Source organism: Ferranicluibacter rubi (assembly GCF_011603255.1).
Taxonomy (GTDB): Bacteria; Pseudomonadota; Alphaproteobacteria; order Rhizobiales; family Rhizobiaceae; genus Ferranicluibacter; species Ferranicluibacter rubi.
On record NZ_JAANCM010000007.1, the window covers coordinates 171,943 to 266,241 of the forward strand.

General features: G+C 62.3%; 86 protein-coding genes and 7 pseudogenes (1 of these 93 only partly in view). 45 read left to right on the plus strand and 48 right to left on the minus strand.

What is annotated here, in order from left to right:
• Nucleotides 1-347 carry the beginning of a BMP family ABC transporter substrate-binding protein gene (locus G8E10_RS15190; RefSeq protein WP_110808082.1) on the minus strand. The gene continues 781 nt to the left of window position 1, outside the view, so 347 of the gene's 1,128 nt are visible here — the first part of the coding sequence; the start codon lies at nt 345-347; its stop codon lies off the left edge, out of view.
• A 324-nt stretch (nt 348-671) separates the two neighbouring features.
• On the opposite strand from G8E10_RS15190, the gene G8E10_RS15195 reads away from it, so the two are divergent.
• The gene (locus tag G8E10_RS15195; protein ID WP_110808083.1) at nt 672-1,346 is read left to right on the plus strand and encodes a GntR family transcriptional regulator; all 675 of its coding nucleotides are present in this window, start codon (nt 672-674) and stop codon (nt 1,344-1,346) included.
• A 3-nt stretch (nt 1,347-1,349) separates the two neighbouring features.
• Here the strand turns inward: G8E10_RS15195 and G8E10_RS15200 are convergent, their stop codons facing one another.
• The gene (locus tag G8E10_RS15200) at nt 1,350-3,158 is read right to left on the minus strand and encodes a bifunctional diguanylate cyclase/phosphodiesterase (RefSeq protein ID WP_110808084.1); all 1,809 of its coding nucleotides are present in this window, start codon (nt 3,156-3,158) and stop codon (nt 1,350-1,352) included.
• 438 nt (nt 3,159-3,596) lie between these two features.
• Between G8E10_RS15200 and G8E10_RS15205 the strand changes: the two genes are divergently transcribed.
• The 3 genes and pseudogenes from G8E10_RS15205 to G8E10_RS26020 all read left to right on the plus strand — a co-directional run.
• Nucleotides 3,597-3,932, plus strand: coding sequence for a type II toxin-antitoxin system PrlF family antitoxin (locus G8E10_RS15205; RefSeq protein WP_110808085.1), 336 nt, complete (start codon nt 3,597-3,599; stop codon nt 3,930-3,932).
• Nucleotide 3,933: 1 nt separating this feature from the next.
• Nucleotides 3,934-4,428, plus strand: a complete 495-nt coding sequence (locus G8E10_RS15210; RefSeq protein WP_132665311.1) for a type II toxin-antitoxin system YhaV family toxin — start codon at nt 3,934-3,936, stop codon at nt 4,426-4,428.
• A 168-nt stretch (nt 4,429-4,596) separates the two neighbouring features.
• Nucleotides 4,597-4,788, plus strand: a pseudogene (locus G8E10_RS26020) (RHE_PE00001 family protein); the annotation flags it as partial.
• A gap of 3 nt (nt 4,789-4,791) precedes the next feature.
• Here the strand turns inward: G8E10_RS26020 and G8E10_RS15215 are convergent.
• From G8E10_RS15215 to G8E10_RS15235, 5 genes are all read right to left on the minus strand, one after another.
• A complete protein-coding gene (locus tag G8E10_RS15215; RefSeq protein WP_132665310.1) occupies nt 4,792-5,592 on the minus strand; it encodes a phosphodiesterase in 801 nt (266 codons plus the stop codon).
• A 75-nt stretch (nt 5,593-5,667) separates the two neighbouring features.
• Nucleotides 5,668-6,963, minus strand: coding sequence for an ABC transporter substrate-binding protein (locus G8E10_RS15220; protein ID WP_167129940.1), 1,296 nt, complete (start codon nt 6,961-6,963; stop codon nt 5,668-5,670).
• 59 nt (nt 6,964-7,022) lie between these two features.
• The gene (locus G8E10_RS15225; RefSeq protein WP_132665308.1) at nt 7,023-7,844 is read right to left on the minus strand and encodes a carbohydrate ABC transporter permease; all 822 of its coding nucleotides are present in this window, start codon (nt 7,842-7,844) and stop codon (nt 7,023-7,025) included.
• The gene (locus G8E10_RS15230) at nt 7,844-8,752 is read right to left on the minus strand and encodes a carbohydrate ABC transporter permease (protein ID WP_422038851.1); all 909 of its coding nucleotides are present in this window, start codon (nt 8,750-8,752) and stop codon (nt 7,844-7,846) included. Before G8E10_RS15230 ends, G8E10_RS15225 begins: the two co-directional genes overlap by 1 nt.
• A gap of 17 nt (nt 8,753-8,769) precedes the next feature.
• Nucleotides 8,770-9,930, minus strand: coding sequence for an ABC transporter ATP-binding protein (locus tag G8E10_RS15235; protein WP_132665306.1), 1,161 nt, complete (start codon nt 9,928-9,930; stop codon nt 8,770-8,772).
• A gap of 309 nt (nt 9,931-10,239) precedes the next feature.
• On the opposite strand from G8E10_RS15235, the gene G8E10_RS15240 reads away from it, so the two are divergent.
• Together G8E10_RS15240 and G8E10_RS15245 are read left to right on the plus strand one after the other, a co-directional pair.
• Nucleotides 10,240-10,524 (plus strand): toxin-antitoxin system TumE family protein, encoded by a 285-nt coding sequence (locus G8E10_RS15240; RefSeq protein ID WP_132665305.1) that lies wholly within the window; start codon nt 10,240-10,242, stop codon nt 10,522-10,524.
• Nucleotides 10,521-10,895 (plus strand): HVO_A0114 family putative DNA-binding protein, encoded by a 375-nt coding sequence (locus G8E10_RS15245; RefSeq protein ID WP_207904049.1) that lies wholly within the window; start codon nt 10,521-10,523, stop codon nt 10,893-10,895. Before G8E10_RS15240 ends, G8E10_RS15245 begins: the two co-directional genes overlap by 4 nt.
• 380 nt (nt 10,896-11,275) lie before the next feature.
• Here G8E10_RS15245 and G8E10_RS15250 read toward each other — a convergent pair whose 3' ends face one another.
• Nucleotides 11,276-12,676 (minus strand): helix-turn-helix domain-containing protein, encoded by a 1,401-nt coding sequence (locus tag G8E10_RS15250; RefSeq protein WP_167129941.1) that lies wholly within the window; start codon nt 12,674-12,676, stop codon nt 11,276-11,278.
• Between the two features lie 126 nt (nt 12,677-12,802).
• Between G8E10_RS15250 and G8E10_RS15255 the strand changes: the two genes are divergently transcribed.
• The 7 genes from G8E10_RS15255 to G8E10_RS15285 all read left to right on the plus strand — a co-directional run bounded on the left by G8E10_RS15255 (nt 12,803) and on the right by G8E10_RS15285 (nt 20,717).
• Nucleotides 12,803-14,395, plus strand: coding sequence for an isocitrate lyase (locus G8E10_RS15255; RefSeq protein WP_167129942.1), 1,593 nt, complete (start codon nt 12,803-12,805; stop codon nt 14,393-14,395).
• Nucleotides 14,396-14,828: 433 nt separating this feature from the next.
• The gene (locus tag G8E10_RS15260) at nt 14,829-16,187 is read left to right on the plus strand and encodes an NAD(P)H-dependent oxidoreductase (protein ID WP_110802621.1); all 1,359 of its coding nucleotides are present in this window, start codon (nt 14,829-14,831) and stop codon (nt 16,185-16,187) included.
• Nucleotides 16,188-16,322: 135 nt separating this feature from the next.
• Nucleotides 16,323-17,231 carry an NAD(P)-dependent oxidoreductase gene (locus G8E10_RS15265; protein WP_167129943.1) on the plus strand — a complete coding sequence of 303 codons (909 nt, stop codon included), beginning with the start codon at nt 16,323-16,325 and terminating at the stop codon, nt 17,229-17,231.
• Nucleotides 17,232-17,264: 33 nt separating this feature from the next.
• Nucleotides 17,265-18,260 (plus strand): DctP family TRAP transporter solute-binding subunit, encoded by a 996-nt coding sequence (locus G8E10_RS15270; protein ID WP_167129944.1) that lies wholly within the window; start codon nt 17,265-17,267, stop codon nt 18,258-18,260.
• 79 nt (nt 18,261-18,339) lie between these two features.
• The gene (locus G8E10_RS15275) at nt 18,340-18,891 is read left to right on the plus strand and encodes a TRAP transporter small permease (RefSeq protein WP_110802627.1); all 552 of its coding nucleotides are present in this window, start codon (nt 18,340-18,342) and stop codon (nt 18,889-18,891) included.
• Between the two features lie 4 nt (nt 18,892-18,895).
• On the plus strand, nt 18,896-20,176 hold the full coding sequence (locus G8E10_RS15280) for a TRAP transporter large permease (protein ID WP_110802628.1): 1,281 nt from the start codon (nt 18,896-18,898) through the stop codon (nt 20,174-20,176).
• 1 nt (nt 20,177) lies between these two features.
• Complete coding sequence (locus G8E10_RS15285) at nt 20,178-20,717, plus strand: gluconokinase (RefSeq protein ID WP_207904048.1); 540 nt, start codon at nt 20,178-20,180, stop codon at nt 20,715-20,717.
• Here G8E10_RS15285 and G8E10_RS15290 read toward each other — a convergent pair.
• The 5 genes from G8E10_RS15290 to G8E10_RS15310 form a co-directional block, all read right to left on the minus strand.
• On the minus strand, nt 20,697-21,608 hold the full coding sequence (locus G8E10_RS15290; protein WP_110802629.1) for a LysR substrate-binding domain-containing protein: 912 nt from the start codon (nt 21,606-21,608) through the stop codon (nt 20,697-20,699). The two genes, G8E10_RS15285 and G8E10_RS15290, sit on opposite strands and share 21 nt — an antisense overlap.
• 413 nt (nt 21,609-22,021) lie before the next feature.
• Nucleotides 22,022-22,684 (minus strand): hypothetical protein, encoded by a 663-nt coding sequence (locus G8E10_RS15295; protein ID WP_167129945.1) that lies wholly within the window; start codon nt 22,682-22,684, stop codon nt 22,022-22,024.
• A 4-nt stretch (nt 22,685-22,688) separates the two neighbouring features.
• Entirely contained in the window at nt 22,689-23,822 is a 1,134-nt protein-coding gene (locus G8E10_RS15300; RefSeq protein ID WP_167129946.1) for a glycosyltransferase, read from the minus strand.
• Between the two features lie 14 nt (nt 23,823-23,836).
• On the minus strand, nt 23,837-24,643 hold the full coding sequence (locus G8E10_RS15305; RefSeq protein ID WP_245420199.1) for a glycosyltransferase family 2 protein: 807 nt from the start codon (nt 24,641-24,643) through the stop codon (nt 23,837-23,839).
• A 65-nt stretch (nt 24,644-24,708) separates the two neighbouring features.
• Nucleotides 24,709-26,775, minus strand: coding sequence for an HAD-IIB family hydrolase (locus G8E10_RS15310; protein WP_167129947.1), 2,067 nt, complete (start codon nt 26,773-26,775; stop codon nt 24,709-24,711).
• 99 nt (nt 26,776-26,874) lie between these two features.
• Between G8E10_RS15310 and G8E10_RS15315 the strand changes: the two genes are divergently transcribed.
• From G8E10_RS15315 to G8E10_RS15335, 5 genes are all read left to right on the plus strand, one after another.
• Nucleotides 26,875-27,876 carry a glycosyltransferase family 4 protein gene (locus G8E10_RS15315; protein WP_245420200.1) on the plus strand — a complete coding sequence of 334 codons (1,002 nt, stop codon included), beginning with the start codon at nt 26,875-26,877 and terminating at the stop codon, nt 27,874-27,876.
• Nucleotides 27,873-29,078, plus strand: a complete 1,206-nt coding sequence (locus G8E10_RS15320) for a glycosyltransferase family 4 protein (protein WP_343289808.1) — start codon at nt 27,873-27,875, stop codon at nt 29,076-29,078. Before G8E10_RS15315 ends, G8E10_RS15320 begins: the two co-directional genes overlap by 4 nt.
• Complete coding sequence (locus tag G8E10_RS15325) at nt 29,075-29,653, plus strand: hypothetical protein (RefSeq protein WP_167129948.1); 579 nt, start codon at nt 29,075-29,077, stop codon at nt 29,651-29,653. Before G8E10_RS15320 ends, G8E10_RS15325 begins: the two co-directional genes overlap by 4 nt.
• Nucleotides 29,654-29,824: 171 nt before the next feature.
• Nucleotides 29,825-30,673, plus strand: a complete 849-nt coding sequence (locus G8E10_RS15330; protein ID WP_110802635.1) for a glycosyltransferase family protein — start codon at nt 29,825-29,827, stop codon at nt 30,671-30,673.
• 90 nt (nt 30,674-30,763) lie between these two features.
• Entirely contained in the window at nt 30,764-31,969 is a 1,206-nt protein-coding gene (locus G8E10_RS15335) for an SMP-30/gluconolactonase/LRE family protein (protein WP_343289810.1), read from the plus strand.
• A 41-nt stretch (nt 31,970-32,010) separates the two neighbouring features.
• Here the strand turns inward: G8E10_RS15335 and G8E10_RS15340 are convergent, their stop codons facing one another.
• The 7 genes from G8E10_RS15340 to G8E10_RS15370 all read right to left on the minus strand — a co-directional run bounded on the left by G8E10_RS15340 (nt 32,011) and on the right by G8E10_RS15370 (nt 41,455).
• Nucleotides 32,011-34,401, minus strand: a complete 2,391-nt coding sequence (locus tag G8E10_RS15340; RefSeq protein ID WP_281517601.1) for a trimethylamine N-oxide demethylase — start codon at nt 34,399-34,401, stop codon at nt 32,011-32,013.
• A gap of 32 nt (nt 34,402-34,433) precedes the next feature.
• Nucleotides 34,434-35,789: an NAD(P)-binding domain-containing protein gene (locus G8E10_RS15345; RefSeq protein ID WP_167129949.1), complete on the minus strand. Its 1,356-nt coding sequence runs from the start codon at nt 35,787-35,789 to the stop codon at nt 34,434-34,436.
• Nucleotides 35,790-35,856: 67 nt separating this feature from the next.
• Nucleotides 35,857-36,990, minus strand: a complete 1,134-nt coding sequence (locus tag G8E10_RS15350) for an aminomethyl transferase family protein (RefSeq protein ID WP_167129950.1) — start codon at nt 36,988-36,990, stop codon at nt 35,857-35,859.
• Nucleotides 36,991-37,045: 55 nt separating this feature from the next.
• Nucleotides 37,046-38,086: a heme-dependent oxidative N-demethylase family protein gene (locus tag G8E10_RS15355; RefSeq protein WP_132665298.1), complete on the minus strand. Its 1,041-nt coding sequence runs from the start codon at nt 38,084-38,086 to the stop codon at nt 37,046-37,048.
• 13 nt (nt 38,087-38,099) lie between these two features.
• Complete coding sequence (locus G8E10_RS15360) at nt 38,100-39,065, minus strand: PDR/VanB family oxidoreductase (RefSeq protein WP_167129951.1); 966 nt, start codon at nt 39,063-39,065, stop codon at nt 38,100-38,102.
• Nucleotides 39,062-39,664, minus strand: a complete 603-nt coding sequence (locus tag G8E10_RS15365) for a dimethylamine monooxygenase subunit DmmA family protein (RefSeq protein WP_110802642.1) — start codon at nt 39,662-39,664, stop codon at nt 39,062-39,064. The genes G8E10_RS15360 and G8E10_RS15365 overlap by 4 nt, the downstream gene beginning before the upstream one ends.
• A gap of 78 nt (nt 39,665-39,742) precedes the next feature.
• Complete coding sequence (locus tag G8E10_RS15370; protein ID WP_110802643.1) at nt 39,743-41,455, minus strand: trimethylamine N-oxide permease; 1,713 nt, start codon at nt 41,453-41,455, stop codon at nt 39,743-39,745.
• 573 nt (nt 41,456-42,028) lie between these two features.
• Here G8E10_RS15370 and G8E10_RS15375 point away from each other — a divergent pair.
• From G8E10_RS15375 to purU, 6 genes are all read left to right on the plus strand, one after another.
• Nucleotides 42,029-42,610, plus strand: coding sequence for a helix-turn-helix domain-containing protein (locus tag G8E10_RS15375; RefSeq protein WP_110802645.1), 582 nt, complete (start codon nt 42,029-42,031; stop codon nt 42,608-42,610).
• Nucleotides 42,611-42,698: 88 nt separating this feature from the next.
• Nucleotides 42,699-43,601, plus strand: a complete 903-nt coding sequence (locus G8E10_RS15380) for a class II glutamine amidotransferase (RefSeq protein ID WP_167129952.1) — start codon at nt 42,699-42,701, stop codon at nt 43,599-43,601.
• A gap of 69 nt (nt 43,602-43,670) precedes the next feature.
• Nucleotides 43,671-44,357: a GltB/FmdC/FwdC-like GXGXG domain-containing protein gene (locus G8E10_RS15385; protein ID WP_132714055.1), complete on the plus strand. Its 687-nt coding sequence runs from the start codon at nt 43,671-43,673 to the stop codon at nt 44,355-44,357.
• Between the two features lie 18 nt (nt 44,358-44,375).
• The gene (locus G8E10_RS15390) at nt 44,376-45,704 is read left to right on the plus strand and encodes an FMN-binding glutamate synthase family protein (RefSeq protein WP_110730733.1); all 1,329 of its coding nucleotides are present in this window, start codon (nt 44,376-44,378) and stop codon (nt 45,702-45,704) included.
• Between the two features lie 148 nt (nt 45,705-45,852).
• Nucleotides 45,853-47,160: a type III glutamate--ammonia ligase gene (gene glnT, locus G8E10_RS15395; protein WP_167129953.1), complete on the plus strand. Its 1,308-nt coding sequence runs from the start codon at nt 45,853-45,855 to the stop codon at nt 47,158-47,160.
• 72 nt (nt 47,161-47,232) lie between these two features.
• The gene (gene purU / locus G8E10_RS15400) at nt 47,233-48,117 is read left to right on the plus strand and encodes a formyltetrahydrofolate deformylase (RefSeq protein ID WP_167129954.1); all 885 of its coding nucleotides are present in this window, start codon (nt 47,233-47,235) and stop codon (nt 48,115-48,117) included.
• A 6-nt stretch (nt 48,118-48,123) separates the two neighbouring features.
• On the opposite strand, the gene G8E10_RS15405 is transcribed toward purU, so the two are convergent.
• From G8E10_RS15405 to G8E10_RS15420, 4 genes are read right to left on the minus strand one after another with little or no spacing between them, the layout of a single operon-like run.
• Nucleotides 48,124-48,675, minus strand: a complete 552-nt coding sequence (locus tag G8E10_RS15405; RefSeq protein ID WP_167129955.1) for a sarcosine oxidase subunit gamma family protein — start codon at nt 48,673-48,675, stop codon at nt 48,124-48,126.
• Nucleotides 48,668-51,631, minus strand: a complete 2,964-nt coding sequence (locus tag G8E10_RS15410; protein ID WP_167129956.1) for a sarcosine oxidase subunit alpha family protein — start codon at nt 51,629-51,631, stop codon at nt 48,668-48,670. Before G8E10_RS15410 ends, G8E10_RS15405 begins: the two co-directional genes overlap by 8 nt.
• Nucleotides 51,628-51,906 carry a sarcosine oxidase subunit delta gene (locus G8E10_RS15415; protein ID WP_167129957.1) on the minus strand — a complete coding sequence of 93 codons (279 nt, stop codon included), beginning with the start codon at nt 51,904-51,906 and terminating at the stop codon, nt 51,628-51,630. The genes G8E10_RS15410 and G8E10_RS15415 overlap by 4 nt, the downstream gene beginning before the upstream one ends.
• 22 nt (nt 51,907-51,928) lie before the next feature.
• A complete protein-coding gene (locus G8E10_RS15420; protein WP_132714059.1) occupies nt 51,929-53,179 on the minus strand; it encodes a sarcosine oxidase subunit beta family protein in 1,251 nt (416 codons plus the stop codon).
• Nucleotides 53,180-53,275: 96 nt separating this feature from the next.
• Here G8E10_RS15420 and G8E10_RS15425 point away from each other — a divergent pair, with 96 nt between their 5' ends.
• The gene (locus G8E10_RS15425; protein ID WP_132665295.1) at nt 53,276-54,259 is read left to right on the plus strand and encodes a GlxA family transcriptional regulator; all 984 of its coding nucleotides are present in this window, start codon (nt 53,276-53,278) and stop codon (nt 54,257-54,259) included.
• 28 nt (nt 54,260-54,287) lie between these two features.
• Here G8E10_RS15425 and G8E10_RS15430 read toward each other — a convergent pair whose 3' ends face one another.
• Nucleotides 54,288-55,073, minus strand: coding sequence for an exonuclease domain-containing protein (locus G8E10_RS15430; RefSeq protein ID WP_343289812.1), 786 nt, complete (start codon nt 55,071-55,073; stop codon nt 54,288-54,290).
• Between the two features lie 98 nt (nt 55,074-55,171).
• Entirely contained in the window at nt 55,172-55,951 is a 780-nt protein-coding gene (gene hutC / locus G8E10_RS15435; protein WP_132665294.1) for a histidine utilization transcriptional repressor HutC, read from the minus strand.
• Between the two features lie 175 nt (nt 55,952-56,126).
• Here hutC and G8E10_RS15440 point away from each other — a divergent pair.
• The 6 genes and pseudogenes from G8E10_RS15440 (at nt 56,127) to G8E10_RS15465 (ending at nt 61,356) form a co-directional block, all read left to right on the plus strand.
• A pseudogene (locus G8E10_RS15440) lies at nt 56,127-56,977 on the plus strand (transporter substrate-binding domain-containing protein).
• Between the two features lie 124 nt (nt 56,978-57,101).
• A complete protein-coding gene (locus G8E10_RS15445) occupies nt 57,102-57,824 on the plus strand; it encodes an ABC transporter permease (RefSeq protein ID WP_132665335.1) in 723 nt (240 codons plus the stop codon).
• A gap of 11 nt (nt 57,825-57,835) precedes the next feature.
• Entirely contained in the window at nt 57,836-58,546 is a 711-nt protein-coding gene (locus G8E10_RS15450; protein ID WP_110737373.1) for an ABC transporter permease, read from the plus strand.
• A gap of 32 nt (nt 58,547-58,578) precedes the next feature.
• Nucleotides 58,579-59,367, plus strand: a complete 789-nt coding sequence (locus G8E10_RS15455) for an ABC transporter ATP-binding protein (protein ID WP_110802654.1) — start codon at nt 58,579-58,581, stop codon at nt 59,365-59,367.
• 2 nt (nt 59,368-59,369) lie between these two features.
• Complete coding sequence (locus G8E10_RS15460; RefSeq protein WP_281517603.1) at nt 59,370-60,881, plus strand: HAL/PAL/TAL family ammonia-lyase; 1,512 nt, start codon at nt 59,370-59,372, stop codon at nt 60,879-60,881.
• Between the two features lie 250 nt (nt 60,882-61,131).
• Complete coding sequence (locus tag G8E10_RS15465) at nt 61,132-61,356, plus strand: hypothetical protein (protein ID WP_110808104.1); 225 nt, start codon at nt 61,132-61,134, stop codon at nt 61,354-61,356.
• 12 nt (nt 61,357-61,368) lie between these two features.
• Here G8E10_RS15465 and G8E10_RS15470 read toward each other — a convergent pair whose 3' ends face one another.
• Together G8E10_RS15470 and G8E10_RS15475 are read right to left on the minus strand one after the other, a co-directional pair.
• Nucleotides 61,369-61,758: a response regulator gene (locus G8E10_RS15470; protein WP_110808105.1), complete on the minus strand. Its 390-nt coding sequence runs from the start codon at nt 61,756-61,758 to the stop codon at nt 61,369-61,371.
• A 2-nt stretch (nt 61,759-61,760) separates the two neighbouring features.
• The gene (locus tag G8E10_RS15475; protein WP_167129958.1) at nt 61,761-62,816 is read right to left on the minus strand and encodes a sensor histidine kinase; all 1,056 of its coding nucleotides are present in this window, start codon (nt 62,814-62,816) and stop codon (nt 61,761-61,763) included.
• A 487-nt stretch (nt 62,817-63,303) separates the two neighbouring features.
• Between G8E10_RS15475 and G8E10_RS15480 the strand changes: the two genes are divergently transcribed.
• Nucleotides 63,304-63,513, plus strand: a complete 210-nt coding sequence (locus tag G8E10_RS15480) for a cold-shock protein (protein ID WP_067652995.1) — start codon at nt 63,304-63,306, stop codon at nt 63,511-63,513.
• A 121-nt stretch (nt 63,514-63,634) separates the two neighbouring features.
• Nucleotides 63,635-63,859, plus strand: a complete 225-nt coding sequence (locus tag G8E10_RS15485) for a hypothetical protein (RefSeq protein WP_092938018.1) — start codon at nt 63,635-63,637, stop codon at nt 63,857-63,859.
• A gap of 56 nt (nt 63,860-63,915) precedes the next feature.
• On the opposite strand, the gene G8E10_RS15490 is transcribed toward G8E10_RS15485, so the two are convergent.
• Complete coding sequence (locus G8E10_RS15490) at nt 63,916-64,356, minus strand: TetR-like C-terminal domain-containing protein (protein ID WP_245507239.1); 441 nt, start codon at nt 64,354-64,356, stop codon at nt 63,916-63,918.
• A gap of 18 nt (nt 64,357-64,374) precedes the next feature.
• A pseudogene (locus tag G8E10_RS26330) lies at nt 64,375-64,578 on the minus strand (TetR/AcrR family transcriptional regulator); the annotation flags it as partial.
• A gap of 53 nt (nt 64,579-64,631) precedes the next feature.
• Here G8E10_RS26330 and G8E10_RS15495 point away from each other — a divergent pair.
• Nucleotides 64,632-65,468, plus strand: coding sequence for an N-acyl homoserine lactonase family protein (locus G8E10_RS15495; RefSeq protein WP_281517604.1), 837 nt, complete (start codon nt 64,632-64,634; stop codon nt 65,466-65,468).
• A 16-nt stretch (nt 65,469-65,484) separates the two neighbouring features.
• Here the strand turns inward: G8E10_RS15495 and G8E10_RS15500 are convergent, their stop codons facing one another.
• The 5 genes from G8E10_RS15500 to G8E10_RS15520 all read right to left on the minus strand — a co-directional run bounded on the left by G8E10_RS15500 (nt 65,485) and on the right by G8E10_RS15520 (nt 69,761).
• The gene (locus tag G8E10_RS15500) at nt 65,485-66,519 is read right to left on the minus strand and encodes an ABC transporter substrate-binding protein (protein WP_281517605.1); all 1,035 of its coding nucleotides are present in this window, start codon (nt 66,517-66,519) and stop codon (nt 65,485-65,487) included.
• Nucleotides 66,516-67,283 carry an ABC transporter ATP-binding protein gene (locus G8E10_RS15505; protein ID WP_167129959.1) on the minus strand — a complete coding sequence of 256 codons (768 nt, stop codon included), beginning with the start codon at nt 67,281-67,283 and terminating at the stop codon, nt 66,516-66,518. The genes G8E10_RS15500 and G8E10_RS15505 overlap by 4 nt, the downstream gene beginning before the upstream one ends.
• A complete protein-coding gene (locus G8E10_RS15510; protein WP_167129960.1) occupies nt 67,280-68,050 on the minus strand; it encodes an ABC transporter permease in 771 nt (256 codons plus the stop codon). The genes G8E10_RS15505 and G8E10_RS15510 overlap by 4 nt, the downstream gene beginning before the upstream one ends.
• 39 nt (nt 68,051-68,089) lie before the next feature.
• Nucleotides 68,090-68,698, minus strand: coding sequence for a YkoF family thiamine/hydroxymethylpyrimidine-binding protein (locus G8E10_RS15515; protein WP_110802660.1), 609 nt, complete (start codon nt 68,696-68,698; stop codon nt 68,090-68,092).
• A gap of 343 nt (nt 68,699-69,041) precedes the next feature.
• Complete coding sequence (locus tag G8E10_RS15520) at nt 69,042-69,761, minus strand: helix-turn-helix transcriptional regulator (RefSeq protein ID WP_167129961.1); 720 nt, start codon at nt 69,759-69,761, stop codon at nt 69,042-69,044.
• 84 nt (nt 69,762-69,845) lie between these two features.
• Between G8E10_RS15520 and G8E10_RS15525 the strand changes: the two genes are divergently transcribed.
• Nucleotides 69,846-70,277, plus strand: a complete 432-nt coding sequence (locus G8E10_RS15525; RefSeq protein WP_167129962.1) for a RidA family protein — start codon at nt 69,846-69,848, stop codon at nt 70,275-70,277.
• Here the strand turns inward: G8E10_RS15525 and G8E10_RS15530 are convergent.
• A pseudogene (locus G8E10_RS15530) lies at nt 70,258-70,854 on the minus strand (site-specific integrase); the annotation flags it as partial. The gene G8E10_RS15525 and the pseudogene G8E10_RS15530 overlap by 20 nt on opposite strands.
• 143 nt (nt 70,855-70,997) lie before the next feature.
• Here G8E10_RS15530 and G8E10_RS15535 point away from each other — a divergent pair.
• Nucleotides 70,998-71,909 carry an HNH endonuclease gene (locus G8E10_RS15535; protein ID WP_167129963.1) on the plus strand — a complete coding sequence of 304 codons (912 nt, stop codon included), beginning with the start codon at nt 70,998-71,000 and terminating at the stop codon, nt 71,907-71,909.
• A 168-nt stretch (nt 71,910-72,077) separates the two neighbouring features.
• Here the strand turns inward: G8E10_RS15535 and G8E10_RS15540 are convergent, their stop codons facing one another.
• Complete coding sequence (locus G8E10_RS15540) at nt 72,078-73,355, minus strand: ROK family protein (RefSeq protein WP_425530848.1); 1,278 nt, start codon at nt 73,353-73,355, stop codon at nt 72,078-72,080.
• A gap of 298 nt (nt 73,356-73,653) precedes the next feature.
• Between G8E10_RS15540 and G8E10_RS15545 the strand changes: the two genes are divergently transcribed.
• The 6 genes from G8E10_RS15545 (at nt 73,654) to G8E10_RS15570 (ending at nt 79,801) form a co-directional block, all read left to right on the plus strand.
• Complete coding sequence (locus G8E10_RS15545; RefSeq protein ID WP_167129964.1) at nt 73,654-75,117, plus strand: ABC transporter substrate-binding protein; 1,464 nt, start codon at nt 73,654-73,656, stop codon at nt 75,115-75,117.
• A gap of 112 nt (nt 75,118-75,229) precedes the next feature.
• Nucleotides 75,230-76,123: a carbohydrate ABC transporter permease gene (locus G8E10_RS15550; protein ID WP_343289814.1), complete on the plus strand. Its 894-nt coding sequence runs from the start codon at nt 75,230-75,232 to the stop codon at nt 76,121-76,123.
• Between the two features lies 1 nt (nt 76,124).
• The gene (locus G8E10_RS15555) at nt 76,125-76,958 is read left to right on the plus strand and encodes a carbohydrate ABC transporter permease (RefSeq protein ID WP_132449427.1); all 834 of its coding nucleotides are present in this window, start codon (nt 76,125-76,127) and stop codon (nt 76,956-76,958) included.
• Nucleotides 76,959-76,986: 28 nt separating this feature from the next.
• Nucleotides 76,987-78,012, plus strand: a complete 1,026-nt coding sequence (locus G8E10_RS15560) for a Gfo/Idh/MocA family protein (RefSeq protein WP_110802667.1) — start codon at nt 76,987-76,989, stop codon at nt 78,010-78,012.
• A 71-nt stretch (nt 78,013-78,083) separates the two neighbouring features.
• Nucleotides 78,084-79,247 (plus strand): ABC transporter ATP-binding protein, encoded by a 1,164-nt coding sequence (locus tag G8E10_RS15565; protein ID WP_110802668.1) that lies wholly within the window; start codon nt 78,084-78,086, stop codon nt 79,245-79,247.
• Nucleotides 79,248-79,300: 53 nt separating this feature from the next.
• Nucleotides 79,301-79,801 (plus strand): hypothetical protein, encoded by a 501-nt coding sequence (locus G8E10_RS15570; RefSeq protein WP_281517606.1) that lies wholly within the window; start codon nt 79,301-79,303, stop codon nt 79,799-79,801.
• A gap of 246 nt (nt 79,802-80,047) precedes the next feature.
• On the opposite strand, the gene fhuF is transcribed toward G8E10_RS15570, so the two are convergent.
• From fhuF to G8E10_RS15600, 6 genes are all read right to left on the minus strand, one after another.
• Complete coding sequence (gene fhuF, locus G8E10_RS15575; RefSeq protein WP_132449425.1) at nt 80,048-80,779, minus strand: siderophore-iron reductase FhuF; 732 nt, start codon at nt 80,777-80,779, stop codon at nt 80,048-80,050.
• Nucleotides 80,776-82,722 (minus strand): Fe(3+)-hydroxamate ABC transporter permease FhuB, encoded by a 1,947-nt coding sequence (gene fhuB, locus G8E10_RS15580; protein ID WP_167129965.1) that lies wholly within the window; start codon nt 82,720-82,722, stop codon nt 80,776-80,778. The genes fhuF and fhuB overlap by 4 nt, the downstream gene beginning before the upstream one ends.
• A gap of 31 nt (nt 82,723-82,753) precedes the next feature.
• Nucleotides 82,754-83,647, minus strand: a complete 894-nt coding sequence (locus G8E10_RS15585) for an ABC transporter substrate-binding protein (protein ID WP_110802671.1) — start codon at nt 83,645-83,647, stop codon at nt 82,754-82,756.
• 5 nt (nt 83,648-83,652) lie between these two features.
• A complete protein-coding gene (locus G8E10_RS15590) occupies nt 83,653-86,055 on the minus strand; it encodes a TonB-dependent siderophore receptor (RefSeq protein WP_165917063.1) in 2,403 nt (800 codons plus the stop codon).
• 157 nt (nt 86,056-86,212) lie between these two features.
• Nucleotides 86,213-87,196: a FecR family protein gene (locus tag G8E10_RS15595; RefSeq protein WP_110802673.1), complete on the minus strand. Its 984-nt coding sequence runs from the start codon at nt 87,194-87,196 to the stop codon at nt 86,213-86,215.
• Between the two features lie 86 nt (nt 87,197-87,282).
• Entirely contained in the window at nt 87,283-87,795 is a 513-nt protein-coding gene (locus G8E10_RS15600; protein ID WP_132665280.1) for an RNA polymerase sigma factor, read from the minus strand.
• 233 nt (nt 87,796-88,028) lie between these two features.
• Here G8E10_RS15600 and G8E10_RS15605 point away from each other — a divergent pair, with 233 nt between their 5' ends.
• Nucleotides 88,029-88,841 carry an ABC transporter ATP-binding protein gene (locus G8E10_RS15605; protein ID WP_422038805.1) on the plus strand — a complete coding sequence of 271 codons (813 nt, stop codon included), beginning with the start codon at nt 88,029-88,031 and terminating at the stop codon, nt 88,839-88,841.
• A gap of 304 nt (nt 88,842-89,145) precedes the next feature.
• On the opposite strand, the gene G8E10_RS15610 is transcribed toward G8E10_RS15605, so the two are convergent.
• Nucleotides 89,146-89,415: a helix-turn-helix domain-containing protein gene (locus tag G8E10_RS15610; protein WP_245508101.1), complete on the minus strand. Its 270-nt coding sequence runs from the start codon at nt 89,413-89,415 to the stop codon at nt 89,146-89,148.
• An 84-nt stretch (nt 89,416-89,499) separates the two neighbouring features.
• Nucleotides 89,500-89,928: pseudogene (locus tag G8E10_RS15615) on the minus strand (methyl-accepting chemotaxis protein); the annotation flags it as partial.
• Between the two features lie 8 nt (nt 89,929-89,936).
• Between G8E10_RS15615 and G8E10_RS15620 the strand changes: the two are divergent.
• Nucleotides 89,937-91,022 (plus strand): annotated as a pseudogene (locus tag G8E10_RS15620) (cation:proton antiporter domain-containing protein); the annotation flags it as partial.
• Nucleotides 91,022-91,596, plus strand: a pseudogene (locus G8E10_RS15625) (DUF924 family protein). The pseudogenes G8E10_RS15620 and G8E10_RS15625, both read left to right, overlap by 1 nt.
• Before the next feature lie 214 nt (nt 91,597-91,810).
• Here G8E10_RS15625 and G8E10_RS15630 read toward each other — a convergent pair.
• Genes G8E10_RS15630 through G8E10_RS15640 form a run of 3 tightly spaced genes read right to left on the minus strand, consistent with a single transcriptional unit; the run spans nt 91,811 to nt 94,282 of the window.
• Complete coding sequence (locus G8E10_RS15630) at nt 91,811-92,587, minus strand: ABC transporter ATP-binding protein (protein WP_167129966.1); 777 nt, start codon at nt 92,585-92,587, stop codon at nt 91,811-91,813.
• Complete coding sequence (locus tag G8E10_RS15635) at nt 92,584-93,426, minus strand: ABC transporter ATP-binding protein (protein WP_132665282.1); 843 nt, start codon at nt 93,424-93,426, stop codon at nt 92,584-92,586. The genes G8E10_RS15630 and G8E10_RS15635 overlap by 4 nt, the downstream gene beginning before the upstream one ends.
• Nucleotides 93,416-94,282 carry an ABC transporter permease gene (locus G8E10_RS15640; protein ID WP_425530849.1) on the minus strand — a complete coding sequence of 289 codons (867 nt, stop codon included), beginning with the start codon at nt 94,280-94,282 and terminating at the stop codon, nt 93,416-93,418. The genes G8E10_RS15635 and G8E10_RS15640 overlap by 11 nt, the downstream gene beginning before the upstream one ends.
• Between the last annotated feature and the right edge of the window lie 17 nt (nt 94,283-94,299).

A 94,299-nucleotide genomic window follows, 5' to 3' on the forward strand; every position in this document is an offset into this window, starting at 1 on the left:
ATGGCCAGCATATGGGGATCGAAATAGCCGAAGGACGTCGGGAAAATGAGCGAGGCGCCGTCGAGATTGATCATCGATTCCATCGTCTTCTGGACATCGACGGTCTCGGGTACGTTCTCCTCTTCGATGAGCGTGATGCCCGGCATGGCCTTGATGACGGCGGCACCTTCGGCATGCGCCTGGTTATAGCCGTAGTCATCCTTGGGGCCGACATAGATGAAGCCGACGGTGAGCGCTTCCTGCGCGAAAGCGGTTGACCCCATCAGGCCCGGCACGGCGCTTGCCGCAAGGCCGATGGCAGAGGTTTGAAGAAACTGTCGGCGGTTCATGGAAAAGCGGTTGGTCATCATCATGTTCCCCGTGCGGCGCTGGGCCAATGGCTGTTGGACATAAAAGTGTATGCAATGACCGTGCCACTTCCTAAGCTATTGGAAAGACTAGATGCCATCCTGTCTCTCAAATCGGCATGATAAAAGTGCATGCAGTTTTACTTTAAATTGCCTATTTTTCCATCGTCGCTTCGTTCAGGCGCTGCCAGATGCACAAAATCCGCGGGCCTAGATGAGGGCCGTCTACTAAAGTATATCTTTTCAATATCTTAAACAGGTGATTGACATGCTCTGAGATGCCCGTCATCTGTATGCAATAATGAGACTGACATTGAGACGAACGTGACTCAGGCAAAACGGAAGACCGTCACCCGTACAGGAACGACCGTCGAGCAGATGGTGCGCGCAATCGCCGACATGATCGTTAGCGGTATTATGGTCCCCGGCGAGCGGCTGGACGAGCTGTCGCTGGCGGCCCGCTTCGAGGTGTCACGGACGCCGGTGCGCGAGGCCCTGCGCGAACTCGGCGCCATGGGGCTGGTCGGCCGGGAGCCGAACCGCAGCGCGATCGTCAAGAACGTCGAGGAGGCCCATCTTCACGCGATGTTCGAGGCGATGGCGGAACTCGAAGGCATCTGCGCCCGGCTTTCCGCAATGCGGATGGACGCGGACGAGCGCCATGCGCTCGAACGCGAGCACCGGGCTTCGATGCAGCTCGTTCGCGCCGGTGTCCCTGAGGGCTATGCCGCCTACAACACCGAATTCCACAACCGGCTCTATCGCGGCACCCATAACGATCACCTTTTGGAACTGGCGACGCAGACGCGCGCAAGGCTCGCCCCGTTCCGCCACGCGCAGTTCCGCCTCTCAGGCCGGCTTTCGAAATCCTATGAGGAACACGACCGGATCGTCACCGCCATCCTGCGCGCCGACGCCACCGCTGCCGGAAAGGCAGCCTATGATCACGTCTCGATCGTCAGCGATGCCAGCACCGTCTTCGCCGTCGCGCGTGGCTGAGGTTCAGGGTCTCCCACCCGAGACCAGGCCGTCCATCACAAGCCCCGTGCCGCTCGCCTTGGCGCAGCTCTTCAATTCCGCCACACGGGTCGTGACGGCGTTGACGTCCGTCAGGATCGTGCCCTTCTCCAGCGTGAGCACGCCGACGCTGCAGCGCATCAGCGGGTAGGCCTGCTCGACGCCCGAGCGCCCGTAGCCCATGATGAAGCCCCGGTTGCGATCGTCCTCCGAATAAAGCTCCTCCACCCCGGCCTTGAAGGCGCAGAGCATCCGCGTCAGCATGTCCTCCACCGCGGCCCGCGGCAGATCAGAAAGGCCGACGAAGAAATCGTCACCACCGACATGCCCGACGAAATCGCCGTCGCCGATGAAGTGGCGGCGCAGTAGTGCGGAGAACAGCGTGATGGCGGCGTCGCCACGGTGAAAACCGTAACTGTCGTTGAACGGCTTGAAGTTGTCGAAATCGCAGTAGCAGAAGAAGCGCGTCCGGTCGCCGTCGAGCATGGCCTCGTGCACATGATCGCGTATGGCACGGTTGCCGGGCAGCCCGCTCAAAGGGTTCTGGTCGCGTGCGAATTTCAGCTGCTTCTCGCTGATGATGCGCAGAAGGGAGGCGGAGGACAGGACACCGGCATAGCGCATGTTTTCCGTCAGGATCAGGCAATCGCTGCCGTTCGCCCCGGCGAAAATGTCTAGCATTTCATGGGCTGGCATGTTGACGTCTGCAACCGGTGCCGGTGTGACGAAACTGGCGATGCGTCGCTGGTAGACTTTGTTTTGCAGGAGGTCGCGCCCGAACGGGTGGTAGATCATCTCCTTCAGGTGATATTCGTGGATGACGCCGCGGGGCTCGTCGTTTGCGTTCAGGACGGGAAAGAAGGCCTGCTGCGGTGAAGTCCGGAACAACTCGAAGATCGTGTCGAGGTTTGCGCTTTCCTGCACGGTCGGCAGGTGTTCGACCTGCCTGCGGATGAGCACGCTGTCGGCCGACGCCGTCCGCCGCTTGGTGTCGTCAGCCTGGGCGAGGTGCGGATAGCTCGCTTTCAGGTCCGCATGGCAGACGGTCGGCATCGCTACGAAATAGCCCTGCAGCAGATCGCAGCCGAGATCGCGGCAGACATGGAACTCCGCCTCCGTCTCCACGCCCTCGGCGATGACGCGCGCGCCGAGCTTGTGCGCCACCGTCACGATGTGCCGCACCAGTTGCCGGTTTCGCGGCAGGCTTTCGATCTGCGACACGAAGTGGCGGTCGATCTTAACATAATCGACGGCCGCGCGGGACAGCAGCTTCAGGCCGCTGAAGCCGGCGCCGAAATCGTCGATCGCCAGCTTGAAGCCGTGCTGCCGCAACCGGTCGAGTAAGGTGTCGAACTCGGCGATCGTCTCGTTGTCGTGTCTCTCGGACAACTCGAAGCAGACGCTGGAGGGCGGAATGCCGACGCGTTTGAGGTGTCCGTCGAGCCGGTTGAGGATCGCCTCGTCATGCGCGCCGATCAGCCGCGTGTCGAAATTGATGAAGAGGGTGCGCTGCTGGAAGCCCGGCAGGGCGGCGAAGGCGGCGAGCGCGCGGCTGATGACCATGTGCTCCAGCGCCAGAAGCTCGCCATTCTCATGCGCGCGGTCGAGGAGCGCCAGCGGCGAGGCAAAGCCGAGACGATCGAAACCCCGCATCAGGGACTCGTAGCCGAAGCATGTCCCTGTCGTTGCCTCGACGATCGGCTGCAAGGCGGTCTCGATGACGAGCTTGGAAAGGGTGACGATCTGGTCACGTCCAAGATGAAGGGGCGAAAACGTTTCGAGAAGGGCACTCACCGGCGGTCTCCAGGACAACAACTGTGCCGACCATCGCAGGGGAGACTGAACGTTTGGTTTGCGAAGAATGACAGTTTCATGAAAATATCGAGCCGGGTTCGGCCGGTCGCGCCCCGGTGCAGGGAACGCCGACGGTGCTGCAGGCAATCGTCGCGCCTGTTGCCTGGAGCGAGCTTTCCGTCCCTTCAGCACGCGCCCTGCCTCGTTTGGCTGTTTTCCGTGTCGATCCTGTGCCACCAACGGAGCACATTGCCATGGCGACCAAACTTGGCCTGAAACATCCCGCTGATCGGCGCCATCATCGCGAGTGTGAAACCCGGCTGCTCGCTATCACCGGCGCCGAGATCGGGCGAGATACTCGCCGACCCAATATCGTCCATTCCTTGACATGTAAGGAATTATCCTTACTTTATGTCCACTCAACCGGAGGCCTGAGCCGTGGGCGCATTGCTGAAAGAAGAAAGCACCGTTACTGTAAAGGGGCAAACGACCATTCCCAAGGCTGTTCGGCAAGCGCTGGGCGTTGAACTTGGCGATCGTATTGCGTTTACCGTCGATGAGCATCGACGTGTATACCTTGAGAAGGTCAAGCCTGAACAAACATCAGACCCCGTGATAGAGAGCTTCCTGGGTTTCCTGGCGAATGACATGTCTAACAATCCCGGGACGTCTGTCGTCTCCTTTCCGCAGGCCTTGCTCGATCGGGCCGTCGCACTGACTGCAGGCATGTCGGTCGATCTCGATGCCGAGATCGAGGGCGATATCGCGATCTGATATGGTGACAATCAATGGATGGAGCATCCTCGCCCACCCTCTTTTTCTCGACCAGGTGGAAAAGCTGATCGAGGCTGTCGATGCAATCAAAGCAAAGCGACCAGATGATTATCAAACGACAGCAAATGCCAAGCTGCTAGCGGTTCTTGTGCAGCTCGTCACGGTTACAATTCCATTAGATCCGTCAGCCACCGTCTATCGGCAGGGATCGACCCTTGGCGGTAACAGGAAGCATTGGTTCCGCGCCAAATTCGGGAACTCTCGCTTCCGACTCTTTTTTCGATATTCGAGTACCAGCAAGGTGATCATATTCGCGTGGGTCAATGACGAGAATACCTTGCGGACCTATAACTCGAAGACAGACGCCTACAATGTCTTCAAGGGAATGCTGGACGACGGTCATCCGCCGGATGACTGGAACACGCTGTACAAAGAGGCATCCGATAGGAATGTCGTTAAACGCCTAGAAAGGCTTTCCTCTTCGGATCATACCTAGAGTGGCGCACGATAGTCACTCTAGAAGACGCATCTCTCAATCCCGAAACACAGATCAGTCCCAATCCGTTTCCGCCCCGTACCCCTGTCTGGTCGAGATACAGTCGAGGGAGTTCTAGCCTGTCGCCCGCTGCCAACTTTGGCAAAGGCAATGCTGCCTTCCTGTTGCGATCAGACAAATCTTCCGGGCATCGACTATGTCGCCATCGATGCGGTCCTTGCTTTCTCGGACGCCGCGATTACCCAAGCCAGAAACCCGGGCCGGCCTCCAGCCAATCCTTTGGTCTATGATCTCGGCTGGGACGAGGATGCGCGTCTCAATCAATGGCAGGCGGCAATGCGGCGGGCCGAAAATCTGCCTACGTCACGGTCCTTCGCAGGGACCGGTGCGTCCCGTCCGCGTTTCGCCGACCTCGGCCGCGTAGGCGCGGAAGCCGTTATCGTCGATATGGATGATGCGGTAGCAGGGATTGCCGGCGGTCCAGAACGGATCGGGCGCGTCGATATCGGTGATGAACTTGTGGGAGCACGCCTGGCCCGAACTATAGGCAATGCCGGTCGCGCTGGAGCCGGAAAGCGGCACATGGATATGACCGAAGACGATGTGGCGGATGCCGGCGGGGTGGGCAGCGAGCCGTTGCAGCATCTGCCCGTCGTCATGCATCTCGATATTTTCGAAATGCGCGATTCCGGAATGGACCGGCGGATGATGGACGAAGACGGTGACCGGTCTCTCGCCGGCGCCGGCAAGAGCGTCATCCAGCCAGGTCAGCCGCGATTCGTCGTAGATGCCGCCGATGATGCCGGCCCCATGGCTGTCGAGGAAGAGCAGGCGGCCGAACGGGGTGTCGAGACAGGACTGGATGAAGCCGTTTTCATCGCGCGGCTGCTCCGGGAAGGCAGCGGTAAAGGCGGGGCGCGAGTCGTGATTGCCGAGCAGCAGGCGGATGTCGCAGGTGAAGGGCTGGAGGATATCGCGCAACAGCGCATAGGCTTGTGGATCGCCGTCGTTGCAGAGATCGCCGGTGATAACGAGGAGATCGGCAGTTCTATGTTTTTCCAGAATATCGGCGACGGCGGCCCGCAGATGGGCCTCGGGATCGACGCCATGGACGGTCGCGCCTGGAGGCAGCAGATGTGTGTCGGTCAGCTGGATGATTTTCATGGGAAAAGCGCCTTATCGGGAAAGGAAACGGCTGCGGAGGCAAGGCTCCGCAGCCGTCAGTGTCTGCGTGTCGGATCAGTTCATCAGGCCGTTGGTCTGCGCGACGATTTGGCTGAGGCCCTCTTCCGGCGTGATGTCGCCGCGCATGACGGTGCCGATGATGTCACGCTGAGTGCGCCAGATCCGCACGGAGTCCCCGCCCGGATAACCGGCCCAGGGCAGCGAGCGATCGGCCTGCAGCGAGGCCGTCTTGACGTTCGGATGCTCGATATAATAGGGCGCGAGATAGTCCGGACCGGTCGCGAGTTTGTTCGTCGGCAGGTAGCCGGTGATGCGCACGATGAGGTTCTGCGCCTCCGGGCCGGTGATCCACTTCAGGTACTTCCAGGCCGCATCCTGCCGGGCCTTGTCCTGCGTAAGGATGACGGCGGAGTTGCCACCCGTGGGCACGCCGCCCTTTTCCGCATTGTCGAGCGGGAAGGTTGCCGTCTTCAGCTCGAAGCGGTCGCCGACCAGCCCCTCGATCGTCTGCACATGGGCTGGCGTCGAGAAGATGAAGCCGGTGAGGCCTGCACCGAACTGCTGGCGCGACTGGTCCCAGTCGAGCAGCGTCTGGCCACCATCTGTGACGAACCGACGGGCGAGCTTCAGAGCATTGAGACCGGTCTCGTTGTCGAAAGCCACCGTCTTGGTGGCGGGATCGACGAGCTGTCCGCCCTGCTGGAAGATCAGAGACTGCCACAGCCAGTCGTCCGGCCAGCCATTGATGTCGTAGCCCATGCCGGCGATCTTCGGGTCGAGCGCGTGGATCTTGGCAGCCAGCGCGATGACCTCCTCGAAGGTCTTCGGCATGTTGTCGGGATCGCCGCCGGCTTTGCGCACCAGATCGGCATTCACATACATGATCGGCGAGGAGGCGTTGACCGGCAGGCCGTACTGCTTGCCGTCCACCTGGCCGAGCGCCGACATCTTCGGGCTGTAGTTCTTGTCGAGGAAGGCCGCGCCGCCCTCGGCTTCGATGAACGGGCCGAGATCCGTGATCTGGTTGCGCGGCGCCAGCGTGTGGACGAGTTCTGCCGTCAGGTTGTAGCCCGAGAAGTAGACGTCTGGCAGATTGCCCGTGACCGCTGCGCGCAGCACCTGCTGCTGGCCATCATTATAGCCGGTGGCGGGCGCCAGGAAGTTGATCTTGATCGTCGGGTTGTTCTTCATGAACGTATCGGCCAGCGGCTGATGGAATTTCGTGAAGCCGGGCAGGTTGTAGAGAACGTTGAGCGTGATCTCGTCGCTGGCAGAAGCCATCGAACTGAGGCCTGCCATGGCAAGGCCGAAGACGAGGCCGCGCATGGCGGTGCGTCGGGTAAGGGTCATTGAGGTCTCCATAAGGACGTGGTCGTTCGAGTGGTTCGGGAGGGGTGGTTCGGGCCGCGTCACTTGACGCCGGTCATGGTGATGCCCGCGATGAAGTGCCGCCGGACGAGGAGGAAGCAGACCAGCATGGGGGCGGTGATGAGGGTGGCGCCGGCCATCAGCGCGCCGTAATTGGCACCGGTCTCGACATCGGCGAAAAACAGCATGCCGAGCGGCGGCGGCGCGAGGTTGGTGTCGGACACGACGATCATTGGCCAGTAGAGATCGTTCCAGTGCGCGACGAGGGAGAAGACCGTGAAGGCGGCCAGCGACGGCAGCGAGCCGCGCAGGACGAGACGCCAGCAGATCTCCAGTTCCGAGAAGCCGTCGAGCCGTGCCGCCTCGATGATCTCGTTCGGATAGCTGCGGAAGGACTGATGAAAGAGAAAGATGGCAAAGACCGAGAGGAAGAACGGCGCCATCATCGCGAAATAGGTGTTGAGCAGGTCGGCCTTGGCGAGGCCAACGAAAAGCGGAAGGGCCAGCGCCTGGATGGGCACGCAAAGGGCGGCGATGACCAGCGACAGGAGAAGGCGGCGGCCGGGAAAACGCAGCTTGGCCAGCGCATAGGCGGCAGGCACCGCGGTCAGCACCTGCATGACGAGGATGCCGAGGCAGACGATCACGCCGTTCAGCATGAACCGGGCCATCGGCACCTGTCCGGCGGCCTGGGAATAGTTCTCCACCGCGTCGAAGCTTTTGGGGATCGGCCAGAACGAGACGTCGAAGACCTCGGCCGGCGAGCGGATGGAGGTCAGCACCATCCAGTAGAAGGGAAACAGCATGACGATGGCGCCAAGCGCCAGAACAGCATGCGGGGTCAGCTTGCGCAGAGCGGTCATCAATAGTGCACCTTCCGGTCGAGATGCAGCGTCTGACCGATGGACAGGACGAGCACGATGGCAAGGAAGATGAGGGTGAGCGCCGCGGCATAGCCGGTGTTCGAATATTCGAACCCTTCGAGATAGAGAGCGAACAGCAGCGTCTCCGAGCCGGACCGGCCCTTGGTCAGCACGGCCACCGTCTCGAACACCTTGAAGGCGGAGATCGAGGTCGTGACGATGACGAACATCGTCGTCGGCCCGAGCATCGGCCATGTCACGGTCAGGAAGCGGTCGAGCGAGCTTTTGGCCCCATCGAGCCGTGCCGCCTCGTAAAGATCCTTTGAAATGGCTGTGAGGCCGGCGAGGAACAGGACCATGTTGAAGCCGAGCACCTGCCAGATGCCGATGAGCGCCATGGTCGGAATGAGCAGCGACGGGTTCGACAGAAAGCTGACGGGTTCAAAACCAAGCCACTTGATCGCTGCGTTGACGGGCCCGAGCGACGGGTGGAGCAGAAACTGCCAGACGGTCGCCATGGCCACCAGCGTTGCGGTGACCGGCAGGAAATAGGCCACCTCCCAGAAGGCCCGACTGCGCTTCGTCCCATGGACGAGGAGCGCGACGCCGAGGGCGAGAAACACGCCGAAGGGAATGACGAGGGCGGCATAGAGCACGGTGTTGGACAGCGCCCGCAGGAAGACCGCGTCGTGGAACGCCTTTATGAAGTTCTCCAGCCCGATGAAGCGGATCGACAGGGCGCCGAGCTGGTAGTCCGTGACGGAGAAGACGGCGAGCAGCAGCATGGGCAGGATGTAGATCGCCAGCAGCAGGAACACGGCCGGAGCGGAAAACATCAGGCCGTTGCGCATCATGCGGCGGTCGCGGCTGTTCGACGAGGCGACTCCGGGCTTGACCGGCAACGTCATATTGGTCGGAACAGCCGTCATGCCAGCACCCGCTCGCGCACGGTAAGCGGCCGGCGCAGGTCGTTTGCGCCGAACAGATGCGCCCGCTCCGCATGGAAGCCGAGGTGGACGGTGCCATCGGACGCAACGCCCGGTTTCGCCGTTGCCGTCTGTCGCACGGTCAGGCGCACGGTGGGATCGGCGAGGAGCTGGCAGGTCATGTAGCGATCGGCGCCATGGGTTTCGCTGCGCAGCACCTTTACGGCGAGACCTTGATGCAGGGATAAGCCATCGGTAGCAATGAACAGATCTTCCGAGCGAAGGCCGAGCGTGGCCGGGCCGGTATCGCCCTTGGTGCGCAGGCCGAGCGCCTGCCCGTAAGCTGAAATCTCGCCCGCGCTATCGACGTCGACCGGCAGCAGATTGATCGACGGCGAGCCGATGAAGCGCGCGACGGTGAGGGTTGCCGGCTGGCGATAGAGTTCGTCCGGCGTCCCCAGTTGCTCAATGCGCCCTTCCGACATCAGCGCAATGCGGTCCGACATGGTCAACGCCTCGATCTGGTCGTGCGTGACGTAGACGAAGGTCGCCCCGAGCCGGCGATGCAGCGCGACGAGTTCCTCGCGCATATGGGCGCGCAGTTTGGCATCGAGGTTGGAGAGCGGCTCGTCCATGAGGAAGGCAGCGGGCGAGCGCACGATGGCACGGGCAAGGGCCACCCGCTGGCGCTGACCGCCGGAAAGCTGCGACGGCTTGCGATCGAGGAGGTGGCCGATCTGCAGCATACCCGCTGCGCGTTCGACATCCTCCGTGATGGCGTTCCGGATCTTCGACGTGCCGAACAGGCCGCCGACCACCGGCAGGCGCGCCGACATGGGCAGTCGGCGCATGCGCAGCGGCGTGGCGATATTCTCCCGCACGCTCATATGCGGGTAGAGCGCGTAGGACTGGAACACCATGGCGAGGTTGCGATCGCTTGGATCGACATTCGTCACCTCGCCGCCGCCGATGGCGACCGCCCCCTGATCCGGACTTTCAAGGCCCGCAATGATTCTCAGCAGCGTGGACTTGCCGCAACCCGACATGCCAACCAGCGACAGAAACTCGCCCGGCCGGATGGAAAGATCGATGCCCTTGAGGACCTCGTCCGGCCCGAACCGTTTTCTGATGTTGCGAAGATCGATGGCTTGCGACGACATGATGCGCTCCTGTTTCGAGGCGCGTATGCCGCCTCGAGATGACAGGCAGACAACCGTTTGACGAAAGATCGATGACAGGTCGGTTCAGAGCCTGTGCGGCGCTCATACGTTTTCTGATGTTCGATCGGACCGGCGGCGTTGTTCATCGCGGTGTTTGTGGATGAAGCCATCGCGATCGCGACAACGAGGGATGATAGACGAACGGATACCAAAGCCTGCCCCGCATCGGGATATGCAGCTTCATCGACGCCGCTCATCTGCCAGCGCTGGCATGCTTGACAACACCTTAGTGTTGGCGTAAAAGACATCATGAAGGCCGAAAAACTCCTGCATGAAAAGCGCCTCCTTCGCGACGGCGCGATCGTTGAGATGGTGATCTGGAAAGTGCCTCATCCGGTTCCGGCCAGCAGCCATTCCTACAAGTACCGTTTGTTTTTCGGCAGAAATGGCGAGCGTATCGTCGGATACGACAATGAGCGGGGCAAGGGTGATCATTGCCATCTCGATGGGGTGGAGCACCCTTATGTTTTCGTCAGCGTCGATCGCCTGAGGGATGATTTTCTCACCGAAGTCAGAAGGAGGTTGAAGCCATGAACCGTGCAGTGATCCAGATCCGGCAGGATGACGACGATCTGACCGCGATCGCGGCCATGGGAGAGCGCTTCGTCACGGCATGGAAAAGCGGCGAGCGACAGGACCCTGTGGCCGTTCTGACCTTCGCCTCTCCCGCGCAACTGTTCTCCGTGATCTCGCCCAAGCGTTGGGCACTGATCGAGGCGTTGCAGAAGATCGGTCCGTCCAGCATCCGCGCTGTTGCCCGCGCGCTCGACAGGGATATCAAGCGCGTCCATGAGGACGTGACCGCTCTCATGGAATGGGGTCTCGTCGAGAAAGACGAGAGCGGTAAGGTCCATGTCCCCTACGATGAGATCGAAGCTGACTTCACACTCAAAGCGGCCGCTTGAACCGACACACATGCCGGTCATGACAAGGGCGGGCGGGGCCGAAGCGACGACGGTGCGCAGCTTGCGGCCGTATTCGAGCAGCCATAGAGGTCCGTGACCATGGCACCTTCACCTATCGTCAAGACGCGATGTCTGCCCATGAGGCAGAATCCGACGTGGCGGACCCCGAGCGCTGAGAGATGGAGGCGGCACGAAACAGCGTTGGTCATTCCGTTTTAGGTCAACGGACCCTTTTTGTCGTTTGTGCCTCTGTGAAGCCGACATCAATCGACTCAATTTCCATAATGTCCGCGCGGAGGCACTCGATGACGGCACGAACGGATGCGGCAGTTTTCATGTCCGTATGTAAGACAGCCAAACCGAGGGCTCCAGCCCTCTCCTCAAGTATCCGCGAAGCCAAAAGGTGCCGCCGTCCGGCGGAAATCGTCGATGAGGATCTGGCGGCCGATCGGGGGTTCGGCGCGCGAGGTGCAGGTGGCGCGCTGGCAGAGGCGGCAGGCGATGCCGACGAGGGTCGGGGTGCGGTCGCTGTCGGGGCGGACGTAGATCAGGCGATCGGCGTGCTGCGCATCGCAGACGAGCGCGACCGCGCGGTCGACGCGCGTGACGCCGTAAGCGCCGCCGCCGGCGCTGACCGTGCGGGCGATCGAGAAGAAGCGCTGCCCGTCTGGAAACTCGAGCCATTGAGTGACGATCTCACCCGGCATGCGGAAGACCTGATGGACGTTCCACAGCGGACAGCCGCCGCCCGAGGCGGAAAAAGGGAAATGCGCGCCATCCAGCCGCTTGGACACGTTGCCGGCGGCATCCAGCCGGATGAAGAAGAAGGGCACGCGTTCCTGTCCCGGCTTCTGTAGCGTCGTCATCCTGTGCGCCGTTTGCTCGAAGCTGGTGGTGAACTGGCGCGACAGGGCGGCCAGATCGTATCGCCGCGTTTCCACCGCCTTGGCAAAGGCGCTGTAGGGCATCAGCAACGCGGCCGCGCCGTAGCTCGCGAGCGACCGGCGCGCGAGCCGGGCGCTCGTTTCCGTCTGGAAATGGCCCTCCTCTACGGCGTCGGCGATCTCCTTGCCGAATTCGAGATAAGCAAGCTGCTGGGCGAGCTGAAACTGCTGGCTTGCCATGTCCAGGGACTCGTCGAGCAGGATCTGCTTGTGGTGCAGGTCGTGCCGACGCAACGAGTCCGACATGATGGAGGAGGGGAGGCGGCGGATGCGCAAGCCATGCCGCTCCAGCAGATACTGGGCGATGCCGCCCTTGTCCTTGACGGTTGCGGCCAGTCTCTCGGCCACGGTGTCGAGCGTTGGAAAGCTGTTTCGCCGCGCGGCGAGGAAGCGGCGTGTGGCGGCCACCGGCTCGACCGTCTCCAGCCTTTGCGCGCCCTGGTCGGGCAGGCGCTCAGCAAGGGCGAGCTGCTCCTCGCGATAGGCGGTGTAAAGCCGCAGCAAGGCCTCGCTGAAGCCCGGAAAGCCGTTCGCCACCTCCGAGATCTCGGTGGTGACAAGGTCGATATCAGCGAAGATCGGGTCTTTCATGACGGTCTGCAACCGCGCGGCGTGATCGGCTCCGCCATCGCCGGCGAGATCCGCCATATCGACTTTGTAGGATCGCGCCAGCCGCAGCAGCACCTCTGCCGTCACCGGCCGGTGATTGCGCTCCATCAGCGCGATGTAGGAGGCCGAGATCTCGAGGTCTGCGGCCATGTCGGATTGCGTCAGTCCGAGATTGCGCCGCAGCCGTCTCAGGCGCGCGCCGACATACACACCCTGCTTGTCCGACATGCCATTTCTCCATCCTTACAACATTACAAGCAAAATTTGTAAGGTTTGACAAGTGCACACCGAAGTCTCTGACGCATCCCGAAAATGCGGAATATCAAGGCTGCATCAAAACTGAGGAGTGTTCTGATGGCTTACAAGACCGATTACGGGAAGATCGAAGATCTGATTTCTGCCAATACGAGCTGGAGCGGCGTCACCCCCGAAGCCGTATCCCGCATGCGGCTGCAGAACCGCTTCAAGACGGGTCTCGACATTGCGCGCTATACCGCCGACATCATGCGCCGCGACATGGCGGCCTACGATGCCGATCCGGCCAACTACACCCAGTCGCTCGGCTGCTGGCACGGCTTCATCGCCCAGCAGAAGATGATCTCGATCAAGAAGCACTTCGGCACCACGAAGGGACGGTACCTCTACCTGTCCGGCTGGATGGTTGCGGCTCTGCGCTCCGAGTTTGGCCCGCTGCCCGACCAGTCAATGCACGAGAAGACCAGCGTTCCCGCGCTGATCGAGGAGCTTTACACCTTCCTGCGTCAGGCCGATGCCCGCGAACTCGGCATGCTGTTCCGCGATATCGATGCGGCGCGCGCCGCCGGCGACATCGCCCGGGAGCGGCAGTTGCAGCAGGCGATCGAGAACTATCAGACGCATGTCGTTCCCGTTATCGCCGACATCGACGCAGGCTTCGGCAATGCCGAGGCGACCTATCTTCTGGCCAAGAAGATGATCGAGGCCGGTGCCTGCGCGCTGCAGATCGAAAACCAGGTTTCCGACGAAAAGCAGTGCGGTCACCAGGACGGCAAGGTCACGGTTCCCCACGAGGACTTCATCGCGAAAATCCGCGCCTGCCGCTACGCTTTCCTCGAAATGGGCATCGACAACGGCATCATCGTCGCCCGCACGGACTCGCTCGGTGCCGGCCTCACCAAGCAGATCGCCGTCAGCGCGGAAGCCGGCGATATCGGCGACCTCTACAATTCCTTTCTCGATTGCGAGGAAGTCGCCGACATCAGTTCGCTCAATGGCGATGTCATCATCAACCGCGGCGGCAAGCTGATGCGCCCGAAGCGCCTGCCGTCCAACCTCTACCAGTTCCGCGAAGGCACCGGTGCGGACCGCTGCGTTCTCGATTGCATCACCTCGCTCCAGAACGGCGCCGACCTGTTGTGGATCGAAACGGAAAAGCCGCATATCGAGCAGATCGCCGGCATGGTCGATCGCGTTCGCGAGGTCGTTCCGAATGCGAAGCTCGTCTACAACAACTCGCCGTCGTTCAACTGGACGCTGAACTTCCGCCAGCAGGTCTTCGACGCCTGGGCAAAGGAGGGCAAGGACGTTTCGGCCTATGATCGCGCCCGGCTGATGAGCGTCGATTACGACGCGACGCCGCTCGGCCAGGAAGCGGATGAGTGGATCCGGACGTTCCAGCGCGATGCTGCAAAGCGCGCCGGCATCTTCCACCACCTGATCACGCTGCCGACCTACCACACGGCAGCCCTGTCGACGGACAATCTGGCGAAGGAATACTTCGGCGATGCAGGCATGCTCGGCTACGTCAAGGGCGTCCAGCGGAAGGAAATCCGGGAAGGCATCGCCTGTGTCAAGCACCAGAACATGGCCGGCTCCGACCTTGGCGACGACCACAAGGAATATTTCGCCGGCGACGCCGCCCTGAAGGCCGGCGGCTCGCACAACACGATGAACCAGTTCGCGGCCTGAAGATAGCCGCGAAGGGCACACGGGCGACCGCGTCCCTTGGGTTTCAGACGGTCACGGACAGATTTGGCTATTTGCATGAGCGCGGGGTGGAAGCCCCGCGCTCATGCATTTTGCGTTGTGCGGCAATGAGACCGTAGTGATCCCGGCGGCAATTTGCGGCCTCCGACAATGTAGATATTCTAATCATTCCTCCGATTATTCTAAATGGAGCTAACTCCTCTTCTCTCGTATTGTCATTTCAGAAGCCGCTTTGGGAGGCGGCTGAGAGGGGCGCGGACAGAGGACCGCGCTCTTTGGGAGGAGACGAAATACGCAATCGACGCCGTTTTGACGGGCAGGCAACCATGCCTGAGCCGCAAATGTATGTCTGTTGCCGACCCTGTCTCCGGCCGGTCTCTCTTCAACCGAGTTGTCCCCAGCCGAGGATCTTGAAATGAATCTCTATTCACTGCTTCAACTTCGTGCCGACAATGGCCGTCCGGTGCGCGTCGGGCTCATCGGCGCCGGCAAGTTCGGATCGATGGTCATGGCCCAGGCGCAGCGCATCCAGGGCCTGCACCTCGTCGGCGTCGTCGATCTGGATGTCGGCAAGGCGAAGGAATCCATGGCCCGCGTCGGCTGGCCGAAAGAGCGCACCTCCGCCACCAGCTGCGGCGATGCGATCAAGACCGGCTCGACCTTCGTCACCGACGACGTCAAGGCGCTCTACGAATGCGGCGAGATCGAGTGCATCATCGAGGCGACAGGCCATCCGATCGCCGGAACGCGCCATGCGCTCGGTGCCATCGAACACAACAAGCACGTCGTCATGGTCAATGTCGAAGCCGACGTCATGGTCGGGCCGATCCTTGCCGAAAAGGCACGGGCCAAAGGCCTGATCTATTCCATGGCCTATGGCGACCAGCCGGCGCTGATCTGCGAGCTGGTCGACTGGGCTCGCGCCACCGGCTTCGAGGTGACCTCGGCCGGCAAGGGCATGAACTTCGAGCCGCGCTATCGCTACTCGACGCCGGATACGGTCTGGGGCCTCTTCGGCTGGACCGAGGAACAGGTCGCGGCCGACAACCTCAACCCCAAGCTCTACAATTCCTTTACCGACGGCACCAAGGCGGCCATCGAAATGGCAGCGGTCGCCAACGGCACCGGCCTCGATTGCCCGGATGATGGCCTCGCATTCCCGCCCGCCGGGCTTCATGATCTGGCCCGCGTTTTCCGCCCGACATCCGACGGCGGCCGCATGGCGCGCTCGGGCCTCGTCGATATCGCCGCCAGCCAGGAGCCGGATGGCCGCGAGGTGTTCAACAACATCCGCTACGGCGTATTCGTTACCTTCAAGGCGCACAATGAGTATGCCCGCGCCTGCTTCAAGCAATACGGCCTTCTGACCGATCCCTCCGGCTGGTACGCCTCGATGTGGCGCCCCTTCCATATCATCGGTCTGGAAACATCGGTGAGCGTTCTCTCCGCCGTGCTGCGCAATGAGCCGACCGGTTGCTCCAAGGAATTCCGCGGCGATGCGGTGGCGACGGCGAAGAAGGACATGCAGCCGGGCGAGATGCTGGACGGCGAGGGCGGCTATGCCGTCTGGGCCAATGCGATCCCGGCCGCCCGCAGCCTCGACCTCAAGGCCCTGCCGATTGGTCTTGCGCATAACGTGAAGCTGAAGCGTCCGATCAAGAAAGACCAGATTGTGTCCTTCGACGATGTCGAGATCGTCAACGACCTTGATGTCGTGCGCCTGCGCCAGGAGATGGAACAGAGCTTCCATCCTTCCAAGCTCGCCGCCGAGTAGGGGCTGAAGATGGCCGGAAACGCTTTCGACACGCATCGGTAACGCTTCCGCAAGGCCTTTCCACCACCTATCGTCTGGGAACGGCCGGTCCGCTCCCAGACGCCGCAAGATCCCTCAACGGGGAAGGACAGGAACATGACAACGACAGGCGCTGCCATCAGCAACATCGCCGTCATCGGCACCGGCATCATGGGCGGCCCCATGGCGGGGCGGCTGGCGGAAGCGGGCTATGGGGTCACCGCCTGGAACCGGACGTCCGACAAGGCGCAGGGCCTGAAAGGGCTCGGCGTCGAGACGGCCGCCAACGCGCAGGATGCCGTCCGGCAGGCGGATGTGGTTCTTTGCATGCTGAGCTCCGGCCCGGTCTGCGAGGCGGTGCTTGACGGCGAGGGCGGCGTGATCGCGGCCATGCGTCCGGGTTCGGTCCTCCTCGTCATGAGTTCCATTCCGGTCGAGACCGCGGTCGCGCTGGGTGAGGCTGCGGCAAAACGAGACATCGACTGTCTCGACGCCCCGGTCTCGGGCGGCGAGAAGGGTGCCAAGGACGGCACGCTTGCGATCATGGCCGGCGGACGGGCCGAGGTGGTCGAACGTCTCGCACCGGTCTTTGCCCCTCTCGGGCGCGTGACCCATGTGGGGCCTGCCGGCAGCGGCGCACTGACGAAGCTCGCCAACCAGCTGATCGTCGCGTCGACCATCTGTGCCGTGGCGGAAGCGCTGACCCTTGCCGAGCGCGGCGGCGCCGATCCGGCAAAGGTCCGCGAGGCGCTCCTCGGAGGCTTTGCAGACTCCACCGTATTTCGACAGCACGGTTTGCGCATGGTGGAGCGCAATTTCGAGCCCGGCGGACCGGCGAAGTATCAGGTGAAGGATACATCGACGGCCCTCGGTTTTGCCCGACATCACGGCCTCAGACTGCCGATCAGCGAGGAGGTTGATCGTTTGTTCCAGGCTATGGTGGATCATGGCGACGGTGATCTCGATCACAGCGCTGTCATTCTCGAACTGCAACGCATGAATTCGGGCGGGGACGGTACCGCCTGACAAGAATCTAACGTCACTTCTGGGAGGAATGAAATGAGACACTTTACGATCCGCAGCCTGCTGGCCGCCGCAACAATGCTCACAGCAACCATCGCGCAGGCGGAGACCTTGACCCTGTCGACGCCCGATCCGGACACGTCCGAGATCACGCTCGCCGCCAAGAAGTTCGCCGAGATCGTCTCGACCAAAACCAATGGCGAGCTGACGATCAAGGTCTTCCCGAACGGCACGCTCTATGGCGGCGATCCCGCAGCGGGCGTCAAGCAGCTGGCCGGCGGCTCGCTCGACATGCTGTTGAACTCGACCTCGCTCTACGCGACCTTCAATCCGAAGTTCACGGCGATCGCCATTCCCTACCAGTTCCGCGACATCGAGCAGCTGCGGGCCTATCTCGACAGCGAGAACGGCCAGGAACTGGAGGCCGACCTCAGCAAGATCGGCATCAAGGGCGTCGATCTCTGGTCGCGGCCGCTGCGCCAGATCACCAATTCGAAGCTTCCGATCACCTCTCCGGCCGACCTCAAGGGCCTGAAGCTGCGCGTACCGAACAATCCGCTCTGGGTCGAATTCTTCGGCGCAATGGGGGCTGCCCCGACACCGATGGCTTTTGCCGAGGTCTACAACGCGCTGCAGCTGAAGGTGGTCGACGGGCAGGAAAACCCGATCAACGTACCGGTGAGCGCCAAGCTTTATGAAGTGCAGACCTATGCGACGATCAGCAATCACATCGCCGATGCCTGGGTGCTGGGCATGAATCCCGCCCGCTACGAAAGCCTCAGCGACGCCTTCAAGACGGCGCTGACGGACGCCGCCAAGGAGACGGAAACCTGGAAGGCGGCAAATGATGCGGCCGACATCGAGAAATCCGTCGCGACGCTTAAGACCAATGGCATGCAGGTCAACGAGCTGACCGACGCGCAGCGCAAGGCCTTCGTCGATGTCGCCGCCGGCCTCGAGGAAAAGTTCGCAGCGCTCGTCAAAGACAAAGCCTTCTTCGACCGCACGCGCGCCTTCGTCACCACGAACTGAGGTCACGACGGCACCATGCCGCCATGGCATGGTGCCGGTCCTTTTTCGTTGCACCGCACTCATTCGAAAGGGCTTTCGCATGCGCGCTCCCCTTAGCTCGTTGTTGGGTACATTCGTTCGCCTCGTCGCCGATGTCGCGGCTGGTATCGCCTGTGCCGGCATTCTCATCGTCGTCCTGCTGCAGGTCATCGGCCGCCTTGCGGGCCACCCGCTCCCCTGGACGGAGGAGGCGACGCGCTTCCTGTTCATCTGGATGGTTTTTCTCGGGCTTGCGGCCGGTTTCCGCACGGTGGAAAGCGCCCGTGTCGTCGTCTTTCTCGTGATGGGCCGGCGCTTCTTCCAGAGGCTGGCCGTTCCGATCTATGTCGGATCGTCGGTCTTCTTCTTCGGCCTCATGGGCTGGACGGGCTTCACGCTGATGCGCCAGCAGATCATGATGAACGAGACCGCGGCGACAGTGCCAATCCCCATGTGGCTGATCGGCATGGTAATGCCGGTGTCGGCGGTGATCGCCATCCTCGCCATTTTCGACTCGCTGCGACATCGGCGCGACCTCATCGCCCTTCCCGAACTCGGACTTCCGGCCGGCGAAATCGCCCATGCCGACGTGTCCATCACGTCAGGATATTGATGCCATGTCGGTCTTTCTTCTTGTCGCCTTCTTCGGCCTGAGCATGCTCGGCATTCCGCTCGCGGTGGCGCTCGCGCTCGCCAGCGTCGCTACACTCACGCTTTTTACCTCCATGCCGCTCGATCTTCTGTCGCAGACGATGTTCTCCTCGATGAACTCGTTCCTGCTGGTGGCCGTGCCCCTGTTCATTCTGGTGGGAACCGTGATGGAGCGCGGCCGGGTGGCCGAGCGCATCTTCGATTTTGCCGAAGCCATGGTCGGCTGGCTGCCGGGCGGCCTCGGCCATGTCAACGTCATCTCGTCGGTCATCTTTTCCGGTGTTTCCGGCTCTTCCGTTGCCGACATCGCCTCGGTCGGCGCGATCGAGATCAAGGCGATGGAACGGCACGGCTTTCCCAAGGGCTATGCGGTCGGCATGACGCTCTGCACTGCGACGCTGTCCTCCATCATCCCGCCCTCGATCCTCGTCGTCATCGCCGGCTCGATCGCCAATGTCTCGATCGGCACGCTGCTGGTCGCGGGACTGGTCCCCGGCCTGTTCATCGCGCTTGCCTTCATGGTGTTCAACCATTTCTACTCGGTCTATTACGGCTACAATCCGCCATCACCGTTCAATCTGCGCATGGTCATGGTCACGGGCATCAGCGCCATCCTGCCCATGCTGACGCCGCTCATTCTCATCATCGGCATCGCCAGCGGTCTTTTCACGCCGACCGAAGCGGCAGCTATCGCCGTCGTCTATGTCGGGGTGCTCGGGGTTCTCGTCTACCGCACGCTGCCGGTTCGCGAACTCCCGGAAATCCTCATCTCCACGGCGCGCATTTCCGGCACCATCCTGTTTATCGCCGCGACCTCGCAGATCGCCGCCTGGGTCTTCACCTATGACGGCTTGCCGGACAAGGTTGCCGAGCTGCTGCAGGCCATGAACCTGGGTCCGCTGTCCGGCATGCTGGTCATCTTCGTCTTCCTCCTGATCATCGGCATCTTCATGGAAGCCATTCCGGCCATGTTCATCCTCATTCCCGTGCTGATGCCGCCGGTGCAGGCGATCGGCATCGACCCGATCCACTTTCTCATCGTCACCGTGATGACGCTCACCCTCGGCCTCGTCACGCCCCCGGTCGGCGTCTGCCTTTTTGCCGCCGCGCAGGTCGCCAACATGAGGGTCGAGGATGTGATCAGAGGATCGCTGGCGCCGATGGCGGTGCTGACGCTCGCCATCTTCGCGCTCGTCCTCTTCCCCATCCTCACGCTCGGCCCCATCCGCCTGCTGGGCATGTACTGAGATGACGGCATCGTCCTCTCCCGCCGGCTTCGTTATCGTCATGGGGACGGCGGGCACGGGCAAGTCCGAGATCGGCAGGCGGATCGCCAGCCGGCTCGGCTGCCGCTTCGTCGAGGCGGACGAGATGCATGCGCCCGAAGCCGTTGCGCAAATGCGCAACGGTGTACCGCTTACCGACGAACAGCGGATGCCCTGGCTTGACGCCGTCTGCGACCGGGCGCTAACGCCCGACGACCAGCCTGTGATCATCGCCTGTTCGGCGCTGAAACGGACCTATCGCGACCTTCTGCGCGCACGTCTCGGAAGCGCTCGCTTCATATCTTTGGAGGGAACGGCCGTGCTGATCCTTCAGCGGTTGCAGGCCCGTCGCGATCACTTCGCCACCGCCTCGCTGCTGGCAAGCCAGCTGGAGATACTGGAGACGCCGCGGGCCGACGAGGATGCCCTGCGACTGGATATCGCCTTGTCGCCGGAGGCCCTGACGGACAAGGCTTGTGTCTGGTTGTTGGACGAGGCCCTCTCAGCGCGGTATCGCGCCTGAGGGGTAGGCAGCCTGCCAGATGTCGCGTTCGGTGCGCAGCCATTCGAGGAACAGGCGAACCTTCTTCTGCCGGAGGTGGTCGCGCGGGCAGACGATCCACTGAGTGGAGATGCGGACTTCCGGCGGTGAGATGACGGGGCAGATGAGGCGGCCGCGTTGCAGTTCCTCATCCATCATCAGGGTGCTTTCGAGCGCGATACCCATGCCACGAACGGCGGCATCGATCGCCATATGACTACGATCGAAGAGGACACGCGGCCAGCGTTCCTCCGGTGTGACGCCCGCCAGCGGAAACCAGCTGTTCCATTGCGCCTGCGACTTCACCGAGTGGATCAGTCGATGCCCCAGAACCTCCTCCGGCCGGAGGCTGTTTGCGGCGGCGTAGTCCGGCGAGCACACAGGATAGAACTGCTCCTCGGCAATGCTCTCCACATAAAGGCCCGGCCATCGCCCGTCGCCATGACGCAGCTCGATATCGACCAGCTCCTGATTGAAGTCCGTCGGCTCGTTCGTGCCGTCGAGGCGGAGTTCGAGATCCGGATGACGGTCGAGAAAATGCCCGAGCCGCGGCAGGAGCCATTTGTTGGAGAGCGTCGGCGTCGCGCGGACCGTCAGCGTGGTCACCGAGCGGAAGCCGCGAAGAGTTGCGGTTGCCTGCTCTATGCTCTCCATCTGCCCCGATATCATCGAAAAATAGCGCTCGCCGGCCTCCGTTAGTGCAATACCGCGGCCGGCCTTCGTCAGGAGGGCCACGCCGAGCTGGACTTCGAGCACCTGAATCTGCTGGCTGACGGCCGAGGGCGTCACGCTCAGCTCTTCGGCCGCCCGCGCGATGCTGCCGGCACGCGCGGCGGCGTGGAAGACCAATATGGCTTTGATGGGAAGCTGCATCGCGGGATCCGGGTTTGACGTTCGAACCTAGACTATCGGGCGCGCCAGCGGAACAGTTCGCTCCTCGCTTCGACAGCCATGCACAGCTGCACGGCAGCCATGCGAAATCCCGTCTACCGGTTGGCTGCTTGGTGCCGTAGATTGCAGTCAGAATTTATCAGGACAAAGACCATGAAGACTGAAGCCCCCCGCAACCGTATCGCATTCGGCCAGAAGATCTGGGACGCGATCGTCCTCACTCGCTCGCACGAGACGCGCCGCATCCTCAACAATCACGGCTACAAGGGCTGATGATGTCGGGGAGAGCATCGCTCTCCCGGGATCGTCGCATAACCGCTTTTCGTTCAGGGCGATATGACGCAAGCTGCCACCCTCGGGTTGGCGGCTTTTTTTTGCGACAGGGGACCGGCAACTCAGGTGATTTGCATCTGTCGCGTCCCGCACCACGCATCCTGAACGGCCTGAATGGCGGTATCCGGCTTGGACTCGCCGATGAAGATGATGATGGGACCCTGGTTCGCATGGGCCGGATCGTAGAAGTCGAGCAGATCGGGGTGAAGGTTCTGGATAAAGGTCGGCAGTCGACCGTCGCGTCGTAGCAGGTGATCGACCACGACCTGGTCGCCGTGGACGGAATTGGGCACCGTGCCGCACGAGCCCGGCTGCATCCAGCGTTTCGGATCGCCCTTGAACGTCTCGTAGAGATGGTCGAGTTCGCGACCGCGCCAGCGCATAAGGGCGGTCGATAGGCGACCTTTCAGGAAATAGTCCTCCATCGCCGCCGTGCTGTCGTCGATGAGAGCGCCGGCATCTCCGGTGAAGACCGTATCGAGATCGCACAGGATCGTGAGACCGTCGGCGAGATCGGGGCGGAACGCCTCGAATTTCGACCACCATGCCGGCCAGCCGTGAAGTAGAGGCACGACATCGACGCCCGCGACGTCGAGATCGAGATCCGTGAGGCAGACTACACGATCGAGACCGGGAATCGACCGGCGCGCGCCGCCGTTCAGACGCTCGACCCAGGACGCGTCGTAGCGTCCGCCGCTTTTCAGAACGGTCGTGAGCGTGACCATGCGGTTACACCACCTTCAACTGCGGCGCCTCGTTGACGACGGCACCCCGCCAAAGGTCGTCGCACAGCGTTTCCAGCCAGTTTGCAGCCTTTCGTGCGGCATCCGGATCGTGCAGGGAGCGCAGGATTTCCTGGTCAATCGCGTCGGCCGCATCGAGGAGCTGCTGCCAGCCGCGATAATCGCCCGGCCAGGCGGGTGCGGTGACGGCGGCGCCGAGAGCAACGAGCGCTTCGGCCTTGCGATGCTGTTCGGCGAAATAGCGCCATTCCGGCATAATGACAAACTTGGAGCCTGCACGGGCGATCTCGTGAACGGTGTTGTCGCCGGCCGAGGCGACGACGACGTCGGCAGCGGCGATATGGTCGGTGACGTTCTCAACCCAGCCAAGTTCCTGCAGGTTGGCGAAATCGGTCTCATGGCCTTCGCGGTGGACGGGTCCGGCGACCAGCCAGAGAGCATCCGGCACGGCGCGCGCAGCAATGGTCAGAGGGGCAAGCGGCGTTCCGCTCCCGCCGCCGCCCGTCAGCACCAGAATAACCTTGCGGTCCTCGGCAAGGCCGAGCTTTGCGCGCGCTGCCTGCCGTGTCGGGACCGCGTCCCGCGTCGTGCAGAGCCCGCCGGTGTAGATGGTCTTGGCGCGGAGAGCCTGCGGATAATCGTCCTGCTCCAGGCGTGCATCGAACGGCGCGATCATACCGACACAAGCTTCGTAGGAGCCGATATGGCCGATATCACTGCGGTCGCCATGCATGCGGATCTGCACCGTCGGTGTGCTGACGATGCGGCCAAGCATGCCGATCTCGGCGGAGACATCGACCACGAACAGCCCGACGTCGCGATCATCGAGATGGTCGACGATGGTGCGCATCGTGCGGCGCATGGAGGGCAGACCGAGCGGTACGCAATGCATGACGGACGGCGTGGGCTCGGCGAAAAGACGCGGCGTCGGCACGGTCTCGCCGATCATGTTCGGCAGGGTGATAACCTCGATGCGCGGATCGGCCTTGGCGAAATGTTCTGGTCCTGCGGTGAGCACGGAAACGGGGCGATCCTTGCTGAAATGCTCGGCCATCGCCATTGTCCGATTGGCATGGCCACGGCCCTGATGATGGACGAAGAAAGAGATCGGTTTTTTCATGGATTTTGGTCCCATCAGGAAAAGAGAACGTGGTCGGGTTGTCGTGCGGCATCGGTTTCTTGGACGTCCGGGCGGCGAAGCAGACGAATGTCATCCGCTTCGCTCGTCCATGCGATCAGCTCCCGCTCCGCGAACTGCCCAAGCCAGTAGTCCATGCACCAGACGCCGTGCTTGGCGTGGTAGAGGCGGGCATTGCGCAGGATATGGTCGAAGTGCTGGAGCGGTGGAATATGGACGGCGTGATGCTGGTGGTAGGCACGCGCGCCGCCGACGCGGTAGGTCGGTAGGCCGGCCCGCGCCGCTCTGCGCGCGAGGTCCGTCTCTTCACCACCATAGCCATAAAAGCATTCGTCCATGCCGCCTATGGAAAGCCACGTCGCCTTGCGCAATGCAAAGGATAAGCCCCAGAGCTGTCCGGAATCCGGCTCTTCCATAACACCGATGTCAGGAAATGCAGGCTTGGAGGGGTGGGCGACGCCGTGCTCTTCGAGCGCCGCGAAATCCCCCGTGAAGATAGGCAGACCGCCCGGCAAGTAATGGACGTCACCGAGCATGACGCCATCGTGCTGCGCGAGCGCCTGGGCGTAGGACGAGACTGTCGTTGGCGAGGGGATGCAATCGACATCGAGAAAGACGAGGTGCTCGCCCGACGCCGCCTCTGCCGCACGGTTGCGGGCAGCAGCCAGCGGCATGTCGTCACCACCGACGAAGACATGACGGACAGGGCACGACATGGCTGGTAATGCGTCGGCCGCTTCGGGTTGCATCCACGCGATCACGAGTTCGCACGGCGGCCTGCTCTGTTGCGACAGCCCCGTCATCAGCGCCCTCAGATGATCCGCCCGGCCGCGGACGATCGTCAGGACACTTGCGGGGACCTCTGCCATCATACTGGCAGACCTGCAGCCTTGGCCTTGTTGCGGAAGTGGAGAACCCCTTCGATAATGCCGGCGGCGTGGGTGTTTGAGGCGATGTAGGAATGCTTCAGCGCCGGAAGCTTGCCGAGATTGTCGGAGTAGTTGGCGACGATGATCGACTGCGGGATGGCCTGCAACATCTCGATATCGTTGCCGCTGTCGCCCGCGACGAAAACGGCATTTTCCGCCAGGCCGTAGCGGCGGCGCACATGATCGACCGCCGTGCCTTTGGACGCCCTGATCGGCAGAATATCCAGATAGCGCTTGTGGCTGTGGATGACGGAGGCGAGCACGCCCGCATTTTGAAGTGCTGATCGAACGCGCTCGACGGTCGCATGGGTGCCGTCGCTGAAATAGCTGAGCTTGAAGTCGCGCTGCTCGAGCGGCGCCTGCGGCGTCAGGCCGGATACGCCGCGTAGCACCCGCTCGACCGCCGAGCGCTGCCAATTGCCGGCAATCGCCTTCAGCCAGCCCTCGTCCTGCTCATAGGAAACGCCGTTCTCCGACAGAGTGTAAATCTCCGACCCGACGGAGGTGATCATCACCTCGGGGCGGGGTACGTCCTGCTGTTCGAGAACCGCCATGGCGCTGTGAAAGGAGCGGCCTGTCGCGACGCCGAAGGCGAGGTTCTCCTGCATGCGACGCCAGTTACCGAAGGCGTGGAGATGCGGAACGGAGCCGACAAGCGTGTTGTCGATGTCGCTGATCAGAAGCTGGATAGCCCGCTGGACGGGCATTTCCGGCGGGCGCACGAGATCGCGCACAAGTCCGTGATAGCGGGTGACGTGCCGTTCCCAGTCGTAGGTCTTCACGGCCCTGTCGCCGGAGGCGGAGAAGCGGTCCCACATCTCTGCGCTGCGAAAGATCTGCAGCAGGGCATCGGCAATGCCACTGGCGTCGCGCGGATCGACCAGCAGGCCATTGCCGCAGGTCTCGATGATGTCGTTCGGGCCGCCGCTGTCGGTCGCGACCAGCGGCAGGCCGACGGCGGCTGCCTCCAGCAGCGTCAAGCCGAAGGGTTCGTTGAAGGCGGGGTTGACGAAGACGCCGCGCCGATCCCGGGCATAGGCGTAATAGGCGGGGATGTCCTCGCCACGATGGCTCTTGGGATAGGCAACTTTGCCGTAGAGATCGTAGCGATCGATGAGGCGCAGGAGCTCGCGGAGGTTTGCTGCCATATCCGCCTCGAGCGCATCGATATCGTCGCGCGAGCCCGCGACGATCACGAGATTGGCCGCGGCCTGCAAGGGTTTCGACTTGCCGTAGGCCTCGATCAGGCCCGCAAGGTTCTTCTTGGCGACGGGCCGCGCGATGGCGAGGATGACGGGCTTCTCCGGCTCGACCAGAAACCGGGCCATCTCCCGTTCGACCACGGGGGAGGACGCCGCGCCACGAAACGCCTTGAGGTCGCTGCCCGGCGGCAGCACGCGGATCTTGCCGGGGTCATAGGTATCGTAGGCCTTGTATTGCAACTCCGCCTCGTCGCGGGAGGATGCGATGACGAGGGAGGCTCTGGCCAGCGCCAGCTCTTCCGCCGCGATCCGCTCGACAAAGCCACGATCGGACAGGCAGGAGGGCAGGGCCTTCTGCTTGACCTTACCGAGCGAGTGGCCGGTAAAGACGAAGGGAATGCCGAGCGCATCCTCGACGCGTGCCGCCACCACGGCCGCATCGGCGTAATGAGCATGAAGGATGTCCGGCCTGGTGCTGCCCGCTAAGATGTGCGCGATCAGGCCAGCGGCAAAGCTGTCGATTTCCGTGTGCAGGTCCTCTTTTGCGAGGTAACCTGGATGCGTCGTGGGAAAGCGGATGATGCTGGTCGTACCATCGACGCTCTCGACCGGCTTGATGTAATCTTTTCCAAACCCTTCGAAGGCGCGCGTGGCGATGACGATGCGCTCGGCTTGGCCGGTGCTACTGCAAGCTTCGACCAGATCCAGCAGATAGCGGATGTGTCCACCTGTATCCGTCGTCAGTCCATATTCGACATTGTTTCCGCGGAGGCACCCTTGAAGTGCGACGTGAAGAACGAACATACATGATCTCCCGTGCAGTCAGGACCTTAAATGCCGAACCACGACCGTGAACCGAGTGAGCCGCTAAAAGTTGCACAGGTTGCACCAAGTATTTTTCCCGTGCCTCCGCTCAACCATGGCGGGACGGAGCGGGTGATCCACGACCTCTCCGTCGAGTTGCAAGCGCTCGGCTGCGAGGTGACGCTGTTTGCACCCTCCGACAGCACCTGCCCCGTGCCTCGGGTCGGCGCGCTGCCGAGCCTGCAATTCCTTGAAAAAAAATATGATTCTGTGCCGCCATCGATCCCGTCCGTGCTGGAAACGGTTCGTATGGAAGAGGTGCGCCGCGCGCTGTCCACCTTCGATATCGTGCATTTCCACGGCGAGTTCTTCCACGCCGTGACGCTGGGTGAAAAACGCAAGACATCTCTGACGACCATCCACTGGCGCGTCGATGAACTCGACCGTGAGTTGTTTTTCTCCGCCTTCCCGGATCTGCCCGTTGCGGCCATCTCGCACGCGCAGGAACAGGCGCTGCCAAAATCCAATCGCGCGGGCATCGTGCTGCATGGCGTCGATCCCGCGCGCTTTAAACCGAACGACACGCCGGAGCCCTATCTCGCCTTCATCGGTCGCATGACCGATCAGAAGCGCCCGGATGTCGCGATACGGGTGGCACAAGCGGCAGGCCGGCCCATTCGTCTGGCCGGAACCGTCGATGTCGGCAACCCGCTCTACTTCGATACCTATGTCAGACCCGGCCTTTCACCGACCGCCGAATATATTGGCCCCGTCGATGACGTCGCCAAGAACGTCCTGCTTCGCGGCGCAAGCGCACTGCTCTTTCCCATCGACTGGCCGGAGCCGTTCGGGCTCGTGATGATCGAGGCGATGGCCTGCGGCACGCCTGTCATCGCCTGGAACCGGGGCTCTGTGCCCGAGGTCGTGGAGCACGGCGTGACCGGCTTCATTGTCGACAGCGAAGAAGAGGCGGTGGCGGCTATCGGGCAGATCGACCGGCTTGATCGGCGCGCGATCCGTGAACGCTTCGAGCAGCGTTTCACCGCCCGGCGCATGGCGCAGGACTATCTGGAGATCTATCGAAGGTTGCTCCAGCGATGATGCGCACGGCCCTGATCGCCTGGGATTACCCACCATCCCCAAGCGGACTGTCCACCGCCACCCGCGAAATCGCGGAGAGCCTTCTGGCGCAAGGCTGCGAGGTCACGGTGTTTTCCGGCGACAGAAGCGACGCGCGCATGAGCGACGGCGTACGCATCATCGGCTGCGCTATCCCAGAGCGTTCGCGGCTTGGGCGCCTGCGCACCTATGCCGGCATCGGCCATCTCGCGGCACCTCGGCGGTTTCGCGATGCGGTGCTCACCGCGCATGCCACGACGCCGTTCGACGTGGTGGAGGCGACCAACTGGTATGCGCCGGCCGTGCTGCTGGCCGGGCGCCGGGATCTCCCGCTCGTTACGCGCAACTCGACGCCCGCCTCCTGGTCGCGCGAAAGCCGGCTATCTCCCCGCAACCGGTTGGATGCCTGGGTGGCGGATATGCTGGAGCGCCGGCAGGCGATCGGCAGTGCGGCGCTGATATCAAACACATCCGATCACGGGCGGCGGATCGCCGAGCTTTACCGTCTGGACTCACGCCGCCCGCACGCGACCATCGGCTTGTCCTTGCCACAAGCGCTGCTGACGCGGGCAGGCGAGGCGGAGTATCCGCCTCATGAGGAACCGCTCCGCATTCTCTTCGTCGGCAGGGCCGAAGCACGGAAGGGTTTTCACGAATTCATGGATGCCACTGCTCGCGTCGCCGAAGACGCCGATGCAGGCCTCGTGCCGGATTTTCAGGTGGATCTGCTGGGTGTGCCCGCAAGCGACCTGCCGGAGACATTGCCAGCCAGCGCACGCCGGCGCATTCATGCGCTCGGGCGGCAGCCCGACGCGGTGCTATTCGATCTTTACGAAGCCGCCCATATTGTTTCAGCGCCTTCGCGCTACGAAAGTTTCGGCCTCGTCTATCAGGAAGCGATCGCCTTTGGCCGCCCCATTCTCGCATCAACCGAAGACCCAAGCGCGCGGGAATTTATCGGCGAGACCGGCGCAGGCGTGCTGGCCTCGGCGACGGAGGGCGGAGCCATTGCGGAACGCCTGCGCGAAATGCTGGCGTCCGCCGCTCTTCGCGCGCGCCTCCGTGAGAAAGCGCTTGAGGCCGCGGGAACCTTCACGCGCGCCACACTCGGCCGCCAGACGCTTGAGGTTTACAAGCAGGCGATTGCCGGCGATCGTGACACCGGATCGGCGAGGGCTTTATGAAGCGGACCGCAATCATCGGCAACGCGCCGGAGTTCGATGGCACGGATCTCGATCTCGACGGCTACGATCGCGTCGTCAGGTTCAACAATACGGCCGGGCTCGGGTCTACGAGCGGCACAAAGACCTCCGAACTTGTGCTGGTCAGCCGGGGCGGACAGCCGGCGGAATGGCTCGCCGATCCTGCATTTACGCAGCGAAAGGCCGTGCGGGATGCTGAGCGCGTCACGCTCGTCTTTCCACCGTCGGAAAAACCGGAAGACGAGTGCCATGCCGAAGGCCTTCGCGAGCATCTTGGCCCGCTCGGCAAGGACATCGGATCGATCGATGCGGCGACGGAGAGCAGGGCGCGCGCGTCGCTGCTGGCACATGGCGCCCTGTCGACCTCTGCTCTCAGTTCCGGCTTTCTCTACAGTTTCAGGACACTGGAGGCCGAGGACTCCAGATCCTCATCGTTCGACATCTTTGGCTTCGGCTTCGATGGTTGGGACGGGCATGCCTGGAGCGCCGAACGCTCGTGGTTCGAGGCTGCTCACAAGGCCGGCTGGCTCGTCCTGCACCCCTTGGCGAAGCGCTGACGCAGGATCAGGCAGGAATACCGCATGCCAGACGCCATAACAGCCCGCTGTCCGCTTTGCCGAGCGCGTGGCATCGAGCCGACATCGCGCACCTTGCAGAGCGGCAATGTCGTTCGTGCATTTTCATATGCCTGCTCCCACTGCGGCTTGTTGCTGGATGAGCCCGCCATCATGCTCGCTCCCACGCAAAACGATACGCTCTTTCGCGATCTCTGCGCCCGGAAGCCTACGTTGAAGCATCCCGGTAATCCATTCGGTTGCGACATCTATACGATGCGCACGATCGCAACCCGGTTCGGCCTCGCCGCCACGCCAGAAAATGCCATGCAGGCGCACGAACTCCGTCATCCGCATGGCACGCTCTCGGCGGAGGCTGATCTCGTGTCACTGCGCGCGCTTGCACCGACACCTTTTTCGGTCGGTATTATGTGCACCGAACGGGAGGCGGATGCCGTCCTGGAGACGGCAGCGCTCTACCGGTCCTGGGCGGATGCGGTCATCGTTCTGATCGATCGCGCCGGAGAGACATCCGAGCCCCGACAGGAAGGCGACGACGGCTTCGTCAGCGTGTTCTCACACCCGCTGAACGGCCATTTCGCCAACCAACGAAATGCGCTGCAAGCCCTCTGCCGAACCTCATGGATGTTTCAGTTGGATGCGGACGAAGACATTTCGCCGAAGCTTGGGGAAACTCTGACGCGGCTCGCCACGCTCGCCGACCGGCAAGGCGCCGTCTCCATCGGCCTTCCGCGCCAAAATCTGGTCAATGGTCGTCTTTCCGATCTCTACCCGGATGTGCAATATCGCCTCAACCGGCGCGAGGTCGTCTACGAGGGCATCGTCCACGAGCGCCCTGTTCGGATCTGGCAGAAGAGTTTCATTGCGCTTTCCGGCGCCATCCAGCACCACCTTACTGCGGAGCATGTCGCCCGGAGATCGAAAGCTTATGAGGGGCTGAAACCCGGTGGCGGACGCCTTTTCGAGGAACAGGCACTCCAGCGTGCCTTCTCGGCGGAGTGACCAGCACGATGAGGGCTCGCGTCAGTTTCTCCGCGTCAGGAACAAAGAGTCCGTACCGCAGTTCGTTGCGCTGAAACCGGAGACCTCATTGTGACATCGACCTCTTCCCGCTTTGGCCTGTCTGCGCAGACCGCCCTGCCCACCATCTTGGCAATCGCCTTTGCCGCGACACTTACCAGCACCGGCCCGTCGTTAGCGCAATCCTCGACGGTGGAGACCATCAAAAGTGAGACGCGCAAGCTGATCGCGCCGATCACGAGCAAGACGGACGAGCGCCTCGAAGAGGTGGCCAAGTTCGATCATCAGGTCACCGGCGTGACCGTATCGGAAGACAACCGCATCTTCGTCAATTTTCCTCGCTGGAGCGAGGATGTGCCGGTCTCCGTCGCCGAAGTGATGAGGGACGGCACGATCAAGCCTTACCCGAACGACGAATGGAATGCGTGGCGCAACGCCCGAATGAGCGAGGTCACGCCCGGCGATCACTTCGTTTCCGTGCAGAGCGTTGTGGCCGACGGCAAGGGATCACTCTGGGTCGTCGATCCCGCCGCACCGAACACGGAGAAGACGGTAAAGGACGGCCCGAAGCTCGTGCAGATCGACTTGAAGACCAACAGCGTGAAGAAGGTCTACCCGTTCGCAGCGGACGTCGCCGGCCCCGCGAGCTACATGAACGATGTGCGCCTCTCGCCCGACGGCAAGTTCGCCTATCTCACGGATTCCGGCGTGCCCGGCGGTCTCGTGGTCGTGGACTTGAACGCTGGCAAGGCATGGAGGGTGCTGAGCGACGATGCGACCACACAGATGGAAAAGGACGCCGTGGTCATGACGGACGGAAAGCCGCTGAAACGCCCGGATGGCAGACAACCCATGTTCAACGCCGACGGCCTGGCTTTGTCGAACGATGGCGCGACACTCTACTGGCAGGCCGTCACGGCAAAGACGATGTACCGCATCGACGCCAGCTTGCTCCAGCAGGCTGGCACCAATCCTGACGCGGCGAAAGGCAAGGCTGAGAAGTTCGCAACGACCGAGCCGGTCGATGGCCTGTGGACGGGCAAGGACGACAGCATCTATCTCAGCGCCGTCGGCGCTGATGCTGTGAAGCTGCTCAAGCAGGACGGAAAGATCGAAACCGTCCTGACCGATAGTCGCCTGCGCTGGCCCGACACGTTCTCGCAGGGCCCAGACGGCTTCATTTACGTCACCGCATCCCACATTCAGGATTCACCCTGGTTCCACCCGTCCGGCTGGGCCAACAAGGACTTCACCCTGTTCCGCTTCCGGCCCGAGTGAGCGAGGCTTCCAGCCCAGCGATGTGTTAACAGGGGAGAGGCTTACGCTCCCCTGTTAACGGAGCCCCGCGGGTCGTCCACCACCGTCGAGGCGGTGCTTTCTTCCCGAGCAACGCCTATTCCAGGCATCACGATGGGCGCTTCAGTCCGTACGCGCGTCTTCTGCGGGTCGAAATGCGGGAAAGGGACAATGGTGGCGGGGATGCGTTTCTGGTGGCCGTCGAGCTTGCCGATCTCCACTTTCGTTCCAATCTCGGCAAAGGCCACATCGAGGCGCGCAAGCGCAATGCTTCGGCCGAGGATCGGGGATTTGACGGCGCTGGTGACGACACCCACCTGCGCCCTCCCGACGTGAACGCAATCTCCATGGCCGATCGGCTCGTTGCCGGCGATGTCGAGGCCGACCATGCGGCGATGGGGGTGGTCGCGACGTCGTGCGATGGCGGCATCGCCCACATAGGCGTCCGGCTTGTCCTTGGGAATGGTGAAGCCGATCCCGGCCTCGAACGGGTCCGTCTGGTCGGAGAAATCATAGCCGGCAAAGACGAGGCCTGCCTCGATGCGCACCATGTCGAGCGCGGCCAGACCCATAGGCGTCAGTCCCTCCGGCGCGCCGGCTTTCATGACGGCATCCCAGACGATGACGGCATCCTGCGGATGGCACCAGACCTCGTAGCCGAGTTCGCCGGTGTAACCGGTGCGGGAAACGAGAACCGGCCGGTCGGCGATACGGCCGATGGTGAAGCGGAACCATTTCAGCTCGGCAAGCGTCGGCTGATGCGGCGGCGTCACGGTTATCTGCGCGAGGATATCGCGCGAGCGGGGTCCCTGCACGGCGATGTTGTGCAGCTGATCGCTCGAATTGCGTACGAAGGCCTTCAGGCCATGCTTGTCCGCCAGTTCCCGCAGCCAGGCGCCGGAAAATTCGTCGCCGCAAACCCAGCGGAAATTGTGCGGGCCTAGCCGGAAGATCGTACCGTCGTCGATCATGCCGCCCGTCTCGTAGGTCAGCGGCGTATAGACGATTTGCCCGACCGCCAGCTTCTTCAGATTGCGTGGCACGGCGAGCTGCAGCAGGTCTTCGGCATCCGGACCGGTGATCTCGAACTTGCGCAGCGCGGAAAGGTCGATGACGACGGCGCGCTCGCGGCACGCCCAGTACTCCGCAATCGGGCCGGCATCGTTGTAGCAACTCGCCAGCCAGAAGCCGCGATAGTCCTCGAACTTGCGCGTCAGTGCGGAGGTCCTCGGGTGGAAACCGGTTTCGCGGCTCATGCGGGGTTCGGCATCGGGTGTCATGCGGTGAGCGCTTCCCTTTTCAAACGGGCAGTCGGCATCATAGACGCGGACATGGATATCGGTCGGCATCCAGCCGTTGGCCGGATCGATATCGTCGGCGCAGGAGGACGTGGCGCAGACGAGATCGGTCAGCGCCCGCAAGAGGACGTAGTCACCCGGCCGCGACCATGGCTCGTCCATCGAGATCCTGTCCTGCGCATCGACGAAAGTGTTGTAGAAGAAGTTAATCGCCGGCCAGCCTTTGCGTTCAGCAATGCCGTAGGGGGCGAGGACCTGGTTGAAGTTCTCCGTGCAGTTGGAATGGCCGGGATAGCCCATGTCTTCATAGTATTTGGCCGTGCAGGCCAGCAGGAACGTGTCGTGCCGGCCGACCGTGTCCTGCACCACCTCCACCAAAGGCCGCATGCGCGCATCGAAATATTTGGAATGCAGGCCGGGGCCGGAAAAGCTCGAGCCCATCAAGGTACGTGTGGTGGTGGGGTCGATGCCGAATTCGGCACCTTCCGCCAGATCGCCTGAGTCGAAGGCGAGGAAATCCGAGCACTGGCGCCCGTCGACATCGATGATCTGGATATACTGTCCGGCTTTCACCCGGAAGGCGGAGGCCGTCGCCGCCCTGATGCGCAGGTCCGTCACCACCTGCGGGGCGAGCGGTGGCGGGATCTCGCCGGTGCGCTCCACGAGCGGCAGGATATCGACGACGATATCGGTCGGCGTGTCCTGTGCGTCGGGCGCCATGGGTTGGCCGGGCACTGCCACGAGGCAGAGGAGGTCGGCGCGGGCCTCCAGCGTCACGGCTGCCCCGGCGGGCGTTTCCACGTCGAAGAGGGTGGCCGATATCGGGGGCTCCCGCCGTTCCGCCTCGAGGATCTGCGCGACGGCGGGTGGGAGCGCGTAGGCGGACGCGGACGTGGCGGGCGCCGGGGTGGCGGGAAGCCCGTGCAGGCTCCCTGGCGGGCCGAAGCCGTGGATCTCGACCGGCTGCGCGCCTTCCAGATTGCGCAGCGTCACCCGGTCGCCCGCGCGAAGTGCGAAGAGACGCGCCTCGCCGCCGCGCACGATGGCGGATGTCGGACGAAGCACCGGTAGGGGGGGGCCGGATTGCATCGTGTCGCTTGCCCAGATCCGTGTCATGTCTTCTCCCTCGTCCGCCTTGCGATCATGCTCTATTCCGCGGCGTCCTGCACGCCGAGAAACGCTTCGAGCGTGTCGTCGAGTGCATCCATCCACGGCGTGTGATGGACCGGCGCCATGTCGCCGGTGAGCACGGACGGATAGGATTTGTTGCGGTAGGTCAGGATGCCCTCGACCTTGTGGTGCTCCCATTCCTTGAAGAGTTCGGCGACCCGCTCAACATCGAAATCAGGATAGTCGGTTGCCGACAGCAGGTCGCGGACGTAATCCGTCTGGTAGTCGATGGCCTCGAACGGGTTGGTGAGCGCCTCCTCGCGGGCGCGCCAGTCTCTGATGTCGGCATCGCGCGCGGCCGCGTCGGGAAGCGCGATCCGGCCGAGGATCACGTCGCGGGCAAACCAGGCCTGCGCGTCGAACATGTTGAAGGTATAATACTGGTCCTGCATGCCGATGTAGAAGAGATGCGGGTTCTGTTCCCAGACGATGCCCTTGTAGAGGCCGAGGGGGTAGAGCCGGTTGTTGGTCTTCAGGCGCAGATCGTCCGGCAGGAAGGGGAAGGAATGCTGGTAGCCGGTGCACAGCACGACGGCATCCACGGTCTTGCTCGTGCCGTCGATGAAATAGGCGGTCTTGCCGACGAAGCGCGCGATCAGCGGCTTCTCCTCGAACGTGTCCGGCCAGTCGAAACCCATCGGTTTCGTGCGGTAGCTGAAGGTGACGGACGCCGCGCCGTATTTATGGCACTGGGTGCCGATATCCTCGGCCGAATAGGAAGAGCCGACGAGCAGCACATTCTTGCCGGCGAACTCGTCGGCGGCGCGGAAGTCGTGCGCGTGCATCACCCGGCCGAGAAAGCCCTCGATGCCGGGGAAGGAGGGCATGTTCGGCACGGAGAAATGACCGTTGGCGACGATGACGTCATCGAATTCTTCCGTATAGTGCTCGTCCTTCTGCAAATCCTTGACGGTGACCGAGAAGGTTTGCGTCACCTCAGACCAGACGACGTTGCGCACCGGCGTCAGGAACCGGATATAGGCGCGGACGCCACTCTTCTCGACCCGTCCGGCGATGTAGTGATGGAGCACGGCGCGCGGCGGATAGGAGGGGATGACCCGGCCGAAATGTTCCTTGAAGGAGTAATCGGCAAATTCCAGGCACTCTTTCGGGCCGTTCGACCAGAGATAGCGATACATGGAGCCGTGGACGGGTTCGCCGAATTCGTCGAGACCGGTGCGCCAGGTGTAGTTCCAAAGGCCGCCCCAGTTGCTCTGCTTCTCAAAGCAGACCACCTCCGGCACGTCGACGCCTGCGCGCCTGGCCGTCTCGAAGGCTCTGAGAACAGCCAGTCCGCTCGGGCCGGCACCGATGACGGCAACGCGTTTCTTCATTTTCTATCTCCATAATGACGGGAAACCGGCGGCTTGCGGGCTCGCGGTGCGCCGGCGGCTGTCTGTCTCAGCCCTTGGCGGTGCGCTTCAGCTTCTTCGGATCGTCGAACGGCAGGGCGTGGGCGGCGGCGGCGATCGAACCGCTGACATTCATCACTTCGAGCTTCGTGCCAGGCACGGCGCAATCCACCGCAAGCCGGGCGATCGCCATGGATGCCCCGGTGATCGGCGAAACCATGCCGCAGGTGGCAACGCCCACCTGCCGGCCGTCCTGCAAAACCGGCGCGCCTTCGTCGGCGGGCACGTTGCCGTCGAGCAGGAGGCCGAAGATGCGGAAGCGCTCCCGCCCCTTGAGGCGCGCATGCTCCTCTGCGCCGCGAAAGCCCGTCTTGCCCGGGCTGACGGTAAAATCCAGGCCGAGTTCCCAGAGCGTGTCGCCCGGACCTTCGTCGGCAAAGGGATATTTCTGCGAATTGTCGAAGGGGTAGAACAGCAGGTAGCTTTCCACCCGCAGCATATCGAGTGTGGTGAAGCGGCAAGGGATGATGCCCATCCCGGCACCTTCCTCCAGAATCCGATCCCAGATCGCGGGCGCATCCTGCCCGCGGCAGAAGATCTCGTAGCCGCGCTCGCCGGTATAGCCGGTGCGCGAAATCATCACGGGCAAACCGAAGAGGCGCGTCTGGAGGTGATGGAAATACGGGAGATCGCGAATGCCGGGAACGTGCGGTGCGAGGTAATCGACGGCGAGCGGCCCCTGCAGCGACAGGTCGTGCAGGTCGTCGTCGAAGCGGATGGACACGTCGCGGCCGATGGCGGCCTTCTGCAGTTCCTCGTGCCCCGTACCCGAGCCGTGCACCACCATCCAGCTGTTGGCGGAGATCCGGTAGATAATGCAGTCGTCGGTGAACTTGCCGGCTTCGTTCAGCATGCAGGCATAGACGGACTTGCCGGGATAGATCTTCTCGACATCGCGCGTGGTGGCGAGATCGATGACATGGGCGGCATGCGCGCCGGTGATGTGGACCTTCTTCAGGCCGGAAACGTCCATCAGGCCCGCTTTCGTGCGGATCGCCAGATATTCGAGGTTGGCATCGCCGTCATAGGACCAGGCGGTACCCATGCCGCTCCAGTCTTCCAGCGCCGAGCCAAGCGCCCGGTGCCGGTCGGCCAGGGTCGAAAATCTCCAGGATGCAGTCATGTCGTCCTCCGGTCATATGTCGATGGTGGGTTCGCTCAGTCTTGCGCTAGATGGTTCAGTCCGGCGCAAAGCCGGGAGATGTCGCAAGCCCGTCGTCATGGCGCGACAGCCACGCGGTGGTCGTGTCGCGGAAGCGCGCCAAGCCCTTATAGTCGGCAATCGGCTGCGGCAGGCTCGCCAGTACGCGGTGGAACCGCCGCGCCCACTTTTTCTGCGTCACCAGCTCGTCCATCTTGATGAGGTAGCAGCGGATGGAAAACACGATGGCGTTGGAACGCGGAAGCCGCCAGAGGGCCTGCAGCTCGACGCGCAGATGCACCTTGTCGCCGACGTTCTCCGGCGTCACGCTCGCCTTGTCGATGCCCCAGCGGTGGTAGTTCTCCGGGCTGGTGTCGAGGCGCGGATTGATCGTCATCGTCCAGTTCAGCCGGCGTACGGGGCGGCCCTGCTGCAGGTTGAGGAGAAACTTGAGCGCGCGTTCGAAGATGCCCAGATCATGGGCCAGCGGCACGGGTGCATGCCACTCCATGAAGTTCATGCCGAGGTCGAAATCGAGCGACCAGTCGGCCTGCGTCGTCACCATGCCCGCATCCATCCACAGATTATCGTCCCGCTGGTCGAGCAGGCAGAAATCGCCCTGGCACTGGCGGGTGACGTATTCCATCGGTCCCTGCGGCAGGGTGGAGGCATCGCCGAAGGTGAAATGCTGGTCGAGCCCGAGCGGCCGGTTGATCCAGTGCCAGTTGTCTCCGTCGCGGGTCAGGGTGAAGTCGTCTGGATAATGCGTCGCCATCGACGTCATCAAAAGCTCCAGCAGGTCCCACTCCGCCGTCATCATGTGCGGCAGCGACTGGCAGCGCAGCGGGTCCTGCGACAGGGTGATCGCGCGGTCGTGCATCTCGGCCACGTAGTGCTCGTCGATGTGGATCGGGAACTCGGTTGCGGACTGGACGGGTCCCGGCACGTGCTGCTCGATATTGACCGTGTAGGTGTAGTCGTCGCGCTCGAAGGGAAAGGGAAACGCCCGGATCGCCTTCGGGCTGTTGGCGAAGGTGTAGTCGTCGCGGAAGGTCTCGGCATTGAACGAAAGGGTCATGGTGTCACTCCGATCACAGGTCGAGCACGAGTTCGCGGCCGCGCAGCCGCGAGACGCAGGTCATGATGCTCTCGCCGCAGGATTTTTGACTGTCCGTCAGATAGTGGTCGGCATGCAGCAGCTCGCCGTCGGCGACGAGCACCCGCGTCTCGCACTGGCCGCACGCGCCGCCGCGGCAAAGGTAGGGCGCGTCCACACCGGCAGCCTCGATGGCCTCCAGCAGGGTCTCGTGCTGGGCGACGACGGTGGAAATGCCGGAGCGTGCAAGGCGGAGCGCGAAGGGCTCGCCGCCTTCGGGTGCGAGGAAACGCTCGGCATGCAGCGCGCTCTCCGGCCAGCCGGCGACCCGCGCATCGGCCATCACGCCCTCGATCATGCGCTCCGGCCCGCAGACATAGAGGTGCGTGCCGAGCGGCTGGTGGGCGAGGATATCGCGAACCGAAAGCCGCTCCTGCCTTTCGCTGACATAGAGGTGCAGTCGGTCGCCGTGCTGTGCCGCAAGCTCAGCGGCAAATGCGCCGCTTGCGATATCGCGCATGGCATAATGCAGCTCGAAAGGGAGGGCGAGAGCTGCAAGCTCGCTCGCCATGGCGGCGATGGGCGTGATGCCGATACCGCCTGCGACCAGGATATGGCGGCGGGCCGTGCGGTTCAAGGGGAAGAGATTGATCGGCGCCGACAGGTTGAGGTCTGTCCCCACGCTCAGGTGATCGTGGATGAAGGCCGAGCCGCCGCGCGACTGCGGGTTGCGCAGCACCGCGACCTCGTAGGCGGCTCCGCCGGCACGCGTCGAGCCGAGGAGGGAATAGGCATTGCGGATGAGACGCGCGCCGCCATCGAGCGTCAGCACCGTGTGGGCACCCGCGGAATAGGGCGGCAGGGCCTGCCCGTCGCGCCGGGCCAGCCGCAGCCGCTTGACGGTCGGCGACAGCGCCTCGGTCTCGATCACTCGAACGGGAAACTGTACGCCGCCGCTCATGCGCCGAACGCCTCTGCCGGCGGGATCTCGCCCGGGGCCTCGGCATCGATGCAAACGCCCATGAAGGCGCCGAGGCGGCGGGAATAATGATCGCGCACCAGGAGGTGGAGACCGCAATGGGCGCATGGGGCAGGGCTTGCCGAAACGCCGTCCGTGAAGCCCTTGCAGTGAACGCACTGGACGCGCCGCGTGGGGCCCCCGCGATGCTCGGTCTGGATCGCGTCCGCATCGATGCCCTGATGCAGGGCTTCGCTCGTGACGCGGCCGATGAAATCCTCGCTGCCGCTGACATAGAGCCGCGTTCCCATGGTCGCGGCAGAGAGCGTCGTCACGAGTTCGGCCAGCAGGTCCTCGACCCCCGATGCGACATGCAGGGCCTCGCAGGAGAGGGACGCCAGAAGCGTCTCCTGCCGGCAATCCGTGCTGCGCGGTGCGGGCGAAAAGAGGATGATCGTGCGGGACAGCGCGTCGTGCCGGCGAAAGGCTTCGGTCACGGCTGACGCACCTTCGCCTTCGGCAATGGCGATATGCCGCGTCGCTTGTCGAACCGGTATGAGCGTGCCGTAGAGCGGGCGGCTTTTGATGGGGGAAGGCTGCATGGTCGTGTCTCGAAAATAATGTCAGGCGATCCATTGGCAGACGGCGCGGATGGCGCCGTCTGCCATGTTGCACGGGTCTCAGGCGCTGAAGAACCAGTTGGACAGGAACACCACGGCCACCCCGGCGATAAGCGTGAGGTAGGGGAGCATGCCGGCCTTGCGGTGCATGGTCTCGCCGGGCTTCACGCCGAGATCCTCCAGCATCTGCGCCGGGAACTGTCCGCGATCCTGGATGTAGTGCCGGTAGAAGAAGACAGGGATGATCAGCGCGGCGGTGATGATGCCCGCCCACAGCGCCATCGGATTCCAGACCTTGGCGCCGGCTCCCATGAAGACGGCATTGAGGAAGGCGAAGATGCCGCCGAGCGCAAGGAGGACGGTCGGTGCCCGGTAGGGCCGCGCGATGTGGCCGGAGTCGATCCGGTGCAGCCAGCCCGCGTTCAGGTTGAGGAAGTTGAAGATGATGTAGCCGCAATTCGACACGGCGAGGATGAAGAAGAAGCTGGTGGCATCGGCGCAGGCGATCGCCAGCACGACGAGGTTGACGATGAGGTCCGTCCACATGGCCCGCGTCGGCGCACCGTGTTCGTTGACGTGGGAGAGGTATTTTGGCAGCCAGCCGTCGACGGAACCCTGGTAGAGCGTGCGCGAGGACCCAGCCATCGCCGTCATGAGGCAGAGCATCAGGGCGAGGATCATCAGCATGACCAGCAGGCTCTCGATCAGTGCGCCGCCACCCACCATGTGCGCCATGGCAGCGGCAACGCCCGAGCCATCGACGATTGGTGTGGCGAGCATGCCGTTCAGCCCGAGGACGCCCTGGAAGGTGAAGGGAACGAGGCTGAAGAGCGCGAGGCAGAGGAGGCCTGAGAAGAAGATGGCCTTGAACGTATCCTTGCCGGGATCGCGGAATTCGCTGGTGTAGCAGACCGCGGTCTCAAACCCGTAGGTCGACCAAGCCGCGATGAACATGCCGCCGAGGACGAGCGTCCAGCCGGCCACGTTCCAGGCACCGGGCTCTGGCGCATAAGGGGTGGCGAGCGGCACGAGCGGAGAGAAATTGGACCAGTTGACGCCGCCGGTGACGAGCGGCACGACCCCGACGATGACCATGGGGATGATGACGACGAGGCCGATATATTTCTGCACCTTGGCGGTGCCGAGAATGCCGCGATGCTGCACGGCGAAGGTGACGAGCATCAGGATGGCGCCGATGAAGAACGCCGCGTTGAGCGAAAGCGAAACGGGGCCGAGTGTCGTCTGGAAGAGCGTCCAGGTGCGGATGGACGGCGTCAGCGCGGAGATGGCGGCGGCCGCTTTTTCCGCGTCGGGCACCGTCAGCGTCGCGCCGTTGGCGGCGATCCAGTCGATGACGGATGCGCTGTCGACGGCCGGTACCGGGGCAAGCGCGTTGAGGATGTAGGCGGCGGCGATGGAGCAGCCGAGCGAGAGAACGGGCGACCACGCAAACCAGTTGCACCAGACCGAAAGCGGCGCGATGGGCTTGGCATAGCGCACCCAGGCCGAGGCGCCATAGATGGAGGCTCCACCCGACTTGTTGGGGAAGAGGCCGGCGATCTCGGCATAGGTGAAGGACTGGATGAAGCCCATGATCATGGAGACGATCCAGACCGCGAAGGCGAGCGTACCCACCGTCCCGGCGATGCCGCCGATCGAGAAGAGGACGAGCGCCGGCACGCCGCTTGCGACCCAGAAGGCGCCTGTCCAGTTGATGCTACGATGCAGTTTTCCCGGCTCCGAAAGCTCGGAGCTTATGACTGTTGTCGACATAGCTGTTCCCCGCCACGTTCTGTTTTGTGTAAGTCCGACTGCTATTGAAGCCGATGGAGATCGGCTGGCATGTTCAGCGGGTCCTGTTGCTGGCTGACCCCCTGCTGCATGAAATCGTCCGAGAGCCGGGCGATCCGGTACGCGTTGCGCGCTTGCCCTGTTATGGCGGCGTCGGGTGTCTTTCCGGGCCGGCTGTCGGGTTCTTGGGAGGGATCATGCTGCCGGGTTTCCGCTTTGTCAAAGGTTCTTCTTTAAGAGAAACAAATTTTCTTCTTAATTTTTAGACTTGCAAATTTTATAGGCAAAGATCGTTTTTGAGTGCGCCTGCTGATCAATCGCTAGCCCTTTCCAAGCCGAATAGAGATTGCCCCAGGTCATGCTGCACTTCATAATGGTGAGCCGTTCCGTCTTCGGGACCCAAGCCCCTGTCGCCGTAGAGCCTGTTCCAGCACCGGCCTTGCGGGCCGGCACCCTCTTCAAACAACGGGAGACGATGTGTCGGAACCGGCCAAACCTGTGATACTTGCCCAGGACCCGCATGCGGTTCGTGAGCCGAAGGAAAACAATCTCGAAATGGCGATCGGCCATGAGGTGCGCGCTTATCGCAAGCGCCTGGGGATCACCGTATCGGATCTTGCGGGCGCGACGGGGCTTTCGGTCGGCATGCTGTCTAAGATCGAGAACGGCAACATATCGCCCTCGTTGACCACGCTGCAATCGCTGTCGAAGGCGCTCGGCGTACCGCTGACCGCGTTCTTCCGCAGCTTCGAGGAGCCGCGCAACGCCATCTTCGTCAAGGCGGGGGAGGGCGTCAATATCGAACGGCGGGGCACGCGGGCCGGCCATCAGTACAGCCTGCTCGGCCATATCGACAACAATTCGAGCGGGGTCACGGTCGAGCCCTACCTGATCACGCTGACGACGGAGTCCGACGTGTTCCCGACCTTCCAGCACGAAGGCATGGAGTTCCTTTACATGCTGGACGGCGCGGTAACCTATCGCCATGGCGACCGGACGTTCGACATGGAGGCGGGCGACAGCCTGTTCTTCGACGCCGACGCGCCGCATGGCCCGAGCGTGCTGACGAAACTTCCCGCACGCTACCTGTCCATCATTTCCTACCCCACCAAGCGCAATGGTGGTGACGGGCAATGATTGCCTTAAAAGAAAAAAAGTTTCCTGGAGATTGATATCTGCCGATGCGCATGTTAGCCCTTGACCATCAAAGAACAGGATGGTGGCCATGTGCGGCATTGTGGGATTGTTTCTGAAAGACGAGACGCTGCGGCCGGAGCTTGGCCGCATGCTGTCGGATATGCTCATCACCATGACCGACAGGGGCCCGGACTCCGCCGGCATTGCGATCTATAACGCGCCCTCCGCCGGCACATGGAAGCTGACGCTGCAGTCGGCGGAGCCGGACGTCGATTTTGCAGGCCTTTCCGAGGCGCTTGTGGCCGGCAACATTCCCGCCCGCGTCACGGTCAAGGATACGCATGCTGTCGTCGAAACGACGGCCGGCATTGCGGACGTCCGAACCTTCTTGACGGAGGCCCGTCCGAAGATCCGTATCATGGGGACCGGCGAAAGCGTCGAGATCTACAAGGAAACCGGACTTCCGAAGGACGTGGTCGACCGGTTCAACGTCCGTGCGATGAGCGGCACGCACGGTATCGGTCACACGCGCATGGCAACGGAATCGGCGGTGACGACGCTCGGGGCGCATCCGTTTTCGACCGGCGCCGACCAGTGCCTCGTCCACAACGGCTCGCTCTCCAACCACAACAATCTGCGCCGCACGCTGATCCGCGAGGGCATGACCTTCGAGACGCAGAACGACAGCGAGGTGGCGGCCGCCTATCTCACCGCCGAGATGGGCAAGGGCAAGGATCTGGGCGAGGCGCTGACCGGCGCGCTTGACGATCTCGACGGCTTCTTCACCTTCGTTGTCGGCACGAAATCCGGCTTCGGCGTGGTGCGCGATCCCATCGCCTGCAAGCCGGCTGTGATGGCCGAGACCGACCAGTACGTCGCCTTCGGCTCCGAATACCGGGCGCTGGTCAACCTGCCGGGCATCGAGACCGCCCGCGTGTGGGAGCCGGAGCCCGCCACCGTCTATTTCTGGGATCACGAGAAGGCCGCCTGAGACCCGAAGGGACGCCAGGAAAAGTGGGAACCGGTTTTCCGTCCGGCGTCCCGGTCATAGAGGAACACAATGCCGACATTCGACCTGTCCTCCACGCCGCTGCGCGAGCTCAACAGTGCTCTTCACGCCCTGTCCAAGGGCGCCAACGACACGGCGTTCGACGTCGTCAATCCGCGCGGTGCCCACGCGGTCGCCGTCGGCATCGATGCGCCCGTCACCGTCGAGGTGCGGGGGTCCGTCGGCTATTATTGCGCCGGCATGAACGACGGGGGCATGGTCACCGTCCATGGTTCGGCAGGGCCGGGTGTCGCCGAAAACATGATGTCCGGCACTGTCGTCATCGAGGGCGATGCCAGCCAGTATGCGGGCGCCACAGGGCAGGGTGGTCTCCTCGTCATCAAGGGCAATGCGGCCTCGCGCTGCGGCATTTCCATGAAGGGCATCGACATCGTCGTCCATGGCAATATCGGTCATATGTCGGCCTTCATGGGCCAGTCCGGCCATCTCGTCGTGCTGGGCGATGCCGGCGATGCGCTCGGCGACAGTCTCTACGAGGCGAAGCTGTTCGTGCGCGGCACGGTCAAAAGCCTCGGCACCGACTGCATCGAGAAGCCAATGCGGCCGGAGCATCTGGAGACCTTGCGCGGGCTGCTCGAACGCGCTGGTGCGACCGATGCGAAGCCGGAGGAGTTCCGGCGCTACGGTTCGGCGCGCACGCTCTACACATTCAACATCGACAATGCCGACGCATATTGAAGGCCCGAGGGATCATCCATGAGCTATCACAACCCCTACACCCCGCCGCGCAAGTCGGCGACCTTCGACGATGCGACGCTGGCCGAGATCCGGCGTGCAGCCGCCACCGGCATCTACGACATTCGCGGCGCGGGCACGAAGCGCAAGCTGCCGCATTTCGATGACCTTCTGTTTCTCGGCGCCTCGATTTCGCGCTACCCGCTCGAAGGCTACCGGGAGAAGTGCGACACGTCCGTCGTCCTCGGCACGCGTTTCGCCAAGAAGCCGATCCGCCTGAAGACGCCGATCACCATTGCCGGCATGTCGTTCGGGGCCCTTTCCGGCAATGCCAAGGAAGCGCTCGGGCGCGGCGCGACGATCGCCGGCACCTCGACTACGACGGGCGACGGGGGCATGACCGACGAGGAGCGCGGGCATAGCGAGATGCTGGTCTACCAGTATCTTCCGTCGCGCTACGGCATGAACCCGCGCGACCTGCGCCGCGCCGATGCGATCGAGATTGTCATCGGGCAGGGCGCCAAGCCTGGCGGCGGCGGCATGTTGCTCGGGCAGAAGATCTCTGACCGCGTCGCCCAGATGCGCAACCTGCCCAAGGGCATCGACCAGCGGTCGGCCTGCCGTCACCCGGACTGGACCGGCCCGGACGATCTGGAAATCAAGATCCTCGAACTGCGCGAGATCACCGACTGGGAAAAGCCGATCTACGTGAAGGTCGGCGGATCCCGGCCCTATTACGACACGGCGCTGGCCGTGAAGGCCGGCGCCGATGTGGTCGTGCTCGACGGCATGCAGGGCGGCACGGCTGCGACGCAGGACGTCTTCATCGAGAATGTCGGCATGCCGATCCTGGCCTGCATCCGCCCGGCCGTCCAGGCGCTGCAGGATCTCGGGCTTCACCGCAGCGTTCAGCTCATCGTCTCCGGCGGCATCCGGTCGGGCGCGGATGTGGCGAAGGCCCTGGCGCTTGGCGCGGATGCGGTGGCCATCGGAACGGCCGCGCTTGTGGCGCTCGGCGACAACGACCCGAAGTGGGAAGAAGAATATCAGAAGCTTGGCACGACAGCCGGCGCCTATGACGACTGGCACGAGGGCAAGGATCCGGCCGGCATCACCACGCAGGACCCGGAACTCGCTGCCCGCCTCGACCCGGTCGCGGCCGGACGCCGGCTTGCCAACTACCTCAAGGTCATGACGCTGGAGGCGCAGACGATCGCACGCGCCTGCGGCAAGAACCACCTGCACAATCTGGAGCCCGAAGACCTCTGCGCGCTGACGATGGAAGCTGCCGCCATGGCGCAGATCCCGCTCGCCGGCACCAGCTGGTACCCGGGCAAGGGAGGCTTCTGACAGACCGTCCCGTTTTCGCGGCATCACCATGAGACGAAGCGACCAAGCTTCGCCGAGGGATGCTCCGGCCGGACGGAAAGGCAGGACCGCGTTTGGGAGGATGCGGTTCGCCATCGTTAAGTGTCTGATAATCCATAAGGGGAACGACGTGACACTGGATCTCTCGACCTATGCCGCGGAGCACGGCATCCGCTACTTCATGATCAGTTACACCGATCTTTTCGGTGCCCAGCGCGCCAAGCTCGTGCCGGCGCAGGCCATCGCCGACATGCAGGCGGATGGCGCAGGATTTGCGGGCTTTGCGACCTGGCTCGACCTGTCGCCGGCCCATCCCGATCTCTTCGCGCTGCCGGACCCGTCCTCGGTGATCCAGCTGCCGTGGAAGAAGGACGTGGCCTGGGTGGCGGCCGATTGCCGAATGGACGACAAGCCGCTCGACCAGGCGCCGCGCGTGCTGTTGAAGCGGCTGGTGGCGGAAGCCGCCGAGATGGGGCTCAGGGTCAAGACCGGCGTCGAGCCGGAGTTCTTCCTCACCTCCGCCGACGGATCGGTCATTTCCGACGTGTACGACACGGCGGAAAAGCCCTGCTACGACCAACAGGCCGTGATGCGGCGGTTCGACGTGATCGCCGAGATCTGCGATGCGATGCTGGAACTTGGCTGGAAGCCCTACCAGAACGACCATGAAGACGCGAACGGCCAATTCGAGATGAACTGGGAATATGACGATGTTCTCGCCACGGCCGACAAGCATTCGTTCTTCAAGTTCATGGTCAAATCCATCGCCGAGAAGCACGGGCTGCGCGCCACCTTCATGCCGAAGCCGTTCAAGGGGCTGACCGGCAATGGCTGCCACGCCCATATCTCGGTCTGGGATCTGGCGGGCAAAACCAATGTCTTTGCCGACCCCGACATGCCGTTCGGGCTTTCCGCGACCGGAAAGACTTTCCTCGGTGGCATTATGAAGCATGCTTCAGCTCTTGCGGCCATCACCAACCCGACCGTCAATTCCTACAAGCGCATCAACGCGCCACGCACCGTGTCCGGGGCCACCTGGGCGCCGAACACGGTGACATGGACCGGCAACAACCGCACGCATATGGTGCGCGTTCCCGGCCCCGGCCGTTTCGAACTTCGCCTGCCGGACGGCGCCGTCAACCCCTACCTGTTACAGGCGATCATCCTTGCCGCGGGCATGTCGGGTATGCGCACCAACGCCGATCCCGGCCCGCATCACGATATCGACATGTATCGCGAAGGCCATACGGTGACGAACGCGCCGCGGCTGCCGCTGAATCTGCTCGACGCCCTGCGCGACTATGAGAAGGACGACGCGTTACAGGTGGCGATGGGCAGGGATTTTTCCGCCGCCTATCTCAAGCTGAAACATGGCGAGTGGACGAGCTATTGCAGCCATTTCACAGACTGGGAGAGGGAGACGACGCTCGATGTCTAGGCATCCGGCATTTCCCCACCGGCCTAGCGACACGGGTCGAACGTCATCATTGCTCAAACGAAAGGACGCGTCTTGAACCCGTTCGTCCTCACCGTCACCTGCACGACACGGCGCGGCATCGTCGCCGCCATCTCGACCTACCTCGCCGACAAGCACTGCAACATCGTCGACAGCGCCCAGTTCGACGATCTGGAGACCGGCCGCTTCTTCATGCGCATTGGATTCCGTTCGGAGGACGGCCTGCCGCTTGAGGCGATCGAGGCCGGCTTTCAGGCCGTCGCGCAGCCTTTCGCCATGGACTACCGGTTCCACGATTCGGGAGCGCCGATGAAGGTCGTGCTGATGGTCTCGCGCTTCGGGCACTGCCTCAACGATATTCTCTACCGCTGGAAGATCGGTGCTCTGCCGATCGAGATCGTCGCCGTGGTCTCCAACCATTTCGACTACCAGAAAGTCGTGGTCAACCACGACATTCCGTTCCACCATATCCCGGTGACCAAGGCCAACAAGCCGGAGGCGGAAGCGCGGATCCTTGCCCTCATCGAGCAGTCCGGCGCCGATCTCGTCGTGCTCGCCCGTTATATGCAGGTGCTGTCGGATGCCATGTGCGCGCGGATGTCGGGCCGGATCATCAATATCCACCACTCCTTCCTGCCGAGCTTCAAGGGGGCGAACCCCTATAAGCAAGCCTATGGACGGGGCGTGAAGCTGATCGGCGCGACGGCGCATTACGTGACGGCCGAACTCGACGAAGGTCCGATCATCGAACAGGATGTCGCCCGCATCACCCATGCGCAGAGCGCGGCCGACTACGTCTCCATCGGCCGGGACGTCGAGGCGCAGGTGCTGTCGCGCGCCATCCACGCGCATATCCATCACCGCGTCTTCCTCAACGGCAACCGCACCGTCGTCTTCCCGGCAAGCCCCGGCGGCTACGCCTCAGAGCGCATGGGCTGACGCCCCTCAGTCTTCAAAAAATTCGCCGCTCATGCGCGCGAGATCGTCCCACAAGCTCTGGGCGAAGCCGCGCAGGACCATGATCTCGAAGGCGTCGGCGCCCACGCGGGTGACGTGGGCGCCGATGTGGCCGATGAGCGTCGTCGTGGCGTATCCTATCGGAAAGTGCGACAGCGAGAGATCGGCCGCCGTGCCCTTGGCCAGCATCCGCTCGACCATCGGGCCGCTAGCCCGGATACGGATACGACCCGCGCTCTGGTCCACGCCGAAAGCCTCCGGCTGAATGGCCGCAAAGAGGTCGGCAAGCTCGGAATGCGTCTTTGCCCGGTCGCCGACGATGAACCACTGACCGGGACCGGCGGCGCGCACCGCATGCGGCGTGCCGTCGGAAAGGCCTTCGAGCCGGGCCATGGAAAGAGGTTCGCCGGGTTTGCCCAGCACGTGGAGAACATGCCCCTCCGGCAGAGCCTCCAGCGTGATCGTTCGGCTGACAAGGCGCGTGCAGCCTTGAAGTGCGGTCTTTAGCGTGATTTGGGGCGTGATGCGGAAATCAGACATGAAGCTTCTCGTGTCCTGGATCGAGGAAGACCGGGTCGCAGAGGCGGCCGGGCGTGAACTCGTTGCGGATACCGTTCCAGATCATCACCGCCTCGCCGTGACGCTCCGCGCCGCGCGTGACGAGTGCAAGCCCGATAGTGGAGCCGACATGGGGTGAATAGGCGCTTGATGTGACGTAGCCCTGATCGTTTTCGAGCGTCGCCGCGGCGTCGCGGGCCAGAATATGCGATCCGGTACGGAACGATGTCTTCGGGTCGAGCGGCAGGACGCCCACGAGTTGCGCGCGCTCGGGATCCACGAGGCCCGGACGCCCGACCATGGCTTTGCCGATGAAGTCGGGCTTGGTGGCCGAGACCATCTTGCCGAACCCGAGATCGGCAGCCGTCACTGTTCCGTTGATCTCATTGTGGGTGACGTGTCCCTTCTCGATGCGCAGCACGCCGAGCGCCTCCACGCCATAAGGCTGGATGCCGTGCGGCGCGCCCGCTTCCATCAGCACCTCCGCGACGCTCTCGCCGTAGCCGGCGGGCACGGCGAGTTCATAGGCCAGTTCGCCGGAGAACGAGATGCGGAAGAGGCGTCCGTGCAGCGCGCCGCCGAACAGCGAGACCTCGCGGGCGGCAAGGAAAGGGAAGGCGTCGTTGGACAGATCCTCGTCCACGATCGCCTGCAGGATGAGACGCGCTTTCGGTCCCGCGATCGCCATCTGCGCCCACTGGTCGGTGGAGGAGGCGAGGCGCACATCGAGACCCGGCCACAGGACCTGCGCGCAGAATTCGAGATGGTTCATCACGCCAGCCGCGTAAGCCGTTGTGGTGGTCATGACATAGTGGTTCTCCGACAGGCGGCTCGTCGTGCCGTCGTCGTAGATCATCCCGTCCTCGCGCAGCATCAGGCCGTAGCGCGCCTTGCCGACTGGCAGTTTCAGGAAGGCATTCGAATAGACGCGGTTGAGAAATTCCGCGGCATCGCGGCCGCAGATCTCGATCTTGCCGAGCATCGAGACGTCGCAGAGCCCGGCATGGGCGCGCACGTTCAGCACTTCGCGATCGACACTCTCGCGCCACGTGGTTTCGCCGGCGCGCGGGAAGAAGGACGAGCGATACCAGAGCCCGGTCTCCACGAAGGTTGCGCCGAGCCGGCGCGCCCAGTCGTGCAGCGGCGAGCGGCGCACGGGCTGAAAATCGCGACCGTGATGGGCACCGGCAAGCGCCCCGAAGGACACCGGCGTGTAGAACGGCCGGAAGGTCGTGGTGCCGACATCGGCCGGGGACAGTCCCCGCGCCTCTGCCAGCAGGCCGATGGCGTTGACGTTGGAGAGCTTGCCCTGGTCTGTCGCCATGCCGTTGGTCGTGTAGCGCTTGGCGAGTTCCACATGGCCGTAACCTTCCTGCACGGCAAGGTCGAGATCTCCACGGTGGACGTCGTTCTGGAAATCGACGAAGGCCTTGCCCTTGACGCCAGGTACGGTCCAGAGCGGCCGGGCGGGGGCAGAGACGATGTCCCCCTCGACGGCACCGAAGCTTGCCGGGGTCGCGTTGATGGACATCTCATCCAGAAGCGCCGCAGCCTTCCGCGCGCCCTCGTCGAGGCAGGCGGCGATGCCGGCCGTCGTCGCGACGGCACCGGCAAGATCAAGGCCAACGAGATCGCCGGGCGCGAGAAAAGCGGATTGCATATCCGACCATTGCGGCTTGCCGCCGCGATGGCAGGCGAGGTGGATGATCGGGCTGAAGCCGCCGGCCATGGCCAGCGCATCCACCTTCACGGTTTCCGCCTGGCCGTTCCGCAGCACCGTGATGGAGGAGAGCGCCTTGCCGCCCTGCGCATCGGAAACCACGGCGCCCGTCACGATGCGCGCCTTACCGGTATAAGGCGGTGCGGCGTCCTCCCGGCTGTCGATGATAGCGACCGGTGTGAGGCCGTGCGCTTCCAGATCGGCTGCCAGCGCATAACCGCTGTCATTGGTGGTGAAGATCGCGACCTGCCGGCCGGGCGCAACGCCATAGCGGTTGAGGTAGGTGCGCATGGCGCCCGCCATCATGACACCGGGAATGTCGTTGCCGCCAAAGACGAGCGGCCGCTCCTCCGCACCGGTTGCGAGCAGCGCTTTCTTCGCGACGATGCGCCAGAGCCGCTCCACAGGCCGGGCGGCGGCGGGCAAGCGGACATGCTTCTGCACGCGCTCGACGGCCCCGAAGACATTGCCGTCGTACCAGCCGAAGGCGGTGGTGCGCAGCAGAATGGTGACGTTCGCAAGCGCGTCCAGCTCGGCCATCGTCTGCGCCACGGCATCCGGCGCCGACCGTCCGCCGATCCGCGCTGTCTCCGACAAAAGCGTGCCGCCGGCCGCCGCGTGCTCGTCGACCAGAATGACCCGGGCACCTGCCCGCCCGGCCGTCAGCGCAGCGGCAAGTCCCGCGGGGCCGGCGCCAATGACCAGCAGATCGCAATGCGCCCAGCATTTTTCGTAAACGTCCGGGTCCGCCACGTCGCTTGCCGTGCCGAGGCCGGCGGCCTTGCGAATGAAGGGCTCATAGAGCTTTTCCCAAAGGGGCGCCGGCCACATGAAGGTTTTGTAGTAGAAGCCCGCGCCGAGAAAGGGCGAGAGGAGGCCGTTCAGCGCGCCGATGTCGAAGGCAAGCGACGGCCAGCGGCTCTGGCTGCGCGCCTCGAGACCGGCATAGAGTTCCTGCATCGTCGCGCGACTATTGGCCTCGGTGCGGCCACCTTCTCCGATGGTCATCAGCGCATTCGGCTCGGCGGCACCGGCCGTGAGGATGCCGCGCGGACGGTGATACTTGAAGCTGCGGCCGACGAGCAGCCGGCCGTTGGCAAGCAGGGCGGAGGCGAGGCTGTCGCCCGCAAAGCCCGTCAGCGGCTTGCCGTCGAATGTGATGGCGAGCGGAGAGCGGCGGTCGATGAGGCCGCCAGCCGGAAGGCGATAAGGGGTCATGGGTGTGGGGCTCCGGTCGTATCGAGCGCGGCATCGCGGCTCGCTGCGATCTCGTGGCTGGTGGTATCGCGCGTCACCACCAGCCAACGCCGGCAGCCGGCCGTATGATGCCAGTGCTCCTCGTAGCGGCCGCGCGGGTTGTCGCGCAGGTAGACGAAATCCATCCACGCCGCTGGATCTGCATTGGCGAGCGGTCGCGCGAGCGCTGCACCGCGGATGGTGAACTCTTCTTTCGGTCGCGCGCCGCAATGCGGGCAGGGGACGAGACTGGCCATATCAGGTGCTTCCTTGAGAGTGTCAGTGAAGGTTGGGCTGCGCGCCCTGGCCTTTTTCGTCGATCAGATATCCGCGCTCGAACCGGTCGAGCCGCATCTGGCGCGTGGTCTCGTGCGAGACGCCTTTTGCGAGCAGATGCGCGAAGCAGAAGCCGGAGGCAGGGGTCGCCTTGAAGCCGCCATAGCACCAGCCTGCATTGAGGTAGAGATTGTCGAGATATGTGCGGTCGATGATCGGGGATCCATCCATCGACATATCCATGATGCCGCCCCAGGAGCGTAGCACCCGGACGCGCGAGAGCGCGGGGATCATCGCCTTGCCAGCTTCCGCGACATGCTCGACGGTCGCAAGGTTGCCGCGCTGCGCATAGGAATTGTAGCCGTCGATGTCGCCGCCGAAGACGAGGCCGCCCTTGTCGGATTGCGACACGTAGAAATGCCCGGCTCCGAAGGTCACAACCCCGTCGATGAAGGGTTTCAGTCCTTCGGACACGAAGGCCTGTAGCACATGGCTCTCGATCGGCAGCTTGATGCCTGCCATCTCCGCGACGCGCGAGGAGTTGCCGGCCGCCGCCAGCCCGAGCTTGCCGCAGCCGATGAAACCTCGGCTGGTCTCGACGCCCGTGACGCGGCCGTTCTCCCGGCGGATGCCGGTAACCTCGCAATTCTGGATGATATCAACGCCGCGCTGGTCGGCGCCACGGGCATAGCCCCAGGCCACCGCATCGTGTCGCACCGTACCGCCGCGTTTCTGCAACAGGCCGCCCTGGATGGGAAACCGCGCATTGTCGTAATCGAGGAAAGGCAGCATCTGCCGCACTGCCGCGCGGTCGAGCAGCTGCGCATCGACGCCATGCAAGAGCATCGCATTGCCGCGCCGCGTATAGGCATCGCGCTGGGCATCCGAGTGAAAGAGATTGAGAACGCCGCGCTGCGACACCATGGCGTTGAAGTTGAAGTCCTGCTCCAACCCCTCCCAGAGCTTCATGGACAGCTCGTAGAACGGATTGTTGCCGGCCAAGAGGTAGTTGGAGCGGATGATCGTCGTATTGCGGCCGACATTGCCGGAGCCGACGTAACCTTTTTCGAGCACCGCGACATTGGTGATGCCGAAGGTCTTTGCGAGGTAATACGCCGTCGCCAGCCCGTGGCCGCCCCCGCCGACGATGATCACGTCGTACTGCGCCTTTGGCTCCGGCTGCCGCCAGGCCGGCGTCCAGGCCTTGTTGCCGCGGAGACCGTTCATCAGAAGGGAGAGGGCGGAGTAGCGCATGTGTGTGCCGTCGTGCCGGGAAATCGTGGCATCAGGATAGACGAATCCGCGATCCGTCGATTGCATCAATAGGACAGATCGATGTAGATTCGGGCCATGCTGTTTTCCGACACGCGCGCGCTGCAGCGCATGGGCTTCGTGCTGATGCCGAATTTCGCGCTGATGTCCTATGCGTCCGCGACCGAGCCCCTGCGGGCGGCCAACATGCTGGCGGGTCTGCCGCTCTACGAGCCGGTGACTTTGTCGCCGGGTGGCAGGCCGGCGCGCAGTTCCTCAGGCGTGCTGGTGGATTGTGCGAATCTTGCCGAGTGCGGCGCCGGCTGCCACACGATCTTCGTCTGCGCCGGGGGGGATGTCGAAGACTGGGGCGACCCCGGCGGGCTAAACGCGGCGCTGCGCCGGTTCGCCCGACAAGGCATCCGGATCGGCGGCATCTCCAGCGGCGCTTATATTCTCGCCGCAGCCGGGCTTCTGGAAAACCGGGATTTCACGCTTCATTGGGAACATGCGGCCCTCTTCCGCGAGGCTTTTCCGCATCTCCAGCCCCGGCAGGCGCGCTACGTTATCACGGGCGACCGCATCACCTGCGGCGGCGGTGTCGCGCCGCTTGATATGATGCACCGGATGATCTCGGAGCGGATGGGCGCAGACTTCGCCCGCCGCGTCAGCGACTGGTATCTCCACACGGCCGTAGCCGAGCCGACGGCGGCGCAACGCGGCTCTACCGCCGAGCGGTTCGGCACGCATCATGCAGCACTCCTGACCGTGCTCGAAAAGATGGAGGCCACCATTGAGCAGCCGCTCGACCGGGCAACGCTCGCGCGACTCGGCGGCGTCAGCCCACGCCACCTCGATCGCCTGTTCGCACAGGAACTCCGTCGCGGCTTCCTTGAAACCTATCGCCTGATCCGCCTGCATCACGCCCGGCGCCTGCTGGAGCAGAGCCCACTTTCCATCTCCGCCATCGCCTTTGCCACCGGCTTCTCCAGCGCCAGCCACTTCTCCCACGCCTGCAAGACCGTGCTCGGTCAATCCCCAAGCACTTTCCGTCGGAAGGTGGCGGCTGCGCGATCGGGATGAGGATCAGGAAGGGATGTGGCCGAGCTGCTTAAAGCAGGGTCTTTTGTGCCGGCTCCGTGGCTGGTTCGGGTGCTGATTCCTGCCGGTCTTGCCTGCGCCGCTCGAGTTCGGTTTTTGCCGTAAAGCGAATGTCGACATCGCGGCTACGGGCAAACTCTCCCAGCACCTCGTCGCTCAACCGATCCCAACTCCGTCCCCGTTCCGGGCCCGCCGGGACGCGCGGGAGCAGGCCGGGAAGGGCACTCCAGGCAAGCAATTGCTCGATCGGAACCGTGTTCAGCATATCGCGCAGATGATGCGCCGTGACATAGGCATCCGGCATGGCCCGGTGCGCCGGCAGGCCGATCTCGTGCACCAGCCCCTCTGGCATTCGATGATAGCGCAGCATCTGATTGGAAAAGCGCGGAAGGTCCGGCCAGATCCGCAACGCGCATTTCCACGTGCAGATCCAGGGGAGGCCGCCTGTAACCCTCGGCGTGCAATAGCGCTGCTCGAACGACGCGCGATGCGCCGCCAAGGCATCGATGCGGCCCTCCGGCTTGAGAACGCTGGGTGCGACCGCCTTCCAGAAGGGGAGGTCCGCCACATGGGCATCGAGGATATGATGAACGGCGATCGTATCCGGCGACATAGGACGCCCGGGATTGACCAGCCGTGCACCGCGGTCATCCGTGACGTGCCAGGCTCCATCGTCCCCGAGCACCACATCCTGCCACCCGATCTCGCAAACATCGTCCGGCCCATTCCCGCCGGTCTCCAGATCGATGACGCGAACCCTTCCTCGTGCCGTATCGGAAATGCCGCCCCCTTCCACGACATCGGTGCCGTGATGTTTTTTGCTATTGGCTGTTCGCTATCCGCGTAATCCGCCTATGAGCACGATGGTTCCGCATTCTATCACTCGTCACTTCCCTATACGTCTTTACTGTCTATCCCGATCTTCCCGCTGCGTGATTCCAGCCGATAGCGGCTGGCGGGGTAGACGAGGCGGGCGAGCGAGACGGTATTCTGGAAGGACCATGTGCGGCGGCGGATGGTCAGGCAGGGCTCCGACGGCAGGATGACGAGGAGCTTGCACTCCCAGGGCTGTGGCATCGCCGCTTCCACCACATGCTCGGAGCCGCTGAGCGGAGCCGTCTCCGTGAGGTAGGAGTTCGGTGTTTCCAGCGTGAAATCCTGCTCCAGATAGTCCGGCGCCATGTCCGGATTGACGAAACGGTCTTCTATCTGCACGGGAACGCCGTTCTCGCTGTGGACGATAAGCGAGTGGAAGACGGCCGAGCCGATCAGAAGGTCAAGCCCGTCGGCGACATCCGGGGAGGCATGCTCGCGGGTGAGAACGATCACCTCGGCCGCGTGCAGATGCCCGCGCGACTTGATCTCGTCGGCAATGTTGCGCACTTCGAAGAGCTCGGAGTATCCCTTGCGCTCGGCAACGAAAGAGCCAACGCCTTGAATACGCACGAGTTCGCCCTCGCTTGCCAGCTCGCGCAGCGCGCGGTTGGCGGTCATCTTGCTGACGCCGAGCTCGGCGACCAGTTCGTTTTCCGATGGCACACGGTGGCGCGGCGGCCACTCGCCGCTTTGGATGCGCCCGAGGATCATCTGCTTGACCCCGGCATAGAGCGGTGCGCCATCGCCTTCCGTTCCGTCCCAACTCAAAGCCGGGGGCTTGCCGTCCTTGCGTTTCATCTGCTTAATCCCTGGGCAAAGAAAAATTTGCTTCGAACGAAGCGTTCCGTCTTGCATAGCACATCAAAAGGCATATGGTACCATATACAACGTGGTTTTCCGGTCTGTTCCGGGACACGGTAAGCCGGCGCAGATCGGCTCAGGGAATGCATGAAACTCCGAGAGGAACCGGACCATGAACATCGCCAGAATTCTCAGTGTGGGCGCCGTTGCGCTCGCGGCTCTGTACACCGTCGCGCTGACCGCACCGGTCGCCGCTGCCAAGGACTGGAAAACCGTCACCATCACGCTCGAAGGCGCCTATGCGCCGTGGAACCTGACCAATCCCGACGGCACGCTCGGTGGGTTCGAGCCTGAGCTCGCCAAGTATCTTTGCGACCATATGAAGGTCGATTGCACGCTGGTCGCGTCCGACTGGGACGGCATGATCCCGGCGCTGACGGCCGGCAAGTACGACGTCATCATGGATGCGCTGTCGATCACGGAAGAGCGCAAGAAGATCATCGATTTCACTATTCCCTATGCCCACACCCATGCGGCCTTCGCGACCGCGAAAGACAGTCCGCTGGCGAACGCCGCCGGCACCGGCACTGTCATCAAGCTTGATCCGGGCGCCAACGCCAAGGAGATCGACGCGCTGAAGGAAGCCTTTGCCGGCAAGACCATCGGCATCCAGGCCGCTACCGTCTATTCCAAGTTCATCTATGACAACTTCGGCAGCATCGCCACGGTGCGCGAGTACAAGACCGGCGCCGAGCGCGATCTCGACCTCGAAAGCGGCCGCATCGACCTCGTCTTCGACGACGCGGTTTACCTGATATCGGCCTTCGAGAAAGCCAATGGCACGCTCGGCTTCACCGGCCCGGAAATCGGCGGCACCATCTTCGTAGCGGAGAAGGTCTCGGCCTGCGGCAGGCGGATACGGACCTGCGCGACATGTTCAACAAGGCCATTCAGGCAGCGCTCGATGACGGCACCATCAAGACGCTGTCGATGAAGTGGTTCAAGACCGACGTCACGCCCTGACGCAACATCTCACGCCGCAGGTCGGCCTTGAGGGCTGGCGCTGCGGCGCAAGATGGATGACGCAGCGACACCCTGATGCGCCATGACAGGCGCATCCGGCAGCGTGAAAGAGGGCATTCCGGGCATGATAATCCTGCAAACCATCGGCTTCGGCCCCACGGGCTGGGGCGGGCTTCTCCTGGTCGCCACGCTGATGACGCTCTGCGTGACGGCGGCAGCGCTGTTCATCGGCATGGTCTTCGGCACGTTGATCGCCTGGGCAAAACTCTCCGGCAGCCGCATTGCGCGGGCCTTCGGCAGCGCCTACACCACCGTGTTTCGCGGCGTGCCGGAGCTGCTCATCATCTATCTCGTTTACTTCGGCGGCTCCAGCCTCGTCACAGCCGCAGGCTCGGCCTTGGGCTACCAAGGTTTTCTCGGCCTGCCCTCCTTCGTGGCCGGGGCGCTCGCCGTTGGTATCATTTCGGGCGCCTATCAGGCCGAGGTCTATCGCGGTGCGTTCCTCGCCATCCCCAGGGGCGAGCTGGAGGCGGCGCAGGCGATCGGCATGCACCGGACTTTGCGCTTCCGCCGCATCATCGCACCGCAGGTACTACGCTTCGCCATTCCGGGTATCGGCAATGTCTGGCAGCTGAGCCTGAAGGATTCGGCGCTCGTCTCCGTCACCGGACTTGCCGACCTCATGCGCACCAGCCAGATCGCGGCCGGCTCGACGCGTCAGCATTTTCTGTTCTTCATCGTCGGCGGCTGCCTCTACCTCGTTCTCACCAGCCTCTCCGACCGGGTGTTCAACGGTGCGGAACGCCGCGCCAACCGCAGCATGCCCGCCGGCATCGGCCAGGCCTGAGGGAGATACGCATGGACCTCGACTTCATGGCCTCGACGATGCTGACGCTGGTGGCCGCCCTGCCGATGACGCTGGCGCTGTTCTCGCTCTCGGTCATCTTCGGCGGCCTTCTGGCACTGCTTGTCGTGTGGATGCGCGTTGGCGGCAATCCGGTCGCGCGCGGCTTTGCCAAGGGCTACATCTTCATTTTTCGCGGCTCGCCGCTGCTTATCCAGATGTTTCTGGTGTTCTACGGCCTCGGGCAGTTCGGCTTCATCCGCTACAGCGTCCTCTGGCCGGCCCTGCGCGAGCCCTTCGTCTGCGCGGTCCTGTCCCTGTCGCTCTGCACGGCGGGCTATACCGCCGAGATCTTCCGGTTCGGCTTGCGCTCGATCCCCGCACGGGAAATCGAGGCGGCACGCGCGGTCGGTATGTCCGGCTTCCTGCTGACGCGCCGCATCCTAGCACCCATCGCCTTTCGCAATGCCTTGCCCGCCTATTCGACCGAGGTCATGATGATGGTGAAATCGACGGCGCTTGCCAGCCTCGTCACGGTTTGGGAGGTGACGGGCGTCGCCCAGCGTCTGATCGCGCAGACCTACCGCACCATGGAGGTCTTTCTCTGCGCGGCCGCCATCTACCTCATCCTGAACTTCCTCATTCTGCAGCTCATGGCATTTCTCGAATACCGCCTCAGCCCGCACCGCCGCGCAGCACCTCTCTTTCCGGCTGCCCAGCAATGACAACAGCCCCTTCCAGCCCGATCGGAACGCTCATGGCCAGTGCTCCCCATCTATCCAGCGCCCCCCGCCTTTCCGTCCGCAATATTACCAAGAGCTTTGGCACTCACCAAGTGCTGCGCGGCATCTCGCTCGACGCGCATGACGGCGACGTGATCTCGCTGCTTGGCGCCAGCGGGTCGGGCAAGTCCACTTTCCTGCGCTGCATCAACATGCTGGAGATCGCCGATGCTGGCGAGATCGTAGTCGACGGCGAAACGATCGCCATGACGCAGCGTGGCGGACGCATGGTGCCGGCGGATCGGGGCCAAGTCGATCGCATGCGCTCCGAACTCGGCATGGTGTTCCAGTCGTTCAATCTCTGGTCCCATATGACCATTCTGGAGAACATCATCGAGGGGCCGGTGCACGTGCTGAAACGGCCCCGCGCCGAATGCATCGCCGAGGCCGAAGCGCTTCTTGAAAAGGTCGGCATTGCCGGAAAGCGCCACGCCTATCCGGCGCACTTGTCCGGCGGGCAGCAGCAGCGCGCGGCGATTGCCCGGTCGCTGGCCATGAAGCCCAAGGTAATGCTGTTCGACGAGCCGACCTCCGCGCTCGACCCGGAACTGGTCGGCGAGGTGCTGCGCGTCATGCGCGCGCTCGCCGAGGAAGGCATGACCATGCTGGTCGTCACGCACGAGATGAGCTTTGCCCGCACCGTGTCGAACCGGGTAATCTTCATGAAATCCGGCGAGATCGATTGCGACGGCGCGCCCGACACCGTCTTCGCCGACGGCGCTTCGCCCGCCTTCCGCCAGTTCATCGGAAATTTCGGGGGCTGACCATGGACGCGGTGCGCATGGACGATGTGGTGCTGGAAACGCGGCTCGACTGGCGCGCGGTCGCACGCGTCGTGGAGGGCGCGCCGCTGGTCCTGTCAAAAAACGCCATCGCACGGATCGAGACGGCGCATCGCATCGTCGGCGCGCTGGTGGAGAGCGGCGTACGCGCCTATGGCATTACCACGGGCGTCGGCGCGCTGGCCGATACGGTGGTCGATCGCCCGTCGCAGAGCCGCCTGTCGCGCAATATCGTCCTCAGCCATGCCTGTGGCGTCGGGCCGCTGCTCGATGCAAAATCCGTGCGCGCCATCATGGCCGCGCAGGTCGGCAACATGGCGCATGGGCATTCCGGCATCCGCAGGGACGTCGTGGCAACGCTCTGCACCTTTCTCGAAAAGAACTGCATTCCCGACGTTCCCTCCCGCGGCTCGGCGGGCTACCTGACGCACAATGCCCATATCGCCCTCGTTCTCATCGGCGAGGGCAGAGCGCAGGTGGACGGGGTGTCCATGAGCGGGGTCAAGGCGCTGGCCGCACTCGGCCTCGCACCCTTGGTGCTGGAGGCCAAGGAAGGGCTCAGCCTCGTCAACGGCACGGCCTGCTCGACAGGGCTCGGCGCCCTGGCGCTGTCCCGCGCGGCAGCTCTTCTCGACTGGGCCGATGCCATCGCCGCCCTGACGCTGGAAGCACTGGGCGCGCAGATGACCGCCTTTGATGAAATGGTGCTGGCACTCCGCCCGTCACCGGGTCTCCTCGCCGTGGGTGCGACCCTTCGTCGGCTCCTGGCCGGAAGCGGGTTGATCGAGGCTGCCAGGGGAGGGCGCACACAGGATGCGCTTAGCCTGCGCGCGGTGCCCCATGTCCATGGTGCGGCCCGTGATGTGTTCGACGTCACCGCCGCCGTCGTCGATCGGGAACTCGCCTCGGTTACCGACAACCCGGCCGTTGCCGGCACGCCGGACGCGCCCCTTGTATTCTCGCAGGCCCACGCTGTGGCGCCTGCACTGTCACAAGCGCTTGATAGCCTCGCGGTTGCGATGGCGCAGTTGTCCGCCATATCCGAGCGCCGGATCGACCGCCTCGTCAACCCGCTAGTCAGCAGCCTGCCACCGTTCCTCGCCACCGACCACGGCGCCGGATCCGGCTTCATGATCGCGCAATATACGGCTGCAGCCCTTGCCGCCGAAAACCGCCGCCTTGCCACACCCGCGAGCCTCGACGGCGGTCTCACCTCCGGCAATCAGGAGGACTTTCTGGCGCACCCGACCGCTGCCGCAAACAAGCTCCTCGCCATTCTCGACAATGCCGAACAGATCCTTGCAATCGAATACGCCGCAGTTGTCCAAGCCCACGACCTCATAGCAGCCACGCCACACACCCGCGCTCCCGCCACAGATCGCCTCCACCGCCACCTGCGCCGCATAATCCCCCTCTACGCCGACGATCGGCCGCTCGGCCAGGATCTGGAAATCACCCGGCGTCTGATGACAGACGTCGACGTCACCGAGATGTGACCGCGAATATACCGGCAGGCGGGTTGCTCGCGTTGAGCGTCTCGCTGGTAGAACCGGATTATCAAGGAGGCGAAGGTCGAATACGCCCCACGGAGTCTCGATGCCGCGTTCTATCCGTAACGCGTCGCCCGACACATGAGGACAGCGGTTTATCTCCAGCGCGCTCAGCGTCGAACCCGTTGAGCTGGATTATCAATCAACGTCGAATATTTCACGGCAAAATACGGTACAGAACCGGTATAGTGGCGCAATGAGCAGATTTGAAGACCTCGAAGCCGCGACGCTGGAGCGACTGCGCACATTGAAGGCCAAGCCCGATATGACGATCAACCTGATAGATATGGGGGCACCCTTGAACGCCGCCGGTTACTCCCAGGAAGAGGTTCTGGCAGTCCTGCTGGCCCTCGAACAGGAGAAGATTGTCGCCCTCGCGCCCGGGAACCGGCTGCTCATCCTCAAGGATTTGCCGCAATAGCAAGTTCGATTGTCACTGCATGATCCTCTCCGCGATTCCGTCGAGCGCTTTTACGACGGAGACAGGCGGGTATGGTTTGGAAAAGAAAAGGCCGTTTTCCGGCAGCGTCTCATGGGCCACGTTGACATGTCCTGACGCGATGATGATCGAGACCGGAGGCCACCGGTCGCGCACGGCATGCGCCAGCTTTAGGCCGTCCATGGACCCAGGCATGTCGACATCCGTAAAGAGAACGCAGATGTCGTGGTGTTTCTCCATTAGACGGATCGCCTCATCGGCATTACCTGCGCCATAAACTGTGAAGCCCGCATCTTCGACCATGTCCATCGCGTCCATAAGCAGAAGCGGCTCGTCTTCGACGACAAGAACGGCTATGCGCCGGCGGTCGTAACTCTGTCCCATGATCAATCCGGTGCGAGATCGGTTTCATCCGGTCGCAGCGTTCCTTCCAGTTCGTATTTAAGTCCGCCTCGCGTATATTGTGTCCTGGCGCTTCCCTTGAAATAGGCAGGCACCACGCGTTCGGTCAGTCTTGAACCGAACCCACGCCTTAAAGGTTCCGCAACTCCCGGTCCGCCCGACTCGATCCAACTAAACCGAAAGCCGTTACCGTCTGGCGAATCCCAGAGAATCGTAACGATGCCCGCTTCGGTCAGCAGCGCGCCGTACTTGGTCGCATTCGTTGCTAACTCATGGATCGCCAGCGCGAGCCCGAGGGAACGTTGTGCTTCAAGAGAGAGCGAGGGGCCGTCGATCCGGAAGCGTCCTGTTCCGTCATCGTGCGGAGAAACGGCGGTCCTGACGAGCGTCTCCACGTCGGCTGCCGACCAATCGGTCGCCGTCAACGCATCCTGTGCGCGGGCGAGGGCCTGAATGCGCGCTGATGCAAGCCCCGCGGCAAGTTTAGGGTCCGGGTTATTGCGCAGGCTCTGCGAGACGACGGCCTGAACCATGGCCAAGGTGTTTTTCATACGATGGGAAAGCTCGCGCTGCAGGATGCGTTGCTGGCGTTCACGATCCTTCTGCTCCCCCAGCAATCGCCGCTGCTCACGCACGAGATCGCCGCTTCTCGCCCGCTCTTCGCGCAGGCCGTCTACCGCTCTGTGCATGACTTGGATCAGAAGAATGTCGACACCGACGACACATACGTAAAACGCCAGCGCCACGAGCACCGACGTATCGAGCGAGAACGAACCGAAAGGTGGAATGAACCAGTACCATGCGGCAATGCCGCAGGCGAGGGCGCAAACCGCTCCGGGCAGGAGACCTGCAAGAAAAGCGGTTAGGATAACGGCCGGGAAGAACGTGAGATAGGGGAAGCCCGGTGGCAGAACATGGTCGAAGAGGAACCTGGCGTAGACGGCGCAGGCAAAGGCCGCAAACGCGATACCCCAAGCCACCACAGGGGAAAAGCGAACCCGGTCGCTCAAAGTGAAGAGGTGAAGTCTGAGTGTGGTCATTCCGCCAACGGGTCCGGGAGAGGTGTCCTGCTTCGCCGCTCCGTGGCGGTACGTCAACTGCAGATACGGTAAGTTCTGGTGCGATTACGTCATATTCAACTTACCTATCCCCTGAATGGATCGCAACGCAACGTTGAGGGAGCCTGAAGTATGGCTGATCGGGGGCTGAGGATATCACGAAGATGAACCGGAGAGCCCCTTAGGATCTCGTCGACGACGGAAAAGATCAGCACCACCATGACATCAGTCCAACGTCGGCGACCAAAAGGACCACAGCCGGTATCAGCTGTTCGATCGAGAAAACCGGAAGTTGACTTCCATCTCGGAAGCCTCTATGAATGGTTTATCGATATTTTGCTTGCTGAGCTTTGGTTATCGCGCGATTGGCACCGCGCTTCGAACGAACCTTCCTTTCAAAAACATCGCTGTCACTATCCGCGCCGCCTTAGCGACGCGGTCGATCAACATTGCTTTGAAAGGGTTCATCATGACCACAGGCACAGTTAAATGGTTCAACTCCACCAAAGGCTTCGGCTTCATTCAGCCTGACAACGGCGGCGAAGATGCTTTCGTCCACATCTCGGCTGTTGAGCGCGCGGGAATGCGCGAAATCGTTGAAGGCCAGAAGATCGGCTACGAACTCGAGCGCGACAACAAATCGGGCAAGATGTCGGCCTGCAATCTCCAGGCCGCTTGATCATAAACGGTTCCGTCCTTGACCACGGATGTACTGGCACCGACGAAACCGATTTATCCGAAAGGCCGGGCTTAAAGCCTGGCCTTTTTCTTTGGCGGACCTACAAACAACAGGATCATCCATGTCGGAAACATACTCCAAATCGAGGCAGCAGGCGGAGATCGCGTTCGGCCTGACGCAGGCACCGTTCTTCGGTCATTCAAAAGCCGTCGAAGAGCTCGATTCTATCGTGCAGACACGCGAAGCAAAAACGCTGCGGCTCCGTGAGGCACGCCTCGCCAAGGAGGCGACGATCGTTGCTACCGCGGCACAGGCGCTTCTAACGCAGCGCCGAAAAATCAGGTGACATCCTTCGGCAAGGGAAGCTTATGTCCCGAGCCGAGACACGGAGGGATTTGATGATCAACAATCAACCTCTCCCGGAACGCGCCGAAATTCGGAAACGCAGAGTTCGTTTCGAGCCATGACGAGTGCATTTCCAACGCATCGCCGGCGGAACGCCTCATTGTTCGGCAATCTGCTGACGAACGCTCGGAACCATGCCGGAGCAACCAGTGCCTCAACGACGGCGTCTTGGTCGAGGAGCGGCGGCAACTCTCCACGTTGAACGGCTCTTTCCAGCATCACGTACGAACGCGAAAAGCGTCCGCGCCAGAACTCACCGAGAACGTCACTGACCGCCTCGTCGCCTTCGATGGAAGCCACGAAAAGAGCCTGCGTCAGTTTCGTCATTCCGGGGTCGTCCAGCATAGCCGTGATACTTTCGAGATATGTTAGGAAATCCCTCTCGATCGACCCGGTATTTGGAACAGGTACAAACGTGTCGCTGAGATCGATCAGCATATCGGCGACAAGACGGGGACGTGTAGGCCAACGTCTGTAGACGGTCGCGCTGTCCACTCCCGCCAAGGCAGCAACGCTGCGATGGGAAAGGCTGCCATAACCCTGCTCCTGAAGTATTCGGAGGACAGCCCCGACTACGGCCTGGCGCACGCGTGCGTTGCGCCCGCCTGGTCTCTCCTTCACCCGATCGAATTCCGTCACTTCGGGCCGGCTTGACCGCATCTTCGATTGCTCCTATTTCTTAATGCAACATATATCGCATTAAGGACGGTATCATGAAAATCCATTGCATCCAAACCGGCGATGTCCAGATCAAGAGGCGTCACCAGCTTGCTCGCTTCCGAGCAAGGCCGGCGCGTGCGCTGGATGTCATCGTTGACGCTCACTGGTCTCCGCGCCTTCCAATCGGTTGCTGGCTTATCGAACATCCCGAAGGCCTCATCGTTGTCGATACCGGCGAAAGCTCTAACGCGAACGATCCCGGCTATCAGCCCTGGTGGCACCCTTTCATGCAGTTCTGCGAGCGTCGCCGGGTTGAACCTGAAGAAGAAGTCGGTCCAAGCCTACGGGCAATGGGCTTCGATCCGAAAGACGTTCGCTGGGTCGTGATGACCCATATGCATGGCGATCATGCTGGCGGGATCGGTCACTTCCCGAACAGCACTATTCTGCTTAGCAAGCTGGAGGCCGATGCAGCGTTGGCACGCACGGGGCCACTGACAGGCTACCTCAACATGCACTATCCCAAGTGGCTAAGACCTACGGAGATTGCATTCACCGACGGTCCTTGGGAGAGCTTCAATCGCAGCAAAACACTGACCGAGGATGGCAGGGTTCATATCGTCCCGACGCCGGGTCACACGGAAGGACACATGTCGCTCGTGGTCGAGTTGGAAGGTCACTGTGTCCTGATCGCCGGGGATGCGTCATACAGCGAAATGGACATGTTGCAGGGCAATGTCGATGGCGTGGCCTTCAGCGCCAGCGTGCATCATGACACGACAAAGCGAATGCGCGAGCTTTGCTGTCGCAGACCAACCATCACCCAGTTTGCACATGACCCGAACAGCGCTGACCGATTGTCTGAGCTGAGGTTTACCCGGATAGCTTGATGACAGACTTTGAAGGTCATTCGGCCTGTAGAGGCTCGGTGGTGAAATAGCCTGAAAACTCCGGCTTCTCCGCAACCGGCTTGCCGTTGATATCCTTGAGGATATCCGCTTCAAACAAATAGTTGCCGATCGACTCCATCTTGACCGGGTCAATCCGGCCGACGACGCCGGTGCTGGTGCGGAAATACTGCCCATCGATCAGAGCCTGGAGTGAGGCGCGCACCAGGCGGCGGTCGGTGAGAGCGTCGCTGTTGGCGGCGATCATCAGGTCGACGGCCTCATCGGGATAGGCGACCGCGAATTCGTAGCCTTTGAGCGTGGCTTGGGTAAAGGCCTTCGCGTCGAGAGGCCGGTTGCGCAGGAAGGTACCGCTCGATCCGATGAGTGTCGTATGCTGGTCGGGAGCGCCATAGTCGGCATAACGGAACGCGCCTTGCCTGATGCCTTCAAGCTCCGCCTTGACGCCCTCCCAGGTGTAGACTTCGAGTGTGAAATCGACGGCGCCGTTTTCCAGCGCCTGGTAGGCCGAGGTGCCGAGCGTAATCGTCTCGAACGTGCCCTTGCCGCCGTCATGGCGGATCATCGCGCCGATCAACGCATTTTCCCAGTCGCTACCGAACCCCCCGTAGATGAGCCCGTCGAGATCCCTTGGGCGTTGGATATCGGCGCGGTCGCCCTTGAAGACGAGCCGGCCGGTCTCGGTCTGCACCACGGCATAGGTCGCCACGAGATCGGCGCCGGCGGTATGTTGCGTGAACAAGCCGATCGAACCGACGATGCCGAAATCCGCAACATGGTTGGCGACAAGCGTCGCTGCCGACGTATCGGAATAAGGCAGGATCTCCACATTAATCCCGGCGTCGCGGTAGAAACCTTTTTCGCGGGCGACGAAGAGGCCGATATGGTTGGTGTTCGGCGTCCAGTCGAGCGCCACCGTCACCGTCTTCAGGGTCTGCGCACGGGCAGAAAGTGCGCTTAAGCCGAGGCCGGCAAGGGAAGCAAGTGCCGTACGGCGGGTCATGGTCGGGCGTATCGTGGTCGGGAATATCATGGCAATTGTCCTTCCTGAGGGGCGAGCAGGGTTTCGAGAATGGCGTTTTCGATCGCCGCCGCTTCGGCCCCGGCAGCGCCGTTGCGAAGTCGAGGACGGGTGAGCGGAATGTCGATGACCTGAATGAGTGTGGCCGGGCGGGGCGAAAGAACATAGATTCGGTCCGAGAGATGGACGGCTTCCCGGACATCGTGGGTGACGAGCATCGCCGTCCAGCGGCGGCGCATCCACATCGCCTCCACAAAGCGGTGCATCCCCGCCCGCGTCAGCGCATCGAGCGCGCCGAAGGGTTCGTCGAGCAGAAGCATGGAGCGGTTCTGGACCACGGTACGCAACAGGGCTGCGCGCTGGCGCATGCCGCCCGAAAGCGCTGCGGGATACTGCTGCTCGAAGCCGGAAAGACCGAATTCGGACAGGAGCGGCTCGACGCGCGTGCGGGCTTCGCGACGGCTCATGCCCTGAACCTCAAGACCGAGCGTCGCATTGTCGATGATCCGCCGCCACGGCATCAGCGCGTCGCGTTGCGGCATGAAGGCGAAGGGAGAGGATGCCGCTTCGAGCGGCAGGCCGTCGTATAGAATCTCGCCATGCGTGGGTTTCAGCGTACCGGTGAAGAGCCGAAACAGCGTGGATTTCCCGGCGCCGGAAGGCCCGAGGATCGATACGAATTCACCGGGCCTCACAGTCAGCGAGATGTCCTTAAGGACTTGAAGGTCCTTATAGCCGGCGGCGATGCCGGTGAGCTGCAGGCGCGGCGGGATCATGTGCCGGCCCCGAGGGATGGCCGTGTCCACGGCATGACCAGACGCTGAACGAAAACTGTCAGGCCGAACAGTGCAAGGGTGAGGACCGCGCTGACAAGGACAGCCGCCAGCACCAGGTCCGGCCTGAAATTGTTTTTGGCATTGAGAATGTAGATGCCGAGACCTTTGGCGGCACCCGCATATTCGGCAAAGATCGCGCCGACCACAGCATAGGTCATGGAGATGCGCAGGCCGGCAAAGAAATAGGGGAGGGCGGACGGTAACCGGGCGAGCAGGAACCGTTTCCATCTCGGTGCGCCCATCGAGGCCAGGAGCTGTTCGATCTCCGCTTCGGTGGATTCGTAACCCTGGGTCAGGGCGACCAGGATCGGGAAGAACGTCACGAGGGCGACCAGCATGATTTTCGGCGCCAGCCCGAAACCGAACCAGAGAACGATGAGCGGCGCGATCGCCACCAGCGGCAGGGTCTGGCTGATGATGAAGATCGGAAACAGAGCGCGCCGCACCGGGCGATAGAAATCGACCAGAACCGACAGGAGAAAGGCGACAGTCAGCGAGCAGGCAGATCCGAAGACTGTGGCCCGGATTGTCGGCAATGTGTTGTCCCAGAGCGGCTGCCGGTTTTGCCAGGCCTGTTCGAGCACGCGTGAGGGTGCCGGCAGGGTCGTCGGCGAGATGCCGGACAGTTGCGCATAGGCCTCCCAACTGACCAACAGCAGCGCGAGGGCGAACAGGGCGGGAAGGCCACGATAAAATTGGGTCAGCATGGAGCTTTCGAACCGATCCGTTGAAACAAATGACAGGCGTCAGAGCGACGTCGGACTATTCGCGGACACGGTGAGGTCGATGGTGACATGGCCTGCGGGCGGGCCGAAGCGGGTCAGCGCCTCGCAAACGGTGGCAAAGACCGAGCCCGCATCGCCGCTGAGCTTCGTGCAGAAGTTCTTCGACCTGTCGAAGACGCCGGACGATTTCAGAAAGTCGATGCAGCCGTAGATCTCGTCCATATGCTGGTCGATACCGAGCGTGTAGAGCGAGAATTGCGCCGCCACGGGCTGGCCGGACGAGGGCGCATTCGATACGGCGGTCATTGCCTGACGTTTCCGCTCAGCCAGTGGCGCTATCGGCCCGCTCAGTTCCGGCACCTGGCAGATCGGATCGTCCGGTTCCCCCGGGCATCCGCGCGAGATGGTCGCATGGAGCACGCAGTGCTTACCGCTCGCCGCAGCGGCCACGAACAGATCGCGCATTGCCGCGAACACAATGTCCGGCGTGCCGACGAGAAGTGTCGAGATGTCGTCCGTTTCGACACGCAACCGGTCCCGATAGGGATCGAGCGCGCCGAGCGCGCCCAGAATGACGCCGACGAAATCGTCGGTCATGGGATACAATGAAATCTGCGCGCCGGAAAACATCACTACCTCGCTCCGCTGGCATTATCCAGATCAGCTTAAGGGTCCATGATCTTGACGATCACATCTCAGCCCCGGCTATACGGAGCACCCCTGTCTTCCCGATTGATAGGCTGAGATTGGAAGCAGATGCAAGCGATATTGAAGCCGTGGGCGATATACCGGTGTTCTCTCGCCGGTGACGATGCTTGTGCAGATATCCTTGGGATCCACCCATTCGATGCGCCGCGCGGCCGATCCAGGCGGATTGCGTATCATAGCGGTTATGGCGTTCGTAGGGGTTATCTCGTCGCGAAGGAATCGGAATTTCGAGCCTTCGTTCAATGCATGCCCCGACCGCTCATCGTCAGCGTGGCATCTTGTTGAAAGGGCAAACATCGTCCTCGAAGGGGACGTGTCTTCGACGAAACTGCGCGCCCTCCACGATCTCAGGCGTGCTGATCCTGTCCATGCGGAAGTGGCGGAAATCCTCGCGGGCGGCATCCCAGGCCACGAGATACCAAAGTGGCGGCAGGATCAGCAGGGCCTGCGGTTCGACCTCGCGGTTGGTTTCTACGCCTTTGGCGTCGCGGTAGCGGAACCGCAAATGTAGCCGCTGGAGAAATGCCGTCTCGAAGGCGGGCAGCAGCGCGGAATCGATCAGACCCAGGTCCGAAACATCCTGCCTGGGTGACAACTGTCCGACATACAGGCAGTCGAGAAGCCGGCGCAGGTCTCGCACCTTGTCTGCCGGCAGTGCCCTCTCGATCTTGGCAAGCCCCGCATCTGCGAGATCGGAGAAGGGAAGGGACCGGGCCGCACGCATGGCCGCAACGCTGATGAGGAGCGCAAACAGCTCCGTCACGGAGAGCCGGGCAGTGGTCTGCACCGACTCTGGGTCGAGCTGAAGCCCGCCGCCCCGGCCGGATTCGGAATGGATGACGAAGCCCTGGTCACGCAGTGCTACGATGTCGCGCAGCACCGTTCGCCGGGAAGCACCAACCTCCCCTGCCAGGTCGTTAACCGTCGCGGTTCCGCTGCGCCGGAGGATGCGCACGATAGCGTCATGTCGGAAGCGAATGTTCATTTATGGATCCTGGCACATTCGGTGCCAGATTATGGCACCAATTTACTCTAGGCGGGTCATGGTAGCTCAACAAGGAGATTAAACATGACACTCCAAAACCAGACACCCGTCGCAAGCGCAACGCCGGTTATCATCAACCCTTCCCATCTGCACGACCCGACGCCGAGTGGCTACAGTACAGCTGTCATCACCCCTGCATCCGGTCGGCTGGCATTCATCTCCGGGCAAGGCGGGCAAGACCGGACTGGCGCTCTTTCTCCGGATTTTGCAACACAGGTGGAACAGGCTTACGCAAACCTTGCCGCCGTAATCGACGCGCTTGGCGCTCGCCTGGATCAGGTCGTGAAACTGACAGTTTTCGTGGTTGATCACGACATGTCGAAGCTGGGTGTGCTGACCGAGAACGTGATCCGGGTGTTCGGCGATAAGTTCCCGGCACAGACATTGATTCCAGTGCCAAGGCTCGCAATCGACCCCATGCTTTTCGAGGTTGAGGCCGTAGCTCTGCTGGATTAAGCGCTCGACCGACGCACCGACATCGCGTCGTGTTGAATACTCGCGAACACCCGGTCAGCGTTTTTAATACAGCGGGTGCCCTTTGCAGCTTGGCGAACTTGATCCACGTCATTATCGCGGCGACCGGACAGGTGGTGTCGGATGAGCCGCGACCCACCTCGATCTCTCGCCATACAGTTTTACCGCGCAAGGTAACCAGAATTCCCTTGTCGAGGATTTCGATCCAGCCGCGCCCATCTTCGGTCGGATCTGTTTTTAGATCGAGGCCGACGATCTCCGAGCGGCGTGGGCCGCCGGCGAATCCGATCAGGAGCATGGCGCGGTCGTGCAGGCCACGCAGAGAGCCGCGATCGAGTGTCTCGATTATGGCGATGATATCTTTGGTCAATACCGCTTCCTTTTGCACAGGTGGGCGGGCGCGGCTGTCTCGAATACCTGCCATCACCGTGGCAATATGTCGGTCCTTTCGATCAAGGGTGAGGTCGCGCTGGGCATAGTTCCAAGAGAGTGAGGAAAGGCGGCGTTCGATTGTGGACACAGAGTTCGGCGAACTCGCCGCCTTGACGTAACCCGGGGCGCGATCCGCAAGACTGGCGAGATGAGCCAACGCCTGGTCGACATTAAAGGGCAAATAACGCGCCTAGGTACGACGCGCTTGAGGGCATGCATAATGACCTATCACCCTGGTTTGAATTGCGGTCACCATGGTACAGATCGGTTATGGGATTCGGAGTTTTCATTCACCGCACGGATTCGATCTATGACGACAGCCCGGCTAAGCGATATCAGTTTCCGAGCCAGTATCTCGGCCGTGTCCAATCCTGTGTCGGAGACTGGATCATCTATTATGAACCCCGAAAGGTGGCGGCGACCCGCGGATATTTCGCCGTGGCCAAGGTCGCGCGAGTTATTGCAGATCCGAAAGCGCCCGGAATGTACTTGGCTTTGATCGAACCGGGCAGCTACCTTGATTTCGTCAACGCCGTCCCCTTCAGCGGGCCTGACGGCGTGATCGAGAGCGGAGTGCTCAACGAAGTGGGCCGGATTTCGGGACGGGCGCAGGCCGCAGTTCGGCCGATCTCGCCAGTGGATTTCAATCGCATTCTGTCGATGGGGCTGGCGGAAGATCAACCCGAGTTGCCGCGGTTCGGTGAGGCGACTGAGACGTCAGGGCCGAGTGGCTTCTCGGACAGTGCCCAAGCTCCTTTCATGTTCGAACAGGAGAGGGCGCGGGTCACGCAACTCTCTTCACGCATCGTTCGTGATCGCCTGTTTCGTCGTTTGATATTGCAAGCCTACAACAAGCGGTGTGCGATAACCGGCTTAAAGCTGATCAACGGCGGCGGCCGGGCCGAGGTAGACGCCGCCCACATCCGCCCGGTCGACGCGAATGGTCCAGACATCTTGTCGAACGGCATTGCCTTGTCCGGAACAGCCCATTGGATGTTTGATCGCGGTCTTATCGGCTTGTCGGACGAACTTGAGGTTCTAGTCTCACGCTATGCAAACGATCGCGACAGTATCCAGGGTCTCATCAACCAGACCCGAAGGGCGATCGTGCCAGCAGGTATTCACGAGCGCCCGCATCCCCAATTTCTACAATGGCATCGTGAGAATACATTTAAACATTAGCATGCCGGTGGTTTATATCCTTTCAAGGCGTCGGATCGAGTTGGATCGTCTTGAAGCTAGACCCTTTCGCTTAATGGTAGGCCACCGGTTGGACATCCATCAGGGCGGAACGGATCCACAGCATTCCGGCTGCTAAACTTCATATTCTTGGCAAGAACGGCGACCTTCTTAAATCTTGAGCTTCAAATGCTCGGAGACAACAAGCCCAGCCGCCCCACGCAACGCTGTGTGGCCTTCGCCGAGCCCGTTGCTGACGATGGTAATGTCCTGGTTGGGGCGTGCCAGCACGAAGCTGCGCACATGGCGCTCGATCGATCCAGACAGGCGCGCGCCTCCTGTGGCAGCGTCGCCATGCAGGATGTAGAAGTTGAGAGACAAGGTTTGCTGCAGATTGGCGATGCCGACTGCGATGTTGCGGGCGTAGCGATCGAGGATCTCTTCGGCGCGCGATGACCCACTTTCGGCATCTTCAACCAGACGCGCGCTCGTTACTGTCCCGGGGTCATCGAGACCCACTCGTTCCGCCTCTCGTCTCAGCCATGAAAGGGTGGCGATCGTCTCCCAGCAGCCTTGCTTCCCACAGTTGCATGCACGGCCATCGAGCTGGACGACGGTGTGGCCGAGTTCGCCACCGGAACCGGCAAGCCCCCTATAAACCTGACCGTTGATGTAATATGCGCCGCCCAGAACTTCGCCGGTGTAAATGGCCGCGAAGTTCTGTTGGCCGCGTCCCGGCCCGAACCATCGGTCTCCGACTAGGAGAGCGCGGGGATGGTGATCGATGACGACCGGCAACCCAAAATGCGCGCTGAGGATATTGGTGATCGGCAGGCCGGTCAGGACGGGCGCCAGACTGACGGTCACAATGACGCCCTTGTCGCTGTCGATCATGCCGCCGGCCGCGATCCCGATGCCGAAAGGGGGCTGGGTCGCCTGATCGAGCGATCGTGCCAGGGTTTCCGTCAGAATGCGGCTGAAATCCTCGACCTCGCCGTTCACATCGAAGGGCGCCTTCTCGAGCGCGGAAATCTCCCCCGTTAAGGTGACGAGGCAGGTCTGTATCCTGCCCGGAAGCAACAGAACGGCGGCGAGCATCGGAGCATCGCGGTTGAAGAACAGAGGGCGCGCTGGTTTCCCTCCCTGGACGGCCGAACGCGTGGCCTTGCCTTCAACAAGAAGTTTCTCCTCGATCATTGGCTGTACGATGCCGGTCACCGTCGTTCTGTTGACGCCGGCCAAACGCGCGAGATCGGCCCGGCTCGTCGGCCCGTTGTCGTAGAGCGCCTGAAGAATCCTGCCGCGATTGATGGCGCCGATATCGGACGGAGAAACGAGCATCATGGCCGTTGGCGTGGTTCCTTCGGAATCCGCCTCGGGCCTCGCGATCTCCGGTCTCGCCGACCGCAAGCCGTTCAGACTATTCCTGCTTTGGAGATCAGAAGCCACGGCATCTTTCCTGTTCAATCGGTACGGGCCCAAGGCGGCGTGCCATCTTCGTCGTATTATCATGAGAGCCGTTTGCGGGAATGGTTTTGGTTTGTCGTCGGCCGCTTCATGCAATCCTGCTCACAAAAACTCTCGGTCAACAACGTCACGATTGACATCTACCATAAGTTTGTGCGACGTACAAACATACTGCCTCGGAGAAGCGCAGGCAGATAAACGGGAACAACGGCGTAGACGACCAGCGTGCAGGAAACACGCAGGATGACGTATCGCGCCAAAGCAAACTGTGGAGAGAGACATGCAGAAGGATATGATTGCCTTATCGCGTCGGAACTTGCTCAAGGGCGTTTCTTCGGCAGCCGTTTGCTCCGGCGTGCTGGGCGCACTCGCTGCCTCACGGGCGCAGGCGCAGGACATCACCAACGTTCGTGTGCTCTCGGTGGAAGATCCCTTCTTCTTCTCGCTGAAGGCGATGCTGCCTGACTTCGAAAAGGAAACGGGCATCAAGGTCGAGCTAGAAAGTCTGTCCTACGATGCGCTCCAGGCGCGCCTGGTCTCCGCCTTCGTGGCCAACACCTCGGATGCTGATGTCATCGCCGTCGACCAGATGTGGCTCGGACAGTACCTTGACAATGGCTGGATCGTCTCCCTGAACGATCACATCGCCAAGGATCCCGATATCGATCTCGCCGACTTCATCCCTGAGGTCCTCTATTCGTCCAACATGTGGCGTGGGCAAATCGCGACGCTGCCAGTCGCGGCCTACGCGCAGGGTGTGATGTACCGAAAGGACATGTTCGAGGCATTGGGTGTCGTCGCGCCCCCTACGGAGACGTCGGATGCCTGGACCTGGACCGCCTATATCGACACGCTCAAAAAGCTCGAAGGCAAGACGTTCAAGGACGTACCGGTATTCCCGACCGTCGTCTGCGGTTCGCAGCCGTCACCGATCGTTCATATGTTCACCCAGATCTCAGCGAGTCACGGCGCCTCCTGGTTCAAGTCCTTTCCTGCCCAGCCATGGGATTTCGAGCCGATGCTTTCCGGCCCGGCCTGGGAAAAGTCGATCGAGGTCTATCGCGAGCTCTACCGGCTGTCGCCGCCCGAAGCCATCAACTACGTCTGGTTCGATGCCGGTACGCGGTTCGCCAAGGGCGACATCGGCATGTTCTACTGGTGGACGCCGTATTTCTACCTGATCAAGAATTCGGGCTACATGACGGGCAGCAAGTCCTCGGTGATGGACGTCTATGCGACCGCGGCGCTTCCCAAGGCCGAAGGAATAGCGCAGACCATCAGCGTCGGCGGTTGGAGCCTAGGCGTTCCCGCCAGTTCCGCCAAGCAGGCGGCAGGCTATGCTTTCATCAAATGGGCGACCTCCAAGGCGACCCAGAAGAAGATGGGGCTCTGGCCCGACCTCAACTACCAGTTCTCCGACTTCGGGCGCGCCTCGCTTTACGAGGACAAGGACCTGAAGGCGGTCTATCCTTATCTCGACGTGCAGTACCGCATGATGAAGCAGGGCAATGGCAAGGTCACGCGACCACCCGTTCCCGGTTACACCGCACTCGAAAGCGTATTCGGCCTGACGCTGAACCAGCTTCTCACTGGGTCGGAAGCCCCGGCTCCCGCGCTCGAGCGCGCCAACAGCCTTTTTGCCAGCATCCTCAAGGGAAACTTCATGATCCCCTACCAGAAGGAGAGCTATGACGACACGCTCGACGGCGCTAAGGCCCTGATCGGCAAGCTGGCCAACAGCTGACGCCTGTGCGTGCCGCCTCTGTCTGCTTCCCTTGAAGCGGGCAGGGGCATCGGGAACCCTGACACAGGACGTTGAGATGACGACGATAACGGCCCACACGCCGGTCGCTACTATGACCGGACGGCGAAGCTTCGTTCGCAGAAACCTGCCCTACCTGCTGATCGCGCCTTCGGTCATCATGCTGCTGGTGCTGATCGCCTATCCGCTGCTATTTGCGCTTCGTTCCAGCTTTTATTTCTGGAACCTGCAGATCGGGCCCGAGCCGCAGGCCTTCGTCGGCTTTGACAACTACGTGCAGGCCCTGAACGCCTTCGACTTTCAGGCGGCTCTCACCAATACACTGTTGCTCTCCTTCGTGGGAACGGCGCTCGAATTCGCGCTCGGCCTATCGATCGCGCTGATCTTGCTTCGAGCACTGCCAGGCATGAATGTCGTGCGGGCATTGCTCATTCTGCCCACGACGATCGCTCCCATCGTCGTGGGCTTTTTATTCCGCTATCTCTACGACCCCGGCGGTGGCCTTCTAACCTGGGTGCTGACGTCCATCGGCATTCCAATTCCCGCGGTCGGTCTTCTCGGCTCACCGTCCACGGCGCTCGCCGCCGTCCTCTTCGCCGACATCTGGCAGTGGACGCCCTTCTTTGCGATCGTTCTCTATGCCAGCCTTCTCTCGGTGCCGGAGGAGATCATCGAGGCGGCACGGCTCGACCGGGCCTCGGCCTGGACCATCCTAATGCGGATCAAGCTGCCGCTGATCAAGCGCACGGCCATCATCATCGTCATGCTCCGGTTCATGCAGCTCTTCAACACCTTCGACACGGTGCTCGTGCTGACGCGCGGCGGCCCAGGCACTTCCACCCGCACGCTCGGCTACTCGCTCTATGAGCAGGGTCTGATCAACTTCAACATCGGCCTTGTGAGCGCCATGACGTGGATCACCGTTCTCATCGTCAACATCATCGTCGCCCTCTACGTCTTCTTCGCCTTCCGAAACGAGGAGTGGTGACATGCCCTCAGCAAAGAGTAGCCTCTACACGATCCTGACCTATGCGGCGGGCCTCCTGTTCCTCGCGGTGTTCATCGGGCCGATACTTTGGTTCATTGCGCTGGCCCTGCGCCCGCCTGAAACGGCCTTCGCCATGCCGCCCCAATTCACGTTCACACCGACGCTGAACGCCTTCCGTCACATCCTGGTCGATCCCGGCACGAACGCGCCTCAGCTCGTCAACAGCCTGGTCGTGGCCATCGGCGCCGTGCTCCTCAACCTGCCGTTCTCGATCCCCGCAGCCTATGCTTTGTCGCGGTTCAAGCTGCGTGGCAAGAAGAACATCATGCTCTGGTATCTCGGCCTGCTGATGGCGCCGCCGATCGCCTTCCTTATCCCGTATTTCGTGCTGATGAACCGCATCGGCCTTACCGGCTCCTACCTCTCCATGGTGCTCGTGCTGCAGACCATGACAATTCCCTTCTCGGTCTGGTTGATGAAGAGCTTCATCGACGAGGTGCCGGCCGAACTCGAAGAGGCGGCCCGAATGGACGGTGCCCGCTGGTACACGATCATGTGGCGCATCACGCTACCGATCGTGCGCCCTGGCATCATCGTTACCTCCATGTTCGCTTTCGTGTTTGCCTGGAACAATGCGGCCTTTCCCCTCGTGCTCAGCGCGCGATCCACTGCCACACTTCCCGTAGGCACCCTCGGCTACTTCGCCACCAGCGGAGTCACCTGGAACTACATCGCCGCGGCCGCAGTGGTCGCGATGATCCCTCCGATGATCATCTTCCTCGTTTTCGACCGCTACGTGGTTCGAGGCCTCACCTTTGGTTCGGTGAAGGGCTAATCGGCCACCATTTTGGAGTAGACCTGACATGACCAAACTGAGAATGGGCGTCATCGGCGCCGGCCTTTGGGGCACCAACCATGCCCACACCTTCAACGTGCTGCCCGAGACGGAACTCGTCGCCGTCTGCGATATCGACGAAGGCCGGGCGCAGAAGATGAAGGAAAGCTCCGGCGCCGCCTTTGCCCTGACGGACTACGAGGCCCTCGTCTCACGCGACGATATCGATGCCGTCTCCGTTGCGACCCCCGATTTCACGCATACGCCGATCATCCTGGCGGCGCTAAAGGCAAACAAGCATGTGCTGAGCGAAAAGCCGCTCGCGACCACCGTGCGCGAAGCCGAGAAGATCGTCGAGGCGGCGGCAGCCTCCAGAGGCAAGCTGATGATCGATTTTCACAACCGGGTGAACCCGATCCTGGCGCAGGTTCGCACCATGGTGCAATCGGGCGAGATCGGCGTGCCGCGGCATGGCATGGCGCGCCTGTCGAACACAACCTTCGTGCCGTTCGAGATGCTGAGCTGGGCCGCGAAATCCTCCGCCCTCTGGTTCCTTGGCAGCCATCTTGTGGACGTCCTGCGCTTCATCCTCAATGACGAGGTCGTCAGGGTCTATGCTGTTACGCGCGACGGTGTGTTGAAGGCTGGCGGCGTCGATACGCGCGATTTTCACCTCTGCATTCTTGAATTTGCCGGCGGCGCGGTCGTCACCATGGAGAACAGCTGGATCCTGTCACCCGACAACCCGTCGCTCGTCGATTTCAAGCTGGAACTGGTCGGTGATAAAGGCCAGATCCAGGCCGATCCTACCCATAACGGGGGCTTGCGCCGGATGGTTGAGGGCGGCCTGCGCTATTCAGACTATATCGGCATGACGCCGACCGGCGAGACCCGCATCGGCGGCTTCGTTCTTGAATCCATTGGCCGCTTCGTCGATGCTGTCGTGCGCGATGCGCCGCTCCTCGCCGATGCAATGGACGGCCTGGCCAACACCAAGGTTCTCGCCGCGATCGAAGCGTCCGCAGCCAGCGGCAAGGCCGTCGACATCGCCTGATCCTTTTCTGGACCGCTGCCTCGATCTTCGGCGGGGCACGGTCCTACCCCGACACACAAGGAGTAACCTCAATGGCATCGCTCGCCTTCGACCGGGTCGGAAAGACATATCCGGATGGAACGGTCGCCGTCTCCAATGTGAGCTTTACGATCGAGAACGGCGAGTTCGTTGTCCTCGTCGGTCCCTCCGGCTGCGGAAAATCAACGCTGCTGCGGATGGCCGCGGGCCTCGAGATGCTCAACAGCGGCCGCCTGATCATGGACGACCGCGACGTTAGCCATGTCGAGCCGCAGGATCGCGATATCGCGATGATATTCCAGAACTACGCCCTCTATCCGCACATGACGGTCTACGAAAACATGGCGTTCGGCTTGCAGCAGCGAAAGATGCCGAAGGCGGAGATTGAACGGCTGGTGCGTGAAGCAGCTGAAATGCTAGACCTCACCCGCTACCTGCAGCGCAAGCCGGGGGCGCTTTCTGGCGGGCAGCGGCAACGCGTTGCGATGGGTCGCGCCATCGTCCGCCATCCCTTAGCTTTCCTCATGGACGAGCCTCTGTCCAACCTCGACGCGAAACTCCGTGTCCAAATGCGCGGCGAGTTGAAGCTCCTCAACGAGCGGCTGGGGGTCACCACCCTCTATGTGACGCACGACCAGGTCGAAGCGATGACCATGGGCGACCGCGTCGCCGTGCTTAAGCCCGTGAGTGACGCGACTGAAAGCAATCTGCAGCAGATCGACACGCCGCAGATGCTCTACGACCGTCCGGCGAACCTCTTCGTCGCCGGCTTCATCGGCTCGCCGGCCATGAACTTCGTACGCGTCGATCTGTCGAGCAGCGGCGCCGGGCTGACGGCGACGGTGATCGGAACGGGCACGCAGATCACCGTGCCCTTGAACACTGCCTTGTTGAACTTCGCAGGACGCCAGGTGATCATGGGGATCCGGCCGGAAATGTTCCGGGTCTGCACGCCGGAGGAGGCGATCTTCAACGAGGCCGTTCCGGTTGCCGAAGCGCTCGGGGCGGATACGTTCGTCTTCTTCGACATCGCGTCGCCACCGGTCGATGTCAATGATACCGATGAAGCGGGGACATCGAGCAGCAAGGGCAAGAACCGGCTCGTCGCGCGCATTCCACCGGCAAAAACGCCGCGCCCGCGCGAACGCCTTCCGCTGACGGTCGAGCTTGAGAGTCTCCACTGGTTCGATCCCGCAACGGGTCTTGCCATCCGATAGACCGGGCATCCGACCCTGACCGACACTGATATCATCCCCGACAGGACGCTGCCATGAACGACGAAACCAACCCGTTTTCAACCACCGACCCTGACCGGCACTCTATCTGGGAAATGCTGGTGCGCCAGGACATCGAAGGCTTCGTTGCACAGGACTGGACGATCTTTGGCGGCTTCTTCCGGAGGGATGGCTTCTGCGGCCTCGATGCCGAAGGTTCGCTTAATCCGAAAGACTGGTGGCTACGATTTCCCACAGTTGATTCCTATCGGACGGCGTGGCTTGCCGATGCCAAGCGCGCCGCGGAGACAGCCTATGCTGAAGACCGGCGAAGCGCACTCTATCGTGCGACCACTATGCGCGACGTGACCGTGCAGGGAGACACGGCCATTGCGCGCAAGACGTTCGACGACGGCATCGCGCTTCACGGGGGCGGTGTCCAAAAGCTGAATTGGCAGTCAGTGTTCTTCTGCGCGAGAAGCGAACAGAGCTGGATGATCACCGGGTTCATGGGCTTCATGGCGTTTGATTCTGTCTCTGAACAAAGTTACGCGTAGTTTGCCATGAGCGCCGCCGCTTCTAAAACGTAGCGAACTCTGCATCACCCAACTGATCGCGCAAATTTCCACACACTCATTCAATTGGCCTAAATCTCTTGGTGCAGAGTTCAGGTCGGCGGAGGTGTTGCCGAGCCGCAATTCTTTGGTGTGTCACAGGTTCGAATTCCGTCAAGGCGTAAGCTGTATCATGGGCCTTGTCGCTATACCTTTAGGCGGGCTGGCGTTCTCCAACAGGCGGCTATATCATCTCGTTTCGTTATCTTTGCTGAGATTCAATTTCGGACATGATTTGCAGTAGCCGAGTTCAGGTGTGAAATATCTCAGGCAGCAAATCCGGCGCTGGCGCACGGCCGCTTCTGCTTCGACAATGTAGCGGACGGGCTCGAATAGGGGATTGGGCTTTCCGTCAGGTAAGAGACGATTTGCCAGGATAGCGTTCGCCTCACACAGCGCGGGATGATCCTTGCCAAGCAGGTCTGCCGCTCGGCAGAGAACGTTCTCAAAAACATTTCCAGCGTTGCTCCACAGGACTTTCCGGGACAAGGGCAAAACGGAGGCCATGGCATCGATAACAGGGCGCAGGTGTCCTTCCACGAGAAATTCGAAACGGCCTAATGTCTCTCCTGTCGGCCTTCGGAGGCCTCCCGATGATGACAGATCGAAACCACGGACGGCGCCGTCCGGGGAAAGGTGCAGCCCGACGGTCTCGACGGAAAGCGGGAGTTGCCAATCGAGGAGCAGGGAAGGTAGGAGCGTGCCGGGCAGGAGTACCGAGAAATAGGTCTTCGACCATTGTGTCGCGACGGCGCGGGGGTCGGGTTCGGGCCAGCGCTGCGAGAAGCAATCCAACATGTCACGCAGCGCCTGCGAGGCGAAGAACGTCTTTAGCGGCAGTTGCGGCGCGGGATTGACGAAGAACGCCTCGCCCAACGCGGCAAACGGCCCCTTGAACAGGTGCGCGAGCTCGGCGATCATCGGCGGCCTCGCCGGGCCGTCAAGCCATAGAACAGAGCACCGACGACGCTGGCGACCAGCCCTGCGGGGACTTCCCAGGGAAACGCGATGATGCGGCCGATCCAGTCGGATGCGGTCATCAACGCAGCGCCGGCGAGCATAGACCCGGCGGCCTGTGCCAGCGGGCGCCGAACACCCATCAACCTGACAAGGTGTGGAACGACCAAGCCGACAAAGGTAACCGGACCGATGATAACGGTGGCAGTGCCCGTTAGAACAGCGACGAGGACGATCAAGACGAAACGGGCGCGTTTGATCTCGATGCCAACAGACGTCGCAACGGCTTCTCCGAGTGGCAGCATGCTGAGCCAGCGCCGTGTCAGGGGCAGGACGGCCAGGACCGCCAGGAGCACAGCCAAGGATGTCAGGGCCTCCCGCGAACTCACGGCATAGGTCGACCCGGATAACCAACCGATCAGGCGTGTCACTCTGACATCCCCGAAGTAGATGGCGGCAGACAGAAGCGAGCCACTGAGCGCGGTGATGGCTAACCCGGTCAGCAGCAGCTTTTCAGGTGCATAGTTCGATCTGCGCGCAAGCCGCAAAGCCAGGACAAGGAACAGCAAGGCGCCGGTAGCGGCGATCACCATGGTCTGCGTCCGGCCGAGCGGCGGCAGCAGGGCGATCACCGGCAGCATGACGAGCGTTGCGCCCGAGGACACGCCGATCAGTTCCGGGCTCGCCAGCGGATTGCCGGTCATGCGTTGCATGAGATACCCCGAGAGCGCGATCATCCCGCCTGCGCTGAGCGCTCCCGCGGCACGCGGCCAGCGCCACGGAAGCAGTTCGAAAAACGTGTTGGCCGTGGTCCATGTGAACCCGTCCGGTGTGCGTCCCACCGTCAGGCTCAGAATAACGGTTATCATCAGCACCACGAACACGCCGAACAACATGCCCGGCGTGGCACGAATACGAGCCGGCACATTCACATTGAGCACCCGCCCCTTCTTCGCTCCCGTACGGCCGGAATGCAGCAGGATCAACAAGACGGGCGCAGCAAAAAGCGCCGTGATCGTGCCTGCCGGAATGGCCATCAGTCCTTCTGCCAGTTGAACCGATTGATCCGTCAGCAAAAGCAATGCAGCGGAGAGAAACCCGGAGAGGGCCATGCGGTGCGTAAAGCGGCGTGCACCACAAAGTCTGGCGAGCGCCGCGCCGGCCAGCCCAACGAACGCGAGCAGGCCGATCTGCGCGGTCACCACCGCAGCGGCAACGGCGGCAAGACCGACCGCTGCCAGTCTCGCTGCAGTCGGCGAGAGACCGAGGCTCGCAACAGCAGCGTCATCGAGATCCAGCAGCGTCAATGGTTTCTTGAGGAGCAGGATGATGCCCGTGAGCGCAACGAGGCAGACGGTCAAGGTTTGGGCGACCTGCCAATTGTCCTGCACCAGCGATCCGGATTGCCAGAGCAGCAGGTCCGCAAGCTCGTCGTAGTGGCTGAGGATCAACATCGAGGTGACGGCGTCGCAGAGCATGGCGAAGACGAGGCCGTGGAGGATGAGGAAAAGCGGCGAAAGCCCCCATCGCATCGATAGGCCGAGCACGATGACGAGGGCGAGCAGCGATCCTCCAAGGACCGGCACGGCAACGCTGCCTGTAAAACCGGGAAGGAAGATCAGGGTGCAGGCGACCGCGAGGCGACTGGAGGAAAGGAGACCAATCGTACCAGGCTCCGCGAGCGGATTTCCCAGACCCTGCTGCATAAGCGTGGTCGACAGTCCGAGCAGTGCACCGGCTACGAGCGCGACGACGAAGCGAGGCAACGTTCCATAGAGCAGCTGCACGGTTTTGAGTTCAGTGGCGGGCGCCTCGAAAAGACGCGAGGCACCGGCCTGTCCCGTCACGCTGATGTAGACAACGAACAAGAGAAGCCCCAGCCCGAACAGAATGCAAGGCAGAAGCATCGAGCGGCTTCCGGTGGGTCCAGAAATCGTTTCAGCCATCGGCAAGCGCTGCCAATTGTACGCCGAGTTGATCTGCGAAGCGTTCGGCCGAGCGCAGGCCACCGCTTGGATAGATGACGGGCATCCGGATCACGTGGCCTTTCTGGACTGCGGGCAGGGCAAGCCAGAGCGCACTTGACTCAAGGCGCTTGAGCGCCACGTCGGTTTCCTCGCCGCGATCGAAATGGACGATCACCGCATCGGGTTCGTCTGCAAGGCGAGACAGGGGCGCATTGGTTACACCGGCCGCATTCACGCGGCCGGAGAATGCGTTGCGCAGTCCGGTCCGACCCGCGACGTCACCCAACATGCCGTTTCCGCCGAACAGCGCGATGTTGCGCCCGTCGCGGCTGAAGCGGCAGATATAAATTGCCCGTGAAAATGTCCGCAGCCGCGACCGCGCGGTCCGTATCGCTTCATGTGTTGCGGCAATCGCCTCGACGGCCCGAGCTCCCCGACCTGTCAGCTTCCCTAGGTCGGACAGCAGTGTCTCGCAATGTGTCAGGGCCGGCGCTTTGCCGGCAAAGACCTTGATCGGCATCAGCGGGGCGATCCGCGCCAATGACTGGAGGTTGGGCGCCTGCCAGTCGGCCACCAGTACGCGGCCCGGTGCCAACTGCTGCAGATATTCCAGATTGGGTTCGTTGAGAGGGCCGAGATCCATGACGCCTTGTGGAAGGATCGGGCTTGATACCAGACGGCGGTAAAGCGGGATGTTCGCCACCGCGATCGGTATTTCTCCTAGTGTGAGCAGGAGTTCGGTGATCAGCAGATCCAGGCTGACCATCCGTGCCGTGTTCATTTCCGCGTAAGACGAATGGCGCGACAACATGACGGTGGGAGCGGCGAGGGCCGCTCCCAGAATGTCACGTCGGGTGATCCGCATTCGGACTACCACTTGTAGGAAAGGCTTGCCGAAACGCTCATCGGTTCGCCGAAACGGCAGCCATCGATGGCAGCGCAGCTGACATATTCGCGGTCGAACAGGTTGCGAGCGTTGACCTTCAGGTCGAGCCCATCCAACTTGGGGTCGAACTTGCCCAGATCGACAGTCGCCAGCGCGTCGAACAGGACGTAGCCGCCATTGTCGATCGCGCTGTCGGTCAGGTTTCTCTTGCCGATAAACCGCATGCCGCCGCCGACCCGAACGCCTTCCAGCCCGAGATCATCGAGGCCATAATCCGCCCAGAGCGAGAAGCTATGCTTTGGGACAAGGGCGACCTGTTCGCCCACTTCGGCGGTCTTTGCACTTTGCGTGATCTCCGCATCCGTGAATGTATAGCCCGCAACGAGACCCCAGTTTCCAACTTCGCCACGGGCTTCCAGTTCGAGGCCGCGCGACTGGACCTCGCCGAGCTGGTATGCGTTGCCCGTCGAGCTATAGGAAACCACGTTCTTTTGGTTCAGGTCATAGATGGCGGCGCTGAACTGGAGATCGGTACCGACAGGTTGATAACGAACGCCCGCCTCGTATTGCAGGCCTTCGTTTGGCTTGAGCGCGCTACCCGTGAGATAATCCGAGCCGACCTGCGGCAAGAAGGACTGGCTGACGTTGACGTAGGGGGCGACGCCGTTGTCGAACAGATAGACGAGCCCGGCACGACCGGTGAAAGCATTGTCCCGCTGATCCGTGACGACACCGGTCTGATAGCTTTTCGTGGTGCTGTCGGCCCAGTCGTGGCGTCCGCCGAGAAGCAGAACCCAGTGATCATCGAACTTGATCTGATCCTGCAGATAGATGCCGTACTGGTCACCGAGACTGTCGGATCCGCGATCAACGGCATGATTCACATTGGGGCTGCCGGTGCTGACACCGGTGTTGAGGTCGAGCGTGCTGTAGCTTGCGCCGCGATAGCGGTGGCTGTCATAGGAGCGGCGGTAAAAGTCGAGGCCGCCCAGAACCGTATGTTCGGCACCCAGCGCATCGAATGTGTATTCGAGCGAATTGTCGGATGTGATGCCATAGGACGTTTCCGCACGTTCGGAGGCCAGCCGTGTCATGATCCCCGATGCACTGATGGGCGTCACGTTCGGCATCATGTAGTTCCACTGAATATCGGCGTGGAAATACCGGGTAGAACTCCGCAGCTTTACTTCGTTGTCGAACGTGTGCTCGAAAATGCCGCCAATCGTGTAGGTGTCGGACTGGTAGGTGTCGAAATCGTCGATACCGGTAAAGGTGTTGCGGGAGATCTTGCCAGACGTGATGTCCGTCAGGAGGTATGGCGGCGCGAAGCGGGTATCCACATGCTGGTAGCTGCCAAGCAGCGTCAGCGCTGTTTCGTCGTCCGGTTTCCACGTCAGGGCAGGAGCGATGTATTTCTTGTCATCGGGCGTATTGTCGACCCAATTGTCTGCATCCCGGGCAAGGCCGGTCAGCCGGTAGGTCAGGACGCCCTCCTCATCGATTGGCCCGCCAAAATCGGCAGAAATCTGTTTCCTGTTGTCGGTTCCGTATTCGAGATTGACCTCGTGCAGGGGCTCGGCGGTCGGACGCTTGGAGATGGCGTTGACGACTCCGCCGGGTGCAACCTGTCCGTAGAGGACGGAGGACGCGCCCCGCAGCACCTCCACACGCTCAAGCCCGTAAGGCTCCTGACCACCATCATAGACGTTCGACTGGAACTTCATGCCATCACGCAAGGTACCGGTATTGCCGCTTGCTGTATTAAAGCCACGGATCATGAAGTCATCGACCATGCGGCTGAACCCGCCGGATTGGGTCGTGACGCCTGGCGTGTAGCTCAAGGTGTCGGAGAGGGATGTCGCGCGCTGGTTGGCGATCTGGTCCGCCGTCACCACGCTGATCGACTGCGGTGTTTCGATGATGGGGGTATCGCTCTTCGTGCCGGATGATGAGCTTTCGGCACGGTAACCCTCTACCGGCTCGTAGGCGCCACCCCTGCCAACAACGTGGATCGTCTCAAGCACCGTCGCTTCGGAGTTCTTGACGGAGCCCGTTACAGGCTCTGCACCCAGAATGGTGACCGCACCGCTGGCTGTAAAACTATAGTGCAGGCCGGAGCCTGAAAGCAGCGCCGACAGCGCATCTTCCGGCGTCAGCGGTCCCTTGACGGCCGGGGCCGAGACGCTGGAGGCGATCGCGGTGCTGTAGGCGACCTGAACGCCGGATTGCTGCGAAAACTGGCGCAGGGCACGCGACAGCGATGATGCCTGGATGTCAAACGCCCGGGTCTGGTTGGTTTGCGCCTGTGCCGGACTGCCCATCCCGGCGTTCGCCAACCCGGCAAAGCCAATCGTCACGCCTGCCATCAGCGCGGGCAACAGCCTCATTTGTCCTGCCTGCCGCGGCCTGCCATTTCCAGTGTTCCTCATTCGATCACCCCTATGCACACGTCATCTCGCAAACACCGGCATTCTACCGTGTTCGAAATCTTGACGTATGAGAGAAGGATTTACCTAAACAGGTTTCGAAGAAAGTCTGTCGATTTTACGCGAGAACGATTGCAATGCCGGGAATGCGGCGGACGGACAGGGCTTGGGTCTTTGCAATCGACTGCAGTGCCGCCAGAGGTTTCGTCGTGGAGAATATGCCGCTGACGCGCGCGTCGCGATCGACGCCCGGCCGTAGAATCACTGCTTCCGGGACGTAGCGTCCGATCTCGGCGATAGCCGCCGCAAATGGCTTGCCTTCCAAGATGATCCTTCCATGTCGCCATGCGAGCAGCATTTCGAGATCCGCGACCGTCGGCTGATCCGGCATTTCGCCAAATCGATATGTTGTTTGCTCGGCGGGCGAGATTTTGACGGACGGACGTCCCGAGACATCGATCTCATCCGCCGCGACCGGGCTGTAGACGGAGGCATCTCCATCCACGACGGCGACGGCAGTCAGGTCCTCACGGGCGCTGACGAGAAGGCGCCCGTGCTGAATGTCGGTGTTGCCGCCGCCCGAGGCGACCCTGAAGGCACTGCCATCCACGGCCGGGGGAACAACGAACTCAGCGTCGCCCTGCAAAAGATGGACAAGCCTCATACCGGGCCTGAAATCGATCGTGATTGCCCCGCCCGTATTGAGTGCTGCGACTGTGCCATCCGCAAACGCGAGTTCGCGCTGGTTACCAGCCGGTACGACCACGTCCGCATTCCACCACAGGCTGAGGCGCGGGGCGGCGACCACACTGGCCAGCGCGCCCACAGCAAGACTTCCGCCGCCGACAAAGGCGCGCCGCGTGAGAGGCGGTCTTTTCGGACTGGCTATGTGGCTGAGTTGTTCGTCCAGCCGATCGAGTCCCATCCAGAACAGTCGCTCCTTTTCGAAGGCGGCGCGATGTTCCGGGCGACAGTCTCGCCAGTGCTTGAACTGCTGGAGTTCGGCGGCACTCAGCGAACCCGACGTCAGCCGCGCGAGCCAGTCTCGCGCATCGGTCGCGGCGCGATGACGGCCGGCCATGTTCTTGTCGGTGTCGCTCATGTCGTATACCGAACGATCTTCCTAGATGTGTCTGAGGAGCCAAGGTCTTACCACAGAAGCGGCAAAGGTCGATCCGCCGGCGTCGATCATGCTTCGATATCCCCGCGCAGGACTGCAAGGTTCTCGAGAACCCGCCTGATATGATAGTATACGGCTTCTTCGCTGATGCCTTCGCGTTCTGCTATCCGTTTATGGGTGAGACCATCCAAACGGCTTAACAGGAATATCCGACGTGAGCGTTCCGGCATTGCGTCAAGCGTCGCGGCAACAGCAGCGAGTGTCTGGCGCGCCATTACGGCGCGTTCCGGCGAGCGCTCCTCGGCCTCACCTCTCAGGATGCCCTGCACCTCCGCGTTGATATCACGACGGCGTTTGTCGCCTCGGAGGTGATCGACCGTGGTGTTGGAAACCGTCCTGTGGATGTAGCCGGCAAGGTTCTCGATGGTCTGCTGCGGGACGGCCGTCTGGAGCTTGATCCATGCATCCTGAAGGAGATCCTCCGCAAGACTGTGATCGGCCCGACGCCGACGGGCGGTGGCCAGCAACTGAGGCTTCAGGTGAACGAAAGAGTTCAACAATCTGGCGATGTTCATCGTCATCGGTTAAGTCGCCGGTCATTTTAGCTGCCAGCAGGAGACACTGGCTGATAACGGTGATTGCTAAAGCATACGGATTGCGTGTTCCAGAGACGGCGCGACATTAACTTGAGTACGACCGTCTTCTTTTTCGGACGTTGCAATCTTGCATCATCCGGTCACGATCGACTAGGATTGCTGCGCAGACAGGACGTCTATTGCGCTTCCGGCATCAAATTCCTTTTAGAGGAGGTCACGTGGCTCTGGTTCGGCAATGGCAACAGACGAGCGAAATAGCAAACGCCTTTTCAGTGAATGGGATCAGTCTCGAGATCAACGGGAACGCGATCCTGTCGGACGTCACTTTGACGTTTCCGGCAGGAGAGGTGGTGGCCCTTGTCGGGCACAATGGATCCGGCAAATCCAGTCTTCTCAAAATTCTGGCTCGGCAGCAGGCTGCAACACAGGGAAGGGTCAGTTACGGGGATCGGGATCTCGCAGGATACGACAGTCGTGAATTTGCAAGGTCGGTTGCCTATCTCCCACAGGATCTCGGTACCGGATCGGGAATGACGGTGAGGGAACTCGTCGGTTGTGGACGGTATCCATGGCATGGCGCTCTGGGCCGGTTCTCCGACGTCGACAGACAGAAGGTCGAGACGTCCATTGCGTCGACGCACATCGAGGATTTTGCTGAACGCATCGTGGATACGCTTTCCGGCGGTGAGCGGCAGCGTGCATGGATCGCCATGCTGATCGCACAGGATGCTCGGTGTCTACTGCTCGACGAGCCGACAGCAGCGCTTGATATCGCGCACCAGCTCGAGGTGCTTTCACTCGTTCGAAGGCTGGCACGGGAAAGCGGGCGAAGCGTCGTCATCGTCCTTCACGACATCAACATGGCTGCGCGCTTCTGCGACCGAATCCACGCGCTAAAAGGCGGCCGTGTCGTCGCCACCGGAACGCCCGAGGAGATCATGGTACCGCCTACGCTTCACACGATTTACGGGATCAACATGGGCGTTATCTCCGTCACCCACCAGTCAAACCCACTCGCCTACGCCTTATGAGGAGTGCGGCAAAATTGGCGAAGCACTGAGCAAGGAGGAATGTTGGCTTTCACGGTTCAAACCTTGTTCGCTCCCGCAATGTCGGAATGCCTCTTGGCTGTTCTGCGCAGGCGTCTCCAATACTAGCGCACCATAATACCGGCGATCGTCACACCGAGGACAGCTTTTTTTCGTCAGAGCTGTGTGGCGCGGTTGCGATGGGCTTATCTGTCTGCCTTGCCAGATATGCAACGCGAGCCAACCCGTTTCCGCCATTATCTCTACCATTTGATGGAACCAACCGTTCAAATCCGCTCACGGCGTCTCATTCAGGTCGTGAGCGCACAGAACAGGAACGACATGGCGAAAAGCCGGCGATCACGAGGCGCTCCGGCCCGCGTCCGCCGTCGGTCAGGCGCACACCACGATGTCGCCTCTCGAACAGTAAAATACCGAGGTCTTCTTCCAGCGTCTTGATACGAGTGCTGACGCTGGACTGGCTGATGCCGAGCCTGTTAGCGGCATGGCGAAAGTTCAGACATTCGGCTATAGCGAGCACTTGCATCAGGGAGGCGAGCGGAATGCGACCGTCCAAGAGGGATGTCGTATTCACTGCGTCAACTCTGGTCCGAAGCACCCGCAGCCTAGCTCATGAGGCGCGCCTCGATCTGGAATCGCCTTAGTGATCTTCTCGCTGAGCGTGCTTGCGATCGTCGGCCGTCCGAAACTCGCCGAGCCGATCCGTCAGCTTACCGCTCTCCTGCGCAAGGCCCACACCTGCCGCGCTCATCTCCTCGACCATCGCCGCATTTTGCTGCGTCGCCTGATTCATATGATTTACTGCCGTATTCACTTCCCCGATCCCGAGCGACTGCTCCTGTGCTGCAGTGGAGATCGTATCCATTTGCAGGTGGATGGATTGAACCAGCCCTGCAATCGCCGTAAGGTCTTCACCCGTATCATTGACCAGTTTAACATCTTCGCCGACGGCAACTTCGGAATTGCCGATCAAAGTTTTGATCTCCTTGGCCGCTTTGGCAGAGCGCTGCGCGAGTTCCCGAACTTCCTGGGCAACCACTGCAAAACCCCTGCCGGCCTCATGACAACGGCGGCTGCGTCGTGTTGGGTGCGGAGCTTGCGATGCAGCTCGGCGGCTTGTCGATGGCGATGGGCGCCTTCCTCGCCGGCGTGCTCCTGTCTGAATCCTCTTTCCGTCACCAGCTCGAAGCCGATGTCGAGCCATTTCGCGGCATCCTGCTCGGGCTGTTTTTCTTGGGATTCGGCATGTCGCTCGATCTTGCGGTCATCGCCGCCAACTGGCGGCTGATCGCACTCGCCGTCATCGCCTACATGGCGCTGAAGACCATCGGATTCTATGTGGTCGCCCGCCTGTTCCGGGCCGGAATCCGCGAGGCGATCGAGCGCGCCGTGCTGATGGCACAGGGTGGCGAGTTCGCCTTCGTGCTCTACGCTGCGGCCGCATCGGTCGGCATCATCGACAGTGAAGCAAACGCCATCCTGACGGCGACCATCATCGTCTCGATGACGCGCACTCCGCTCATGATCATCCTGCACGACCGGTTGATGCCCAAGCCCGCACCATCGATCGAAGGGGTCGAGGCGGCGGAGAATTTGTCGGCCAGCGTGTTGCTGATCGGCTTCGGCCGCTTCGGTCAGATCGTTAGCCAGCCTCTGCTGGCGAATGGTTGCTCGATCTCCATCATCGAGACCGATACGGACGCCATCCGCGATGCGCAGGATTTCGGGTTCAAGGTCTATTCTGGCGACGGAGCGCGCCTCGACATCCTTCATGCCGCCGGCGCCCATGACGCCGGCCTCGTCATTATCGCGGTCAATGACCGCGAGGCGAGCCTGAAGATCGCCGAGCTGGTCAAGGCGGAGTTCCCGCTGGTGCCGGTGCTAACGCGCTCGTTCGACCGCGAGCATGCCATCGAACTGATCCATGCCGGCGTGGAATATCAGATCCGCGAGACATTCGAATCTGCGCTGGCTCTCGGCCGGAAGGCGCTTGAACTGATGGATATGGATGAGGACGAACGTGGGCGCGTGATGGAGGACGTTCGTCGACGCGATAGCGAGCGCTTCGCCCTTGAGACTACCGATGGCATCTACGCCGGTCGCGACCTGATCCATGGCAACACACCGCGCAGGGATGCCCCCGCGGACCCAAGCTCAGCTTGATGATCGCCCGGCGCAACAGAACGCCCTGCGAAGGCGAGGACCGGATCTCGGCCGTCACGGGCTTCTGGCTGGAGGCGGGCGGGCGAGACCGCTGGTTCGAAAAGGACGTGAGCTTCGATCGCGATTTCCGTGACCGCTTCCTGGAATTCCATGGGGAGGTAGCGGCAAGGCGCTGCGACAACTGGATGGCGACCGCGGATGGGCGCTCGCCCTGCTGATCCTTACAGACCAGTTCCCGCGCAACGCCTTTCGCGGCACGGCGCATATGTTCGCCACCGACCCGCTCGCCCGTCACTATGCCCGGCTGGCGTTGGACGCGCGGCATATGGCGCGCGTCAAGCCGGAGTTGCGGCTGTTCTTCTGTCTGCCTTTCGCCCATTCGGAGGATATGGCCGATCAGGAGCTATCCGTGCGGCTCAACGCCGGGCTAGGACAGCCCTGGCTGGCGCACGCCGAAGGCCACCGCGATATTATTCGCCGCTTCGGACGCTTCCCACACCGTAATCCGGGGCTCGGCCGGATCACGACGGCGGAGGAGAGTGCCTATCTCGCGAGAGGCGGTTTCCAGGGGTAAGGGCTTGTCATCATCACGTATGCCGCGCGGAGGAGCTGGTGCTGAACCGTGGCTGACCACTCGGAATGAAGCTTGGCCGGCCATTCAAGGCGATATTAGAGAGCTCTCACGCTGTTTGCCGAGTGGCGAAAGACGAACAACCGGTAGGCGATCGGCTTGTCATAATGCCGGATGGCCCCGACGGGCCGTTCGGCAGAACGCTTCGGCGCCGCCTCTAATTCAGGACGGGCGCCACGTCGTTCACCGTTCTCAGGCCATTGACGGCTTCCTCGAAGAGCATCTGCGAATAGGCATGATGCGTGACGCCGCGCTGCAGGTCTTCCTTTGTCACCTCGTCCACGAAGATGCCGCGCTGCATGACAAGGACGCGGTCGCACATATGGGCGATGACGGAGAGATCATGGCTGACGAGGACATAGGTGAGATTGCGCTCGTCGCGCAGATCGCAGAGGAGGTTGAGCACCTCGGCTTGGACGGAGACGTCGAGGGCCGACGTTGGCTCGTCGAGAAGCAGGATCTCCGGCTCGAGCATCAGGGCGCGGGCGATAGCGACGCGCTGGCGCTGGCCGCCGGATAGTTCGTGCGGAAAGCGCTCCGCAAACGTCTCGGGCAGGCCGACCTGGCGGAGCGCCGGACCGACGCGATCCCATCCCGGGCCCTTGTCCATGGCTCTGATCGGCTCGGCCAGAACCCGCTGGATGCGATGGCGCGGATGGATGGAGCCATAGGGATCCTGGAAGACCATTTGTGCGAGCAGAAGCTGCTCGCGCCGGCGGTCAGGATCGATGGCTTCGCCGGCCAGGCGGATCGATCCCTCCCAGTGGCGGTCGAGTCCCGCAAGCGAGCGCAGGACGGTCGATTTTCCGCAACCGGACTCGCCCACGATCCCGAGCGTCTCACCCTTGCGCACGGAGAACGACACCGACTTGACGACCTGAGACCGGGCAGCGCCCTGCCCGAAGGAGACGGAGAGATTTTCGACATCGATCATAGCGCGCTTCCGGCTTCGTTGATGGCCCGACGGTCGAGTACCTGCAATCGGGAAACGGGACGTTTCGGATCGGGCATGGCGGCGATCAGCCCGCGCGTATAGGGATGCGCGGCGTCTTCGAGCTTCGTCAGCGTTTCCACGACGCGTCCCTGATACATCACCAGCACCCGCTCGCAGAACGCGGCGACCATGCGGATATCGTGGCTGATGAGCAGGAGGGCTGAGGCGTTCTCCCGGACCAGTTCGTCGAGAAGCCGCAGCACATCGCCGCGCACGCTGACGTCGAGGGCCGATGTCGGTTCGTCGGCGATGACCAGACGTGGTTTGGAGAGCAGCATCATCGCGATCATGACGCGCTGACCCATGCCGCCGGAGATCTGGTGCGGGTAGAGCGCCATCGTCCGCTCGATATCGGCGATGCGGACGCGGCCGAGCATATCGGCGGCAAGCGCGTAGGCATCTTTCCGGCTGATCTTCTGATGCAGCGTTGCGGCTTCGGCCACCTGCTTGCCGACGGTGAGGACCGGATTGAGCGAATAGCGCGGGTCCTGCATGATCAGCGCCATGCGATTGCCTCGCAGGCCGCGCATCGCCTTCTCGCTGCGCGTCAAAAGCGGCGCGCCTTCGAAATCCATGGTCGCGGCCTCGATCCGGGCTGCGGGCGGCAGAAGGCGCATGACCGCGCGGCCGAGCGTCGATTTGCCCGAACCGGACTCGCCGACAATGCCGACCCGCTCGGCGCCCACCGTCAGGCTGACGCCGTTGACGGCCGGGATCTTCGCCCGCCCGAAGCGAACCGAAAGATCCCGGATCTGGAGAATGGGCTGGTCAACGAGCATGGCGGGGATCCAGTATGTCGCGCAGGGTGTCGCCCACGAGATTGAAGGCGAGGCTGGTGATCAGGATGGCAAGGCCCGGCATGACCGCGACCCACCAGTTGTCCAGCATGAACTTGCGCCCGTTGGAAATCATCGCGCCCCATTCGGGTGCCGGCGGCTGCGCGCCGAGCCCGAGGAAGCCGAGCGCGGCGGCCGTGAGGATGATGCCGGCCATGCTGAGAGTCAGCCGCACGACGACGGAGGGAATGCACATTGGCGCGATGTAGAGCAACAGCAGGCGCGTGCGCGATGCGCCGTAGAGCCTTGCCGCCGCCACATAGTCCGTGTTGCGCACGATCAACGTTTCGGCCCGTGCCAGACGCGCGATCGGCGGCCAGCCGGTGAGCGATATCGCGATGATGGCCGTGTTGAGGCCGGCGCCGAGCGCTGCGGCGAAGGCCAGCGCCAGAATGAGCGAGGGGAAGCTCAGGACGACATCGGTCGCGCGCATGAGGATCGCGTCCGTGCGTCCGCCGACGAAGCCGGCGACGATGCCGATCAGAAGGCCGACGGGCCCGATGATCAGCGACACGGCGAGCACGGTCTGGATGGTGATCCGCGTGCCGTAGATCAGGCGGGAGAGAATATCCCGGCCGAACTCGTCGGTTCCCGCCCAGTGGGCGAAACTCGGCGGCTGGAGCGCCTGGGTGAGATCTTGCGACGTGGCACTGTAGGGCGCGATCCATGGCGCGAGAATGGCAACGATGACAAGGACGAGGAGAACCGCGAAACCGAACATGCCCAGAGGCTCGTCGGCCAGCTTGACGACGAAGCTCCGCAGGCTACCGGCAAAGCGGCTGACTGCACCCTGCGCCACAGGGGCGGGGGCGGGGG

What these genes read in the sequence shown, in the direction of transcription:
- hutC (WP_132665294.1), bottom strand. Translation starts at nt 55,951, where the DNA reads ATGAAACGCAAGGACGGCAAGCCCCCGGCTTTGAGTTGGGACGGAACG.
- G8E10_RS15500 (WP_281517605.1), bottom strand. Translation starts at nt 66,519, where the DNA reads ATGATATTCCCGACCACGATACGCCCGACCATGACCCGCCGTACGGCA.
- G8E10_RS15545 (WP_167129964.1), top strand. Translation starts at nt 73,654, where the DNA reads ATGCAGAAGGATATGATTGCCTTATCGCGTCGGAACTTGCTCAAGGGC.
- G8E10_RS15260 (WP_110802621.1), top strand. Translation starts at nt 14,829, where the DNA reads ATGAATCTCTATTCACTGCTTCAACTTCGTGCCGACAATGGCCGTCCG.
- G8E10_RS15290 (WP_110802629.1), bottom strand. Translation starts at nt 21,608, where the DNA reads ATGCAGCTTCCCATCAAAGCCATATTGGTCTTCCACGCCGCCGCGCGT.
- G8E10_RS15220 (WP_167129940.1), bottom strand. Translation starts at nt 6,963, where the DNA reads ATGACCCTTACCCGACGCACCGCCATGCGCGGCCTCGTCTTCGGCCTT.
- G8E10_RS15250 (WP_167129941.1), bottom strand. Translation starts at nt 12,676, where the DNA reads ATGTCGGACAAGCAGGGTGTGTATGTCGGCGCGCGCCTGAGACGGCTG.
- G8E10_RS15495 (WP_281517604.1), top strand. Translation starts at nt 64,632, where the DNA reads ATGAAAATCCATTGCATCCAAACCGGCGATGTCCAGATCAAGAGGCGT.
- G8E10_RS15515 (WP_110802660.1), bottom strand. Translation starts at nt 68,698, where the DNA reads ATGTTTTCCGGCGCGCAGATTTCATTGTATCCCATGACCGACGATTTC.
- G8E10_RS15415 (WP_167129957.1), bottom strand. Translation starts at nt 51,906, where the DNA reads ATGGCCAGTCTCGTCCCCTGCCCGCATTGCGGCGCGCGACCGAAAGAA.
- G8E10_RS15405 (WP_167129955.1), bottom strand. Translation starts at nt 48,675, where the DNA reads ATGTCTGATTTCCGCATCACGCCCCAAATCACGCTAAAGACCGCACTT.
- G8E10_RS15330 (WP_110802635.1), top strand. Translation starts at nt 29,825, where the DNA reads ATGCTCGCTCCCACGCAAAACGATACGCTCTTTCGCGATCTCTGCGCC.
- G8E10_RS15275 (WP_110802627.1), top strand. Translation starts at nt 18,340, where the DNA reads ATGCGCGCTCCCCTTAGCTCGTTGTTGGGTACATTCGTTCGCCTCGTC.
- G8E10_RS15510 (WP_167129960.1), bottom strand. Translation starts at nt 68,050, where the DNA reads ATGCTGACCCAATTTTATCGTGGCCTTCCCGCCCTGTTCGCCCTCGCG.
- G8E10_RS15235 (WP_132665306.1), bottom strand. Translation starts at nt 9,930, where the DNA reads ATGTCGTCGCAAGCCATCGATCTTCGCAACATCAGAAAACGGTTCGGG.
- G8E10_RS15270 (WP_167129944.1), top strand. Translation starts at nt 17,265, where the DNA reads ATGAGACACTTTACGATCCGCAGCCTGCTGGCCGCCGCAACAATGCTC.
- G8E10_RS15585 (WP_110802671.1), bottom strand. Translation starts at nt 83,647, where the DNA reads ATGCGGATCACCCGACGTGACATTCTGGGAGCGGCCCTCGCCGCTCCC.
- G8E10_RS15460 (WP_281517603.1), top strand. Translation starts at nt 59,370, where the DNA reads ATGGACGCGGTGCGCATGGACGATGTGGTGCTGGAAACGCGGCTCGAC.
- fhuF (WP_132449425.1), bottom strand. Translation starts at nt 80,779, where the DNA reads ATGATCGCCGAGCTCGCGCACCTGTTCAAGGGGCCGTTTGCCGCGTTG.
- G8E10_RS15280 (WP_110802628.1), top strand. Translation starts at nt 18,896, where the DNA reads ATGTCGGTCTTTCTTCTTGTCGCCTTCTTCGGCCTGAGCATGCTCGGC.
- G8E10_RS15305 (WP_245420199.1), bottom strand. Translation starts at nt 24,643, where the DNA reads ATGACGGGGCTGTCGCAACAGAGCAGGCCGCCGTGCGAACTCGTGATC.
- G8E10_RS15255 (WP_167129942.1), top strand. Translation starts at nt 12,803, where the DNA reads ATGGCTTACAAGACCGATTACGGGAAGATCGAAGATCTGATTTCTGCC.
- G8E10_RS15245 (WP_207904049.1), top strand. Translation starts at nt 10,521, where the DNA reads ATGAACCGTGCAGTGATCCAGATCCGGCAGGATGACGACGATCTGACC.
- G8E10_RS15565 (WP_110802668.1), top strand. Translation starts at nt 78,084, where the DNA reads ATGGCATCGCTCGCCTTCGACCGGGTCGGAAAGACATATCCGGATGGA.
- G8E10_RS15225 (WP_132665308.1), bottom strand. Translation starts at nt 7,844, where the DNA reads ATGACCGCTCTGCGCAAGCTGACCCCGCATGCTGTTCTGGCGCTTGGC.
- G8E10_RS15570 (WP_281517606.1), top strand. Translation starts at nt 79,301, where the DNA reads ATGAACGACGAAACCAACCCGTTTTCAACCACCGACCCTGACCGGCAC.
- G8E10_RS15470 (WP_110808105.1), bottom strand. Translation starts at nt 61,758, where the DNA reads ATGGGACAGAGTTACGACCGCCGGCGCATAGCCGTTCTTGTCGTCGAA.
- G8E10_RS15465 (WP_110808104.1), top strand. Translation starts at nt 61,132, where the DNA reads ATGAGCAGATTTGAAGACCTCGAAGCCGCGACGCTGGAGCGACTGCGC.
- G8E10_RS15425 (WP_132665295.1), top strand. Translation starts at nt 53,276, where the DNA reads ATGCTGTTTTCCGACACGCGCGCGCTGCAGCGCATGGGCTTCGTGCTG.
- G8E10_RS15240 (WP_132665305.1), top strand. Translation starts at nt 10,240, where the DNA reads ATGAAGGCCGAAAAACTCCTGCATGAAAAGCGCCTCCTTCGCGACGGC.
- G8E10_RS15355 (WP_132665298.1), bottom strand. Translation starts at nt 38,086, where the DNA reads ATGACCCTTTCGTTCAATGCCGAGACCTTCCGCGACGACTACACCTTC.
- G8E10_RS15210 (WP_132665311.1), top strand. Translation starts at nt 3,934, where the DNA reads ATGGTGACAATCAATGGATGGAGCATCCTCGCCCACCCTCTTTTTCTC.
- G8E10_RS15455 (WP_110802654.1), top strand. Translation starts at nt 58,579, where the DNA reads ATGGCCAGTGCTCCCCATCTATCCAGCGCCCCCCGCCTTTCCGTCCGC.
- G8E10_RS15215 (WP_132665310.1), bottom strand. Translation starts at nt 5,592, where the DNA reads ATGAAAATCATCCAGCTGACCGACACACATCTGCTGCCTCCAGGCGCG.
- G8E10_RS15365 (WP_110802642.1), bottom strand. Translation starts at nt 39,664, where the DNA reads ATGCAGCCTTCCCCCATCAAAAGCCGCCCGCTCTACGGCACGCTCATA.
- G8E10_RS15630 (WP_167129966.1), bottom strand. Translation starts at nt 92,587, where the DNA reads ATGATCGATGTCGAAAATCTCTCCGTCTCCTTCGGGCAGGGCGCTGCC.
- G8E10_RS15420 (WP_132714059.1), bottom strand. Translation starts at nt 53,179, where the DNA reads ATGCGCTACTCCGCCCTCTCCCTTCTGATGAACGGTCTCCGCGGCAAC.
- G8E10_RS15285 (WP_207904048.1), top strand. Translation starts at nt 20,178, where the DNA reads ATGACGGCATCGTCCTCTCCCGCCGGCTTCGTTATCGTCATGGGGACG.
- G8E10_RS15370 (WP_110802643.1), bottom strand. Translation starts at nt 41,455, where the DNA reads ATGTCGACAACAGTCATAAGCTCCGAGCTTTCGGAGCCGGGAAAACTG.
- G8E10_RS15520 (WP_167129961.1), bottom strand. Translation starts at nt 69,761, where the DNA reads ATGAACATTCGCTTCCGACATGACGCTATCGTGCGCATCCTCCGGCGC.
- G8E10_RS15385 (WP_132714055.1), top strand. Translation starts at nt 43,671, where the DNA reads ATGCCGACATTCGACCTGTCCTCCACGCCGCTGCGCGAGCTCAACAGT.
- G8E10_RS15295 (WP_167129945.1), bottom strand. Translation starts at nt 22,684, where the DNA reads ATGGTCACGCTCACGACCGTTCTGAAAAGCGGCGGACGCTACGACGCG.
- G8E10_RS15560 (WP_110802667.1), top strand. Translation starts at nt 76,987, where the DNA reads ATGACCAAACTGAGAATGGGCGTCATCGGCGCCGGCCTTTGGGGCACC.
- G8E10_RS15480 (WP_067652995.1), top strand. Translation starts at nt 63,304, where the DNA reads ATGACCACAGGCACAGTTAAATGGTTCAACTCCACCAAAGGCTTCGGC.
- G8E10_RS15360 (WP_167129951.1), bottom strand. Translation starts at nt 39,065, where the DNA reads ATGAGCGGCGGCGTACAGTTTCCCGTTCGAGTGATCGAGACCGAGGCG.
- G8E10_RS15450 (WP_110737373.1), top strand. Translation starts at nt 57,836, where the DNA reads ATGGACCTCGACTTCATGGCCTCGACGATGCTGACGCTGGTGGCCGCC.
- fhuB (WP_167129965.1), bottom strand. Translation starts at nt 82,722, where the DNA reads ATGCTTCTGCCTTGCATTCTGTTCGGGCTGGGGCTTCTCTTGTTCGTT.
- G8E10_RS15380 (WP_167129952.1), top strand. Translation starts at nt 42,699, where the DNA reads ATGTGCGGCATTGTGGGATTGTTTCTGAAAGACGAGACGCTGCGGCCG.
- G8E10_RS15350 (WP_167129950.1), bottom strand. Translation starts at nt 36,990, where the DNA reads ATGACTGCATCCTGGAGATTTTCGACCCTGGCCGACCGGCACCGGGCG.
- G8E10_RS15590 (WP_165917063.1), bottom strand. Translation starts at nt 86,055, where the DNA reads ATGAGGCTGTTGCCCGCGCTGATGGCAGGCGTGACGATTGGCTTTGCC.
- G8E10_RS15555 (WP_132449427.1), top strand. Translation starts at nt 76,125, where the DNA reads ATGCCCTCAGCAAAGAGTAGCCTCTACACGATCCTGACCTATGCGGCG.
- G8E10_RS15345 (WP_167129949.1), bottom strand. Translation starts at nt 35,789, where the DNA reads ATGAAGAAACGCGTTGCCGTCATCGGTGCCGGCCCGAGCGGACTGGCT.
- G8E10_RS15445 (WP_132665335.1), top strand. Translation starts at nt 57,102, where the DNA reads ATGATAATCCTGCAAACCATCGGCTTCGGCCCCACGGGCTGGGGCGGG.
- G8E10_RS15390 (WP_110730733.1), top strand. Translation starts at nt 44,376, where the DNA reads ATGAGCTATCACAACCCCTACACCCCGCCGCGCAAGTCGGCGACCTTC.
- G8E10_RS15535 (WP_167129963.1), top strand. Translation starts at nt 70,998, where the DNA reads ATGGGATTCGGAGTTTTCATTCACCGCACGGATTCGATCTATGACGAC.
- G8E10_RS15310 (WP_167129947.1), bottom strand. Translation starts at nt 26,775, where the DNA reads ATGTTCGTTCTTCACGTCGCACTTCAAGGGTGCCTCCGCGGAAACAAT.
- G8E10_RS15375 (WP_110802645.1), top strand. Translation starts at nt 42,029, where the DNA reads ATGGCGATCGGCCATGAGGTGCGCGCTTATCGCAAGCGCCTGGGGATC.
- G8E10_RS15600 (WP_132665280.1), bottom strand. Translation starts at nt 87,795, where the DNA reads ATGACGATGAACATCGCCAGATTGTTGAACTCTTTCGTTCACCTGAAG.
- G8E10_RS15490 (WP_245507239.1), bottom strand. Translation starts at nt 64,356, where the DNA reads ATGCTGATCGATCTCAGCGACACGTTTGTACCTGTTCCAAATACCGGG.
- G8E10_RS15475 (WP_167129958.1), bottom strand. Translation starts at nt 62,816, where the DNA reads ATGACCACACTCAGACTTCACCTCTTCACTTTGAGCGACCGGGTTCGC.
- G8E10_RS15485 (WP_092938018.1), top strand. Translation starts at nt 63,635, where the DNA reads ATGTCGGAAACATACTCCAAATCGAGGCAGCAGGCGGAGATCGCGTTC.
- G8E10_RS15230 (WP_422038851.1), bottom strand. Translation starts at nt 8,752, where the DNA reads ATGACGTTGCCGGTCAAGCCCGGAGTCGCCTCGTCGAACAGCCGCGAC.
- G8E10_RS15265 (WP_167129943.1), top strand. Translation starts at nt 16,323, where the DNA reads ATGACAACGACAGGCGCTGCCATCAGCAACATCGCCGTCATCGGCACC.
- G8E10_RS15635 (WP_132665282.1), bottom strand. Translation starts at nt 93,426, where the DNA reads ATGCTCGTTGACCAGCCCATTCTCCAGATCCGGGATCTTTCGGTTCGC.
- G8E10_RS15325 (WP_167129948.1), top strand. Translation starts at nt 29,075, where the DNA reads ATGAAGCGGACCGCAATCATCGGCAACGCGCCGGAGTTCGATGGCACG.
- G8E10_RS15410 (WP_167129956.1), bottom strand. Translation starts at nt 51,631, where the DNA reads ATGACCCCTTATCGCCTTCCGGCTGGCGGCCTCATCGACCGCCGCTCT.
- G8E10_RS15340 (WP_281517601.1), bottom strand. Translation starts at nt 34,401, where the DNA reads ATGACACGGATCTGGGCAAGCGACACGATGCAATCCGGCCCCCCCCTA.
- G8E10_RS15505 (WP_167129959.1), bottom strand. Translation starts at nt 67,283, where the DNA reads ATGATCCCGCCGCGCCTGCAGCTCACCGGCATCGCCGCCGGCTATAAG.
- G8E10_RS15300 (WP_167129946.1), bottom strand. Translation starts at nt 23,822, where the DNA reads ATGAAAAAACCGATCTCTTTCTTCGTCCATCATCAGGGCCGTGGCCAT.
- G8E10_RS15550 (WP_343289814.1), top strand. Translation starts at nt 75,230, where the DNA reads ATGACCGGACGGCGAAGCTTCGTTCGCAGAAACCTGCCCTACCTGCTG.
- G8E10_RS15320 (WP_343289808.1), top strand. Translation starts at nt 27,873, where the DNA reads ATGATGCGCACGGCCCTGATCGCCTGGGATTACCCACCATCCCCAAGC.
- G8E10_RS15525 (WP_167129962.1), top strand. Translation starts at nt 69,846, where the DNA reads ATGACACTCCAAAACCAGACACCCGTCGCAAGCGCAACGCCGGTTATC.
- G8E10_RS15595 (WP_110802673.1), bottom strand. Translation starts at nt 87,196, where the DNA reads ATGAGCGACACCGACAAGAACATGGCCGGCCGTCATCGCGCCGCGACC.